This window comes from Chitinophaga sp. 22308, from assembly GCF_052045305.1.
Lineage (GTDB): Bacteria > Bacteroidota > Bacteroidia > Chitinophagales > Chitinophagaceae > Chitinophaga > Chitinophaga varians_A.
The window spans coordinates 536404-651746 of sequence record NZ_JBQEOP010000001.1 but is presented as its reverse complement, the minus strand read 5'-3'; the positions used below and the strand labels follow the sequence as shown (position 1 = coordinate 651746).

Annotated in this window: 75 protein-coding genes and 1 riboswitch (2 of these 76 only partly in view); of the genes, 39 read left to right on the top strand and 36 right to left on the bottom strand. The window is 49.0% G+C overall.

The window, feature by feature from the left end; translation table 11 throughout:
• The 7 genes from ACTJJS_RS02560 to ACTJJS_RS02530 form a co-directional block, all read right to left on the bottom strand.
• Nucleotides 1–1071, bottom strand: the 5' portion of a protein-coding gene (locus ACTJJS_RS02560; RefSeq protein WP_440662283.1) for a redoxin domain-containing protein. Its footprint begins 63 nt before the window's first position; 1071 of the gene's 1134 nt are visible here — the first part of the coding sequence; it begins with the start codon at nucleotides 1069–1071; its stop codon lies off the left edge, out of view.
• A 12-nt stretch (nucleotides 1072–1083) separates the two neighbouring features.
• The gene (locus tag ACTJJS_RS02555; RefSeq protein WP_440662282.1) at nucleotides 1084–2493 is read right to left on the bottom strand and encodes a PKD-like family lipoprotein; all 1410 of its coding nucleotides are present in this window, start codon (nucleotides 2491–2493) and stop codon (nucleotides 1084–1086) included.
• Between the two features lie 10 nt (nucleotides 2494–2503).
• Nucleotides 2504–3340: a DUF4843 domain-containing protein gene (locus tag ACTJJS_RS02550; protein ID WP_440662281.1), complete on the bottom strand. Its 837-nt coding sequence runs from the start codon at nucleotides 3338–3340 to the stop codon at nucleotides 2504–2506.
• Between the two features lie 9 nt (nucleotides 3341–3349).
• Complete coding sequence (locus ACTJJS_RS02545) at nucleotides 3350–4822, bottom strand: RagB/SusD family nutrient uptake outer membrane protein (RefSeq protein WP_440662280.1); 1473 nt, start codon at nucleotides 4820–4822, stop codon at nucleotides 3350–3352.
• Between the two features lie 12 nt (nucleotides 4823–4834).
• The gene (locus ACTJJS_RS02540) at nucleotides 4835–8263 is read right to left on the bottom strand and encodes a SusC/RagA family TonB-linked outer membrane protein (RefSeq protein WP_440662279.1); all 3429 of its coding nucleotides are present in this window, start codon (nucleotides 8261–8263) and stop codon (nucleotides 4835–4837) included.
• A 183-nt stretch (nucleotides 8264–8446) separates the two neighbouring features.
• Nucleotides 8447–9568 carry a FecR family protein gene (locus tag ACTJJS_RS02535; protein WP_440662278.1) on the bottom strand — a complete coding sequence of 374 codons (1122 nt, stop codon included), beginning with the start codon at nucleotides 9566–9568 and terminating at the stop codon, nucleotides 8447–8449.
• A 121-nt stretch (nucleotides 9569–9689) separates the two neighbouring features.
• The gene (locus ACTJJS_RS02530) at nucleotides 9690–10262 is read right to left on the bottom strand and encodes an RNA polymerase sigma factor (RefSeq protein ID WP_211092529.1); all 573 of its coding nucleotides are present in this window, start codon (nucleotides 10260–10262) and stop codon (nucleotides 9690–9692) included.
• 203 nt (nucleotides 10263–10465) lie between these two features.
• Between ACTJJS_RS02530 and ACTJJS_RS02525 the strand changes: the two genes are divergently transcribed.
• From ACTJJS_RS02525 to ACTJJS_RS02515, 3 genes are all read left to right on the top strand, one after another.
• Complete coding sequence (locus tag ACTJJS_RS02525) at nucleotides 10466–12331, top strand: tetratricopeptide repeat-containing sensor histidine kinase (RefSeq protein ID WP_440662277.1); 1866 nt, start codon at nucleotides 10466–10468, stop codon at nucleotides 12329–12331.
• Entirely contained in the window at nucleotides 12321–12962 is a 642-nt protein-coding gene (locus ACTJJS_RS02520) for a response regulator (RefSeq protein WP_168869438.1), read from the top strand. The genes ACTJJS_RS02525 and ACTJJS_RS02520 overlap by 11 nt, the downstream gene beginning before the upstream one ends.
• A 130-nt stretch (nucleotides 12963–13092) precedes the next feature.
• The gene (locus ACTJJS_RS02515; RefSeq protein WP_168869439.1) at nucleotides 13093–13518 is read left to right on the top strand and encodes a hypothetical protein; all 426 of its coding nucleotides are present in this window, start codon (nucleotides 13093–13095) and stop codon (nucleotides 13516–13518) included.
• Between the two features lie 304 nt (nucleotides 13519–13822).
• Here ACTJJS_RS02515 and ACTJJS_RS02510 read toward each other — a convergent pair whose 3' ends face one another.
• Nucleotides 13823–14737 (bottom strand): hypothetical protein, encoded by a 915-nt coding sequence (locus tag ACTJJS_RS02510; RefSeq protein WP_440662276.1) that lies wholly within the window; start codon nucleotides 14735–14737, stop codon nucleotides 13823–13825.
• A gap of 291 nt (nucleotides 14738–15028) precedes the next feature.
• Between ACTJJS_RS02510 and ACTJJS_RS02505 the strand changes: the two genes are divergently transcribed.
• The 3 genes from ACTJJS_RS02505 to ACTJJS_RS02495 are packed head-to-tail and all read left to right on the top strand — an operon-like array spanning nucleotide 15029 to nucleotide 17679.
• Nucleotides 15029–16084: a sensor histidine kinase gene (locus tag ACTJJS_RS02505; RefSeq protein ID WP_440662275.1), complete on the top strand. Its 1056-nt coding sequence runs from the start codon at nucleotides 15029–15031 to the stop codon at nucleotides 16082–16084.
• Between the two features lie 13 nt (nucleotides 16085–16097).
• Nucleotides 16098–16817, top strand: coding sequence for a LytR/AlgR family response regulator transcription factor (locus tag ACTJJS_RS02500; RefSeq protein WP_440662274.1), 720 nt, complete (start codon nucleotides 16098–16100; stop codon nucleotides 16815–16817).
• A gap of 46 nt (nucleotides 16818–16863) precedes the next feature.
• Nucleotides 16864–17679, top strand: a complete 816-nt coding sequence (locus ACTJJS_RS02495) for a hypothetical protein (protein ID WP_440662273.1) — start codon at nucleotides 16864–16866, stop codon at nucleotides 17677–17679.
• Nucleotides 17680–17729: 50 nt separating this feature from the next.
• On the opposite strand, the gene ACTJJS_RS02490 is transcribed toward ACTJJS_RS02495, so the two are convergent.
• From ACTJJS_RS02490 to ACTJJS_RS02460, 7 genes are all read right to left on the bottom strand, one after another.
• Complete coding sequence (locus tag ACTJJS_RS02490) at nucleotides 17730–19844, bottom strand: hypothetical protein (RefSeq protein ID WP_440662272.1); 2115 nt, start codon at nucleotides 19842–19844, stop codon at nucleotides 17730–17732.
• A 38-nt stretch (nucleotides 19845–19882) separates the two neighbouring features.
• Nucleotides 19883–31801 (bottom strand): hypothetical protein, encoded by an 11919-nt coding sequence (locus ACTJJS_RS02485; protein ID WP_440662271.1) that lies wholly within the window; start codon nucleotides 31799–31801, stop codon nucleotides 19883–19885.
• 13 nt (nucleotides 31802–31814) lie between these two features.
• On the bottom strand, nucleotides 31815–33323 hold the full coding sequence (locus ACTJJS_RS02480; protein WP_440662270.1) for a hypothetical protein: 1509 nt from the start codon (nucleotides 33321–33323) through the stop codon (nucleotides 31815–31817).
• Nucleotides 33324–33342: 19 nt separating this feature from the next.
• On the bottom strand, nucleotides 33343–36966 hold the full coding sequence (locus ACTJJS_RS02475) for a hypothetical protein (protein ID WP_440662269.1): 3624 nt from the start codon (nucleotides 36964–36966) through the stop codon (nucleotides 33343–33345).
• On the bottom strand, nucleotides 36963–40538 hold the full coding sequence (locus ACTJJS_RS02470; RefSeq protein ID WP_440662268.1) for a hypothetical protein: 3576 nt from the start codon (nucleotides 40536–40538) through the stop codon (nucleotides 36963–36965). The genes ACTJJS_RS02475 and ACTJJS_RS02470 overlap by 4 nt, the downstream gene beginning before the upstream one ends.
• Before the next feature lie 12 nt (nucleotides 40539–40550).
• Nucleotides 40551–42203: a Hint domain-containing protein gene (locus tag ACTJJS_RS02465; protein ID WP_440662267.1), complete on the bottom strand. Its 1653-nt coding sequence runs from the start codon at nucleotides 42201–42203 to the stop codon at nucleotides 40551–40553.
• A gap of 123 nt (nucleotides 42204–42326) precedes the next feature.
• A complete protein-coding gene (locus tag ACTJJS_RS02460; protein ID WP_440662266.1) occupies nucleotides 42327–43733 on the bottom strand; it encodes a PLP-dependent aminotransferase family protein in 1407 nt (468 codons plus the stop codon).
• 79 nt (nucleotides 43734–43812) lie between these two features.
• Here ACTJJS_RS02460 and dxs point away from each other — a divergent pair, with 79 nt between their 5' ends.
• Nucleotides 43813–45726 carry a 1-deoxy-D-xylulose-5-phosphate synthase gene (gene dxs, locus ACTJJS_RS02455; RefSeq protein ID WP_440662265.1) on the top strand — a complete coding sequence of 638 codons (1914 nt, stop codon included), beginning with the start codon at nucleotides 43813–43815 and terminating at the stop codon, nucleotides 45724–45726.
• Nucleotides 45727–45783: 57 nt separating this feature from the next.
• Here dxs and ACTJJS_RS02450 read toward each other — a convergent pair whose 3' ends face one another.
• A complete protein-coding gene (locus tag ACTJJS_RS02450; protein WP_440662264.1) occupies nucleotides 45784–46359 on the bottom strand; it encodes a hypothetical protein in 576 nt (191 codons plus the stop codon).
• Between the two features lie 111 nt (nucleotides 46360–46470).
• On the opposite strand from ACTJJS_RS02450, the gene ACTJJS_RS02445 reads away from it, so the two are divergent.
• Nucleotides 46471–46917: an SRPBCC family protein gene (locus ACTJJS_RS02445; RefSeq protein WP_168869453.1), complete on the top strand. Its 447-nt coding sequence runs from the start codon at nucleotides 46471–46473 to the stop codon at nucleotides 46915–46917.
• 10 nt (nucleotides 46918–46927) lie between these two features.
• On the opposite strand, the gene ACTJJS_RS02440 is transcribed toward ACTJJS_RS02445, so the two are convergent.
• The gene (locus ACTJJS_RS02440; protein WP_440662263.1) at nucleotides 46928–47944 is read right to left on the bottom strand and encodes a DUF7638 domain-containing protein; all 1017 of its coding nucleotides are present in this window, start codon (nucleotides 47942–47944) and stop codon (nucleotides 46928–46930) included.
• 100 nt (nucleotides 47945–48044) lie between these two features.
• Nucleotides 48045–48251: riboswitch (cobalamin riboswitch) on the top strand.
• 195 nt (nucleotides 48252–48446) lie between these two features.
• Between ACTJJS_RS02440 and ACTJJS_RS02435 the strand changes: the two genes are divergently transcribed.
• Both ACTJJS_RS02435 and ACTJJS_RS02430 read left to right on the top strand, forming a co-directional pair.
• Nucleotides 48447–49721, top strand: a complete 1275-nt coding sequence (locus tag ACTJJS_RS02435; protein WP_211092530.1) for a DUF5074 domain-containing protein — start codon at nucleotides 48447–48449, stop codon at nucleotides 49719–49721.
• 119 nt (nucleotides 49722–49840) lie between these two features.
• Nucleotides 49841–51388 carry a S41 family peptidase gene (locus tag ACTJJS_RS02430; RefSeq protein WP_440662262.1) on the top strand — a complete coding sequence of 516 codons (1548 nt, stop codon included), beginning with the start codon at nucleotides 49841–49843 and terminating at the stop codon, nucleotides 51386–51388.
• Here ACTJJS_RS02430 and ACTJJS_RS02425 read toward each other — a convergent pair.
• Together ACTJJS_RS02425 and ACTJJS_RS02420 are read right to left on the bottom strand one after the other, a co-directional pair.
• Nucleotides 51362–52171: an alpha/beta fold hydrolase gene (locus tag ACTJJS_RS02425; protein ID WP_440662261.1), complete on the bottom strand. Its 810-nt coding sequence runs from the start codon at nucleotides 52169–52171 to the stop codon at nucleotides 51362–51364. The genes ACTJJS_RS02430 and ACTJJS_RS02425 overlap by 27 nt on opposite strands.
• An 89-nt stretch (nucleotides 52172–52260) precedes the next feature.
• The gene (locus tag ACTJJS_RS02420) at nucleotides 52261–52584 is read right to left on the bottom strand and encodes an Imm51 family immunity protein (RefSeq protein WP_168869458.1); all 324 of its coding nucleotides are present in this window, start codon (nucleotides 52582–52584) and stop codon (nucleotides 52261–52263) included.
• A 273-nt stretch (nucleotides 52585–52857) separates the two neighbouring features.
• Here ACTJJS_RS02420 and ACTJJS_RS02415 point away from each other — a divergent pair, with 273 nt between their 5' ends.
• The 5 genes from ACTJJS_RS02415 to ACTJJS_RS02395 all read left to right on the top strand — a co-directional run bounded on the left by ACTJJS_RS02415 (nucleotide 52858) and on the right by ACTJJS_RS02395 (nucleotide 62648).
• Nucleotides 52858–53406, top strand: a complete 549-nt coding sequence (locus ACTJJS_RS02415) for a GNAT family N-acetyltransferase (protein WP_440662260.1) — start codon at nucleotides 52858–52860, stop codon at nucleotides 53404–53406.
• A gap of 149 nt (nucleotides 53407–53555) precedes the next feature.
• Nucleotides 53556–57161 carry a hypothetical protein gene (locus ACTJJS_RS02410; RefSeq protein ID WP_440662259.1) on the top strand — a complete coding sequence of 1202 codons (3606 nt, stop codon included), beginning with the start codon at nucleotides 53556–53558 and terminating at the stop codon, nucleotides 57159–57161.
• Nucleotides 57162–57214: 53 nt separating this feature from the next.
• Entirely contained in the window at nucleotides 57215–61522 is a 4308-nt protein-coding gene (locus tag ACTJJS_RS02405) for a DUF6443 domain-containing protein (RefSeq protein WP_440662258.1), read from the top strand.
• A gap of 12 nt (nucleotides 61523–61534) precedes the next feature.
• Complete coding sequence (locus tag ACTJJS_RS02400) at nucleotides 61535–61972, top strand: hypothetical protein (protein WP_440662257.1); 438 nt, start codon at nucleotides 61535–61537, stop codon at nucleotides 61970–61972.
• 229 nt (nucleotides 61973–62201) lie between these two features.
• Nucleotides 62202–62648, top strand: a complete 447-nt coding sequence (locus ACTJJS_RS02395; RefSeq protein ID WP_440662256.1) for a YybH family protein — start codon at nucleotides 62202–62204, stop codon at nucleotides 62646–62648.
• A 1-nt stretch (nucleotide 62649) separates the two neighbouring features.
• Here ACTJJS_RS02395 and ACTJJS_RS02390 read toward each other — a convergent pair whose 3' ends face one another.
• A complete protein-coding gene (locus tag ACTJJS_RS02390; protein ID WP_440662255.1) occupies nucleotides 62650–63465 on the bottom strand; it encodes a helix-turn-helix domain-containing protein in 816 nt (271 codons plus the stop codon).
• Nucleotides 63466–63647: 182 nt separating this feature from the next.
• On the opposite strand from ACTJJS_RS02390, the gene ACTJJS_RS02385 reads away from it, so the two are divergent.
• Nucleotides 63648–64292, top strand: a complete 645-nt coding sequence (locus tag ACTJJS_RS02385; protein ID WP_440662254.1) for a dihydrofolate reductase family protein — start codon at nucleotides 63648–63650, stop codon at nucleotides 64290–64292.
• Nucleotides 64293–64314: 22 nt separating this feature from the next.
• Here ACTJJS_RS02385 and ACTJJS_RS02380 read toward each other — a convergent pair whose 3' ends face one another.
• Nucleotides 64315–65103, bottom strand: coding sequence for a hypothetical protein (locus tag ACTJJS_RS02380; RefSeq protein ID WP_440662253.1), 789 nt, complete (start codon nucleotides 65101–65103; stop codon nucleotides 64315–64317).
• A 448-nt stretch (nucleotides 65104–65551) separates the two neighbouring features.
• Here ACTJJS_RS02380 and ACTJJS_RS02375 point away from each other — a divergent pair, with 448 nt between their 5' ends.
• Both ACTJJS_RS02375 and ppsA read left to right on the top strand, forming a co-directional pair.
• Complete coding sequence (locus tag ACTJJS_RS02375; RefSeq protein ID WP_440662252.1) at nucleotides 65552–66004, top strand: MarR family winged helix-turn-helix transcriptional regulator; 453 nt, start codon at nucleotides 65552–65554, stop codon at nucleotides 66002–66004.
• 5 nt (nucleotides 66005–66009) lie between these two features.
• Nucleotides 66010–68604 (top strand): phosphoenolpyruvate synthase, encoded by a 2595-nt coding sequence (gene ppsA / locus ACTJJS_RS02370; protein WP_440662251.1) that lies wholly within the window; start codon nucleotides 66010–66012, stop codon nucleotides 68602–68604.
• A 42-nt stretch (nucleotides 68605–68646) separates the two neighbouring features.
• Here ppsA and ACTJJS_RS02365 read toward each other — a convergent pair whose 3' ends face one another.
• A complete protein-coding gene (locus ACTJJS_RS02365) occupies nucleotides 68647–68805 on the bottom strand; it encodes a class I lanthipeptide (protein WP_168869469.1) in 159 nt (52 codons plus the stop codon).
• Nucleotides 68806–69267: 462 nt separating this feature from the next.
• On the opposite strand from ACTJJS_RS02365, the gene ACTJJS_RS02360 reads away from it, so the two are divergent.
• From ACTJJS_RS02360 to ACTJJS_RS02310, 11 genes are all read left to right on the top strand, one after another.
• Entirely contained in the window at nucleotides 69268–69846 is a 579-nt protein-coding gene (locus ACTJJS_RS02360) for an RNA polymerase sigma-70 factor (RefSeq protein WP_440662250.1), read from the top strand.
• Nucleotides 69847–70010: 164 nt separating this feature from the next.
• Entirely contained in the window at nucleotides 70011–70592 is a 582-nt protein-coding gene (locus ACTJJS_RS02355; RefSeq protein ID WP_440662249.1) for an RNA polymerase sigma-70 factor, read from the top strand.
• A 69-nt stretch (nucleotides 70593–70661) separates the two neighbouring features.
• Entirely contained in the window at nucleotides 70662–71825 is a 1164-nt protein-coding gene (locus ACTJJS_RS02350; protein WP_440662248.1) for a FecR family protein, read from the top strand.
• Between the two features lie 206 nt (nucleotides 71826–72031).
• Nucleotides 72032–75394 carry a TonB-dependent receptor gene (locus ACTJJS_RS02345; protein ID WP_440662247.1) on the top strand — a complete coding sequence of 1121 codons (3363 nt, stop codon included), beginning with the start codon at nucleotides 72032–72034 and terminating at the stop codon, nucleotides 75392–75394.
• 12 nt (nucleotides 75395–75406) lie between these two features.
• Entirely contained in the window at nucleotides 75407–76963 is a 1557-nt protein-coding gene (locus tag ACTJJS_RS02340) for a RagB/SusD family nutrient uptake outer membrane protein (protein ID WP_440662246.1), read from the top strand.
• A 15-nt stretch (nucleotides 76964–76978) separates the two neighbouring features.
• Nucleotides 76979–78085 (top strand): hypothetical protein, encoded by a 1107-nt coding sequence (locus ACTJJS_RS02335; RefSeq protein WP_168869475.1) that lies wholly within the window; start codon nucleotides 76979–76981, stop codon nucleotides 78083–78085.
• Nucleotides 78086–78089: 4 nt separating this feature from the next.
• Nucleotides 78090–79121, top strand: coding sequence for a DUF6528 family protein (locus ACTJJS_RS02330; protein ID WP_440662245.1), 1032 nt, complete (start codon nucleotides 78090–78092; stop codon nucleotides 79119–79121).
• Nucleotides 79121–81004, top strand: a complete 1884-nt coding sequence (locus tag ACTJJS_RS02325) for a beta-N-acetylhexosaminidase (protein ID WP_440662244.1) — start codon at nucleotides 79121–79123, stop codon at nucleotides 81002–81004. Before ACTJJS_RS02330 ends, ACTJJS_RS02325 begins: the two co-directional genes overlap by 1 nt.
• 2 nt (nucleotides 81005–81006) lie before the next feature.
• Nucleotides 81007–84138, top strand: coding sequence for a glycosyl hydrolase (locus ACTJJS_RS02320; RefSeq protein WP_440662243.1), 3132 nt, complete (start codon nucleotides 81007–81009; stop codon nucleotides 84136–84138).
• A gap of 232 nt (nucleotides 84139–84370) precedes the next feature.
• Nucleotides 84371–87580 (top strand): hypothetical protein, encoded by a 3210-nt coding sequence (locus ACTJJS_RS02315; RefSeq protein WP_440662242.1) that lies wholly within the window; start codon nucleotides 84371–84373, stop codon nucleotides 87578–87580.
• A gap of 138 nt (nucleotides 87581–87718) precedes the next feature.
• Nucleotides 87719–88498, top strand: coding sequence for a DUF4846 domain-containing protein (locus tag ACTJJS_RS02310; RefSeq protein WP_440662241.1), 780 nt, complete (start codon nucleotides 87719–87721; stop codon nucleotides 88496–88498).
• Between the two features lie 58 nt (nucleotides 88499–88556).
• Here the strand turns inward: ACTJJS_RS02310 and ACTJJS_RS02305 are convergent, their stop codons facing one another.
• Nucleotides 88557–89081: a hypothetical protein gene (locus ACTJJS_RS02305; protein ID WP_440662240.1), complete on the bottom strand. Its 525-nt coding sequence runs from the start codon at nucleotides 89079–89081 to the stop codon at nucleotides 88557–88559.
• A 163-nt stretch (nucleotides 89082–89244) separates the two neighbouring features.
• Between ACTJJS_RS02305 and ACTJJS_RS02300 the strand changes: the two genes are divergently transcribed.
• The 4 genes from ACTJJS_RS02300 to ACTJJS_RS02285 all read left to right on the top strand — a co-directional run bounded on the left by ACTJJS_RS02300 (nucleotide 89245) and on the right by ACTJJS_RS02285 (nucleotide 95553).
• On the top strand, nucleotides 89245–89649 hold the full coding sequence (locus tag ACTJJS_RS02300; protein WP_440662239.1) for a hypothetical protein: 405 nt from the start codon (nucleotides 89245–89247) through the stop codon (nucleotides 89647–89649).
• Nucleotides 89650–89813: 164 nt separating this feature from the next.
• Nucleotides 89814–90899 (top strand): efflux RND transporter periplasmic adaptor subunit, encoded by a 1086-nt coding sequence (locus ACTJJS_RS02295; protein WP_168869485.1) that lies wholly within the window; start codon nucleotides 89814–89816, stop codon nucleotides 90897–90899.
• Nucleotides 90900–90926: 27 nt separating this feature from the next.
• A complete protein-coding gene (locus ACTJJS_RS02290; RefSeq protein ID WP_440662238.1) occupies nucleotides 90927–94118 on the top strand; it encodes an efflux RND transporter permease subunit in 3192 nt (1063 codons plus the stop codon).
• Nucleotides 94119–94122: 4 nt separating this feature from the next.
• Nucleotides 94123–95553, top strand: coding sequence for a TolC family protein (locus tag ACTJJS_RS02285; protein ID WP_440662237.1), 1431 nt, complete (start codon nucleotides 94123–94125; stop codon nucleotides 95551–95553).
• Between the two features lie 88 nt (nucleotides 95554–95641).
• Here ACTJJS_RS02285 and ACTJJS_RS02280 read toward each other — a convergent pair whose 3' ends face one another.
• The 6 genes from ACTJJS_RS02280 to ACTJJS_RS02255 form a co-directional block, all read right to left on the bottom strand.
• Nucleotides 95642–96712: a ferritin-like domain-containing protein gene (locus ACTJJS_RS02280; protein WP_440662236.1), complete on the bottom strand. Its 1071-nt coding sequence runs from the start codon at nucleotides 96710–96712 to the stop codon at nucleotides 95642–95644.
• Nucleotides 96713–96735: 23 nt separating this feature from the next.
• The gene (locus ACTJJS_RS02275; protein WP_440662235.1) at nucleotides 96736–98613 is read right to left on the bottom strand and encodes a GMC family oxidoreductase; all 1878 of its coding nucleotides are present in this window, start codon (nucleotides 98611–98613) and stop codon (nucleotides 96736–96738) included.
• 47 nt (nucleotides 98614–98660) lie between these two features.
• The gene (locus tag ACTJJS_RS02270; protein ID WP_440662234.1) at nucleotides 98661–99134 is read right to left on the bottom strand and encodes a hypothetical protein; all 474 of its coding nucleotides are present in this window, start codon (nucleotides 99132–99134) and stop codon (nucleotides 98661–98663) included.
• Nucleotides 99135–99701: 567 nt separating this feature from the next.
• A complete protein-coding gene (locus ACTJJS_RS02265; protein ID WP_440662233.1) occupies nucleotides 99702–101306 on the bottom strand; it encodes a T9SS type A sorting domain-containing protein in 1605 nt (534 codons plus the stop codon).
• Entirely contained in the window at nucleotides 101306–102583 is a 1278-nt protein-coding gene (locus tag ACTJJS_RS02260) for a hypothetical protein (protein WP_440662232.1), read from the bottom strand. Before ACTJJS_RS02260 ends, ACTJJS_RS02265 begins: the two co-directional genes overlap by 1 nt.
• A gap of 39 nt (nucleotides 102584–102622) precedes the next feature.
• Nucleotides 102623–104173, bottom strand: coding sequence for a hypothetical protein (locus ACTJJS_RS02255; RefSeq protein WP_440662231.1), 1551 nt, complete (start codon nucleotides 104171–104173; stop codon nucleotides 102623–102625).
• Between the two features lie 875 nt (nucleotides 104174–105048).
• Between ACTJJS_RS02255 and ACTJJS_RS02250 the strand changes: the two genes are divergently transcribed.
• Nucleotides 105049–105882: a M57 family metalloprotease gene (locus tag ACTJJS_RS02250; RefSeq protein WP_440662230.1), complete on the top strand. Its 834-nt coding sequence runs from the start codon at nucleotides 105049–105051 to the stop codon at nucleotides 105880–105882.
• A 158-nt stretch (nucleotides 105883–106040) separates the two neighbouring features.
• Here ACTJJS_RS02250 and ACTJJS_RS02245 read toward each other — a convergent pair whose 3' ends face one another.
• Nucleotides 106041–106460, bottom strand: a complete 420-nt coding sequence (locus ACTJJS_RS02245; protein ID WP_440662229.1) for a hypothetical protein — start codon at nucleotides 106458–106460, stop codon at nucleotides 106041–106043.
• A gap of 233 nt (nucleotides 106461–106693) precedes the next feature.
• Here ACTJJS_RS02245 and ACTJJS_RS02240 point away from each other — a divergent pair, with 233 nt between their 5' ends.
• From ACTJJS_RS02240 to ACTJJS_RS02230, 3 genes are read left to right on the top strand one after another with little or no spacing between them, the layout of a single operon-like run.
• On the top strand, nucleotides 106694–108271 hold the full coding sequence (locus ACTJJS_RS02240; protein WP_168869495.1) for a Na+/H+ antiporter: 1578 nt from the start codon (nucleotides 106694–106696) through the stop codon (nucleotides 108269–108271).
• Nucleotides 108271–109314 (top strand): MBL fold metallo-hydrolase, encoded by a 1044-nt coding sequence (locus ACTJJS_RS02235; protein WP_440662228.1) that lies wholly within the window; start codon nucleotides 108271–108273, stop codon nucleotides 109312–109314. Before ACTJJS_RS02240 ends, ACTJJS_RS02235 begins: the two co-directional genes overlap by 1 nt.
• A 12-nt stretch (nucleotides 109315–109326) precedes the next feature.
• Nucleotides 109327–109989 (top strand): epimerase, encoded by a 663-nt coding sequence (locus ACTJJS_RS02230; RefSeq protein WP_440662227.1) that lies wholly within the window; start codon nucleotides 109327–109329, stop codon nucleotides 109987–109989.
• Here the strand turns inward: ACTJJS_RS02230 and ACTJJS_RS02225 are convergent.
• On the bottom strand, nucleotides 109986–110750 hold the full coding sequence (locus ACTJJS_RS02225) for a response regulator transcription factor (protein ID WP_440662226.1): 765 nt from the start codon (nucleotides 110748–110750) through the stop codon (nucleotides 109986–109988). The genes ACTJJS_RS02230 and ACTJJS_RS02225 overlap by 4 nt on opposite strands.
• A gap of 112 nt (nucleotides 110751–110862) precedes the next feature.
• Here ACTJJS_RS02225 and ACTJJS_RS02220 point away from each other — a divergent pair, with 112 nt between their 5' ends.
• A complete protein-coding gene (locus ACTJJS_RS02220; RefSeq protein ID WP_168869499.1) occupies nucleotides 110863–111516 on the top strand; it encodes a DUF1349 domain-containing protein in 654 nt (217 codons plus the stop codon).
• A 178-nt stretch (nucleotides 111517–111694) separates the two neighbouring features.
• Nucleotides 111695–112120 carry a hypothetical protein gene (locus tag ACTJJS_RS02215; RefSeq protein WP_440662225.1) on the top strand — a complete coding sequence of 142 codons (426 nt, stop codon included), beginning with the start codon at nucleotides 111695–111697 and terminating at the stop codon, nucleotides 112118–112120.
• Between the two features lie 71 nt (nucleotides 112121–112191).
• On the opposite strand, the gene ACTJJS_RS02210 is transcribed toward ACTJJS_RS02215, so the two are convergent.
• From ACTJJS_RS02210 to ACTJJS_RS02190, 5 genes are all read right to left on the bottom strand, one after another.
• Nucleotides 112192–112569 (bottom strand): hypothetical protein, encoded by a 378-nt coding sequence (locus ACTJJS_RS02210; RefSeq protein ID WP_440662224.1) that lies wholly within the window; start codon nucleotides 112567–112569, stop codon nucleotides 112192–112194.
• Nucleotides 112570–112814: 245 nt separating this feature from the next.
• Nucleotides 112815–113270, bottom strand: coding sequence for a hypothetical protein (locus tag ACTJJS_RS02205; RefSeq protein ID WP_440662223.1), 456 nt, complete (start codon nucleotides 113268–113270; stop codon nucleotides 112815–112817).
• 712 nt (nucleotides 113271–113982) lie between these two features.
• Nucleotides 113983–114369, bottom strand: a complete 387-nt coding sequence (gene tssD, locus ACTJJS_RS02200) for a type VI secretion system tube protein TssD (RefSeq protein WP_343745161.1) — start codon at nucleotides 114367–114369, stop codon at nucleotides 113983–113985.
• A gap of 159 nt (nucleotides 114370–114528) precedes the next feature.
• Nucleotides 114529–115053: a type VI secretion system TssO gene (gene tssO, locus ACTJJS_RS02195; protein WP_343745162.1), complete on the bottom strand. Its 525-nt coding sequence runs from the start codon at nucleotides 115051–115053 to the stop codon at nucleotides 114529–114531.
• 157 nt (nucleotides 115054–115210) lie between these two features.
• A protein-coding gene (locus tag ACTJJS_RS02190) for a hypothetical protein (protein WP_168869505.1) crosses the window boundary here: on the bottom strand, nucleotides 115211–115343 show its 3' end. It continues 1043 nt past the right edge of the window; the window shows 133 of its 1176 coding nt (coding positions 1044–1176); the start codon falls outside the window, past its right edge; its stop codon occupies nucleotides 115211–115213.

Genomic DNA, 115343 nt, shown 5'->3' with positions numbered 1-115343 from the left:
AATATGCTTATTTTCATCCAACAGGAAGTTTGCCGGTACCGCGCGGATACCATATTGGCGTCCCACCTCATTATTCCATCCTTTCAGATCGGATACATGGAGCCATGGGAGCTGATCTTTAGCGATGGCCTCCAGCCATTTGTCCTTATGATCGTCCAATGAGACTGCAATTACTTCAAATCCCAGGTTTTTATATTTCGCATATTGTTTGGTGAGGTTCGGGTTCTCCGCCCGGCAGGGACTGCACCAACTGGCCCAAAACTCCACCAGTACATATTTGTTTTTCAGATCATCCAGGCGTAACGGTTTACCGTTTATGTCGGTCTGGGTAAACCTGGGAGCTGAAGCGCCTACATAGATAGTTTTGGCCGCAAGGATGCGTTGTTGCAGCTCCCTGCCAGGGTCGCTCATACGCAGCCTTTCACTCATGTTATTAAAGATCGGCTCTATCCTGTTCACATCCACGGGGGTGCCGGTTCCTTCTGATAAGGCCACCATGCCGAAGTAGGAGTCGGGATGTTTTTTTGCGTATTCGATTTGCGCATTCGCCCGGTCAGCCATGCGCTTCCTATAGGTGGCATTGATCCGGCCAAGGAACGCAGTATCCTGCCGCTGTGCAGGAGTTGCCGAACTTACCTGCCCGTTGGCCCACTTGTTCAGGTCCATAATAGTACCCCCAATGGCTGCGTTATACGCCTGGAATTCATCATATACTTTAGAACCGGTGAAGGTGGCATTCGCCAGTGAATCTGCAGCGATGATTTTGATTTTTTCCGCCCCAAAATAGAAGTAAATCACGTCGCCGGTATAAACGGCTTTCTGTTTTCCTCCTCCATCATGACTCAGCGCCATGCGTGCGTAGGAATAACCGGAACTGACACCGCTGAAGGTGAATTTACCATTTGTAACGGCGGCACTGTCTTCCTTTCCTACGCCATCGCTCATATAATCGATATAGGCCACAGCAGGAGTATTCAGTTTGCCGATATTCCCTTCAATACGAAATGTACCTTTCTGCGCCTGGCTGGCTAACGGCAGACTGATAGCTGCCAGTATTAAAATGTTTTTCATCACGCTTTATATTTAATTTTTTGATACAATATCTATCGGAGCGCCGGGGATTCCATCTACGTGACCGGTAATGCTCCCATTCTTACCAACACTTACATCCAGTACCACGACGCTGCCTTCTACTCCAGCAGTGAGCGTATTGCCGTCAGTACTCAGTTTCAGCATGGTTACCTTTTTGCCATTGAAATTGGCATCCAGCGGGCGCAAATCTTCGTTAACAGGATTATAGCGGTAGATTTTATCATTGGAGGTGAAATAAAATATATCCACTGCGGAGCGTTGCCAGCGGCTGTCGGCTGTCAGTAATGCAGCACCCCTAAATACGCGTTTCCGTGTAGGCAGAATTGTCCGCAGATCATAGTTGGCCATCTGCACGGTAAATGTATATTCGTATACGTTTCCGTCGGCCGCCCTGTAATATGCATAGGATACACTGGGGATAGCCTGCATGTAAAGCAGCACGCCGGGGCCCAGATCAGCAGGATTAAATGCGCTTCCTATCACCTGGTAATCACTTCCCATAAAATTGCCGCCACCGTCAAAAGTCACAAAACCATGACGTATGGTGTCGAATGCAAAAAAGAAATTATACCGGCTGTAGAAAGGGGCCAGGTAATAGTTTCCTGTCTGCATGCTGGAAAATTTACCAAAATCCGGCGCGAAAGGCGCCGTAGTAGTGATACTGAGGTACAGTTTACCATTGACAATTCCCGTTGGTATGCCTTGTGCGCCATTAAATACCTGTGTTTCCATAGCCGCAGGGGGGTTAAAGAATTGTTCTCCAAAATAACGTTTACGTAACATGGTACTGCCATCGATTATAACGCTTTGTTTTGAAGGGTCTTTACAGATCACCCAATAGTCCTCTACACTGTTTTCCTGGTATGCGAGTGGTTTTGCAAACAGCTGTACCGGGTTGACCGGGAGATCATCGTTGTGCAATGCATGGTACAAGTCGGGATTCACCGTACTGTCGGGCCGTATAAATGACAGACAGGTAACTCCTTTATCTATACTTAATACCGTTGCTCCTTTGGCAAACCGGGTACCGCCGCTGATCTTAAATTTGTAGAAATATTTAATCCCGTTACGTTTATCCGTTACGGTGATCTTGGCATCGCGGACCATCGGTTTCAGATTATACACTATTCTTAAAGGATAACCTGTATAGTGATCAGATCTGGCTTCCTCTGCAACGAAGATGTCCCAATCGAATGTAAGGTCCCTGGAGGGATTGCCATCTGCAAGCGTCACCAGCGGGCTAATAACCAGTGAATCACCTACGGTTGCATCTACGGTGCTGTCTGCAATACCGTGAAGTACCGGCTCAGAGGGTACGTTATATTTATAGTTCCCCAGGTCTTTTTTACAAGCCATAATGACGCAGGCAGATAAAAAAATAATAATTATTCCTTTACTCATAGTTGTACTTTTAGAAGAGCACCTGCTCTCCATTTTCATCGATAAAAACATACTTATTGGCTGATGCATAATACTTCAGGAGGAAACGCCTGGCAGGAGCATTTTTGTTGAAAAAATCGTAATCTCCCGTGCTATCATTTCTTTTCTCCAGCATATAACCCGACTCAGGGTGTTCACTGACCCACTGAAATGGATATTGCAGGAGATATCTGGTATTGGCGATATAATAGAGCGTTCGCGGGACTTCCATGTACCAGTCAGGATAGGAATTGACAATCACCAGATCGGTAGTGCCGCTGCTAATAAGGAACAGCTGATGTTTCACCCGGGAGTACTTCCCGAGGTTTCCGGCCCATGACGCCCACCATGCCGGCTGTTCCAGCCTGTTGGAATACAGGATGCGCCTGGTGCGTATTTTCACCGGCAGGTCGGTGGCAAAATCCTTACCACCTGAAACCTGAAAAGTAAGGTACACGGATGTTTCAGCCAGTGCGGGATCCGTATTCAGCAGTATAACAGGGACCTTGACCGTACCCGAATCCGCTGGCATTATATATGATGATTTCAACTGCTCATAATGCCGGCCCGATACAGCGGTAGTATTGCTGTCCACGGCTGTCAGTGCGAAATACCGGTCCTGCCGGGCAGTCTTACCAGATACAATAACAGGTACCCAAATCGTATCTTTTTCCAGTTCAGGATGAAATGCAAAAGAATAAACAAGGCTATCTGTATTAGGATAATTCAGGTAGATATTGTCTTTTACCAGATCATACGGTTCAATGCTGTCCCGTTTACAGCTGAATAGCAGGAAGGCAAGCATTATGATGATGGAACATTTTCTCATGGTATACTGTTAATTATTTCTGTAAGCGTTTTCATCGTCCGGCAACGGGAGTACGAAAATGCTGTTTGATGGTTGTTTACTATTGGTGGCATTGATGTACACTGCGTGGTGCAGACGCTTGTACATAAAGAATATCTGGCTTTCACCATAAAACTCCTTGCGGGCTTCCTTTATTAGCAGGTCAATAAATGCTGCTTTATTGGGAACACTGTTAACCTGTTGTCCGATTCCGCGTGCGACCCGTACTTTGTTATAATAGCTGAGCGCCAGTTGCGGGTCCTGGTCGAAGGTAGATTCGGCTGCGATGTAGTACAGCTCAGATAACCGGATAGCCGGAGCTACCAGGGGATGTATGTTGGTGAGAGGAGATGCGTTGCGATAGTATTTCTGTAATACCGAGCGGTCAGGTCCACCGGTAGCAGCAGCGGTATTCAGAAACCATTGCTTCAACCGCCAGTCTTCCGCACCGGAAGTACCAATTTCATAAATATCATTTACCTGGTCAGTGGTAGCACTATAGGCAGGATTTTGTTTGGTAAATCTCCCCTGCAGCGATTCAATAACAGCTGTTGTTTCTGTATACCAGCAGCCAATAATTTCCTTATAGAAAATACGGTCTCTTTTCTGAATGTCTGTCTGGAAAAAATCTTCCTGCCTGGTAAACGGGAATTTCTCTGCCTGTATTACTTCCATTGCATTTGAAAGCGCATTCGTATAGTCGTTGCGATAGAGGTAAACACGTGCCAGTTCCCCGCAGACAGCGTAGTAGTTAAGCCGGTGACGCCTGTTTTGCATGAACAGGTCGGGATTATCCAATTCCGTGTTTGCATTGTCTCCTGGATATCCCACGGTATAGGCAGCGTTTCTTATTGGGTCGTTTTGCAATAATATTTTTGCGGCAGACAGGTCTTTCAATACACTGTCTATTACCGCGTTTACGGTCGAGAAGGCGGTAGAATTGATCCCCACACGGGTAACATAAGGAATGCCTTTTTGTGTTGCCCCGTTGACGTATGACGGCGCAAACATCCGTAGCATATCAAAATGGATATAGGCACGCAATGCGAGCGCCTCACCTTTAATCAGGCGGTAATTACCTTTGCTGAAAATGGTAGTGTCCCTGTCAATGGCCTGCAAAAGGTAATTACAATTGGCAACTGCTTTGTAGGCGTTGCCCCATACATCATTTACCATGCTTTTAATGCTGCCCCCGGTATATATGAAGTTGGCAATTTCCTGGTTGGTAACATCACTGAATGTATAGTTCTGGCCCAGTACATCCAGCATATTATAGGAAAGCTGCCCGCCATAAAGCGACTGGCTGGCGCAGAGTGTGTAAATCCCATTCAGGGCCTCTTTGAATCCCTGTTCCGAGTTAAAAAGTTCGTCCCTGTCTATCTGTGTTTCAGGTTTTATATCAAGAAACTTTTTACAGGAAATCATCGATACACACAGACCCAGTATTATTATTAATTTTTTCATGATGCTTACATTTTAGAAGGTAGCGAGGATAGAACAGGTAAGACTTCTTGCAAAAGGATAATCTATACCACGTTCCTGTTTGATACTGGACATGCGGAGGATGTCGTTCATCGTAACAGCGCCACGCAGGGACTGCAAACCGATACTCTTTGCGAGGTCCTGTGCCAGGTCATAAGAGAGGTACAGCGACTGCAGTTCCAACAGATTTTCTTTCTGTACGAACCTGCTGGAGGCATAAGTCAGGCTCAGGTCCGTAATGTTCTTATACAGCGCCACATCGCCGGGATGCTGCCAACGCATCGCAAGGGCCCTGCTGTCAACATTAAAGCGGGGGTCGGCATTTTCAATCCTGTCTACAAGTGTCTGATTGTACATATCTCCGCCGAATTTGTAATGAAAACTGAAACTCATCATCCAGTGCTTCCAGGTGATATTGCTGCCAAAGAAACCTTCTGCCTTAGGTGTATAATCGCCAATGGGCCGTGTGTACGTCACGTCATAATCGTAGGTGAGACTGCCGTCTGGTTTTTCATAGATCTCCCGTCCGTTCTGAGGGTCGATACCGTGTGATTTCACACCGTATATAGTATTATACGATTGCCCTTCCGCAAAGCGTAACAGCGGCTTTCCCTGCACCCCTTTGGATGGGTCCAGCTGGTAGTTGTTCACACTTTCGTTATAGGCTTTCAGCGCGTTTGAAATTTTGACAATTGAATTGGTGTTATGGGCGAGGTTGCCGGTGATATTGATGTTCAGATTGTTTTTATGCAGTGCGTTGATGGTCAGATAGAGCTCATATCCTTTATTGGCCATATCTCCCAGGTTTTCCTTATAGGTAGAGAAACCCGTAGACGGGGCAATGTTGATATCAGTCAGCAGTCCTTTAGTAAGCTTGTAGTAATAAACAGGTGTAATAATGATCCTGTCCTGCAGGAAACCAATCTCTGCACGTACTTCATAGTTGGTGGTTTTCTGCCATTGGAGGTTATCATTACCATAACCGTTTACTATAGCGCCAATGCCGGTAGAGTACCAGTTGGCAGTCTGATAATTATATGTCGTTTTCGCCAGGAACGGAGGGAAGTCAACTGAACCTGTCACGCCAGTTGTACCGGTAAGTTTTAATCTTGAAAGTATGGCGAGGCTGTTCCTGAACCAATCTTCGTTATGAACATTCCATCCAATACCTCCTGACCAGAATGGCGCCACTCTTTTATTGGCACCAAATGCCGATGAGCCATCCAATCGAACAGCTGCATCGAACAGGTACCTGTTTTTATAAGAGTAGCTGCCACTAAAGAATGAACCAATCAGGCGTCTTTCATCCACATTGCCTTTAGGGGCGTCATTGGGTGTATAGGTACGTGCAAATGCAATGCTGCTGAATTTGTCATTTGAAAATCCACGGGCCTGGAAACCTTTAAAATCCGTAGTGGAAGACGTGATATTGGCACCCAGTACAGCATTCAGCGAATGCTCGCCAATCAACGTATTGTATACCATCCGGATGTTTCCGTCCAGATTCAGGGAGCGCGTGGCGCTGAAATCATAAGACCCTCTATTCATCACTGCGTTGGGAGGGTCCAGGTAGAAAACGTTGCTAAACGGAGAAACAAATTTATCGGCAGTGGATTTAGTGCTGTTCAGGCTTACCAGGCCTATTACACGTAATGCTGGCGTGATGCGCCAATCAGCAGAGAACGCATCTATCAGTTCTGTATATCCGGATTTATCGAAGTTGCCGAGACTGGCTTCATAGAGTGGGTTCAATACCGGTACGTTTTTGTACTGGTCCTGGCCCGGCAGATGTGTATCCACGCGCCAGTTGGCAATTTCACGAATCAGTTTGCCGTCGTCTCCATAAATTGGATAATATGGGTTCATGGCCACATAGGTTGCAAAACTGCCATAATTGGAATTACGCGCATTTACTTGTGTAAAGGTGAGATCATTTTTCAGTATCAGATTACGGTTAGGGTTGTACGTAAAACTCATACCACCACTGTAACGGTCACGGCCCGAATTTTTCATCACGCCCGGGTCAGTTTGATAACGGAGGTCCACGCCGTAACGGAAGCTGGAGTCCCCTCCTTCAACATATACGGTATGCTTCTGTGAATATGCATTTCGCAATGGCTGCGAGAGCCAGTATGTATTGACTCCGCTCACCACATTTTTAAGTTTGGAATAGTATTGCTGGTCGAGTTCGTCCTGTGTGGAGGCGGTGTTATTTTGAGTTGAATAAAGGCCGGCACGTCTTTCATACTCCAGTTTGTCTGTTGCATTGAGCACACTATAGTCGCTGAGGTCCGGTACTGTGGCCTTCATTTCAGCATTGTACGAAAGACGGAGGCGACCCGGCTGCGGGGCCTTGGTAGTGATTACGATCACACCATTGGCTGCCCGGGAGCCATACACCGCGGTGGCGGCGGCATCTTTGAGGATCGTCACACTGGCAATGCGGTTAATATCCATATCTACCACTTTCTGCAGGGGAACTTCAAATCCGTCCATGATAAACACCGGCAAATTGTATGAACTGGAAAGGTTATTCCTGTCCAGTATCTCACCGTTTGGCATGGCGGTAGTGCCTCTGATATTGATTTTGGGCATCGCGTTAGGGTCTGAGCCCAGGAGGTTATTATCGGCTATCCTGAAGGAAGGATCAAAGGAAGCCAGGCCTTTCAGCATATTCTGCGGATTAAGTCTCTTCAGGTCCTCGCCTTTCACCACAACGGCGTTACCGGTATAATTATCTTTCTTAATCACCTGGTAGCCTGTTACCACCACATCATTGAGTGAACTTGACTTTGGAGACATCAGGATGGATTGGTTGCGAACTGCATTTACAGGAATTTCCTTTGTTCGGTAGCCTACACTGGTTAGCTGGAGTATATCCCCGGATGCGGCCTTGACGGTGAACTGGCCCCTGTCGTTTGTCAGCGTTCTTTCACCGGTATTTTTAACGTATACTGACACCGCGATCATGACCTCCCTGGTCAGACTGTCTACAATTTTTCCGGTGAATAAACTGTCCTTTATGCCCGTTACGATAGCTGGGGTACTGTTATTGGGACTGCTGCCGGCGGTGATCACAATTGTTTTGTTAACAATTGTGAAGCTAAGATTAAATTTTTTAAGGCAGGATTTCAGTGCCTCTTCGATGCCTGCATCCTTTAGGTCAATGTCCGTTTTCATGGATGCGGGATTAATATTTTCCTTGTAGAAAAATGTGAAGCCGGTTTGTTTTTTGATGTCATTAAAAATAGTTTCCAGCGAAGCGTTTTGCCGGCTGACAGTTACGTGTTGGCTGGCTGCGCGTACCGGGATAAAAAGCAAAACAATCAGGGGAAGCATGAGCCATTTGCCGGAATGTGAGGACATGCATTTCCCTGCCCCTGTCATGACTGACAAGGGAGGGCAATGAAACTTGAATTTCATGATGGTCGGATTTAGTCGATAAAATGAACAGATATGTGTTGGCCCGCAGCTTGTACTCTAATGGGAACAGACACTATCGTAAGTCCTGGTTAATATAGAAATGTTGGTTTTTTTGATGACACAATTTCATTCATACAATCTTTGATATTTCAGTTGACAAGTGATGGTTACTGATCAATCACCTTAATTCTTATTGATTACGGTAATGACATTTTCTTTTATCTCAAATGTGACGCCGTTGATTTCAAGTATTTTCAGAACATCTTTCAGTTGGCTGTTCCGGGAAATTTCCCCGGAAAATCTCTCATCAGGGATATGGCCGCTATATTTGATCACTACATTGTACCACCGGGCCACGTCGCGCAATACGGACTGCAGGCTGTCGTTTTTAAAAGAAAACATATTATTGATCCAGGCAGTTTCCTTTTCTGTATCGGCGTTGACAGTGTGGAGGTAGTTGTTACTATTAGGATCGCAGATGGCCTGCTGGCCGGGATGGACCACAACTGATCCGCTATTATAGACAACTTTAACAGATCCCTGTATGAGCGTTGTTTTCGACACGCCCTCTTCCGGATATGCGTTGATGTTAAAGATGGTACCGATCACGTGCACAGATCGGGCGCCTGATTTTACGATAAATGGCCGGTCCGGGTCTTGGGCAACGTCAAAGTAAGCCTCCCCCTCCAGCTCCACAACCCTGCCTGCATTACCAAAGGCGGCCGGGTATTTCAGAGTGCTGACGGCGTTAAGCCACACTCTTGAACCATCAGGTAATATAATTTTAAATTTCATGCCCGCAGGGGTAGATAATACGTTTTCCTGGTCAGCATTGTTTTTTTCAGCTGGCGCTGAAGTATAAACTAAAGTCCCGTCTTTTTCCTTCGAGATGATGACACCATTTTGGCTGGCAATCTTGCCGGCGGCAGTACTGTCCAGTGTTATAACCGTACCGTTGGCGAGGCGAAGCGTAGGGACGCGCTTATTGCGGGAGGCGAGGTGCTGTTGCGCCGGTTGATGAAATGATTTCCTGGCGAGGAACAAGGTACCGGCACCAATCAGAACGATAATTGCGGCGGCGACCCAACGGCGTACGGGTATACGACGATACAGCGCCGGCTGTAAGTTATCTGCATTCGCAATTTTCATGTCTATCCCGTCTTTCATGGCAGCCTTCAGACTGTCAAACCCCGCCTCATTTTCTGCCGTGATGAAATCGTCCGCACTATCGGCCAAGTCAAACCAGGCCTCCAGGAAAGAAATTTCCTCCCTGGTCGCAATGCCACTCCTATATCGATTTAGCATTATTTTAAAAAGCCCGGCCTCGTTATTATCCATTGTTACCAGTTTCTATATAGCATGAGTCAAAAAGTTAAATTCCGCCCACGCTGAAATAAATATTTTTTATCACCATGTGTAAATCTGCTTATTTCATTGTCAGTATGCAGACAATGTGGAGTAGGACCAGGGAACTTCTCAGTTTCGAGAGGGCACGTCCCATCTGGTTTCTGACTGTTTTCTCAGAAATTCCAAGTTGCCCGGCAATTTGCTGCGTATTGTATCCATCCTGGAAGCGCAGGCGGAAAATCTGTTGCTGTTGCGGGGGAAGGGAATTAGTCAGTGCTTCAAATGCAGCATGGAACTCCTTGTACAAGACATGATCGTCGGCAAGAGCATAACCCTGAAGCTGGTCTTCACTGTCTGCCGGCAGGAAGTTATAGCGGCTTTCCTTTTCAATTTGCCTGAAAACCCTGTTGCGGGTGGCAATGCGTAAATATCCGGGAAGATTATCAATGAGGGTGGTTTTCTCCCTGGTCCACAACTGCACAAAGACATCCTGGGCTATATCCTGCGCCAGGTCTGTATTCCGTATCCGCTTGTAAGCGATATTGAAAACATCCTTCCAATATCGGTTATAAAGCACATCGAAAGCAAAACCATTCCTTCTGCCAATTTCCGCTAAAAGGTCCTGGTCATTTGCATGAAGCAGTTTATCCATTCCCATAATTGACCATAAAACTAAAAATTGTTTCGGTTTATAAAAGGATTCTTTGTTTAGTGGTAGAAACAGTAAACAACTGCCGTATAATCAAAATGATACATTTAATTATTACCTTGCCGCTCTAAATAAAAGCATTTTCCCTGATTGCTATAGTCAACATATTAATCCGAACCGGGCTAAGCAAAGCATCAGCCTTATTTTTGGCAGGTCTGCTGACAGCTTCCTGTGCCTGTCTGGCCCAAAGTGGCGCCGCTTTCACAGGTTATGGAGATGTACCGGTAAAAACGCCCGACTCTCTCTTGCGGAAGGTGTTCCTTGCCACCGATATCAAAACAAAAATACAAGCCGTACAGCCGTTGCTGGCTTTCCACGCCGCCCATGGCACTACAGACTCCGTGATCTTTTATGCACAACAGCTTATCAGCAGTCTTGACCAAAGCGATCTCCCTGCGGCTGACAAACAGTCCTCCCAGGTTTCCCTTTATCTCACACTGGCTAATGCTTACAGTGAGAACGGCCTGTATGACGAAGCCTTACGTTTCTATCTTCAGGGCGTCAGGATTGCGGAGTCGCTCAATAACAGAGGCGCCATTAATGATAACAAACTGGGCATCGCCAACATATATTCCGCCCGTAATGAATATGACAAAGCCATCACAGCATACAGGGAGCTGCTGAACACGGGCCCGGACGAACAGCTGAAGCATCTGGTCTATGAGCGGCTGGGCATTATTTTTCTCGGGCAGAAAAATTTCCCCGATGCGAAGCTCTATACCGAGAAAGCATTGCACTATTTCCAACAACAGCACCAGGAAAAAAAAGAACTTCAGGCACAACTGACGCTCGGCATTATAGCGGAATTCAACCACCAGGAAGAGGAAGCCTATACGATCTACAACAATGTAAAGAACAATGCGCAGCAGCACCAGTTTTTTGACCTGTACATCAGTGCAGGACAAAGGATGGGAGACCTGCTGATCTCCCGGAAGGAATATGACAACGCAAAAACCTTGCTATCCCTCGTGTACTCCAACGCCCTTCAATGGAACGACCTGAAAGCCCAGCTAAAAGTACTGAACAGCCTGCGTAACCTGTACGCGGTAACAGGCGATTATAAAAACGCCTATGCACTGATGACCCAGTACCTGGGCATTTCCCGGGAGGTATTGGACAAACAGAATAAAAAAGAAATCAACGAACTCGAGATAAAATACCAGACCGCCCGGAAAGAAAAGGAAATATTAAACAAGGAAAACGAATTAAACCACCAGAAAACGATAAAATACAGTTTGCTCATCGGGTTCCTTGTCATCCTCCTGCCTGTCATCGGCCTGCTGTATCTATATTACCAGAAACTACAGACGCAGAGCAAACTAAATTCAACGATGGAGGAAATGAACCGGCAAAAAATCGCGGCATTGCTGAAAGATAAGGAGCTGGAATTACTGAAAGCCTCCGTTATCGGACAGGAAAAAGAGCGGAAACGGATTGCAGGCGAACTGCATGACAGTATCGGCGGCAACCTCGCTGCCATTAAACTTCAGCTCTCCCATCAAACCAGTGTGAATAAACTGGAAACACTCATCCGGCAGGTGGACGACACCTATCGCCAGGTACGTGACCTTTCCCATGATCTTGTTCCTCAGAAATTCGCCAACACCGGTTTTGCCGAACTTATTTCCGGCTATATCACACAATTCAATGTACCCGGCAACGCCACTATCACCTTTCACGCCTTTCCCGGCGATGAAATTGACCGGCTTGGCACCTCTCTGAAGGTGGAGATCTATAAAATCATCCAGGAGCTGATCACCAACGCCCAGAAACACAGTCAGGCTACGAAAGTAGAAGTACAACTGACCCAACTGGACGGTATGCTGAAGTTGCTGTTTGAAGATGATGGCCGGGGATTTTCCCCGGAAACAGTGAAATATGGTATCGGGTTTCAGAATATCCGGGACCGGTTGAAATTATTCGACGGCGTGTTTACCATTGACTCCTTCCCTTCGAAAGGCACCGTAATTGACATTGAAATACCGCTAAATCCAGCATGTTATGAAGCATAATATTATCCTGGCAGACGACCATAAATTGTTCCTGGAAGGCCTTATCAGGCTGATAGCGCAAGAAAAGGACTTCCACGTGCTCTACTATGCCCATAACGGCCAGCTGGTCGTGAACTATCTCGACCAGCACCCCGGTGAGCAGGTCGACCTGGTGATTACCGATATCAGTATGCCTGACATGGACGGTATCACCCTGAATAACCATATCAAGGAAAAAAGGCCGGAGGTCAGCACGCTGGTGGTAAGCATGCATACCGATAGTAATATGATTGATACGCTTATTCAAAATAACGTCGATGGTTTTTTGTCGAAAAATGCCGACTCAGACGAACTGCTGAATGCGATCAAAACGATCCTCAAAGGCGGGAAATACTTCTCGGAAGCCGTGAAACAGGAGTATCTCAAAAGCGTTTTCAACAAAGAAAAAGAAACCCTTGAAATGCTCACTTCCCGCGAAAAGGACGTACTGAAACTGATCGCCGAAGAATATACCACCCAGGAGATCGCGGACAAACTCTTCCTCAGCAAACACACTATTGAAAGCTACCGCAAAACCCTCATCCTGAAACTGAAAGTGCGGAACCTGGCCGGCCTTACAAGGTACGCCGTCAAACTGGGCCTGCTCAGCTAACCCCCTGAAAACAGGGTATTGATTTTCACTGAATACGATGTTGCCGCCCCCATCGTACCTGGCTACCTTTGTTGCATAACAAAACGGAACAATCCGGTCAAACAATCTCCTGAATAAAAAATGCAACATTATGATCTACGGAATAACATTAATCCTGCTGAGCATCATCGCCGTTCCCTCGCTGCTTTTATCTAAAAAACCCAATGCGAAGGAGTTATTGGAAAAAGTGGAACCCTACCAGGGATGGATCGGGATTATTTTCTGTTTCTGGGGTATATGGGGCCTTGTAAGCGCTATCCTGAATATAGGCTGGCTGACCTCCGCCCCCATCTGGTGGCTCACCCTGGCAGCCGGCAGCCTGGTGGAAGCAAGCCTTGGCTTCCTGCTCGGATTCCCGCTTATCAACAAATTTTTCCTGTCCAATAATGAAAAGGCCCGGGAAAAAGCAGCACATATCCGGACCAAGGTAGCACCCAAACAAGGTAAACTGGGCATACTGGGCATCATCGTTGGCGCATGGATGATCATCGCGTCCTTCCTCTTTACGATTGCCTGATAACATTCTCCCGCTACTCAACTTTCAACTGTATGAAAAAAAATAATACTGGCTGCTATCATATTGATGGCGGTATTGGAAAACCACACCCAAACGCAACCAGCCCACACTATACAGGTGGGCGGCGTTGCCAACCCCCGACCGGTTGGTCAGTTTCGCAATTGAATAGCCGGCCTTTATCCATTCTTTGACCCCCTCCCTTCGCCACTGCTGTCATTTACCACATGATAACAGTGGCGTTGCCTGCTAAAACAAGCGCCTCCGGACAGTCTGGAGGCGCTTGTTCACCAGATAACTTACTACCCTATTTGCTGTATTCGTAACCGATGTTACCCTTGCTATTGGTGGGTTGTTGAGTGCCGATACCGTAAATAGTGCTGGTGAAGTCCACCTTTACAGGACGGCTGGCATTGTTATAGGCATAAGTATTCTTCTGCACCGTTACAATGGAATCCTGTTTGCCGTTCAGTGTAACATACTGCACCTTTCTTGTTTCCAGTGGGTTCTGGTCACTGAATGCTTCATGTCCGGCGCCTGCGAGCAAATAACGCAACAGCGGATGGGTAATGTAGGTAGGATGCTGGTCAAAACCGGCCACCAACAAATCAGAAATTACCCTGGCACCGTCGGTTACCGTTTCTTTTTTGATGTTTTTCTGCTCATAGGCGTACGCCGTCACCAACTTCAGATTAGTAACCCCATCTGTTGCCGTAATGATACTTACCAGCCTACCGCCGTCGTCGTAGGTGTATTGCTCGTCTTCTTCCACCTTGCCTGTTTCCTGATCGTAGATTGTTTTCCGGGAGATGTTACCTTTAGCGTCCCATTCAAACTTTGTATTACCGGACAGATTAAATTTTCCGGCTGTCAGGAAGTCGGGAGAATAGTTCAACACCTTTTGCAGTTTGCCGTTGGTATCATATACAATCGAATCTTTTTCTGTCAACAGATTACCGGCATACTGGGTAATCAAAACAGGTTGCAGCCGCTGGTTGTAACTGATCAGCTGAATAACGCCCTGTGTACCGCCGATATTAACGCGGGTCAGCAGGCCTGGCGCCGGAGCGGGGGTGGTAACGGGATTTTTCACACTGGTGCCGCTGCCAGCCTCCGGCAGAGATACCTTATTGCAGGCAGTTCCTGCCAGCAGGGCAGCTCCCAATAAAGCCATTGATAGTTTGGACAGATTGACTCCCCGTTCCATGTTGCGATGTGTCATAAAATTGCAGTTTAGGTTTTTACTTAGATAAATGGTTTGTTAACAGGCAAAGGCGCCAATGCTCAGTACAAAGCAGGAAGTGCTGTGCTTCCTTTTTCTGCTACTGGTTTCCGGTTTACACATACAAAGAAAAAGAGATTACCTGACCGGCTATATGAATTTTGATCACCATACCGGAATTGCTGACTAAAGTGCAGAAATGCTATATGATCTGCTATAAATGGATGTTAAGTATTTCCGGAATCTCGCCTAATTCAATTTTTTTTTACTTTTTTGCAGGAAAATTGACAGATGCCTAAGCCATTCTTCCTGATAAAAACCTGGCCTGTCATCCTCATTATCTGGGCAATGGACATGGGCCTCACCTATCTGCAGGTCCGTATGCAGGGGCTTCCCGACCGGGAAGCGATTCAGTTGGGGCTGATGGAGTCAGTCCCAGGTACGTTCATTACTTTTTTACTCTGTTACTGGCTGCTCCCCTACTTTATCAGGCACCGGAAGATGCTCCTGTTTGCCTTGCTGGCAGTGGTCATCTGCCTTCTTACCAGCCTGATCACCGTGTATCTGAGTTTGCCGATGTTATGCAACAGCGTCAGGAAAGTAATGGCCGAGCCACAGAACTGTGGCCTGCAAACCATGTTTCCCGGTCTCTTTATCGGAATGCTTTTCACCAGCGGGACCATCTGCGGCATTCGCTTTTACCAGGAATACGCCAAAACCCTGATTGACCACGAACAGCTCCGCACCACCCACCTGGAAGCGGAACTGACGCTGCTGCGTGACCAGCTGAACCCACACTTTATGTTCAATATGATGAACAGCATCCATGTATTGATAGAAAGAGATGCCAGGCAGGCAGCAGATATGGTGTTGGAATTCTCCGATATTTTGCGGTACCAGCTCTACGACGCCTCTAAACCCGCCATACCATTGCAACAGGAAATATCCTATCTGCAGAATTATGTAAATGTGGAAAACAAACGGCGTTGCAACGAACTGAAGGTAACCTGCAACTGGGAACCTCAGCTGCCGCTTTGTTTTATTGCTCCGCTGATCCTTACGCCCTTTGTGGAAAATGCCTTTAAACATGTGTCCCTGTTTACGGACCAGCCAAATTTTATCTGTATAGACCTTGCAGTGGAAGAAGGCACGTTGTTTTTTATTGTCAAAAACAGTAAGGAACACAGTGCGGATGATCCCGTGGCAGCTTCTCCCCACAAAGGAATCGGACTGGCCAACGTGCAGAAAAGACTAGCCCTGCTCTACCCGGAGCAGCACTTCCTGAGCATAAAAGAAACCACAGACCAGTTTGTTGTTTACCTGGAAATAAAAATCAATGTTCTCTGATAAAAACTGCCGTATGGAAATCAAATGTATCATCGTTGACGACGAAGCACTCGCCCGGGAAGGACTAAAAAAGTATATCAGGACATTCGACTTCCTCTCACTGGCCGGCACTGCCAATAACGTAGCATCGGCATGCGAAATGCTGGAGACCACGCCGATAGATCTGATGTTCCTTGACATTAACATGCCCAAAGCAAGCGGGTTGCATCTGCTGGAAACGTTATCCAACCCACCGGTGACGGTGCTGGTCACCGCTTATCCGGACTATGCCCTGGATGGTTTCCGTCTTAACGTGCTCGACTATCTGCTAAAACCACTTTCCCTGCAACGCTTTACCCAGTCGGTACAGAAAGCAAAGGACTATTTCCAGCTGCGTCAGCAGCCTTCCTCCGCTCCCCATTCCCCGGTGAAGGATTATATCTTTGTAAAACACAAACAGGTATACGAAAAAGTGATGCTGTCCGACATCCTCTTCGTCGAAAGCATGCAAAACTATGTGCTCATCCAAACCATCCACACTAAAATCATCGCCTACCTGACGTTTAAAAATGTGGAACAACAGTTGCCCGCAGACAGCTTCCTGAGAATACATAAATCCTATATTGTCAATCTCCATCAGATCAGTAAGCTCGACAGCAACATGGTACAAGCCGGCGGACATACGCTTCCCGTTAGTCGCAGCCAGCGCGAACTTCTCATGCAGGTAGTCAGCAAACGGTTATTGAGCAAATAAGTAGGTATATACTTGTTTCTTCTGTATCTTGCAAAAAATGATATCTATGAGAAAAAAACATCCATTTATCCTTTGTAGCCTGCTATTGTCCTATTTCTATGCTGACGCGCAAACATTAGAAGTGAATGGTGACGTAAAATCTTTTACCGGCGTTTTCCGCGCGCTTACGGGTACGCTTCCCAATGACACCCTGATGTCCTACGGATATAATACAACTGTTGGCGACTATACCTCTCTTAAAGTAGCCGGAGCTGCCGCCAACAAAGCGGAACTCCGCCTCCTGCAGAACGGCAATGTTGGCATCGGTACCCAAACCCCTCAGGCCAAATTAGAGGTACTGGGAGATATTAAATCTTCAAACGGCATCTTCCGCGCACTCACAGGCACATTGCCAAACGACATCATGATGTCCTATGGATATAATGCCACAGTAGGCGACTATACTTCTCTTAAGGTAGCAGGAGCAACCGCCAATACCGCAGAACTCCGGCTCGTGCAGAACGGGAATGTTGGTATCGGCACACAAAATCCTCAATCCAAGCTGGCTGTGAACGGGACCATTACGGCAACAAGGGTCAGAGTAACCCAGTCCGGATGGGCCGACTTTGTGTTTCAGGATGGATACCGCCTCCCATCTTTAACCGAAACCGAAGCATTTATTAAGAAAAACAAACGTCTGCCTGATATGCCGTCAGAAGAACAGGTAAAGGCCAATGGCGTTGACATTGCCGATACCCAGGCTAAACTGTTGCAGAAAATAGAAGAACTGACATTACACCTGGTAGAACTCAATAATAAAGTAACCGCCCAGCAACAATTGCTGACGGAACAAAGCAAGGAAATAGAAAGGCTGAAAAAATAACAATGCTGTCCGGAGGCCGTACTATGGTCTCCGGACAACAAATAAAATGATTACTTCGGGAGCAGAAATCCAAATGTAAAACTCGATTCTATGCCGGACAGCAATGACTTCAACAGATAGAAGGAAACAGAACGGGTATGGTCAAACCGGTAATCGATAGTACCTGTACGACGGGCCACCGGCAGTGACTTGTCCTTATTTTTAGGAATGATCACATGTTTCAGCATAAAGGATGGAAACTTTGCTATTTTTTTAGGCTGCCCCTTCAATTTGTCCAAAACCAGATTGTGATACTCCCCCACTACTTTTCCAGTTGCTTTTTCATCATTCAGGCTGAATTGAAACGACAGATTATTAAGTAGCCCGGACTCAACATGGAAATCCCCCAGGTTCTCCGCCGATGAATTTAAGCTGGTAACATCAAGGTTATCAATCGCCCCGGTGATATAATAATCCTTACCTGTATTAAACGGCAAATAAACAGCTGCGCTGATGGTGCCCGATCCCATGATAGACCCTGCTACATGCAGGTCCATATGATCAGGATCTGACGGATTGGGATGGCTGATAAACGGAGACAGGGAAAGTTGGAATTTCTCCACTTTTAACGTCCCTGTCTGTAACCCATTTTTAGGAAACTCTTCATACGTCACGGTCGATTCAGACATCTTAAGGCGATGTACCCTGAAATGGACAGGCATACTTCTCAGAAACGCGACCGGTAAAGGTTTGTATTGTAACACACGAGGCAATCTCCTGTCCCTGAAAACATAAACATTACTTTCTTTTATCCATATCTGCTCCGCTATCACCTTTTGCTGCAGACATTTGCCAACATCCAGTCGGGTGATGGTGATACCTGCGATGGCTGCATCAACAACATCTACCTGGTGCCCCGCTTTTTGCCCCATCACCAGCTTGTCATACTGTGGACTGATCTTCAGGGTGGTAGCCTGCAGCGTACCTTTTCGGTCAATCGCCAGCTTTTTTATTTCAATACGCTGATGCGTGCCGGCGACGGCAGCCTGAATATCCGCCAGGGAACAGGTGAACGTCCTGAAATGAATATCGTTATTACCAAAAAGGCTATCTGTCATCCGGACGTTTAGTTTGTCCGTCTCCATATCTCCCTTTAATTTTAACTGATCGCCGGTTGTTGCCTCGCCGGTAATGGAAGCATGGTCCACCTTCAACAAATCTGTCTGTATTGCTGAAATATTTTTCTTCAGGCTGGTAAAAAGAAGAGAACGGGACAGTACTTGTTTCACGCCGGTCTCTTCACTATAGACATCAACAACAGGATGTTCGACAGTTATTTTTTCAGCCACCAGTTTTTTATTAAACAATTGCCGGATGTCCGGTTTATGAAGGGAAACACCCGACACAGTAGCTGCTACATACAGCGGCTGGTTACCGGACCTCTTAAAAAATTCAGGTTTGTTATATTGTGGTATCAGTTGTATGTCCTTTATCTGCACCGTTTCCCCGGGGCTGTCCATCGTCAGCTGTTTTATCACTACCCTATGACAGGCATTCGGTATAGCATAATGAATATCTGACAGGTTGCCTGTAAGAGTGCCAAATTGAAAATTTTCCGCGGTGAAATTTTTATTTATGTTACTGACACTTGCTTCGTCTACACCGATATCTCCCTTTAACAACAACTGTCTTACATGGCCGGCATGCTCCCATACCCGGATGTTCGTAAGGCCACAATGCCCAACCCGTATACTTTTGAAAGGCACCTTAGCAAACAGCCGCCCGGCGGCCGCATCTTTTCTCTTTAATAAGAATTCATCAAGATCTAATTCTACATTACTGAGTTTTACATTATTGACAGATAACGTCCGGCGAAACAACATCGCCAGAAAATTAACACCACGCAGTTCCATCCTTAAAAAATGAAGGGAATGCTGATGTCCGCTACTATCTGGCATATAGTTTATGGCAACATCATTCAGCACCAATGACGAAGTGAGCAAATTGCTTTTAACGGAAGAAAAACGGATGTTTAATTCAGGCGAAAGATGCCGTAGTTTTTCACTGACATCACGCTGAACAATCAGGTTTAAAACGATGTTCAGGATGGCCAGTACAAAGAGAATTCCGATGCCGCCGTATATGAGCGTCCTCCATTTCCGGGGCATTTTGAATAATCTTAGCATAAGCCAAAATTACGCATTGTTTCTTACCTGACTACGGCTCAATTCGCATCCAGCTTATACACCAAATGTTCAATGTTCATCAGCGAATAGGCGCTGCTGCTAACCTGCGAATACAGTTTCATGGAAAATACCCACTCCCCGCCTCTTTCCACCGGGTTATTAATCCCCTTCCATGTTTGCACCACCTCGTTCAATGCGGCCGCAGTGTTGGCTGACAATGTCTGATTAGGATATAACCCAATCGGGAGGTAAGTCACCAGGCCTTCGTTTGCCTCTCCTGAAGGTGGCACCAGTTCAAAACCATACCGCAGCTCAAAAGTTACTTTCTGGCCGGACATGCCACTTCCAAATAAAGCGCTAAAACATGCGTTCAACGCATCCGTAAGGGTGTTGCCCAGCCCGTTGATATAAACACGCTTGCTGAAGTTGTTTAGTGGTGTAATCACGCTGGGCGCAATGACGGTATCTGTCGTGAAGATAAAAGCGGGATTGGTGGATACATTGTCCAACAGGTTCTGGTTGCGCTGGACATTCATTTGCGCGCGGGCGTTCTGCACCATTGCCAGGTTAAGGTCAGTCCATACCAACTTAAACACCGGCCACGCTACCGGCGGTATCTCTATTTCCGGGGGCACCAGGTACGTGGTGGAGTTTTGCTGCGGCGTTTGCATCTGCAACTGGATAAACAAACCAGTGGTCGGTATTTGCACGTGCACTTCCGGCCAGGTATCATTGGGACCGGGCATTGCATCCAAACCGGTCAGCGTGAGCTCATTCAGGTCCTTATTGGCACGGTATCCCACCCTGGCATTGAAAGAGTAGCTGGACCGGGACACCATCAGGTCCTGCGGATGCGCATAAAAGTCTGATGGTTTCAGCCGCACAGACCAATAGTCCGCCACATTAGCGGCCAGCGTAGCGAAGGTACGTACTGCATTGGCGACGCTGACAGGGTCATATGTACTGCTTTTATCCGTCAGTGCCTGCAACAGGCCCCATAACGGATCGGCCACATTCACATATTGCGCCAGCTCTGTAAACAGGTCTCTTGGCTGTGTAAGCAATGCCTTTGGCGTAGCGCCGGCGCCCAGGTTGAATTCTGTCTTTATCATCACATAATCCTGCTCTGCATGCTGGTGGGTATACACAAATTCATAGTTCCACAAGCCCAGCTTGCTGGTATCCTGCGTTCCATCGGGATAACTTTGTACGACCTGCTGCACTACTATTTTAGGCAGTTCAGGGAAATTCCTCAATGGAATAGGCACATCCACTTTCCCGGGATCGGTGCCCTTCAGGGCCGCCGGTTTGGTAGTACTGGTCAGCAACGGCGTAAAGGTGAGCCAATCTGACGCATTGTAGTTTTGTGGTACGTTATTACTACTGATATTAAATTCAAGATTCGATATGTTGTACGCGAACGAGCCGGAGACATCTTTATGGAATGCCGGATTGTCCAGCAGCAACAGGAAATTGACATAAGATTTGTCTTTGGAGAGATCTGTTTTCGCTGCCATAATGGTAAGACCGGGAACTGGTCCGCCAGCGGCGGTTTTGATATCTGCCTGCCCGTACAGGTTGGCAGGCATAAGGCCCGGCCCCTTCTGCCATGCCGAATTCACCGTGGAGTCGTACTGCACCATTACAGCCGCTTCGTAGGTATTCGCGAGACTGATGCCCAGCATTTGTTTCATCGTATCAACAGCACTGACAAGCGCCGGTTGTTTGCCCGGATCGGTAACGTCCAGCACGGTATTCAGACCTGCTGCTATCTTCGGAATCACAGCAGCCTTGGCGTTCATCACTGTTTTCAGCTGGTCCCGGATGGCAGCATTATTGTACACTGCCATGGCATAAGGGCCTGACAAGAAGCGGTCCATATCTTCCAGGAACCTGCGTGCCCACAATTCTGTATCGATGCTTTGGTATGATATGTCCTGCGGTGTGCCGAGTGTTCCATTAGTATTCAACGGCGCCACCTGTACAGGACGGGTAACGAGGTTGCTGTACAATGGCATCAGCGCAAAGAACCGCGGCTGTTTTTGTCCCTTGACAGTGGTAGCACCTTCGAGCGTAACGCTCTTAATGCCGTTGTCATCAAATTCCACCTGCCATAGGTCCTGCATCACGCCGCTGACCTGGCCGGTGCCCAACCGCAGTTTATCCAGCGCTTTGGTCATATCGTCGATAAACTGATTATACGTAAGACTGCTTTTTGCGTCCTTGCTGTTTACCGGCGCCGGAAAATCTGATTCCGCCATTTCAACGGGACCTGTGCCATCCGGTGTTTCAAAGCCGGGATAGATAAGCGCCGCAGGCCGTAGCAACCGCACAGACACCTGCAACGGTCCAACGGGTACCGCATACGGTCCGCCCTGTCCGATGTTGACCGGGAATGTCACCTGCGCCGGCGGCAACAATGCAATGGCCTGTTGTTCAAACAACATGGCAGTTGGGTTGGCATTCACAATCTCATCAGCGCTCAATAATACTTTCGCTTCTGCAAAGCGGGTGATAAGGCTGTTGAACGTATCATTACCGGCGGTAGTGACAGTAACTATCTTGCCTTCGGGATCTGTGGCTTTCAGTTCCACATTGGAGGCAATAAGGTGCTGTACCGCTGTATTGGCCAGTGCAAATGCGCCTGCGCTCACATTGTATATGCTTTGTATTGACTGCGGAGCGGTTGTCTGCGCCAATAACGCCGGCGGGCATACGAATAATCCACCCGGGGCCAGTTTGTCCGGCGTTCCGCCGATAGCGTTCACCAAATCGGCCAGTGTAGCGGAAGAGGCCTGTTGCTGCAGCGATTTCAGCACAGAAGCGAAGGATGGGTCAGTACCTGTGTTAACGGTGTAGTTAGTCCCTCCCACAGGTATCACCAGGTCGATGTTTGACATCAGCGTTCCCGGCATGTTCTCGTTCAGCGTAGCCAGCTGCTGGCCGGCGGCGCCAGAGGCAGCATTGAAGTTGAAGCGTGCTGCTATGCCATTCAGGGTATCAGCGGATGCAATAGTATAAGGAACACGGAGCGAGATAGTGTCAGCAGGCCAGGACAATGTGCCCGGTACCACAAATTTGCTGGAAGCCGGCAGTGTAAATACGGCATTGGCTTTCAGCAACAACTCCATCGGGCATGCATACCTTTCGGCGAACTGCCTCAGCGTATCGGCAGAATCACCGGCGGTAATACCGGCGAAGTCTCCAAAATAAAGCAATGCGCCCGGATCAAACAGATCTTTGGTCGTCAGGTTCGCTGAAACCAGGTCTGCCAGTTTTACGCCACTATTATTATCACTTAATGTGTTACCTTTTTGTGCCACATAGGTCAGCACAGAAAGCGACTTGTCCGCAGCCAGTACGCCTTCCACATCCTTGTACTGATCGGCCAGCGCCGCTACTGTAATATTGACTCCTGCATTGGCAAACAGGATAATTACCTTATCGAAGCTGTTATTAACCGCGTCCACCGTCACCACTACTTCGGTGTCGTCATCAACCTCAACGGCAAACTCAAACCCTTCCTGCAAAACAGGCAGCGCACTGTTCACAATGGCCAGGTCGATAACCCTGGTGTAGTTGCCATCTGCCAGCACCTGCATGCTGTGCGTGGGAGCAGATGCTCCAGTATTGATCGTTTTGGCGGGGATAGTGAGCACCGCGCCTATTTTCAGCAACAGCGTATCATTGTTCGTCAGCAGCATGTCCGGAGCCGGGGCGGGCCAGCCCTTGGGTGGCAGCGCAGCCATATCAGTGATGGACAAATGCTCTACAAATGGATAATATGCCGGCACTACCGGTAAAGTGCTGCCAAACAGTTCTTCTGTCAATGTATCGGCATTGGCCATGGCCAGCTCTGCGTAACGCACGCCGTATTTGGTGATGATATCGCCCGGTGTGGCGCAGTCTGTTGGCTTCGCAGCTGACAACATGCCCAGGCTGCTGGTGACCGCGTATGCCCCTGCGGCAAACCGCCACAGCGGCCTGACATCTATCTGCGTGCCTTTATTGCCGTAGTGAGGGTCGGAGATAAAATGGAGTGATGATACCAGCCATGCATTTACACCCGGCTGCACCAGCTGATAGTAAGACTGGCTGTATTTCTGTTGCTGTTGCACTATCTGGTCTTTGTTCACGTCCCCGCTCTGCGATGGCGACGGCATCAGCTCTGAAGGCCTGGGGGCCACAACAGCGGTGATCTGTGCATCATTGTTTACCTTCTGCACTGTAAAATACCTTGCCGTTGATGGCCAGTCACCAATGCCTATCATGTTATCAGTATACCCCACGTTTACAGGTGTTGTGCCTTGTCCGGGACCATTGGCACCGGTCCTGTTGCCCAACACATCACCAAAGCCAAACACAAAATTGGCGGTGGGCAGGGATGCCTGTGTGCCAAATCCCTGGTAAGGATCGCCCTTTATCGGCGGCAGGCCGTTCACATCGGGCGCTGCCAGTAGCGTACCAGGCTTTATGAACCTGGACACCGGCATCACCTGTGAATATTGCCAATATGGTTTTTCCGGTTCATCCAGTGCTAACCCCGCGGCCCTTGCCTTACGGAAGGCTCGCGCTTTTTGCCAGGGTTCTGACGGATCTCCATCCGAAGGGTCAGGTACCACAGGCATGCCCGAAGGCGGCGCTTCAAACGGTGAACCGGCCAGCGATGCAACACTGAAGGTCATCAGGCTGTACATCGTCTTCAACAATGTCTCTTTATCATCCGCCGTGAGCGTATCAGGATTTTTTGTAAGAAATTCGAAGCCTACGTTGCCCGGTGGCACCAGTGCCTGTGTAATGGTTTCTGACGGGTTTGTGCTTCCATTGCTTTCTATGTAGATAGATAGTTGTGCGCTGTCCGCACCCGGACCTATCAATGCACAGTTATTGAACGGCAGCAGGCTGCGGCCACCCGGTGCTACGTCCTGTTGTGTGCCTGCAATGACCAGCAACTGCAGCACGATATTTCCCTGCTGGTCGAAAGCGCTGCCAGGCAGCTTGATACCGGGACTGAAATAATAACCTGTTCCGCCTACCACGCTTCCCTCCCACAATAACACCAGGAAATCAGCCAGTAACGACATCGAAGCAAAGTAGCCGGGGTCAGGCACAGCACCCTTCGGCGCGTCCATCAGCAGCGACGGCGGCATGGAGATGGTGGATAAATTTGTTTTTACCAGGAAAGCCCTGGCTGGATCGTTGGCCAGTACTGTCAAACCAGCCGTATTGGTAGCGTCCGGAGCTGGAGACAGTAACAGGTAGGCGGCGGTTTTATCGCCCGGCGCCTGCGAGTGCAGCCAGCTGCTGATCAGCAGCAGTTCGTCTCTCTTATCGGTATCCACACCAATTAAACTGAACTGGGTGGCTTCATCATCCAGCCGCTTTATTTTAAATGGAATGATAGCGCCAAACGTACTGTTGTCCATTTGAACAGCATCGCTCCCCGCGGGAGAACCCTGCCGGGTAGCCAGTATTTCATACGGTGTGGCCACGCGCGCCAGTGCTTTATCGATCAGGTCCGGCGGGAGCATCCACAGGCCAGGATTGCCAGTCACATTTTGTTGGCCCTGCACCTGCGGAATGGGCAACGCCACGGGTGACTGCAACTCAATACGATGTTCAAGCCCGTACGTGCGTGGCACCGTCCCTTTTATCTTCATGACCGATGGCGCAGTAAGCGCAGGCGGCACTGCCACAATGGAAAGTCCCGTTGCCGGCGATGCGTCCAGGATCTGCTGATTGGTATAACTGTAGCTAAGCGTAGTGGTAGTGGCAGTCAGCAATACCATGCCGACTTTGAAGGTATCTTCATTCAGGCCGGGATTGTAGATGAGCAGGTTGGGATAAGTTTGTTCCAGTTGCGCCAGCGTCTGCCCCTGTTGTACTGTGATGGCATTGAACAGTTCAATCCAGGGCTGTTCTGATGAAAGTGCCAGGGAGAGCGCTGTGTCCACAGGTTGGTCCTTGTTGACCGCTACGCTGAACTGCTGACCGGTAAGGTCATACAATGGTAACGACGTTGCCGGGTTGGCCACCACATGGCCGCCGTCTTCTTTGAGGCCCGGCAGCCGCAATCCCGACATGAGCATGCGTGACGACTGGTTAACGATACTGGCAAAGCTGTCACTGTTTAACACTGCCTTGATCAACACATCAATATCCTGCGCAGGCAGGTGTTTTACCAGTAGTATTGTGTCTTTGGCAAACAGTCCGGGCACGCCTTTGAGCCTGGTGGCAGCATCTGTTACCGGCAGACCATAAGTAGTATTCAGCACGTTAAAGTTCAATGCGCCGGCATCAAACACCGCGGTCTTCGCATTGGGCACAGTCACAGCAGCTACCGGCGCCAGTATATTGGCCGGACCGATCCAGGCGGCCACGTTTGTCCAGTCATAGGTCCATACCCCTGTGGTTGGTGACAAGGGATTGGTGTTGGTCCAGCTTGCGTCTATGATCAGTTGCCGGGTAAGTGATTCGATAGTGGAACCCGGCTCTGTGATCAGTCCCTGTTGTGCCGGAATATTCCAGCTTTGCGCGCCGGCGGCTGTTACAGCGTCCCTGAAAGTTGGCCACTGTGGAACACCGGGCGGTGTTGTAGTGCCAAAATCCTGTTGAAATGCCAATGCAAACCCGATGCGTTCCAGCGTATCCCCTGCTATTGTCGTATAGGCGTTAGTGTTACCCGTTTCTTTGTAGGCAATGTGATAGGCGTTGGGCACTGACAGGGAATGGCCGGGCGGCAGTTCTACGGAGGCGGGAACAGGCTGACTGGGGAACAGTGAGTCCAGTAATGTTTTGTTCAGCTCCGCGATGGCCTGCGCGTACCAGTTGGCCATTTCAGGCAGCGGCGTGTTTATCAGTACGGCAAGGTCGGTATAACGTACAAAGAATGCTCCCGCCGTGCGCAGCTGCACGAAATCAGCAGGCGCCCTGGCAAACAGGCGTTGCGGCAGGTCAAAGGTGGCGCCGGCCTTCAGGATATTGTTGCCTGATGACAGGTCGGGGAATGCGGGATTGTGATAACCGAGCATATCGGCTGCTGATGCCAGCTGGAACAACGTCGCGATGCTGTTTAACGTTTCACCTGTAGCCGCCTGGTGTACCAGTGTGCCCAGCATACACTGATTAATGTTGAAGGGTTTGTCTGCATTGTCCAGCCCCAGTATCTCAGGTGCTACGCCCAGTATAACGCTGATGCTTGTTCCCACAGGATTGCTGCTCAGCGTGGCAGGCAGCGCAGGATTGAGGAACAGCAACTCTTCCGGTGTGGCGCCGAGGTGCTCAGCCACATTTTCAACCGTATCCCCTGAGCAGATGATGTATATGACCGTCGCCGTCGGCAATGCCGCCGCCACCTGTTCCAGGTCCTGCACCACGCCTTGTATCTCCTGTACTGTGACGGTGGTATTATCAAGATGCTTCTGCATTTCCTGCACGCCGTTCTGTATCAGCATCAGGCAGAAATCGCGGAACATAAAACTGCTGAATGATTCGTAGGCAGCAGGATCATCATCCGAAGGCTTTCCGCCAGCTTCATCCCCCACCGGGAAGTAGGCGCCCAGTAGTTTTGAGATCTCCCACTCATACCATGGACCGATTTTATTTTTGGTATTAAAATCGATGTTACCACCTTGTGGTGAAGTCCAGCTGAGGAATGGCGGCATCGGTAACACCATCGCCGATTTTTCATCGGGACGGGGATCGGTATCACCACTGATCCACAAATTGATATTGGTGCTGAAGAAGGTGGCCAGGTCGGTGATGGAAAGCCCGCTTGCCATCGTGTCCGGCATGTCCAGCTGTTCCAGTAACAGTTGTATTTGTCCGGCAGTGATGTTATTGCCTTCCCCGGCATCGCGTGGCAATGCGTTGACAGTATATAACAATAAGCCCTGCGTTAAAATATCGGCGGCCAGCAGGCTGGTGTCGTTATCGGTGGCAGTCATGGCGCTGTGTGCAGCGCTACGTATGGCACATGCCGCCGCGTCGGTGGCAGTGGGCGACATCCCGGTATCGGCAAACAATACAAAAGCGCTTCTGTAAACAGGATTGGGATTGTCAGGAATGGTGTCATTCCAGTTCACCGGCACATCGGCCACGGTAAACGCCGGCAGCAGCGTCAGGTGTGCTTTCCGTGGAGAATCCGTAAACACTTTGTTACCAGGTTTCCAGTGCAGCACATAACCACTGCTGACATCACCCATGATAACACCTGCTGCCCGCATACGTCTCAGGGCGGTATCATGCGTATTGCGCAGGGCTTTCAACCGGCGGTACCTGTTGTTGCTGAAACAGAAATTTTGTTTGGAGCGGTATGCCACCTGCGTGTGCCCCTGCGCTGCCAACGTGGATTTTGAGCCGCCGTTGTTATTGCTGAGTATCCAGGGCGTTGGCTGTGCGGAGCCTACCACAAACTGTATCTCCAGTTTTACACTGAAGGAGAAATGAATTCTGATGAATAATATTTTGATGGATGCCTTTGCACTTACCGCGGCTGCCAGTGTAAGCACCATAGGCTGGTAGCTCTCATAGATAATGCTGATTTGCACGTAGGCTTCCAGCGTCACGGAAACCTTTACCACGGCAAAATCCACCGAGCCATATATTTTACCGTAGAGGGCGGCCACGCCCTGGCATTTGAAATACGTCACGGAAGCGGAGCCGTTGCTGCTGGGGTTGAACCAGGCCAGCACGCCCTGGAATATTACCTGCAGCTCTACATAGGCGCCGCCGGAAAGTATGCCTGCACGTATTTCACGGCCTACGCCAGCAGCAATGCCAATACCGAGTTCTATCACCGGTGAAAACGTACCATTGGAAATACGTGGCACCTGCGTAGAGGTGTCACCGTTAAGCAGCCCGAAATAAAAACCGCCCCGCCCGATGAAGATATACGCCTGCAAGCTGAAAGAGCGGGCAAAGTTCCGGTTGTAGGGAAAGCCCAGGTCTATTTTGAAATTGCCGTTGGTATAAATCTCTATGACTACGATTCCCAGTGTGATCGTTACCACTCCCAGTTGAATAGTACGGAACATATCAGGCACCTGGAATTCTATACGGAACATGCCTATTTCGTCCGTAATTTTTTTATAGAGTATTTCGAACTTCAGTCCTGCCAGCGCTCCTGCCCGTTCGCCTCCCAGTGCAATGGAAAGGCCGTACAACCTGGGGTCATTGAAAATAAATCCCAGGTCTATCGTGTTCATGAGCGTCATGTCCAAGCCAATGAGCCACTGGCTTTCTGTTGAATATTGCATGGTGGCGGGCATGGGACTGCCGTCGCTGGGCGGCGGTGTCATGTCTTTCCGCAGTTTGGCAATGCTCTCCGCGACAGTATTGGGCGTATCCCCGATGAAAGTAACACGCTGGCCCAGGCCCAGGTAACGCAGGTCTATCAGGCTCTGGCCTTGTCCGGGAACAGCGGGCGGCGGATCGTTCACCACGTCCCAGCTCAATGGATTATCGTTTGTATAGCGCTGCCCCATGAAGCTGCCAGTCAAAATCATGTCGACTTTCCCTTCACCGCTTTGCCTGCTGTAACGTACGCCGATAGAATCCAGTTGTGCTATGACCAGGTCTACTTTGGCATTAAACACAAACTCTACAATGTTGTCTTTGGGGTCGATGGTCAGCACGAAGCGGGACAGGTCTATTTGTTTCAGCACGTCCCACGGCGAATCCAGTCTGAAGCCGATAGTAGGCGCGGCGAGGTTTACGAGGTATTCCAGGATATCGCCGAGCGTTACACCGCCCAGCTGTAGTGACACTACCTGGTGGCGGTTATTTTGTTCACCGCGCCAGGACGTGGTGGCTTGCAGCCATATAGTATCGAATTCTACTTTAAAGAGATAAGTAGCTTCCGGTACACCGAAGGTGAGGGCCGCAGATAGCCTGATCTTGTTCACGCTGAACATGCCGCTGATTTTGCCCGTGGCTTTGTCGGCGGTGGCAGGTTTCTCCATGTCAATGCTGGCGGAAGCGTTTATTTTTAGCTGCGTATCAAAAATCGTAGGTTCCCAGCGGGCGGAAATAGTGGCGCCGAACGTATAGGAAGGTTTCACTACCTGGACGCCGTCTTTTTTGGAGCCGGTGACAAAAGTGGCATACAACCGGTCGACCAGGATATCCGGTATCCAGTCGGGTTTCGTATGTCCTTCCCCGTAGATGAACCGCTGCACCAGGTCCACGAGATCAATGGAAGTGCCTTCGTATAATTTGCCGCTGAGCGTCCATCCCTGCGGCGTTTCAGGGTCCTGTACGGGATACTCCGCAGAAATCAGGAAACGTGGCAGGTTGTAATTGCCTGGTGATCCCTGCTTCAGATAAAATGTACCGCTGAGGCTACCGGATATTTTCCCGTTATTCAGCGCGATATCAAATTCCATCCCTTCCACCAATATGGTGGCTATATAAAGATTGATCTCCCAACCCTGCACCGCATCAGGATGTGCGGGGTCGCCGAAGAGGATTCCTGCGGTAGCGAAATAGTTTTGACCTATTGGGTCGGCCGAAAATTTCAGTTTGGTCACGTTCATCGTTTGCAGGCCGGTAGAGGGGCCGGAGCTGCCAAAGAAATAGGCAAATGCGCTGCCGATGGGGATGTAACTGTCTTTTGCCAACGTACCGCTAATAATCAAATCAGGCAGCGACACTTTAAGATCGAAGGACACCGTTTGATCGTTCAGCACCAACAGTTCTCTCCGGCTATTGGGATTATCCGGGGAAGGAGGAATGACGACGACGGTGGAGCCTTTTGATCCAAAGTTCATGGTGCCGAATACACTGCCGGTCACCACATGCGTTTTCACATAATCGCCGGTGTCGGTAAGCACTTCAGACCAGGTCCACACCCAATGCGTCCCGACTTTATTGATAGTCACAAATGGCACAGGCGGGTCCCAGGTCTTATCTGACTGTATGGTCATCCCGAACGCATTCAGCGAAAATATGGGGAACTGGTCCGTGCCGCTGTTCAGCAGGTCCATATCTATTTCCGCCACATAGAAATCACTCAGCACCGGAAAGTTCATCGGAAGGGGCAGATCAACACCAAAAACACCAATCAGTTCTGCAAGTCCCTGTACCAGTGAGGCAGTTTCTTTTTTAAACAGCACGACGAAATTCCACAGGTCGTTGGTAGAAAGAATGATTGTCTGAATACGCCCCTGTATTTTACCGATAGCGAAATCACCATACAGATATACTGTAGAAAAGGCGGTGATACCAGGTTGCGGCTGTGAGAGCGGGGCAATGACGAAGTTAAGACCGGGATTTATGAGTGCGATGGGCTGAGGCCCCTGTATGCCCGGTTCACTGCCAGCATCTATTACGGTGGCGCTGCCGGTGGCATTGATGTTCATCAGCGGATAGGTCCGGTCAGCGTCCGGCATGGTAACGGTCCCGGTTATACGGAGTGGCCACGGTCCTATCATGGGCGTTTTGTCTAACAGGTGTTTTTTATCCGGCTGATTCTCATCAGGCAGTAACAGAAAGCCGGTAAGCGACAGGGAAGTGGCTCCGCTGGCGCCTGAAAACTCCGCCGCGCCCACCTTCATGCCTGTCAGAATCGAATCGTACCAGGTAACGCCTTCTGCAATGGCCGGTACCTGCATATAGGTGAGTGGCAGTGGTGTGAAAAAATCTGAAAATACCCAATCTGTTTTCACTGCCAGCATCAGCGAAAAAACGTTGCCTTCCTGCACGTAGCGCATTGTAGCAGTAACAGGGTAGACGGCACTGCCGGTAAAAGAACCGCTACCGCTTAGCAGCACGCTGGTACCGCTGGGCGACATGGTGAGCGCTACATTGGTAAGCATGTAGCTTGACCGGATACCAAACAACTCCATGACGGGCACCAATCCTGTGAGATCGGTAGAACTGTTGGCGGTTGTCCACAGGTCAAGGGAACTATTGTGGATAGCGTCATTAAGGGCGTTATATACACTGGTAGCGCTCATAGTCTATTACTGTTTAATAGAATTGTTGCAGGCGTTGAAATTGTTTTGGGGAGGATGCCGGCTGCCTGACGGGGATGTTTTTTGACCTGACGGTTACCGGTGATGGCCTGCTGTCTTTCCCTGCTATTTCATTTCCATCTTTATCAAATTCCCACACAGCTCTTCTTCCCAGAGGACCGCCGGGTTGAATAGCCAATCCCACGGCGCCGCTTGTAAATATTGTAAGCGGCAGGCTGAGATCAGCATAACCACCTACAAGACATTCGCCGTCCGAAAGCCCGTCCCATTGCCAGCAGGCATGTGGGTTAATAACTTCCGGGGCCTTGGTGGTTTTATTAGTTTTCACGCCATCCGAGGCCTCACATTTATCATTACCCAGGTTATAAGAATAGACCAGCCATGGATTAGTATATCTGGTGGTGAAGGTACAGGTGGTAGAATCAAAAGACCATACCGAATCTCGTGTCACGAAGTCTCCGCTTGTCTTGCCCGTTTTTTTCTTTTTTGTAGGAGGTGGAGTATTGTTCTTTATCTCGATATCTATATCTACATAGGCGTTCAGCCGGTGCGTATTTTGTTGTTTGAGCCTCGCGTCGCGAAGAAATGGCTTTGTCAGCGTAGGCAGAAAGGCGTTCATCAGCATCAAAGACGGATGCCTGTGCTTTTCAAAAGCGCTGGCCGTGAGTATTCTCGAGTTCATGAGCTTGGCAAATGTGTTCACCACCTTCACTGCGGCGTCGCTGGGATCTTTCGTGCGGGGCACCGCATAAGCTGTTGCCCTGCTGCCATGGTGTGGCAACGTGGTCATTTCATTTTTTTTAAAGACCGTTGTCCCTTTAAAAAGCTGATTGGTCACCGACATGGTCACATTGGTGGCATCTCCGCAAATAACGTACGATACGCCGGCATAATATAAGCCGCAGATGATCGACACCCGGTTTTTTTCCTCAGCCTTTGATCCCCATAGATCTTCATCATTTGAATCCCAATCGGGATCATTTGATAGTACATTGGCAACAACGGAATATATCTTAACAGCTTTGTCACTGCTTTCCCATAGCGGCCGACCTGCAAATTTGCCGTTCTTTTTGTCATAATTGGTTTTATAGCTGCCCGGGCTGATAATATCCTTTCTTGTGCAATAACCGTTCGTCTGAAGGTCATCGAGGATATTAACATGGGATTTCTCATATTGATCGTAGTCACCGCCATACACTACTTTTTTCACAACAGGCTTTTTGGTGGCGGGGATCAAATCGAGTACATCCTGGGTCAGGCTGATGTGGTCTTTATCGCTGTGCGAAAAAATAATGCAATCAAACGCAGGCTTGGCCATCGATGCCACCCTGGTGGCAATATATTCCAGGTTAGTAGGCGTGTCATCGCTTTTTTTGTCGCTCCCACAGTCCATCATGACGGTCTGAATCAATTTAGGGGTCTTACTATCGTCATACACTTCCAGGAAAGTGCATTGTCCCTGGCCAACGTCCACTACGGTGAGTACTATAAATCCAGTTGCCATAAATTGTATGGTTTTGAGGTTATGCTACCGGCGGTGTGCGCCTGCCGGTTTCAAGACGGCGCTGCACCGGATCAATCATCGTATTAGGCTTTTTATTGGTGCCGCTGTCATACGCTGCATACCAGCCCAATGATCCTTTGGGATTTCCAGGCTGGCCGAACAGTATGATATTATTGTTTCCTGGCGGAAAACTCCATAACAATACAGACACGGAGAAATTGCGCAGGCGTAATAAGTATCCCAGCTTTTTATCGTTGGTCTGGTACGTTTCAAACTGAAAATTCCTGAAGCCGATTTTCAGCACGCCCTGTATTGGAAAACTACCGGCAATAGCGTTAATCCCCGGAAGCTTCAGTCCCATATAGACTGCGAGTCCGTCTGTACCCCCACCCAACGACCACGCAGCCAGGATGGATATTTTGAAGCTCACACTTCCGGTCAATGCGCCAAACGTCCCCAGGTCCAGCGTAAACACAAGGCCGTACCAGGATGGCTTCATCGGTGTTTGGTCGATAGGGGCCGAAACAGAAGTATAGCCCATGTCTTCCGGCGTTTGCCCGCTGGGTGGCTCCCCTTCTTCAGACAAATCCGGACTGGCTATCAGGGAGGTGACCGTCAACGGAAAATTATTCAACAAAGAAGAAGGCCTGGCCAGGCTGGCCGTCATATCAAAAGCGGTATTAGCCTCACGCACTGTAAATGTCTGGTCTTCGGGCGCTGTCATAAGAAACTGCATGTCTATGCTTAATCCGCTGTAGCGCAAATAATAATCTGCATTGGTATCTTCCCCGGGCCCAAAAGAGAAAAGATCAAACCCTTCTATCAGCACAAACTTCAGGTTACCCGAAAGAATGAATGTTGTCAGCACTTCTGTGAGATTGGCCTTATTGCCGCCATTGACCAGCTGCACAGACAACACTTCAATGGAGGCAAGCGCCGAGCCCCCGCCTGACAGAAAAATATTCTGTCCTATCAGGGCAAATGAATAGCTGGGCGCGCCGCCCACACGCTGGTAGGAACCGTCCATGATGAGGTTATTACCGCGTGCTGCTACTTGTTTGCTGAGCGGTGTTCCCAGCATTTGGTTCAGCATCAGTTCCACCTGTGCGGAGAAATCAGCCAGTGCGGCGTTGGCAAAACGCACCAGCAGTACCATCGTCTTAAAGCCAAACGGAATGCTTTCATCGGCATAGAGATCAAGCGGGTCGTTATAGTTGATCAACCCAAATGCGGCGGTCTGCTCCAGTTTGGGCATGCCATTTTCCACCGTGAAAGGTGTTTGTGAAAAGCCGATGTGATGCGCGTAAAATTGTTTAAGGTCGATGCCCGCAGTAAGAAACTTCAGTTCATCGGGCATTTCAGCGATATCCGCCGGCGCATTCAGGAACAGGAAGCCGTTCCAGTTCGGATCATTCACCACCTTTTTGTAAAATATTTTCAAGGCTTCGGAAGCGCCAGGTTCTGCAGCAGCGTTGAACATGTTCACCAGCACGGTCTGCGTGGCAGCCAGCGAACTGTCTTTACGTACGGCTACTTCCGGCCAGAGCCAGCTGCTGGTGTCATTGGCAAGTTCCAGCAACGTGCGGTTGCAGAACTTACCAATCATGATAGTGGGACTGGCGGCATCCGTACGCCATGACCTGGGCGAGAGCTGGAATACCCATCCGTCCATTTCCACTTTCAGGATGCCCGCTATCTTTAGAAAACTGGGGAGATATTGTACTGTGGCCGCAGTGCCGATGCATGCCACGAAATCTTTTTCTGTTTCAAAGGGCTGCGTTTTACCTGTCAGTGTTTGATATACCGCATCGATGATCGTTTGCGGGACACCCATCGCCAGCAGATAAGGCTTCTCTCCATCTGTTAACATGTAACGTACGGAAGTGCCCATCATCAGTTCATCCACATTTGCCGCTACAAAAAACAGCTGGTTGCTTTGCAGCACCTGCCTGAACTTTCCCTGCACGGCGCTCAGGTCTACCCTTGGATATTCGGTGCCGGGCATGTTGCCCAGTATCAGTCCGTCGTAATCGTTGTAATCCGGTGTCAGCTCAGCCACCATTCCCTGCGGTGTAACGCCCAGCGGGTCACCTGCCGCGCGGACGCGGCGTGAAGGCATCTCATTAATAGGCGTCATGCCATACTCCTTTCCGAGGCAATAGCTTCTGTATGGTGCGATACTGGCATTTTCCATTCCGGACGCAACGGCTACGTCCGTGCCGGTGAGCCCTGCATAAACACCGGAAGGAAATACCGGCGGCCGTTGGGCTTCATTATAATGAAGTGTGTACGCTGGTATGGGATTATAGTCGAGCACATTGTCTTCACGCTGTTGACGGTTGGAGAATACCGGCGCCTGTTGCGGTTGCGCAAAATACACCGGCTGCGCTCCCTGGTTGTTCACCGACAGTACCGTTAAATGTGACGTGGTGGCCGCAGCTGTCAGCGCTTCCGACACATCGGGCGCCACGTTTTTATCTTTTCCCGGTGGCGGAATATAGGCGGGCTTGCCGCCTTCAAATGCTATCATGTAAGTGCTGCTGCCCAGGTTGGCATACTCCAGCCCCGAGAGGCCCAACAGCAGTTGGTCGGTGACAACAGTAGCGGAAGCGGTGGCCGGCGCACTGGCCGGCGGTTTCACCGTAACCTGGAATGCGCCATCAGGACTGAAGTGGTACCGTAATCCAGCATCGGGCGAGCCGGTTTGCACCGGGCATGCGCCGATGACAAACCTGGCGTCCGGAATGGCCCCACTGCCGGTCAATGGTGTCAGCTGTATAGTGTAACCCCTTGTGGTGCGCAGGTAACTGTCCAGTATAAGTGAAGGATTGCCACTTGGCGGAAACAGGCTTAGCGCCGTGCGGGAGGGCTCCTGCAGGTAAAGCGGATCAAATAGCAGTCCCAGGTTCAACGTATCTTTCTGCCTGTCGAATACAGGCATGAACACCATTTGTGTATAGTTATCTTCCGGGAGATCTGTTTCTGCTGCCGGAGCTGCTCCGTACAGCAGCCCGATGTTTAACGCGTTCCATACACCGGCAAAATCAGGATTGGAAGGGCGCGGGATATTCATTTCGCTGTTAAAAGCTCCTAATGCCGGCCCGGTGAAGCTCATGGCCGCCGGCCCGAATGCATAGCCACCTTCCGGCCCGTCCAGGCTGCCACCGGCGGTGAATTGTATGCCCCCGCCATGGGTATCGTCAATATATGTCAACGCGCTCAGTCCTGCAATGGTCAACTGGTACGCGCCAAACAGGAATGACACTGCACGTGTAAGCGTCCACGTTATATCCGTTCCACTGCCTGCATATTCCGCAAGGCCCGAAGTGGTTTGCCATCTCAGAGAAGGCTGGTCAGCATTCATGATCCATACAAAACGTACCACATTGGGCGGCCCCAAGCTGGGACGCAGCGCCTCCAGTTCCTGTACGAACAACGCGAAATCAGCTGGCTTTTTATCAAGGAATAAATAGAAGCCGCCGCTGATGTCCTGCCATACCGCGGTGGTGCCGGCGTTTGCGCCAAGATTGCTGGAGGCCGTCGCGAAATATCCGGCCCAGTAACCGGGTGCATTGCCGACAGGCAACGTAGACAGCTCATATAACAATAACGAGCCTACCTGGTTAAATACGGGAGCGCTCATACACCGGTTTTATCAGTGAATACCTGGTCGCCAGGCAGCAATGGTGCTGACATGGCATTCAGTCCATTGCCCATGGCATACGTAGAAAGCCCGTTCCAGTCTACCCGCAACTCCAGCAGTGGCGTCAGTGAAGCGGAAGCTGTCGGGCCGGTAATGGCCGCTGTAACGGACCTGTATATACGAAGGTTTTTAGACAGTCCGGAAGTAGCTGCCGGCAGCATGTTCAACTGCTCCAGCAGGTTGCCCACTGTGGCGCCCACCGGCACCAGCCTCTCCATCCCGTTCACCATCACTTTTATCATGACCTGCACGATTGTCCTGCCTCGGAAGTAAGCCGTGGGCGTAACGGACGGGTTGACGTTTGTATTCTGCAGGTCAGCATATTTCGCTGCCGCCACCAGTGTAAAATTAGACTGGGTGGAATTGGTCCCCTGTCCCCAGGCGGGGTTGATGGCTGACGGAAAATACAGGCGGTAAAAGGGTTGTATGAATTGTGAATAATAGAGATCAACCGCGCCTGCAAGCCCGGCCTGTGTATAACCGGTGCTCAGGGCCGGAACGCTTACATTCAGCGCGCCTAAAGAAGAGAGCGTGCTCAGGAAAGCGTCAAAGCCGGTACGCCAGTTGCCGCCTGCGTTATAGCTGCCGATCTCAAAATCGAGCGGGGCGCCCGGACCATATCCATTGATCCATGTGGGCACGCTGCCCGGAATGTTGACATAATCACTTGCCGTCACCCGCAGTACCATTCCCGGCCGCAGGTCGATATAACCGGCGCCTGTATTGGTAGTGGTTGAAAATCCGAAGTTGTAATACAGCTGCTCGGCAAATGTCTGCGGCAGGGCGCAGGCGATGGCTGATTGCACCAAAGCAATACCATAGGCCGTGGCGCCGGGCACACCGCCAACAGGCGGTTTCTCAATGTCTTTCAGGAAAGTAACATAAGCCTGTCCCAGCTGCGGTCTTATGGCAATGGTATTGAACGTCCATACGCTGGCGTCTCCGGCTATCGTTAGCTTGTACGGCAGCGCTGCCACTCCTGAAGGCTCAATTTTAAACGGTCCTGATGAGATGGCCGTAGTACCCAGTGCGCCGGCAGTACTGCCCAGTTCAGGCAGGTACAGCGTAATCACCTGCGCCGGCGGATTGGCCGTAGCAGATCCCAACGCATTCATGGCCTGCGCAATGTAAGCATAAGGGTAGGCCGTAGCAGAGGGTTGCTGGCTCACGTATACGCCTGCACTGAATAAGGTACCTCTTGCTCCTCTCAGCGCTGTACCGTCTATTGTTACCGGTTGTACGTAGGCAGTGTACACCCTGCCGGGTTCCGGCGTAATGGTAAAAGATGCCGAAGTCTGACTGACTGCACCGGTATAAGCCTTGCTGTTTAGTTCATCGTACACAAAAACATTATAGCTCAAAGCGTCTGGCACACCGGTCCACTCCAGGCTCACATCACTTCCGTTATACCTCACCCATGATATATCGGCTACGCTGGTGGGTATGTACGTCAACACCGATGGCGGCCCGGTAAGGGCGACGCCGTTTGCCGTACCATTGGCCTGTATTGTATACCCCATCTGTGCGCCGGTGGCAAGTGCCTGTGGCAACGGGTAGGAAGTAGTGCCAATGTCTTTATGCGAGGTGCCGTCTGTGAAAATGATGGTATAGGTACTGGCAGTATCAACGGCCGCCCAGTTGAGGGTGGATATATTGGTAACGGGATCGGCGCTCACCTGTTTGATGGCCGGGGCTTTTAGAATCGGCGTGGCGCTTGTTCCGCCGGCCATGCCCGTATCCGGTTGCAACACTACAGGCCCTAATGCCACACTGACCATGACACTCATGCTTCCGGTGTCAGGAACAGCGATGTCTGCAAGCGCTATCGCCGCGCTGATGGCGGTTGTTTCGCTGCTACGGCCAATAACGGTGCCACCGGCAATAGCGGTCAAACGATATATGACCGGCATTGTATTGCCAGCCGGAATTTGCGGCGCCTTCCAGGTGGCGGCCACCTGGTTTTGCGTGGTGGCAAGCGATGCCAGCACAGGCGCGGCAAACAGCGCGTACAGCGTTTGGGTGGGCGAAGCGCCGCCGGTAGCGCCGGTGGCGGACAATTGAATGGTTTGTGTTTTGCCGGTATCGATAGCTGTCTTGTCCAGAGAAAGGGTGGTGGCTACGGCATTGAGTGTTTGGGTAGCAACCGTTACATTGTCCTGCAAGAGACTGACCGTGTAGGCTGCAACATTTTCTGCCGCATCCGGCAGGCGGTCCCATGTAAGATCGATACGCCACTTTGTTGCGCTGGCGGGATCGGTGCGGATATTTGCGAGTTTCAGCGAAGGCGTTGTTGCCAGCAACACTGCCGGCTTGCTTCGCGGGCCTGTGATGGTACCGTCGGCAGAAGCGATGTTGCCTCTCACACTCAGTCCGACCATGCCCTCCACATTATATTTAGCCGTCGCATAGTCGAAGGTCAGCACATTGCCGTTGGCTGTTACAGGTCCTGCCAGCACATTGTCTCCATCCATTAAATATCCCTGTACTGCCAGTCCTGTCGGAATGGTGACGCTGGCAGTCACCTTGCCGGAAGACTTGTTGGCCACCACGTTCGTGATCTCCGGTGAGGTGGTGATCAGGCTGAACGTTAAAGGTTTGCTGCCGATATTATTTGAAACCGTGCTGACGGCGATGGTGATACCGTTCTGTCCGTAGGCCTCCAATGGAACGATGGCCGACAAGGGGCCGCCGGTATAGTGTGCGATGACTTTTCCGTTGGCCAGCACCTGTATGCGGCTGGAGTCAGGATCAACGCAGCCGGTGACGGTATCGAGCGCCCATGAAAGCGTCAGTGTACTGCCGTTGTAAGCCGCGGCACTGATGGTTTTAGCAGCCTGAGGTATGCCACAGGCCGCAGTAATGGGCGTAGCGGGGCCGAGGCTGAACGGGCCGGAAAAAGACCCGGCGCCGCCGGTATTAGCGGTAGGAATGGCTGCCTGTGCGCTTAAGAAGAATACGGCAGGGAAGCCGGTGCTGTTAACAGGTACCGTTACTGTATTACCCTCCGTTTGCATACTGCCCACGTTGACATATGTACCAAACGAAAGAGAATATACATTCACCTGTGCACCTACGCCCATCCCGCTGGAGCCATATCCCAGCACGGCTGTTACGTTAGATCCGTCGAAACTGGCGCTTAAGATGGATACCTCCGCTGCTGTAATGGGCGCTGAGGTAATGGCCGCGTTCCAGTCGATGCTGGGTTCCGGCGTGCCATTTCTTACCCATATCACGTCCAGCATATACGAATCAGTGGCGGACAGCGGGAACTTAGGCTGAATAAAGGCTGTCTTCACACTGGTGCCGGCACCGGAGGTGGGCGATACAGCGATTACTTCCTGCGGGTTGGCCGCCATGCGTAACCGTATCACCAGTACCGGGTCGCGGACGTTTGCCGGCGTGGGTGATTGACTGGGGTCTGTTTGCAGGGTGATACCTGCCGTGCCAACGCCCGGTGGCAATTGCGAATAGGGGCTGGCATAATAAAGGTTTTGAATAACGCTTGTAGCCATGCGGAATAAATATTAAGAACGCATATCGTTCAATGCAGAAGTGTAATCCTGGTGAAGCTCCTGTTTCATACGGGGCAGCATATAGTCGGGGTCTTTGTACCTGGCAGCTGTTTGAGTACGCATGGCGTTCTGGTCGGCATGCAATACGCCGCCGGCATAATAGCCTGCCATGTTTTTGGGGAAGTCAGGAGCAGCCTGCTCATCGGGATGCCCCAATGCGAGCGCATAGAACGTATCGTCATATGATATGGCATCCTTACTTTTTACTGTTGATGCGCCTTCCTCAGTGAGTATGCCGTCGCCTGCCGCGAGGTCATGCACGCTGCTGCATTTGTTGGCAGCGGTAAACACCATGTGATCGCCTGTGGCCACAAAACTTTTTCCATTGGCTGTTGTCACTTTGTACACGCCATCTTCGCCGGGCGTACCATTGGAGGTATGTGTGCCTTTTACGGTGGCGTATACGCCAAGGCTTTTACCGTCGGCGGTTTTTACCCGGTAGTCCTGTGTTATTTCCTCTATCGGTTTTTGTGAGCCATCTTCCAGTGTCACCAATGTGCCTTTGGCCAGGCAATGCCACCAGTAATAGAGGTTGGGTATCTTGGTACAATTGAGCGAGGGTTCATCGGGGAAATTAATGCTACATACATAAAAAGGCGGTGCGACTGCCCCTCCCTGCAGCGGAATACCGTTAAAGGCAAAGTAAAAATAGCTCACCACTTCACTGCCAAAAGAAGTGGAATCATAGACGATGGACCTTGTATTGGAATGGCTCAAACTATCATATGGAAAATTAAACTGTAAAATATTGGGAGAGATTCCAACAAAGAAAGCGGCTACAAATCTTGAATCTGGCGTGAACTGGGTTGAGCGGTTTAATGTGATGTTAGTGCCGCCGGTTTTTTGAATCACAATATTTGTAGTAAGGTCTGCGACGGTGAGACGCTTTATATCAATGGAGCCACTGAGCGGCACAGTGCCGGTAAACGGCGAAATGACCCAGGGATTGTTAAGGTTCTGCGGTTCGGTATAAATATAATCGCTGGTGGGATATCCTCCTGTCCTGCCTACGCCAAGATGGATAAGGCCGTCTGTCGAATTTTTGATGACAGGATCGGTTACTTTTACGGTGATGCCATTGCCTACGCTAACCGTGTTCGCATAACTAAAGAACCTGGTAGATCCATCATCGCTTATTGTATGGCCGAGGTACAAAACAGAGAGCTTTTTTCCCGCAGGCAATGCCGAAGCAGCACGCGTAGAACATACTACAACACCGCTTCTTACGGAGGTATTCTCTCCCTGTGCCAGTAACTCGCCGCTGTCGGCATCGAATATCACGAGGTGACCGCCGCTTATCATATTGTTGCCGCCGGAGCAAGCCATCACTGACGCTGTTGCTTTTCCTGCTGCCGTTTTTCCGGAATCCACCAGATGAACTGTGTCAATGCCTTCTGGGCTGTGGTTGCTGCCGCCATACAAGGCTTTGTACAGGTGTGGATAAGCATCGCTGAAACGGCCGGCTGCCTGCAGCATCACTTCAGCATGTTTGCGTTGGTCTGCATCGGAAAGATTAAGTGGAGTGGTTTTGCCTGCAGGCAATGACTGGTGGAATGACAGTAGTGCATTGGCACGCTGTACCGCAAGGTCTGGTTGAGGGCTCATATAAAGGGGTTTAATGGTTTCGGGGATACTGAGTAGTTAAGTTAAGACATTCTTTTTGATTCGCAATGCTAATCGTTTTTGATTTTGTACAATCAACATGCAGGAGAGCGGACACCGCAGAGGTCACTGTGCCCGCTGGCCGGCCAGCCGAAGCGCTTCCGTCCTTTTGGAAGAAAACCTGTCCGCAAAAACCAACCTGAAATATTTATCATAAGCGCCGGAAAACGAGAAGGTGTAACCCGGTGTAAACCGCACGCCTATCTTTCCACATTGGTCATAGAAGTAGACCATATCTGTATCATCCGGCATCTTCACCCAGATGTTATATCCACCCGAAGGCGTTAAGATGGAAGTCTTTTCCGGAAAATAAGCGGACAATAAATTGATGGCCTGATGCGCATTCTTCGCCAGCTGCATTCTGAAGGAGCGAACATGCCGGTCGTAACTGTTGCCGGCCAGCAAACGGCTGACCGTCTCCTGGTACAGGGGGGAAACGGTGCTCCCCAATGCAAACCTGATCTGCTCCGCACGTTGCATAAATTTGCCCGCTGACAGCCAACCCACGCGTATTCCCGGCGCCAGTGTTTTCGCATAGGATGCGTAAGACAACACCAGTCCGCTGTCATCAAATCTTTTGATCGCAGAAGGCCGTTGCCCGTGAAAGTTCAGGTCTCCGTACACATCGTTCTCGATCAACGCAACATGGTGCTGATAGGCTACAGACAACAGCGCCAGCTTCTGTTCATCGGTCATTAATATCCCGGTAGGGTTATGAAAATTAGGTGTTACAATAGCAGCTTTAATAGCATTGGTGCGACAGGCTTTCTTCAAAAAATCGATATCAAATCCGGCGTATGGATCAACGGGCACTTCTATCACCCTGAGCTGTAATACCCTGATCACTTCCAGGACAGAAAACACACAAGGACTTTCCACAGCAACCACATCGCCCGGGCTACAGACAGCAGACAAAGCGATGTACAGCGCCTGTAGGGCTCCGTCCGTAATCAACAGTTCATCCGGATTTAAAATGGTTTGATGGACAGCTGCTTTTTTAATGATGTTTTCCTTTAATGCCGGCGATCCGTTTGACGGGTAATAGCGTAACAACGAAGCGCCTTGTTCCCTGATCACCTGCTGCATGGTACGGAGCAATAATTTCTGTGGTATCAACAGATCACCGGGAGCCGCCACATTAAATTCTGATAACTGTCGTCCTTCCTTCAGAGAAGTAGTAAGGCCAAGATGATGCTTAAAGATGGCGTCCCTCACCACTGGCCTGTGTCTGGCCTTCACCTGCTGGTCCGACAAGTTTGCTTTGTTGCTGACATAGTAACCTGATTTAGGCACACTCTCCACCAGTCCACGGGCCACCAGGTATTCATAGCCGTGCTGTATCGTGCTGATACTTGTCTGGTACTGCTCTTTCAGATCGCGGACAGAAGGTAGTTTATGCCCGGGCTTGAAAATGCCTTCGCGTATGTTTTTTTCGATGGCGTTGGTAAAGGCTTCGAATTTATACACCTTCATATCTGTACTGGTAATTTATACATAATCTGTATCTGTACCGTAAAAGTAAGCGATTTAAATTTGGCGGAAAGAACGTTGAATGCCCGAACACTATAATATTGACACCCCTGATGATTTACGGCGCCTGCCCGTTACCTCCCTGCAACACCTTTGTGGGGAGATAAGGTCTTTCCTGATAGATCATGTTGCCTCGAACGGAGGTCATTTCAGTTCCAGTCTCGGTGTAGTGGAGCTGACCGTAGCGCTGCATTATGTATTCAACACTCCGGAAGACAAACTGGTCTGGGATGTTGGTCATCAGGCATATCCTCATAAACTGTTAACCGGAAGGAAAAACCGATTCCATTCCAACAGGCTGCTGGAGGGCATCAGCGGTTTCCCCAGCAGGGACGAGAGCATATACGACGCCTTCGGCACCGGTCATTCTTCCACTTCCATTTCAGCTATACTGGGCATGGCCTGTGCCGCCAAATACCGGGGCGACCATACCCGTCAGCACATCGCCGTGATCGGTGACGGCGCCATGACGGCAGGCATGGCCTTTGAAGCCCTGAACAACGCAGGTTATGAACAGCCTAATATGCTGGTGATACTGAACGATAATAATATGTCGATAGACGCCAATACCGGCGCGCTACAAAACTATCTCACCGAGCTGACCACAGGCAAACATTACAATGCGTTAAAGTCGCACATCAGAAAGTTGTTGACACATCCCGGGCAGCCAGCCAACTGGCCTGTGGAAGTGGCCAGGAAACTTCAGAAAGCCATAAAAGGAGGGCTCCTACGCTACAGTAATCTCTTCGAAGCGCTGAACATCCGGTATTTTGGCCCGGTTGACGGACATGACCTGCCGAAGCTGGTCCATGTACTGGAGAAACTGAAGCATATCCCCGGGCCCAAGTTGCTGCATTGCGTCACCACCAAAGGCCAGGGCTTTGCACCGGCCATGACCGACCATGCCAAATGGCATGCGCCCAAAAAATTCGACAGGGCCACCGGCGCCACATTAGATGCAGACACCACCACCACTTTTCAGCAGGTATTCGGCGATACGTTAATAACACTGGCCAACAGCAACCCGAAAATTATAGCGATAACACCCGCGATGTTATCCGGAAGCGCACTTACCAATATGAAAAAACAAATGCCGGAACGCGTATTTGACGTGGGCATCACCGAACAGCATGCCGTAACTTTTGCTGCCGGTCTGGCAGCCGATGGCTTGCTCCCCTATTGCACCATCTACTCCACTTTCTTACAACGCGCTTATGACCAGCTGATCCACGACGTGGCGCTGCAGAAGCTGAATGTCGTCTTCTGTATTGACCGGGCCGGTGTGACAGGTCAGGATGGGCCAACGCACCACGGCGCATTTGACATCGCTTTTTTAAGATGCGTGCCCGGTATCATCGGTGCCTCCCCGATGGACGCGGAAGACTTCAGGGACCTGCTCTTCACCGCCCAGTCCGGTGAAAGCCACGGGCCGTTTGCGGTCCGTTACCCTAAAGGGACTACGGCGCCATTGCCTCCAACTGCCGGTTTCAGAAAGCTGACCATAGGAAAAGGGCGTAAAATCCGTTCCGGCAGGGATATCGCCATTCTTTCCCTTGGCCCCGTGGGACAATACGTGACAGCAGCCTGCAAGGAACTGGAAGCATATCATTTAGACGTGGCACATTATGACCTTCGCTTCTTTAAGCCACTGGACGAGGCATTACTACATGAAGTGTTCAGCCGGTTTTCAACGGTGATCACCGTAGAAGATGGTTGTATACAGGGAGGTGCAGGAAGTGCAGTGATGGAGTTTATGGTGGAGCAGGGTTATCACGTTACATTAAAGCGATTGGGACTGCCGGACACATTTGCCACACAAGGCACGCAGCAGCAGCTGCATGAATTGTACGGGTATGATAAAAAGGGGATTGTTCAGGCGGTGAGGGAGATGGCGGGAAGCGTAAAGAAGCCGGAAGCTGATTTTCAAATTCATTAAAAAAATCAAAAGCCAGCGTAAACGCTGGCTTTTTGTTATAAGACATACATAATACGTTCAGTTGTTCTCAAAATACTTTCCCCAAATCGGATCATCCCAAAACCGCATATCATCAAGGTTATATTTGTATTTATATTCACCATTTACCTCTTTAAGTGTAGCGAACTCAGTAAAATACGTGTCCTTAATAAGTTCTGAAGCCGCTTCCCCATCATAGAAATTTATTATACTGAACGGGTCCATCCACTTTAATTTGAATCCATCTTCTTGCCGTATCCCCAGATAACAAAAGGCATCATAGTACCAATCATAATTCTTATCAGGCTTAAGCTGTCTGTTGACTGGATTCTTCGTAAGAACAAACAATATCACCTTTTGATAGTCTTTACTATACAGTATAGTATCAATTTGTAGTTCTGTCGAATCATAATATTCGGCACTGTGAAAGGACTGTTCATGTTTGGTTACCAATTCCCTCATCTGATGCGTTAACACGCCTTTATGCTTTGCGTAACCATCTGCGTCGAGCTTTATGGTATTTTGATACGCTTTAGGGGTGCGTAATTTCCTTTCTGTGCAAGAAAGTACTATTAAGCTAAATACAAAAAAGACAATTGCTTTATGTTTCATCATATATTTAATATTTCCCATCTCCTTCCAACGTCCAAATCACCGCTAAAAATTGTCCATATCACCCTCCGCGAAGTTTCACCCAAAAAACTACTTTTGAAAAAAACATTTCCTATGGCGAACATCTTACACCGTGTGGGCGTTAAAACGGCTTCGCCCGATAACGTTTACCGCACCCTTACAACAAGGGACGGCCTTGCCGGCTGGTGGACCACCGACACCAAAGGAGAAGGTGACCAGGTGGGCAATATCATCGAATTCCGGTTTGGTAATGATGGATTCGATATAAAAGTCAAAAAACTACAGGCCCCCACACAAGTGGAATGGGAAGTACTGGATGGCCCTCAGGAATGGATCGGTACCACCATCAGTTTTGAACTGAAACAGGAAGGCGATTATATCATCCTGCTGTTTAAGCATCTGAACTGGAAAGAGCCGGTAGAGTTCATGCACCATTGCAGCACGAAGTGGGCCATATTCCTGATGAGCCTGAAGTCACTGGTAGAAACAGGGAAAGGCGCCCCCTTTCCTGTTGATGTCAAAGTTGACAACTGGAACTAAAAATAAATGTTTATTCTTCGCTTTCATCTTTGGGTGCAGGAAGATTGATAACGGGCAACTTCTCTCCCCTCGCTTTCGCGACCCGGTAATGTGACCAGTTTTCAATTTCCTGCTCACCATAGATGATCATTCTCACAGCGACATCTTTGGTGTCCATATCTCCGACATACATTTTCTGATGATCGGGCACGGCTTCGTAACTGCTTTTCAGCTGCTCCTTATTTTCGAGTGTTGGATTGTCCAGGTATTGCTGGTACGCCGTCCTGCAAACTTCGATGGAAGAAGGCTCGCCCTTTAACTCTCTGATAATGTCCCGGACTTCCAGTAATTTCTCCCGGATATCGGTGGCATACAGCTCCTTTTGGACCGTAAAGCTTCCAAGGCCATGTATGTTGACTTTGGCATGTACCGGAACTTCTGACACAATTATTTCTTTGGCTATTAATTCCTCGAATTCTTCCAGGGTGATGTACACCGCTTTCTCCAGACGGGACAGATGAATGGTAAGGTCGGGGAAAATGATCACTTTAACCAGGTGGTATTCCTCGCTCACTTTATAAAACAGGTGTATGCTTTCTCCGCCTATTTTTTCAGGAAACAAATCATTGGCCGTTCTTTTTTGTTCTTTGTAAACAATTCCGTTTGCGCTCTCTCCTATCTTAATACCGTTAACAACTTTTTGCCTGTATTGGTAGATATTTTCCAGTGTTGGGTTGAGTATCCTGATCAGCTGCAACACATAGTCAATAAAACTTTCCGTATCAAACAACCAGGAACCATTGGTGATGGTCCAGCTGCCCAGTCCATGGATGGAGATAGCTTCATTGTCCGGGATATTCAACACTACCCAACCTCTTCTGACATCTTCCTTAAAATGTGCGAGATCTTCAAAGTTCCAGCAGTCTACTCTTCCATCTGCATAAACATCTATATCAACAAAAAAATAACTGCCATTGCGGATAACCGCGGGAATGGAAAAGCCTTCGATCAGTTGTTTTCTGTATACGTTTGTGGTTGGGTTAATCATCTTTCTTTTCTTTTTGAAGAAACTGATATTCAGCTGGCTAAAGTATTCTTTTTTAGTCGTTCACACAAACGGCTCCTCTTTCTTTTTCAATAATTTATTGTACTTTCGCGCCGCAATTGGTTTTTAACATAGGTTTCACGATGTTAAAATTAATAGGGAATCAGGTGTAAATCCTGAGCAGACCCGCTACTGTAAGTTCTGTAACAACACCCGGACATCTACTCGCCACTGTTTTTAGTGAATAAAAACGGGAAGGCCGTCCGAAGTGAGAACAAGCCAGGAGACCTGCCAATGCAGATAATTTTTAAAGCTTCGAGGATAGGGCTTTGAATGCAACTTGCACTGAAATTATTTCGGCGTCTTATTGTTTTCGCATGTCATCTGATAGGCTATCAAACCAGTCATTTAGTACTAGCATTTTATGAAAAAAAGCGTTTTCGCATTTGGGGCGTTCGTCGCCGTCGCATTGGTATCCTGTTCAAAAAAAGATTCTACTGAGCCTATGCCGGTTGGGACCGGAGAAGTAGCCATCATCAATGTGCTTTCTCAAAACGGTGTAGCACAGGAAGACACCCTGGTGTTTAAAGCAAAGGCGCCACAGGGCAGCACCTTCAACTGGACCGTCAACGGCAAGGGCACCACCGCTACCGACTCCATTTTTAAATTTGTATCAACGGACATGGGTGAACATATTATCGCTGTCACCGCTTCCACCAATAATAAAAAGGTTTCCTCCCAGACAAGTGTTACCGTATATGGAAAATACAAGTACGGCACCTTTATTTTAAATGAGGGCAACATGACCACGGAGAACGGATCTCTGATATTCATCAGTCCCAAAGGCGTAATAACGGACAGTGCTTACTTTAAGGCCAATGGCACCCAACTGGGAAACGTGGCACAAGACCTCTTCATCAGCAACAACAAAATATACATCATTTCCCAAAACGGTAAAAAGAACGCGGTAGGCGACGCTTTTAGCAACGACGGCCTGCTCGTTGTGGCCAATGCGGAAACGCTTAAAAAGGTAGCCGCCTACAACGATGAACTGGCCGCATTAAGCTGGCCTACGCATGTGGCGGTGTTAAACGAGGAAAATGTCATCATCCGTGATAACAATGGCTTATACAGATTTAATCCGATCACCAAAGCCCTCACCTTTATCAAAGGCTCCCGGTCTGCCGCCAAGCTGACCCTGGCCGTTTCCAACAATAAAATATTTGCCGCCGCCGGCTCTAAAGTATATGTTGTGGAACCGAATAAGGACACGCTCACCTATGCTTTGGACATGAAAGGGTCTGTAAGCGGCGTGGTAAGAGCCAGTGACGGTAATATCTGGGTATCCACCACCGGATCACCTGCTAAAATTTCCAAAATCAATTTCAGGGACTACTCCCTGATAAAAGCCAATGATATCATCACAGGCAGCGTGAGTGCCGGTTTTGGGGCTACGCCGGGCATCACGGCCAAGGGTGACACTCTTTATTTCAGCGGCGCCGGCACCAAAATATACCGCCACGTTTTCAGTATGGGCGCAACTGAATTTATGGCAGATGCAAAGACAGTCGTTCAGAATGCCAATATCGTATATAACAATATCGCTGTACATCCGGTCACAGGAGAAGTATACCTGAACACCATGAAGGCTTATGGCAGGGACTACCTGACTAATAACATCAGCGTGTTCAACTTTAACAATAAAGATATTTTAAGCGCTAACTATAAAGACCATACGAAATTTCCCGCTGGTATATTCTTCACCGAATCCTTTAATTAAATACACCGGATACTGAAAGAGGAGGTTGTCTTAATATTAAGACGACCTCTTTTTATTACACAAATACTTGATATCTTTATAGGGTATCTTACCCTCTGAATATAAGATACCCGACAATTATGAAAACAACAACGAAAGTACCGCTACAGGCGATTCTTTGTATCGTCCTGTTTTTTGTTGTATTGACAAGCTGCAACCATCAAAACGGACACGACAAAACTCCCGGCAATGACAGCACCGGGCAGCTGTTGTCCGAAAACGGCATGCAGGCGGACCTGTCGGTCTTATTCACGGCTTTCAAAGATGTCCATCCGGCTTATGCCTTGTACACCCCGGCAGACAGCATGGCCAAACTGTGTCACAGTATTGCCGGCATCCTTCGGCAGCCGGTGTCTGAAGACGAATTTATTACCAGGATCTCCCCTTTGGTCAGTGCTTTAAAATGCGGGCATACCCAGATCAAACATTCCGCTAACTACAAGCCATACGCCGGAGATAAAACATTCCATCTGCCGTTCAAAGTTTTAGTGCAAGACGACAAAGCCTGGGTTACCTATCACCAGGTAAAGGCACTCCATACCGGCGATGAGCTGTTGTCCGTGAACGATGTACCTGTGGCGGACATCATTCGCCACGGCAGTGATTTATATGCTATGGATGGCAACAACCATACTTTTAAGGAATTGTTTTTAAGCGAATACGATGGGTTTGAAGATGCCTGTAATAAATGCTACCGGTGGGCGCCTCCCTACCGTATCCGTATTCGTACAAAAGATGGTAGTGAGAAAGCCGTAACGGTAGATACGGTTTCTTCCAAAATACCACAGGCTGAACCGGTGAAAGAAATGGACAATTATAGTGGATGGACCATTTCCGGGACAACTGAACATCTGCCATTACGTTATTTACCCGGCACTTCTCTTGCCTGTTTTGAAGTCCATACTTATCAATATGAAGACACCACCATCTATCAGAAAGCTTTCCGCGAGATACATGAAAAAGGTATCAACAACCTGATAATTGATCTGAGACACAATACCGGAGGGGATATAAGGGTGGCCGCTAAATTACTGACCTATCTCGCAGATGTCCCTTTCCAAATGGTGGGAGATGTCTGGTCCAGAGTGCCTGACCCAACGAAAACAGCATTCGAACGTTACTTCAACCCTGAAATATCCAATAGTTTCACTCAAAGCTTTAAGCCGCGGGACATAAAAACAGACGGGCATTACCTTGTCGGGTTTCGGCCTGTATTTGGCGACTTGATGGGCAGCACCCGTCTTGCGCCAACTGATCATTATACGGGCAACCTGTTTGTACTGACAGACGGCGCCACGTTTTCATCCGGCGCTCATACAGCGGCGGCGATTAAACAATACTGCCGCAAAGCCGTATTCATTGGCCGCGAGACAGGAGGCGGATCAGAGGGCTGCAGCGGCGGTACCATCCAACACCTGACACTACCGAATACCGGCATACAAGTCGATTTTCCACTACTAAGACTCGTGTCTGTGCTAAAACACCCGGTGAAAGGACAGGGAATATTACCGGACAAGATAATACACCTTACACCGACGGATATTGTCACGCATAATGATCCTGACCTGAAGGCAGCTATTAGCATGATGACCAATATTACCCTACCGGCAGGTAAAAGCTTCCATTGATGCCAGAAATGTTTTGACCGTAGCTGCAAATTGCTCCGGTTGGTCCATATGCAGACTATGACCGGCGTTTTCCAACTGTGCCACCTGTAGCCCGGGGTTAACGCGTTGCAATGCTTCTGCAACAGTAGCAGATACCACTCCTCTGTCACCAAACAAAAGAAGGGCGGGGATATCGATCCTGCTTACCAGCTGCTTGTAATCAGGGTTGGGCGGCGTCAGCACGTCAAATGCCGCCATGCTGGTTTGAAAGCGGGCACGGGCAAACAGTTCCAGCGTTTCCGTTGACCGGTGAGGATGTCTTCTCCGGGCATCCGCAATTAATTCTTCCAGCGACAAGGCAAGTACCTTACGGTGTTGATCGGCCACATCACTGTCGCGCACTTCACGCTGTACCTGCGGGCTTAGAAATGTGGGATCGGCTAAAATTACGCCACGAAGCAGATTGGGTTTACGGCCAGCCACCACAGCTGCCGTCATGCCGCCCATCGAATGCCCAACCAATACAGGAGCAGGCAAGCCTAAAACATCTATCAAACCGGCAACGTCGCTGGCAAGATCATCGTAACGGTAGCCATGGTCAGGAACACCGGAAAGCCCATGCCCGCGGGCATCGGGCATAATCACATCATATTCGTGTTCCAGCGCACGGGCCAGGCCTGTCCAGCATAAGCCATTGGTCATAAGGCCGTGCAGCAGTATCACCGGAGGCTTGTTCCCCCCTGTCCTGGTGTAGTGTATCCGGATATTATTGGCATTACAGGTAGCGGTGCTCCAATTACTCATTGTCTGTTTTTTTCGGTTTCATGGCGATATATCACCTTTCCATTTTTCACCATCTCTGCGGTATCAATTAATACCTCATCGCCACAGTATCACCTCAATTTTATTTCAAAGGCATCTTTAAACCCGAGGATAAATTCCCGTAACGCCGCTTCGTTGGATGAATAAGCACAGAACATACCTGCTTCCGGATCGAAACTAATCTCACCCGCCAGTGCCGGCCGTTCTGCCAAAAAACCTATCGCCAGGGATTCCCAGTCATATCCATTGCCTTCAACGCCTTCGATGCCTTCCTCTTCCCAGGTGTCAAAAATAGCAGCCTTATATTCTCCGGCATCCAGGCACACAGAAAACGTGTCTTCATATTTCACCCAAAAAAATGGTTTGATGGCTGCTTCAAAATCTTTAATGTCCATATTGTTCTAATGCTTTAAAAAGTTCTTCTCCGTTAGCTTTTATACACTCTCTGTATTCCGCCGGCATATTGTTTTGCGCGATGTCATTACCTGCCGGTGCAATGCTAAACATTTTCATTTTTTAAAGGTAAGATATTATAACGGTCATGCCTATAGCAGATTTCCATGTATGGCGAAGGTGACTGCGATAACTCCATCCATAAAGTGATCACAGCTGTGCATCCCGTCCAAAATACCTACATTGCGGGAATAACCGCCTAAAACAATAATTGCATGCCTTCAGCATCAGATGATATTATCACCGAAAGATTAACGCTCCGGTTATTGGGAAATGAAGTCAGGAACGCCTGCCTCGCCGCCGACCTGGCCAAAGCATCCCAACTGCTGGGAGCAGCTGTGCCCGAGGCTTTCCTGGAACACCCCAGCAGTCTGCGGCACGACCAGCAGCAACTGGCAGCGGACGCCCACTACGCTCCCTGGTCTTCCAGAGCTATCATACTCACCGGGGAGATGAAGGCCATCGGCCTTATCCGCTTTCATGCCGCCCCTGACTTCAATGCACCAGAGGATTATATGAAAGGCGCCGTAGAAGTAGGCTACCAGATTTTGGCGCCTTACCGGAGAAAAGGCTACGCCCGCGAAGCCGTGACAGCCGCCTTTAACTGGGCACGCACTTATTTTCATGTTAACCGTTTTATTGCTTCCGTGTCTCCGGATAATCTGCCTTCCATGAACCTCGTGCAGTCCCTTGGTTTCACCAAAGTGGACGAAGTGATGGATGAAATTGACGGTATGGAGTATGTGTATTCCTGTAACTACTAATATCCCTCATTTTTGGCTGGGTGTAAAAAAGAGAGTACTTTACGCCGCCGAAAAAATAGCGTATACTATTTTTTCGTAGAAATATATTTTTGATAACCATGCTATGCGTCCGCTGCAAACCTATGTGCAGCCGGACATATTCTTGTACGATGAAAAAAATACTGAGCATACTGCTATGTGGCAGCACATTGTTTGGAACCTTATCTGTCCGTGCCCAGGGCCAACGACCTCCCCTGAAGGAGCCTGTAAAAGTGATCCCTTCCTCCCCTGAAGCATCAGCGCTGGGACGCTATGGGGAATGGCCTGTTAGCTTGCATACCGGCACGACCAACATCAGCGTTCCGTTTTACACGATTTCACAGCGAGACCTCTCATTGCCGGTACAGTTGTCGTACCATGCTTCCGGTATTAAAGTGGAAGATGTGGCTTCATGGGTAGGCACCGGCTGGGCACTGGAAGCCGGCGGAATGATCACCCGGACCGTACAGGGCATCCCTGACGATGAAATGAACGGTTATATGAGAACGCGTACGGAACTCGACAACTTTCCGAAAGTGTTTGACGCCAGGCAGCCCAGAGACTACAAAATTTTAAGTGAAGCCAGTCAGACCGGCGTCACACCTTATGACACAGAGCCGGACTGGTACTTCTTTAACTTCGCCGGCAAATCCGGAAAGTTCTTTATAGACAAAGACGGCAGCATGAAATCTATGCCTGTCAGCAACCTGAAAGTGGTACACTATCCTGCGTTCATTTCCGGGAATCTCGGTGAGCGTTACTGGGAAATACTGGATGACAATGGTGTTACCTATTTTCTCGGCCAGGACGGGGCACAGGAGACCACTGTTTACCAGGATGATGATAAAATGGTCCGCAGAAGCACCCTGAACGGATGGTACCTGAATAAGATCGTCTCTCCCAATAAGCAGGACAGCATTGTCTTCTCCTATGATGCCAAAAGCGAATATTACTCCGTAAAAGGCTCACAGGCACTGGTATTGCCACAAGTAGTCCCTAATGATTTTCTGACCACGACCATGCTGGAAAACGCCGGCTTCGGATATTATGGCACTAACGGTCCGGGTGCAGCCACCAACGCTGTTAGCGGAAAAACCAGGCTCAGTGCCATCACCTGGAAAGACGGGCGGATCGACTTCTACGCCAATACGAGAAGGGCGGATATTTCGGGCGTGTTACTGGACAGCATTTTGGTCCGCAATAATCAGCAGGATATTATCAACAAATATGAGCTCAGATATGATAATAACGCCTACAGGCCCTATCTGATGAGCATCGTACAACGGCCGGCACCGGAAGTGACGCAGGATTATTACTCCTTCGAATATGATAAAAACGCCATGCCGAACCGCTTTTCCGATGCGCAGGACAGATGGGGATACTATAACGGCGCCAACAGCAATACTAACCTGATCGAAAGTCATCCGGCCATGACCAAATTCCGGAATCCGTTCCCGATAGCGAAGGCTGACAGGATTTCAACCAACCAGGCCGCCATAGGAAGCCTTACCAGGATCAAATATCCAACCGGCGGGACCACCACTTTCACCTATGAGGTAAACCGCTACGACCGTACTGCCGAACCACCGAAGGAAATACCAGGCTATGTAGCACCCGGAGGCTTCTCCAGTAGTGCTACGTTTATAGGCTCCCGGTCCACGGTAAGCACTATTAACTCCAACGAGCGCGTAGCCGGAGCATGCCGGATGTTTATAGACGTACATAATTACATGAGAGGCGTGGAACCGGAAGATGCCTGGCTTCCGCGGTTTACCATCTACTCCATTGATAAAGCAGGAAAAGAAAGCGTATTCTATACATGGAATGCCCATGACAACAAACTGCAGAGTAACCCAACCTATAACAGTGACGGTACAGAAAATCTTCATTATCAGGAAGAAGGATACTTTCCGAGTTTTCCGGAAGGTCAAATGAAATTTGTGTTGGAAATCGTCTGCATCAGAAGATTTGGAGGATGCCCTGTATTTCCCAGAATGCCGGATATTTCTGTTTCCTACGAATACCAGAAGTATTATCCGCCTACCACAGAATCCCAGGCGCAGTATAACACCGCTGGTGGTATCAGGATAAAGGAAATGACCACCTATAATCAAAAAAACGAGATACTCACAAAAAAGCAATACACCTATACGAAAACTGCTATGCTGGATGGTAAGCCACAGGAAATATCCTCTGGTACAATGATCAGCACGCCGGTCAATTACTCCATTGGCAGAAGAGCATTCTCCTGCGGACCAATGTACGATGCCAACGGGCAACAGTCCTGCAGCTTTTCCCAGATCATGGTCGGCACTTTCAGTTCCTCACCGGTAAATGTATTAGGCATGAGCGGTGGCGGATATGTAGGCTACGATAAAGTAACGGAATCTGTAGTTGACGGCAGCGGAAAGACCGGAAGAACAGATTATTATTATAGCACCGCCTCCAACGGCTACAGCAGCGTCAATATGAACGGCATCTACAACGGTTTTGAAGGAGATGGCTGGAGGCTTCAGTTCCCTTTAATTGACCGTAGTTATGCCAGAGGCCTGCTCCTCCAAAAAGATGTCATTGCCATCTCACCAACAGGTACCGAAAAACTGATAGAACAGGAAATCAACAAATACAATCTAAATGACCAACCGAATGATCCAAACCTCGTTACTTCCAGGTACCTGAAAGTAGTGCGCTTGGCCGACTCGCTGAAAACCTGTTGCGCCAGGACCTATACCGATGCAGAAAGAATCGAAAACAGAATCTATGAATTCGGATATAGCTACTACGATGTTAATTCTCCATGGGTCACATTGGCCAGTAAAACACTGATGAAAGACAGTGTGACGACCACCACCAACTACTTCTACAATTCTTCCAATCAGATGATTTCGAGGGAAGAACGGACCAATAGCAGGAACGAGACCGCTGTTACCAGTCTGAAATACCCGTCTGATAAAGTATGGGCAGGACAGGACCCGCAAGGAATTTTCCAGAAGATGATAGACCGGAATATGATCTTACCAGTGGTAGAGGAAGAAAATATAGTCAACGGTGTACAACGGAGCAAAACAACCGTCAGCTTCAAAGACTGGTATAACAATGGCAGGATCATCAGACCTGATACCGTTTTCACCTCCAATCTGGGTAAGGCCATGTATCCCGCTGTTATCTATAAATCCTACGATCTTTTGGGTAATATCAGGTCTATGAGTGCCGGTAGCAACTTCACATCTTCCTTTGTATGGGGCTATAACGATGCCTACCCGGTCATGAAAGCCGATAATGCCGAAGCTGGTGAAATCTACTACGAAGGTTTTGAAAACAGCGCGCTGGCGGGCGTAGCCGCCGATGTGGCACATCAGGGGAACAAATCTTTTAGAGGCACACTGGCTGTCAATTTTGTGAAACCCGACAACAAGGAATACCTCCTCTCCTACTGGAAGTATACCGGTGGCAGCTGGAAAAAAGTGGTCCAGACATTAACCGATAACAATCCGACAATAAGTTCAACAGATCCTGTTGACGATGTTGCCATATATCCTAAAGGAGCGATGGTAAGCACTTTCAGCTACCTTCCGCTGGTAGGGATGACGTCTGAGAATTCTCCGGTCAACATCCTGAGAAAATACTCCTATGACAAACTGGGACGATTACAGATTATACGTGACGCAGATAACAGAATCCTGAAAATGCTCTGTTATAACTATTACGGACAGGCCACTGATTGCCTGCCAAAGTAGTCCGTACGTTCGTAAATCCTTATTCTACTAACATTTGTAGCATACTATACAATATGAAATTCAGCAAATCAGTTAACCTGATCATAAAACTGGTTATCCCTATACTTACCATCTGTGAGATAGCTTCCGCGCAGAACGTACCGGTGGAAACCGCCAAACAACCGGAAGCTGCGCCGCTATGGCCGGCTGCCGGGTATGACAGTATCCTGCGGAATTATATCTGCAGCTGGGAACCCGCTATGCCGTTAACCAATCCGGCAGATGTGACCAACTCCGCACGTCCGGCGTCAGAAGTAAAATTGACCACCCTGTATTTTGACGCCATCGGCAGGCCCCTCCAAACGGTCAACAAACAGATGAGCGGCTCCGGAAAGGACATCGTGTCCATGTTTTTGTACGACATGATGGGGCGGGAAAAACTAAAATACTTGCCTTATGCCGCCCAAACCGGCAATACCAGCGACGGTAAATTCAAGCTGAATCCATTTGCGGACCAGAAGAATTTTTATCTGAACGAGGCATTAAATCCAGGAACAGCTGGTGAAACTGTATACTATAGTGAGATTGAATTTGAAGGCTCTCCACTCAGCCGGGTTTTAAAAACTTATAGTCCCGGTAACAGCTGGGCTAAGACTGGCGGCAGTCACCCCACAGGACAAGACTTTGCTGCCAATACCGCCGAAGATGGTGTGCGCATCTGGACGATAGCAGATGACCAGGCCATACCGGCCAGCCCCGGTACTTATGCAGCCAAACAACTATACAAACATATCGCCTACGATGAACAGGGGCAGACCACCGTCACCTTTACCGATAAAGACGGCCGGCAAATACTGAAGAAGGTACAACTGGACAACGACTGGCTCAGCACCTATTACGTGTATGACAACTCCGGCAACCTGCGGTTTGTCATACCTCCCCGGGCCACGCAGCTTATCAATGGCAGCTGGGACCTCTCGCCTGTAGCCGCCGAGCTTTGTTTCCAGTACCAGTACGACGAACGTAACCGGGTAATTGTAAAGAAAGTCCCGGGCGCCGCCCCCGTGGAAATGGTATATGACATCCGCGACCGGCTGGTGCTGACACGTGACGGCAACCTGAAAAGCAAACAGCAATGGCTGCTCTCTTTTTATGATGGCCTCAATCGTGTTGTGGAAACAGCATTGTATACTGCCGATACCAACACCTATAGCAGGGAGGTAGTGCAACAGAAGCTGAACACCTCCACCGGCGCCGGCAGTGTTCAATATGATTTTCCGGGAATAACCCACCTTGTGGTTAAAACAAACGACCGGCAACGCTATGAAGCGCGGGAAAGCATTACCATAGAGCCCGAATTTGATTCTGGCAATGGGGACAATCTGGATTTTCAGATCAATCCGTCTTTATCAACCGGCACTATCTACCTACCGGTGACCAACCCGCTGCCTGACATATCTCCGGCTGCGTTGACGCCGCTTACCTTCACTTTTTATGACCACTATTCCAATGATGGCCAGAAAGCCGCAGTCACAGAAGACTTCAGCAAGCCACAGGCAGGCAGCAACCTGTATGCACAGCCTATCCGGGTCAACACACTTGCAGAAGGATTGGTAACTGGAACGCGCATACGCGTTTTGGGCACTGATACCTGGCTGACGACTACTAACTACTACGACGATGACAACCGGCTGATACAAACTATCAGCGACAATCTGAGCGGCGGACAGGATGTGAATACCATGATGTATGATTTCAACGGAAAAGTACTGAGCACCTACGTATCCCACCGGAACAAGCAGAGCAGCGCCACTCCTGAAACCAAAGTGCTTACCATGATGCGCTACGACCATGCAGGCCGGGTAGATGAAATCACCAAACAGATTAATGACAACCCGGCTTTGCGGCGGACTATAGCGGCCAACACCTATAATGAGCTGGGGCTGATGAAAACAAAGCGCCTCGGCGTTACCTCCGGCGGGCAGCTGGAAACACTCGAATATGAATACAATATCCGCGGCTGGTTAAAAGGCATCAACAGAAAGTTCGCCACCGGAAAAACCAGTGACAACTGGTTTGGCCAGGAGCTCAGCTATGATTACGGATTTACCGGTAAACAGTTCAACGGCAACATCGCCGGCGCAAAATGGAAAAGCCGCTCAGATGGACTGGCACGGGCGTTTGGTTATCAATATGATCAGGCTAACCGCGTGACCGCAGCCGACTTCAGTCAGCTGGAAGGAACTACCTCCTGGACAAAAACGAAAATGGACTTCTCCGTCAGCAATCTGACCTACGATGCCAATGGAAATATCCTGTCCATGAGCCAGAAAGGTATGGAAGGAGGCGCTGTCAAGATGATTGACAGCCTGAAGTATGGCTACCTTCCCAACAGCAACAAACTATCTTTCGTTACAGATAAACAGAATAATCCCAATACCCTGCTGGGTGATTTCCGGGAGAAACAAAACGATGAATCCCCGGATTACGCCTATGACCGTAATGGCAACCTGGTCCTTGATCAGAACAAACAGCTGGCCATCTACTATAATCATCTCAATCTCCCTGACAGCATCGTTGTTACAGGAAAGGGATACATCACCTACACTTACGATGCCGGCGGAAATAAATTAAGGAAGAAAGTAGTGGACCAATCCGGCCAGGGAAAGACCACTGTTACCGATTATACCGGCGCATTTCAGTATACCAATGATACCTTACGCATCATCAGTCACGAAGAAGGCCGTATCCGCACCATCGCTAAAGCCGGAGCCCCGCTGGACTACAAATATGACTATTTTGTTAAGGACCACCTGAACAATATACGTATGGTGCTGACTGAACAGACAGATTTCACCATGTATGCCGCTACCATGGAAAATGCCCGTGCCGCGGTTGAAACGGCGCTGTTCAGCAATGTGAATGAAACTCGTGTACCCAAGCCAGCAGGCTACCCTAACGATGAGATAAACAGCAAAAACGCCGCCGTGGCCAAATTAAATGCCAACCCCGGCGGGAATAAAATCGGGCCGTCACTGGTGCTCCGTGTAATGGCCGGCGATACCATCCAGGTAAATGCCCGCGCCTTTTATAAATCACAAGGCCCGGTTGCGAAAAACGCACCTCCTCCCGCAGAAGACATGGTAGCAGGCTTGGTGCAGGCTTTCGGCGGACAAGCTGAAGGCGGCAGTCAGCACGGCTTCGCCTCAGGGAACAACGGTACGCCTTTCAACACCAGCTTCTACAACAACAACTACCAGCGGCTCAAAGAGAAGAGCCCGTCTCAGCCGGAAGGTAAACCGAAAGCCTATCTCAATTTTGTATTGTTCGATGATCAGTTTAAATTAGTCGACCAGAACAGCGGTGTTAAACAGGTGAGCGGTGAGGCAGATCAACTGCAAACCCTCGGTACAGACAGAATGTCCATCACGAAAAACGGCTTTCTGTATGTATACACCAGCAACGAGTCACAGCAGGACGTGTTCTTTGATAACTTAGTGGTGACACAGGCTTCTGGACCAGTGCTGGAAGAGACGCATTATTATCCGTTTGGGTTGACGATGGCGGGGATTAGTTCTAATGCGTTGAAGGGGGAGAGCTATTCCAAAAATCACAAGGAATTCAACGGTATTGAGCATACTACAGACTTAGATTTAAATCAATATGATGCATTCTACAGGAATCTTGACCCGCAAATAGGCAGATGGTGGCAAATTGACCCAAAACCAAGTGATGCTATTAGCTTGTATGCTGCAATGGAAAACAATCCGGTTTTAAATGTAGACCCTATGGGTGACACAATTATATTCCACTCATCTACAACCAAAGAGTTTCAACAAGCCTTTGCAGCAGCAGCCTTACAACTTCTCAGCAGGGGGCAGGGAAAAGAATTGGCCCAGTTATTTTTCTCTAAGCAAAAGTACATTGTGAAGGAATTTGAGGGTACAAATTCAGCGTTTAAAGGTAAATTTCTTTATGACAAAAAAGGTAATATCGTTGGAGGCAATGGAGGAGAAATATTGTGGAATCCTACAATTGGAAAGGAAACAGAAACGGGGGTAGCAATTTCTCCAACTGTTGTGTTGAACCACGAATTGGACCATGGCGCAAAATTTGACAGAGATCCAGTAGGCTTTGCCAAAGATGCCATTACTCCAGATGAGCAATATGGGACTAAGGAAGAAAAACGGGTAATTACCGGAAGTGAACAACGGACAGCAAGAGGGCTTAAGGAGATAGGCCCCAATCAGATTACCAGAAGGAGTCATGAATTCAAAAACCAGCTCCTTGTAAATGATCCAAGATCCAATAAGGGATCAATCATCAGTCCATATTATAACTTAGGAACCTTTCAAATTTCAGCGCCAAAAAAGAAAAAATAAATTTCTGATCTTATGTTAAAAGTAGCAACTATTTTTTTCCTGACATTCTTCTCCATCTACTTCATTTTGCCATCATCGGGTTCTGCTCAGGTAAATAAAAATCGTGTCAGAAAAGCAGTAATTGAATTTGAATCATTCACAACAACAACAGCCGAATCTGTCAAATGCGAGGCATTTCGGAAGACATTTAAAGAATCGCTTAAAAAAGTAGAATTCATTAAGTCCGAATTAGATGAATTGTCGAAATATCAAAACAAGTTCCTTTTAGTAAAACCTCGGTCAATTGATGTCAGGGTGTTGCTTAAATTATACTTTGATGATAAGATCGAACAATATTGTATGGATAGATTTGGAATTTTTGTTCATTGCAAATCCGGTAAATATTTTGAGAATAAATCATTATCAGAATTAATAAGACGAAAATGCCTTCCTCCTAATTTGCAAAACTAAAAAACGCTGAACCGTCTATAGTGCTCTCAAAAAGAAATATACTTTTTGAGAGCATTTTTTTACAGTGTTTAAATGATTCCGACCGCTACTGCGTTATCGTCCATAGCTTTGACCAATACCTTCAGAAATTCATGGACCACAACTACACGTTATCTCCCAGGTCCCCCCGTTGTTCGCAATTTTACAATTTCACGCCCTCCAAAACCATTTGTTTTGCAGAAAAAAACAGATGAAACAATTCCTTATGCTCAGCCTGATGGTCCTCGCTTTTTCCGCGGCCAACGGCCAGTCTGAAGATCAACCGCTAAAAGCAGCCAGAAAGGCGATAGAAGCCAGTAATGCCATTTACTCCGATTTAGCCAATAAAAACGATGGCTCCATCCTGACAAGGTATACCGACGATGCGTGTTTGTACCCGCCCAATGCCGCGCCGGTATGCGGGAAAGACAATATTGTGAAGTTCTTTAAAAACGGTCCGAAAGTCAACAGCAAATTCACTATCCTGCACCTGTACGGCGACGGACAAACAACCGTTACGGAAGAAAGCCATTACGAACTGACCGATATGAAAGGCAATAAACTGGACGACGGCAAAGTAATCGTCATCTGGAAAAAAACGGCCAACGGCTGGAAGATGCACCGTGACATGTTCAGCAGCAACCACCCGGCGAAATAAACTAAAAACCGATGTTCACCGCCTGCTGAAAGGCTGCATCGTTTTTGATCAGCCGCTGCCGCGCCTCAGAAGGCGTGATACCGGTAAATTTTCTGAATTCTTTGATAAAATGCGCCTGGTCATAATACCCGGTGTCATAGGCCACTGCGGTCAGTGACGCCGGGGTATCCAACACCAGCCGCAGGCTTCTGTTGAACCGCACCACGGCCACCAGCGCAGCCGGACTGAGACCCACATGCTGCAGGCAGAGTTTCTGGATATATCTCTCTGAAATACCGGATTTACGGGCAACAGCGGGCAAATCCAGTTTATCATCTCCCGATAAAAAAAATTGAGAGAGCTGTTGTACAACAGTCACTTTCTTCAACTGCTTTTCATGCTGTTTTAATTGTTCCAGCAGGAACTGCTCCAACACCCTGATTTTATCATGGATAGTACCGGCTTCCATGATCCGGCTGTATAGTTCCCGGTGCTCCTGTGAACGCACATCGTACAGGTCGGTGGCATAATTGGTGAATTCGGCCAGCGGGTTGGAAAAAAACAGGGCGCCGGCATGTGGATAAATGCGTGCAATCAACACGGTGGTGCCTTTGGTAACCGTCACCCTTGTGGGCAGGGTAAGATGTCCCAGCAGTTCTATGGAAGGCGTGTCTTTTTTTCTGCCATTAATGATCGTGGCAGCGGCCCCGGACAGATTTACAACAAGATCAATATACCCGCTGGGATAGAACACCTCGTTATCGAGATCTACCTCAATCGTCACAACGGTATAATTCTTTATGTAGGGCGCTAAGATGGCCGATGGCAAACATTGCATCAAAGTAGGGCATAAGGCGTTCCCTGTTAAAGTTAATCAAACTAAAGCAGTCGTCAAACCCTTTACAGACAAGTATTGCATCAAACCGGAAAAAAATGTCGTAATCAACCCGGGGATTGTCGTGGCGGCCCCTCTTGTGTTTTAAACGGCCGCCTTACATTTGGTGTATAAATCCTTTGATCATGCGAAAACTAATGATGAAAATGTCAATGTCTGTCGACGGGTTCGTCGCCTCCTCCAATGGCAGGCTCGACTGGCTCTTCAAGTCTGCGGATGAAACATCAACAGCCTGGGTGATCGGGCTTTGCGAATCGGCAGGGCTGCATATTATGGGCAGTAAGAGCTTTCATGATATGGCATCTTACTGGCCCACTTCGCCTCTTCCCATTGCGAGGCCGATGAACGAGATACCCAAAGCCTTCTTTACCCAAAAAGGGGCCGCAGGTTTTGACCCCGCACGTACCACCAACGCTGTGGAAAGCGCCAGGCAATATGATGCAGGCAGTGGAGTGGTGGCCAACGAGGTACAATCACCTGCCGCAATATCCTGGGCCGAAGCCCGGATTTTCAGCGGTGATCTCGCCGAAAACATCAAAGCACTCAAAGCTGAACCGGGAAAACCCATCTTAGCGCACGGAGGCGCAGGATTCATGCGGAGCCTCATAGCAACCGGCCTTATAGACGAATACCATTTAGTGACGCATCCCGTAGCACTGGGCTCAGGACTACCGATATTTAACGGTCTTTCCAAAGAACTTGATCTGAAACTCGCGGATGTCAAGGCGTTCCCCGGAGGAGTCATCGTTCATACCTACCATCCTGCGTAAGGCTTTACAACGGGTAAGATTTTCATTCATCAGCAGTTGCCTTCCTCATGGCCCTGAAACCCTCTTTTACAACGGGTACCAGCGTGGGCGTAAAAAACTGGGGCTTGAACACGATGTCTTTTGTTTCCTTGTTGACAATCCATTGCCAACGCCTGGCTAATATAAAATCCAGCCGTTGTTGGCGAGTAAGGCCGGGTAATGTATAATAATCAGTATGCTCCCCTTCCTTACCGGAATTCTGGCGGTAGGTGCCGGTGATGGCCACTTTATGCTTCCGCTCAAAATTCTTTATCATGGCGGCGTTTTCGGCACCCCGCTTCCATTGCGGATCTTGCGGGCAACAAGCGGACCCTAAACTTTCTGTCCGGTACACCACCAGGGTATCTTCAGGTATGTGGGGCGTAACGAATTCCAGCTTCGGCTGCTCGCCCAATACACGAATGCTATCCACCGTCACGGTCCCCTCGTTTCTGCGGATATGATAATAAATATTGGTGGTGACAGGTTCCGCGCACATGTTATTCCGGGTGGCAGCTTCGGCCACTTTATGATAATACTCCCAGTCCGGCACAATCAGCGTCAATTCTTTAATCGAAGGATAAAAAGTATTGGTCGCTTTAAACATCTCTACCGGGATGTGCGCGTTCACCAAAAACACATAGTTTGAATCAGGGTGTTCTTCCAGTGGTATGTCCACCAGGTAATTGCCTGCGGCTTCCGCTACATGCTTGTCCTCAATCATGATAACGTGATCATAGGATGGACGCAGCCAGCTGGTATCTGCTGACGCCTGTGGTTTCGCTTGTGCCATACAACCTGAACTTAAAAGGATTAAACATATTTGTCTGATCATCATAAAGTAGTTTATACCGTACCATTACCGGCTAATTGATGAAAATCTTGTTTTGCTGTTCGCTTTGGAAGCTTCTTCCAACCATAGGATGCTCCTTTACCCACCATTTCCACAACCCGGACAACATTTTTTTTACGACTGCCATCTTATACCCCCAAAAATGAGGAAAGAAACCGGAAGTTTAAACGGCGATTGACATCCGCGGCATATGGGACATCATTTGCGGACTTACCGCCAACAAGTGCGAATAATTCTTCAGCCAGGCTCATCAACCGGGAGGCAGGAGTAGTATGCCTATACGATTATCGTGCCCGGCCGCAGGCTTTTTTCAGCCGGAATTTATTTGGATACTATCGCCAGACAATTTATCTTAGCAACTAAGATATTTACTCAATAAGATATAAAAATGGAGCAGGACATTATTAAACAGATCAGAAAATTGACCCAGGCATATGCTTACACCGCGCTGCAAATGCATGAAGCCGTGGCCCGCAAAGCCGGGCTTTCCGGCACTGACCATAAATACCTCGGCTTCCTGCTGGAACGGGGCGAAATGACAGCCGGCGACCTGGCAACGCTGACCGGCCTCACTACCGGCGCCATCACCGGTCTGATTGACCGGTTCGAAAAAAAGAACCTGGTAAAGAGAAAATTTGCGGAAGGCGACCGGAGAAAGGTGCTCATTGAGCCTAACACCAGGCTTATCATGGCGCTGTTTGAACCGCTGTACAAGGATTTCCGGAGCAAATCGGAAAAACTGACCGCTTCGTTCTCCGAAAAAGAAGCTAAAGTCATTGAACGCTATTTTTCCCAGGCAATTGAAATCATGCAGGAAACCACTACTAAACTCAACCAATAAATAATATGTGCGCTTACATACTCGACTTTCAGGAAATAGATAAAACGATGGTGGCCCAGGCCGGCGGCAAAGGCGCCAATCTCGGGGAACTATGCCGCATAGAAGGGATACAGGTGCCTCCTGGCTTTTGTGTCACCACAGCCGCCTACCAGGCAGCGATCAGCCACCAGGCGACGTTGCAGGCATTACTAAACCAGCTGGCCCGGCTGCAGGCAGATGACAGGAAGAACATCAGTGACATCTGCGCCCGCGTCCGCGCTACCATCGAAAGCATCGCCATCCCGGAGGACATTGCCGCAGCAGTGGCGGACCATCTTCATTTACTGGGCGAGGACAAAGCCTATGCTGTACGCTCCAGCGCCACCGCGGAAGACCTGCCTACGGCCTCTTTCGCCGGCCAGCAGGACACCTATCTGAACATCACCGGCAAAACCGCCATTCTGCAACATATCAGCCGGTGCTGGGCATCGTTGTACACAGACAGGGCGGTCACCTACCGTTTACTACAGGGAATTGACCAAAGCAAAGTAAGCTTGTCGGTCGTGGTGCAACAAATGATTTTCCCGGAAGTATCGGGCATCCTGTTCACCGCAGACCCGGTAACGTCCAACAGGAAAGTGCTCTCCATCGACGCCAGCTTCGGACTGGGCGAAGCCCCGGTGTCCGGGCTCGTCAATGCAGACAACTACAAAGTCCGCGAAGACCAGATCATCAACCGGAAAATATCGAACAAACAACTGGCTGTCCTTCCCGCTGAAAACGGTGGTACACATACACAGCCACTCACGCCGGAACAGCAGCAGCAGGCATCGCTGACAGACCAGCAAGTGCTGACACTCGGTCGCCTTGGAAGAAAAATTGAAGCGCATTTCGGCAGTCCGCAAGACATCGAATGGTGTTTTGCCAACGACACATGGTATATCGTACAGAGCAGGCCCATCACCACTTTATACCCGGTACCCCAGGCGCAGGATGAAGAAAATCACGTATATGCGTCAGTTGGCCATAACCAGATGATGACCGACGCCATGAAACCACTGGGCTTATCTTTTTTCCTGATGGCCACATCAGGGCGGATGTACCCCGCCGGCGGAAGACTGTTCATCGATATCTCCAACTTCCTGGCAACACCATCGGGAAGGGAAGCCATTATGAACACACTGGGCAAATCCGATCCGCTCACCAGAGACGCCCTCACCATCATCATGGAGCGGGAAGGTTTCATCAAACCATTGCCGGACAATAAAACGGAGCGTCCTCTCCCTACCAGCGAAGGACAGCCGCCACTGGAAAACGACCCGGCCATTACTGCTGAACTCATCGCCAACAGCCAATCTTCGATCGAACTCTTAAAACAAAACATTCAAACCAAATCAGGACTGGAGTTATTTGATTTTATTCCGGAAGATGTACAGCAATCCAGAAAAATCACTTTTGAATCCAAAAGCCTGCGGGTGGTCATGGCCGCCGTAGAAGCCTTATTCTGGATCAATGAACATATAGAAGAATGGCTGGGCGAGAAAGGCGTTGCAGGCACACTCTCCCAATCCGTTCCCAACAACATCACGTCAGAAATGGGACTGGCCCTGCTGGACGTAGCAGACGTGATCCGTCCCTACCCGGAAGTGGTGGCCTATCTGCAACAAACAACCGCCGACAACTTCCTGGACCTGCTACCGCAGCTGAAAGGCGGGCAGGAAGCCCACGACGCTATCACAGCATATCTTCAGAAATATGGCATGCGCTGCGTGGGAGAAATCGACATCACTAAAACCCGCTGGATTGAAAAGCCGCTCAATCTCGTCCCACTTATTCTCAGTAACATCCGCAACTTTGAACCAGGCGCCGGTATCCGGAAGTTCGAACAGGGTAAACAGGAAGCCTTACAAAAAGAACAGGAACTATTGCAACAGTTAAAGTCCCTGCCCGACGGAGAACAAAAAGCCGCTGAAACGCAACAAAAGATCAGCCTGATGCGCAACTTCCTCGGCTACCGCGAGTACCCCAAATACACGCTGGTAAACCGCTACTTTATCTATAAACAGGCTTTGCTGAAAGAAGCGGAACAACTGGTACAGGCCAACGTTATCCGCGAAAAAGAAGATGTCTATTATCTTACTTTCCAGGAATTCCGCGAAGTGGTACGCAGTCAACAGCTGGATGACGAACTTATCCGTCAGCGAAAAGAAGAGTATAAACTATTTGAAAAACTGACACCGCCACGGATGATCACTTCTGACGGTGAAATTATTAACGGCAGTTACAAACGGGAAAACCTGCCGGCAGGCGCCATCGTCGGTACACCGGTTTCCGCCGGTATCATAGAAGGACGCGCCCGCGTTATCCTCAATATGGCCGATGCCAACCTGGAAGAAGGCGATATCCTCGTCACCGCCTACACCGATCCCAGCTGGACACCACTGTTCGTGTCCATCAAAGGGCTGGTCACGGAAGTCGGCGGGGTGATGACCCATGGCGCAGTGATCGCCCGGGAATATGGCCTCCCGGCCGTAGTGGCCGTGGAAAACGCCACGCGGCTGATCAAAGACGGCCAACGGATACGCGTAAACGGAACGGATGGATATGTGGAGATATTATAAATGCATTCCCAGGGCTGAAGCCCTGGGAATAAAAAATCGTTCTTAACAGAACTGGCCATTCCTGCGGGCTTCATCATCGCAATTGATGAAGGTATGGTAGGAAATGCGTCCCTTTAACTGGTCTTTCTGGTCTGTCAGCGCAACAATAGTGGATTTGTTGATCATCAGTTTTTTGGTCAATGAGGGTTTTTTCGTTTTCATTTTCATAACATTTAATAGTAAATCCTCCCTGTCTTTAGTCAAAGGACATGGCCATGGGCGGGTTGTTCAGCACCATAAACTTTCGGAATAGTATCATAACAGGCTCCTTGTATTCAGCACGTTTTAATGTATTTAAACCCCAAAAATACCCTGGCCAGGCATTTTGAATTCAAATCACTAAACAGCCTGAATCAAACTGTAGCCCGGGGTTTCAACCCTGGAAAAAAGGAGAAAATAGCGTTAGCAAAGTCACGTTCGGGTTTGGATACAACTTGGAAAAACAAACATAAAGACATGGGTTAATCTGATCAATATTCTGTTTATCTAAAATACAAAAAATTATTAAACAAATCAATTTATCATATTTGATTTCCGGTATGTTGTTTCCTTATTATTATCTTTTCATGTCCTGATATAAAATCTGAATTTATTTTTATAACGTTGCGTACCACATCAATCATAATGACCCGGTACGAGCCACCATCTGACGCTGACCTGATAATGTCCCTGCGAGAGGGCGATAGTGGCGCGTTCACTGAAATCTACAACCGTTACTGGAAACAACTGCTGGCCATCGCTTATCTCCATAGCAGGGATAAAACCATAGCAGAGGAAATTGTACAGGAAGTGTTTATCAGCCTGTGGAACAGACGTAACGAGCTGTACATCGACAACGTAAATGCCTACCTGGCCACAGCCGTGAAATTATCCGTTTTCAAACAACTGGTACGGCAAAAACGCAGAGACGAGATCAAAGAACAGGTAGCCGTTACAGATACTTCGTCCTTCGATGAAGAACAGATCTACACCCGTTTCCTGCAACAACAGATCAATGGCGTAGTGGAAGTTTTACCGGAAAAATGCCGCCTCGTATTTAAACTCAGCAGAGAAGAAGGGCTTACTATCCCCGAAGTGGCCCTCCGGATGGGCATTGCAGAGAAAACAGCGGAAGCGCATCTCACCAAAGCCCTGAAAGTGCTAAAACTCAGGCTGAACCGCCCCTATATCTGGGCACTCCTTCTTATCAAAGCCCTGATGTAAAAGGCCCCAAAAAATTTCTACCGGCACTAAGGGTAAAGGCCACCCTTATGGTACATACTCTTGTAACCATCCATCCATGTTATGAACAACAGCGTATCTACCCGCCGCGGGAAAGATGTACACAGCTATGCCAACAAGCCAGGTGAGGGAGACCGGTCTGTCACATGAAAGAACGCCGGCCACCATCAGACGCCGATATCATGATGTCCCTGCGCAGGGACAACGGGCACGCTTTTGCCGAAATTTATAACCGTTATTGGAAAACATTGCTGGCCATCGCCTATCATCATTGCAGGGACAAAACACTTGCGGAAGAAATTGTACAGGAAGTCTTCATCGGCCTCTGGAACAGGCGCCATAAAAAAGATATTGACAATATTGAAGCTTACCTGGCCACTGCCGTAAGGTTATCTGTCTTTAAACACTACCTGCGGCAGAAACGAAGAACAGCCATCATAGAACAGACCGCCGCCACGATAGTGTCCACACAGGAAGAAGAAAAAATCTATACCAGGCTGTTACAGCAACAAATTAACAACATCGTGGAAACATTGCCTTCGCAATGCCGGCTGGTATTCCGCCTGAGCAGAACGGAAGGACTGACGATACCGGAGATAGCGAAGCAGCTGGGCATCGCGGGAAAAACCGCGGAAGCCCATCTCACCAAGGCTTTAAAGGTACTAAAGCTGAAACTGAACCGTCCCTGTCTGTGGTTGCTCCTGCTGGCGCAATTCTTTATACAATAAAAATTATATCCCCACTAAGGGTAAAACAATACTTGTGGTACATCTCTGTATAACGATAAACCTTACACGTTGAAGGACAACATACATCAACTCATTGAAAAATACCTCGATGGCAGTATTACGCCGACAGAAGAGGCTGCGCTCATGGCCTGGTACCAGGAACATAATCAGACGGATATCGAATGGGTGTCGGACAATGCAGATGAGGAAGAACAGGTGCGCCTGCGTATGCTAACGCGCCTGGGCCGGCAAATCAATATACCGGCAGCGCCGCCGGTCCGCCGTAAGCGAGTGGCATACTACCTTTCGGCCGCTGCAGCAGTGCTGCTGTTACTAGGTTTCGCCGGATATTATTACTTCACACAGATACATGCCCCTGCACATCCGGCCAATACAACACTGGCCTTAAAAGATATCGGTCCCGGTGGCAACAAGGCCGTGCTCACACTTGCCAACGGCGACAAGGTGGTACTGGAGGATGTACAGAATGGCGTCATATCACGGCAGGGCAATGCCTCCGTCAATAAAACCGATAGTGGCCGGCTCTCCTACCAGGTAACAGACAACGGCGCCTCCGCTGTGGTTTACAATACCCTTACCACACCCTATGGCGGCCAGTACCAGATCACCCTGCAGGATGGCACCAAAGTATGGCTCAATGCCGGTTCCTCGCTGCGTTTCCCGGCTTCTTTCGCCGGCAACGAAAGGAACGTTACGCTCACCGGTGAAGCTTATTTTGAAGTGGCCAAAGATAAAGCCAGGCCCTTCCTGGTGACAACCACCACCGGCTCTGAAATGCCTATGACGGTGAAAGTACTGGGCACACACTTCAACATCAACGCTTATCCCGATGAACAACAAAATACCGTCACCCTGCTGGAAGGCGCCGTAAAAGTGGACTATGGCCCGTCCAACGCGCTGCTGGCGCCTGGCAAAGAAGCCATCTTAAACAAAACCACCGGCAGGCTGCATACCGCCGATGGCGACACAGAATCAGCCATAGCCTGGAAAAACGGCTACTTCATATTTGACAACGAAAAAGTAGAAAGCATCATGCGACAGATCAGTCGCTGGTACGACGTGGAAATCACCTACCAGGGCGATGTTTCCCGCAAAGCTATCGGTGGTAGCCTGTCCCGTTCAAAAAATGTGTCCGAAGTATTAAATATGCTGGAATTAACCGGTACTGTTCACTTTAAAACCAATGGAAGGAGGATCATCGTTATGCCATAAAACACCTGCACACACAGGCAGCTATAAAAAACCGGGAGTGTTCCCGCACCCCCGGCCGGTTTGAGCTTACCTGTGAAAAACAAGTTTCAATCGCTACTGTCATCACAGTTTTTACTAAACACAAACATCCAAATGTAATGAAATTTTACATACCTGTCGTGCGCCCTGACAGAGCCGGCGTCACGTGCAAAAAAATTCTGTTGATAATGAAACTGACCGTCGTTTTAATGATCGCAGCGTTATTGGAAGTCAGTGCCACCAGCTATGCACAAAAGGTGACATTATCTGCCAAACAAATCACTCTTCGCGATGTATTCCGTCAGATTCGCAAACAAACTGCCTACAACGTACTATGGAACGTTGACATTCTGCAAGACGCCAAACCGGTGGAAATTCAGGCCACCAATGCCAGCGTGGAAGATGTGCTGAAACAATGTTTCGCCCATCAGCCCTATACCTATGCTATTCATCAGAATACGATCGTCATCACCCGAAAAACAACAACAACGGTTATCTCCATTACCATCAAAGGCCGCGTAACGGACGTGAACAACCACCCTTTGCCCGGGGTGGCCGTCAGGCTTAAAGGCTCACAAACCGGCACCACCACCCTGGCTGATGGCACTTATACACTCACTGTGCCTGATGCAGGCGGGATATTGTTATTCAACTACATGGGCTATACACCCAAGGAAGTGGCTGTCAATGGGCAGACTGTCATCAATGTGCAGCTGGAACAAACCTCGTCGCAGCTGAATGAAGTAGTGGTGGCCTATGGTAAACAAAGCACCCGCGAAATAGTAGGCTCCGTGGCCAAACTGTCGGCCGTTGACATCAAAGACCAGCCCACCGGCACTTTCGCGGAAAGATTACAGGGCAAACTGCCTGGCGTACAGGTAGCGCAAACCACCGGCAGGCCGGGACAGGGAATGGACCTCCGCATCCGCGGCGCCGCCTCCCTCACGTCCAGCGTGCGGCCACTGATAGTAGTGGACGGGCAGCCTATGACGGGCAATCCCGACGCTATCAATAACATCAACCCGGATGAGATAGAATCTTTCACCGTACTGAAAGATGCCTCCTCTACAGCGTTGTACGGCTCCCGCGCGGCCAACGGCGTAGTGATGATCACCACCAAAAGAGGCAAAGCCGGCGCTACACAAATCAATTTCAACTCCTATTACGGCACCGCCTCGCTGATGCGGGAACTGATACCACCTGTCATGAACGCCACTCAGCTGGCCACCTACATGAAAGGTTTTTATGAAGACAAAATCAAGTACGAAGGTTATACCGGCGGCATCCCCGCAGTATATCAAAACCCGGAACAATATGGCAAAGGCACCGACTGGTTCAGCGTGCTCACCAGAAACGCGCCGGTGCAAAACTACAGCCTGTCCGTCAGCGCCGGCAATGAGAAAGCCGCTGTCAGCGTGGTGGGTGGCTATTTTGATCAACAGGGCATTTTGCTCAACACCGGCTACAAACGTTTCTCCCTGCGCGTAAACGGTGATTTCAACCCGTCCAAAAGAATAAAAATCGGCGTGGGAGTAGCACCGTCCCTGCAGTTGGAACACAACAACCGCCAGGGCGTTGGCTTTAACGTGGACGGACAACGGGCCATTTTTGCGTCCGCCTCTATGATGCCCACCATGGGATCTCCCTACAATCCTGACGGCTCACTGGCACTGGGCATCTCAGGCTTCACCAATCAATTTGTATGGGCCAACCCGCTGCGTCAGCTGCTCGAAATAAAAGACGATGCCAACCGCCTGCGTTTACTCGCCAACGTATTCACCGAAGTAAAACTGACAGACCACCTCACCTTCCGCACATCCGGCAGCACTGATATCTCCAGCATGACCCGCAACAGGTTCATCCCTTCTACTTCTATGGGCGGCTTCAACGCCCTCCCTATTGAGAACGCGCCGCCGGGCAATAACTCCGCCCTGGGTGAAACCAGTGTTAACAACGATTACTCCTGGCTCAACGAAAATACACTGAACTACCGGCAACAGTTTGGTAAAGACCATTCACTGGACTTATTGGGCGGTTTTACCATACAGCGGTCCACAGGGTTTGCCAGTGATGTGGTAGGCCGCGACTACCCGGATAACAGCATTCCCTACCTCAGCGCCGCTACCCGCTTCACTACCAACACCTCCAGCGCCGGCGCCTGGACGATGGCATCCCTCCTTGGCCGTTTGAACTATAGCTATAAAGACCGCTACATGTTACAGGCCACCATCAGAAGAGATGGCTCCTCCCGTTTTGGTGACCAGAACAAATGGGGCACCTTCCCGTCTGTAGGTGCAACCTGGATCGTTAGCGATGAGTCTTTCCTTAAAAACATGCCTGTGCTGAGCTTCCTGAAAGTAAGGGCCTCCTTCGGTATGACAGGCATGAACGAAATCGGTAACTATACTACAGTGGCCGGCATAGGAAACGCCAACTATGTTTTTCCTGGTGGCCTCGCTCCGGGCAAAGTGCAAAACAGCCTGGGCAACCAAAGCCTTTCCTGGGAACGTAACCGGCAGTTTGATGCCGGCATTGACATCGGGTTGTTTGACGGAAGGGTTAATCTGACTTATGACTACTACAATAAACTGACGGCAGGGCTGTTGTTCACCTTGCCGGTTCCGCAGTCATCCGGGTTTTCCACAGTACAGGACAATCTGGGCGATATCAGTCAATGGGGACATGAGATCATCGTCAGCACCAAAAACATGGTGGGCAAATTTAAATGGAACACCGACTTTAACATCTCTTTCAACAGAAATATGGTTAAACGGATCGGTCTCAACAACATTTCTTTCGCGGACAATCCCACTACCACCTTATCAGAGTTCACCGACTACCGCACACTGGTAGGCAAACCTGTAGGACAGTTCTACGGTTACATCTTTGACGGCATCTTCAAAAACCAGGCAGAAGCCGATGCCGGGCCTAAATACTACGGAACTGGCACCACTACCCTCTCCCAGGCCGGCACCGTACGGTTCAAAGACCTGAACGGCGATGGTAAAATCACTTTCCCTGAAGACCAGACCGTCATTGGTGATCCTAATCCGAAGTTCATTTTTGGTTTAACAAACACCTTCCAGTACCAACATTTCGATATGAGCATTGCCATCTCAGGCACTTATGGCAACAAGCTGAAAAACGGTATGCAGGAAAGCACCTACAACCTGGACGGTGTGTTCAATGGCCCGCCTGAACTGCTCGATCGCTGGCGCTCGGAAGACAATCCCGGAAATGGCCGCGTGGCAAGGACCTTAGCCAACACCACCGCCGCCTACAGAACAGACAATACATTGTTTATTCACGATGCTTCACACCTCACCATCAATAATATCGCGCTGGGATATACGCTGACGAAATTCAGAACACCTGCTATCAAAAGTTTAAGGGTATACGCTTCCGCTCAAAACGTGTACATCTTCACCAGCTATCCCGGCAACCCGGAAGTAAGCGCCGGCGGACTGGCATATGTAACACAGCAGGGGCAAGACCTTGGGGCTTATCCACTGCAACGGACCTTCACGTTTGGTTTGAACCTTGGCCTTTAAAAATCAGCAAAAATGAAAAAGATTTCCTGTTATATATTAGTCACACTGAGTCTGGCAGCAACGTCCTGTAAAAAGTTCCTTAGCGAAAACGATCCCAACAGGACCACACTGGGGAGTTATTTCAAAAACCAGAACGATTTTGATCTCGCTGTCAACGGCGCCTATAACCAGCTGCGTGGTCTTTATAACAACAAAAGCGCGTGGGTGATGGGAGAAATGCGGTCCGATAACACTCATTACGATTACAAATCTTCCGATCAGGCAGTAGCTACCGTGAACCGCTATAATGTGGCGGATTTCCTGGATGATAAATACAACAACCAGACACCCGGGAAATGGAATGCCGGTTTCAACGCCATATCTGCTGTCAACGTGATCATGGACCATATTGATGATATCCAGCTGTCCGAATCAGCACGCAATTCCATTGTGGGACAGGTAAAATTTATCCGCGCCCTCGCTTATTTCGACCTGGTGCGTTTCTACGGCGGACTGCCCATTTACAAACGGGCGCCGCTTACCCGTGAGGAGACTTATATTCCGCGTGCCTCCGTGCAGGAAGTATATGACCTGATCGTTGCCGATGCCACCGATGCCGCCGCCAAGCTGTCTGCCACAACGTTTCCGCAGACCGGCCGCGCTACCAAAGGCGCCGCACTGACGCTGCTCGGGGACGTATACCTTAGCCTGAAAAAATACGACCAGGCAGAAGCCGCGTTGAAACAAGTGACCGCTATGGGGTACTCCTTGTTTCAAAACTACGGAGATGCGTTCCAGTTAAACAACAAAAACGGCAAGGAGTCTATCTTTGAAATACAGTTCAACACGGGTCTGGCCGTACCGCAGGCTAATGTCGACGCCTCTGTTTACAACTTCCTGCCGCGCATGGCCAACACTACCGTGGTGACCGGCGTTAATTACAACAGCATCACCAATACCGGCGGTTTTAATACGCCCACGCAAGACCTGATCAGCGCTTTTGAAGCAGGCGACCAACGCCTCGATGCCTCCATCGCTATGGCAGAAGGCACTTTCAACGCCACAGATGACTTTACTGCCACCGCCGTGAAGTCCGCTGTCAACTACACACCGCCCGCCGGCAAAGTAGGACGGCCGTTCCCGAGGAAATTCCTGCATGCGCATACCATCGGCAATCAAACCAACGACAACTGGCCGGTTTACCGTTATTCGGAAGTACTGCTCCTGCTGGCGGAAAGCCTCAACCAGCAAGGTAAATCAGGCGAAGCGCTGACATACCTGAACATGATCAGGCAACGCGCCTTCGGCGATGCCCTGCACAATATCACCACCACAGACCAGACCGCATTACAGGCGGTGCTGCTGAAAGAAAGACGTGTAGAGCTGGCCTTCGAAAATAAACGCTGGCTCGATCTGGTACGCACAGGCAACGCAATAACTGTGATGAACGACTTCGGCGTGAAACAAAAAGCACAGTACAGCTACCTTCAATCGGGAAGTTACAACGTCACGCAAAACAGGCTGTTGTTCCCCATCCCGAACGCAGAGATGCTGCTGAATGATAAACTCACACAAAACCCTGGTTACTAACTAAAACTCACCCACATGAAAAAGATCATGATGAAGGCAGGAAACCCCTGCCTTAAGTCTTCCTGTGTTCATTGGACAGTGTCAGTATTGGTTTTATTCACCCTCTCCTGCTCACGGCAGCAGGAACAGCTACAACCCGAAAACAAAACAACCACAGCGGAAGATGGCCGGCAGGCACAGACCGAAGCCACCTGCTGCTGGGTAGCCATCACCAATCAGGCTACCAAAAAAATTGAAGTGTACGATCCCGCGGATGCTTCCTGGACTACCGCCAAATGGTCGTGGATGCCCACCACCGCGCTTTCGTATAATGCTACCAGTGAGATACCCCTCTGGGAAGCGCCTACCGATATCAAAGTGCGGAACAACGCTATTTTCGACAATACCGCACAGGTGATCACCGCCACCTCCTACCGGCTGGCCACTATTGCCCGATACACGGGCACGGGCACACGCGGACAGAAACTGTGGGTGATGGGATTTAATGACACCACCAGTCTGCATGCGATGGAGATACTGCCTGACGGCAACTGCGTTGTGGCCAGCGCCGGCAAAGAATGGCCACAGGGCTGGATACGCATCTACTCTTCCTCACAGCCGGTGCCCAACCACGGCGTTAATACACAATACTATTTCCCTGCGGCACACGCAGTGCTGTGGGACAATACCCATCAGGTGCTCTGGGCGCTGGGCAATCAGCTGAGAAAATACGGTTATAACACGCCCAACTCCGGTGGCAGTACCACCAATCCTAAGCTGGAGCTGCTGGTCACCTACAACGTGTTACCCTCTGCATGGGGCCACGATCTCTCCGCCGATGTGAACAATCCCGACCAGCTGCTGCTGTCCACTAACGGTGGCGTATATATCTTCCATGTGTCCAATGGTACTTTCAGCAGTATGCCGGGAGCGGCCCAACAAACTTTTGTGAAAGCCATCAGCAGTCAGCCAGGACAGAACACCCTGGTGGAAACACGGCCCAGCAGCGGTTGCACTATCAACTCCTGGTGCACTTCCGTGGTCAATTTCTACAATGCTTCCAATGGAAACGCTACCGGTTCGCGTACGGTAAGCGGTTCCGCTATCTACAAAGCAAAAACTTTCGACCCAAATTACTATTGATATCATGAAGAGAATCATATTGATCACCACTGCAGCCGCACTGATTATTTTTCAGTTCGCCTGCAGTAAAAAACAGGGGGGCACAGCGCCCCCTGTTGACCCACCAGCCGTACAAAAGCCGGAACCTTATCCGGGACTGCCACTGGCGCTTACCAATGGTTCCAATAAGAAACTGGAAATCTATGATCCCACTGTCACCGACTGGAATACCGCGGACGCAAAAAAATGGAGCTGGTCACCCACCACCACATTGGGTTTCAACGTTGATGAGATCAACCGCTTTAGCGGTGGCACGGACTTTAAACTTCGCAAGGGCATTGCTGTTATCAGCGACAATAACATGGCGGCCATCATCACTTATCCTGCCGGGCAGCGCGTTTGGTCGAAAGTGATCAGCGGCAACCTCCACTCCGCGGAACTGCTGCCCAATGGCAATATTGCACTGGCGGCATCCGATGGCAACTGGGTCAGGGTGTATGCGGCTTCACAGGGCGCTGACAACGCCACTTATGCAGAGTTCCCCCTGGGCGCCGCACATGCCGTACTATGGGACCCGGAAACCAACGTACTGTGGGTGACCGGCCAGGACCAGTCCAACAACGCCCATATCCTCACTGCACTGGCTGTAGGAGGCACCAATGCCCAGCCAGAACTAACCGAATTAAAACAATACCGTGTCACCCTGCCGACCGCCTGGGGCCACGAAATAAGCGCTTACTACGGTAATAAAAATCTGCTGTGGGTGACTACCAACGGTGGCGAATATGTGTTTAACAAAAGTACCAAAGCTCTGACCATGGCACCGACCAACAATCTCACTTTTGTAAAAGGCATGGGGAATCAACCCAGTGGACAAATTGTGCTGGTACGCCCTGATGCCAACAGAAACCCACGGCCACAGGTCAGTTGTTCGCTCAACAACTGGTCTACCAGCACCATTGATTTTTACACCGCCGGCGGCCAATGGCAAGGCTCCAGGACCGTTAACGGCGCGTGTTTCTATAAAATAAAAATCGTTTACGACAATTATCAATAATGTACCTGAAGATATATGCATGTTGTGTGACCTTTCTCTGTAGCAGTATAGCTGGCAGCTTCGCCCAGTCGCTGATACCCATGCCGCAATCCGTAAAAAAGGGTAGCGGCAGTTTTACTTTTAGCGCTAATACGCCTATCCGCACGGATGTGCAGGATAAACGCACCATAGCGTTGCTTGCCGGCCAGTTACCGTTCCACCATAAAATCACCACCGGCAAAACGAATACACCAGCACTGATCATCACAGAACGCAACGCTGCTACGTTGCCCAAAGAAGGCTACCGCCTGGACGTAACGCCCGACAGCATCGTGCTCACCGGTCGCGAAGCCGGCCTGTTCTACGGCATGCAAACCTTATTGCAACTGCTGCCGGCGCCCACAGCCGGCACCGCCAACATACCCTGCATCAGCATAGAAGACGCTCCCCGCTTCGGCTACCGCGGCCTTATGCTGGACGTGTCCCGGCACTTTTTTACCGTCAGCCAGATCAAAGCGTTGCTGGATTTGATGGCCCGTTATAAACTGAACCGTTTTCACTGGCACCTGACAGATGACCAGGGCTGGCGACTGGAAATAAAAAGTCTGCCTGAACTGACAAGCGTAGGCGCCTGGCGTGTGCCACGGATAGACTTCAGCGGCAACACCCTGCCGCCACAACCCGGCGAAAAAGCCACCGATGGCGGATTTTACACGCAGGAAGAGGTGAAAGAAGTGATCCGTTATGCAGCGGAAAGACACATTGACATACTGCCGGAGATAGACGTGCCAGGACATTCCATGGCCGCCATTGCATCGTACCCATGGCTGTGCGTAACACGCGACACGGCCATCAAAGTCAACCCCGGCAGCAGTTTCGCCAAATGGTTCCCCAACGGTGGTTTTGAAATGTATGTAGATAATTCCCTGAACCCCATCGATGAAAGGGTATACCAGTTTCTGGACAAAGTATTCGGTGAGGTGGCGGCATTGTTTCCCTATCCGTACATCCATATCGGTGGTGATGAATGTTATAAAGCCTTCTGGGAAAAGGACAGCAGCGTACAGCAGTTCATGCGGCAACACCATATCCGCGATAGTCATGCCCTACAAGGTTATTTTATCTCCCGGCTGAATAAAATCATTCAATCAAAAAACAAAAAAATGATCGCATGGGATGAAATCGCGGAAGGAGATCTCAAAGAAGATATTGCAGTGATGAACCGGTTTGGAGAAAAAGGCGCTGTGGAACAGATCAGGAAAGGACTGGACATCATACTGGCACCGGGCGGCAACGGCCTCTACTTTGACTATGCACAGAGTACGTCCGAACAGGAACCTTCCAGTCATGGCGGTGATGCGCCTGCATGGAAAGCATACCAGTACAACCCTGCCTATCCGGCACTCTCTGCGCAAGAGCTGCAACACATCATGGGCGTTGAAGCCTGTATCTGGACAGAACATATTCCTGATATATCCAAACTGCAATACATGCTGCTGCCACGAATGCTGGCACTGGCAGAGACAGGATGGACCACCGCTGAGAACAAAGACATTCAGCGATTCGCCAATACCGCACTACCGGCGCATCTGGGGCGTTTCGACAAAACAGGAATGAACTACCGCGTGCCCGCAGTTTTTAACTATGTGGACACTACTATTAATACCGGCTCTTACCTGTTTGAAGTAACACAGCCACCGGTACCGGACGCCCGCATATACTACACGCTGAACAACCGCCCGCCCGGAGATTACGACCATCTGTACACCGGACCAGTCACCATCACCATTCCCAAAGGGAAAACGATCACACTCAAAACCATGGTGATCACACCTGCAGGCCGCCGAAGCATTATCACCCGCACGGTACTGGACAATAGTGACAAACCTAAAAACGAACATTAGCCATGCAAAAGCATATCTGCCATTTCTTATGCTGTACATTGATCATTGCCGCTTTATTCACCTATTCGCATACTCAGGCGCAGCAAAGGTTACAACGGTTTGAAACAGTGGCCGCAGGATTCAAAAATCCCGGCCGCGATTACGGAACAGTGCCTTTCTGGGTATGGAACACTAAAATCACCAAACGCAATATCGATTCCATGTTGCACGACTACCGGAAAAATGATTTCGGTGGCGTGATCATCCACGCCCGCCCGGGATTAATTACCGAATACCTGTCGGAAGACTGGTTCGATTTATTTGCCTATTCCGTGCAGCTGGGGAAAAAACTGGGACTGAACATCTGGATATACGACGAAAACTCCTATCCTACCGGTTTTGCCGGCGGACTGGTGGGTGAACAAATGCCCGAGGCCTACAACCAGGGACAGATGTTGTATATGGAGGAAGCAGATCGTTTACCCGTTGACGTATCTCCTTACTTTTTATGCCTTAAGGAAGAAAACGGCGCATACAAGAATATTACGGACCATCTACAGGAAGAGTCCGGAAAGACCGGCCATTACCGGTTATTCAAAAAAGTAAACTATCAGCGGTCCAACCGCGGATCAGTGGCCGGCCCTATCGGTGTGTCCTACGTAGACCTCATGGCCAAAGGGGTTACAGACAAGTTCATCGATGTGACCTACAAAAGTTATGAGAAAGTGGTAGGAAAAGAATTCGGTAAAACCATCAAAGGCGTGTTTTCCGATGAACCTACTATTATCAACGAAGGACGCAACTGCGTACGCTGGACACCTGACCTGTTCGACCGGTTTTATAACAACTGGGGATATGATCTCCGGCTTCACCTGCCTTCCCTGTTTAAAGAAACCGGCGACTGGAAACGGGTACGTCATAACTACTATGAGATGCTGTTGCAACTGTTTGTTGACCGTTGGTCTAAACCAGTGGCCAGTTACATGCAGCAACATCAGCTCGTGTGGACGGGCCATTACTGGGAACACGGCTGGCCCAGTCCCTACCACGGTCCGGACAACATGGCCATGTATGCCTGGCACCAGATGCCGGGCATAGATATGCTGTTCAATCAATTCAACGAAGACAAGCCCGTGCAGTTCGGCAATATCCGCGCGGTGCGGGAACTGGGCAGTGTAGCCAATCAGCTCGGGAAAACGCGTACCTTGTCTGAGACCTACGGCGGTGGCGGCTGGGAGCTCACCTTCAAGGACATGAAACGGCTGGCCGACTGGCAGTTTGTACTGGGCGTTAACTTCATGAACCAGCATTTGTCTTTTATGACGCTGACGGGCGCACGTAAATACGACTATCCGCCTAGCTTTTCCTACCATGAGCCATGGTGGCCGTACTACCGCTTCATGAACCATTACTTCACGCGGTTGTCCTATCTGTTGTCCCAGGGACAGCAGTACAATGACATCCTCATCATAGAGCCTACCACCTCCGCCTGGATGTACTATGCCAGAGACGGTGAAAACAAACGTTTCTTCGATATCACCAAAAGCTTTAATGATTTTGTGACCATGATGCAGCGGGCGCACCTGGAATATGATCTCGGCTCAGAAAACATCATCAAAGACAATGGCCAGGTGAAAGGCGACCGTTTTATCATCGGAGAAAGGGCTTATAAAATGGTGGTGATACCGCCCGGCATGGAAAACATCAACGGCGCCACTTTCCGGTTGTTGAAAGCCTATATGGCAGCAGGTGGGAAAGTAGTGTGCTTTGGACCATTGCGGTTGGTAGACGGCGCCGCAAACCAGGAATTAGCAACGCTCTTCCCGTCGGATAAAATAATCGCCGTGAACACAGCGCCCTTTCAAACCGAACATTTTCGTATAACCGCCATCCGCGGAGACAGCATTGGCGGCAATCTTTATCACCAACGCCGCCGGCTGGCCGACGGTGAGCTACTGTTGCTGACCAATGCCAGCATGACCAGCGCTTCTTCCGGCACCATCAGCACGCAGGGCAATGACGTACTGGAGATGAACATGCATTCCGGGAATATCTCCCGTTACCCTTATGCCCATAACAACAAGGCTGTACAGTTCGATGTTACCGTACCTCCCGCCGGCAGCCTGATGTTGTTTATCGCAGATAAAAAACTACCGGGATACCAGCCGGCACCACGAGCCAGCGAATGGACGACTGTCAATGCCTCCGCTACCAGCGTGTCCAGGCCGGCAGACAACACGCTGACCATTGATTTCTGCGATCTTTATTTGCACCGGCCGGATACCAGCTACAAACACCTGCATGTTGGGCAGGCTTCCAATACCGCATTCAAACACCATGGATTTACAGACGGCGTAGGTAACCCATGGAACAACCGCACGCAGTTCAAAGACGCCATCGTAAAACGGGACACTTTCTCTACCGGCACCGGCTATACGGCAGTATATCATTTCCAGCTGAAAGACGACGTGGATTTCCGGAATTTCAAAGCAGTCGTTGAACAACCGGGCCTATGGCATGAAGTAAAAATTAACGGCAACGCCATCAAAAACGATCCCGGCAAATGGTGGCTCGACCGATCTTTTGGCGTATACCGGATTGGCAGTTACCTCAAAGCCGGGGATAATGAGCTGGCCGTGACCGTTGCCCCTATGAGCGTTTATGCGGAGATTGAGCCAGTGTATATCCTGGGTGATTTCCACCTGGAAGCCGCAGCGCAGGGATGGCGCATCGTTCCGCCACAACCCTTACAGACCGGCTACTGGACCAAACAGGGATTGCCATTATACAGTCAAGGTATCGCCTATACGAAAACTTTCGATGTTACAGACCCCGGCCGCACATACGCCGTTGTACTGGGCAAATGGCAGGGCACTGTGGCCACAGTAAAAGTCAATGATGCATTTGCCGGTATCATCACCGCCGAGCCTAACAGGCTGGACATCGGAAAACTGATCAGAAAAGGAAACAACAAAGTAGAGGTGACCGTGATCGGCAGCCTGAAAAACCTGCTTGGGCCGTTTTACAACAAACCTGTTCCCGGACTGGTAGACCCGGGCAAATGGTACAATATCAAAACACAGCCGTCAGGAAATGAATATGACCTGTATGATTACGGGCTGGCTGAAGATTATGAGATACAGGTTGTCCGCTAAGAGCGGATGACCTGTGCGTTTGTTAACCCCACCCCAATCACTCTCTCTTTATTATAAAATAAAGTATATTGCATTTATCAAAATGAGTACCTGTGAAAATGTTAACCAATTTAAATGCCTTTGGAGTGCCATTACCAGTTTGATGTCTGGAAACCAATAATGTGACCTGTTTCTCTGCTGGATAATACCCACCCTTATAAATCCTTATGTTCTGACAGAAATTTTTTGATCGATGAAAGTATTAAGATGCACCCTATTTCTGCTGGTAGCGTTCTGTAACAGCCTGTGGGCTCAGGAAGAGCCGCTGAATCCAACAAAGTTCAATGTGATTCCACCTTCGCCCAATGCCGCGGCCCTGGGTAAATACGGAGAAATCCCGGTAAACCTCTTTAACGGTTTGCCTAATATTGAAATCCCGCTTTCCCAGGTGGTAGTTGGCAACGAATTTAATATGCCGGTGAACTTATCTTATCATGCAGCCGGAAACCGGGTGGACGAAGTAGCCTCCTTCGTAGGGCTGGGATGGGCGTTAAACGCCGGCGGGGCCATCACCAGAACTGTGCATGGCTCACCCGATGAATATGGCTATGTTGGACAGGGACATGGAAAGTTGATACCACAGCGTCCCTGGCAGATGGATTCCAGCAATTTTCAAACATTCAGGTCCAGTGCCCTGGGTATCATAGACACCCAACCGGATGAATTTTCCTATAACTTTGGCAACTACAGCGGGAAGTTCGTAGTGGACACCAACGGGATGGTACAACTGATGCCTTACAAAAATATCCGGGTAAAATGGGACTGGGCAACCGGTAACTCCTTTACCATCACAACAGAAAACGGGACTAAGTACATCTTTAAAACTACCGATGTCACCTGGACGATCAGCAATTGTGGCGATTCATATGATTCCTATACATCTGCATGGTACCTTACCACAATTGTATTACCTGTTAGTAAACGTACGATCAACTTTGAATATATTTCAGGTAGTGTTTCTATCAACTCCACATCACAAACAGAATCGCGGAACGCGTGTTATGGTGGGGCATGCGGTGGTGTACTGGGATGCCCCGGAAGCGTACCTGTATTTTCCACCTGTATTACCACCCGGTCATACAGTCAACAACAAATAAAGAAAATTGAGTACCCTGGTGGTAGAATTAGCTTTAATTATGCTTTTCCAAGAACAGATGTGGGAACAGGGCAATATGCACTAAGCGACATCACGATATCGTCCAATGTAGGCGGCGTCTATACAGATGTGAATAAGTATAAATTAAACTACGTCACTCCTGACCGCCTGAAGCTACAGTCCGTCAGCACGGTGGATATGAGTGGCCAGGTGATTTCCGCCTATAAACTGTATTATGAGCAAACGGGGCTCCCCGCCATCGATGCAAAATCAAAAGACCATTGGGGATATTATAACAACGCGAACAATAGCACATTGATTCCAGCTGACAGAAATCAAGGGCTGCCGGGTGGAAACAGAGAACCCAATAGCCAGTATACCAAAGCCGGGATTCTTGAAAAAATAGAATATCCAACGGGTGGATATACAACTTTCGAATTTGAAAACCATACTTATAGTTATTTTGCTGGTGCCGGCGTTGTAGAGGACCCCGTCTATCAAACAATTAATGTTGGTAAGAGTATATTTACAAACTCAACTCCACAGCATCGGGGGCCCAAATATGATACTATTAGATTAAACTTCTCCCGTGGCCTCTATGCCAATATCAACGCAATAGTAAGATCATGTTGTGGTAATATCGCTACAGCAGACGCAGTTGAAATAGCAACAGGAGAACGGCGAGCTATTTCCAGTACTACTCCAAACCTTTATTTTAGTGCCGGTCAACATATGATTGTCCTTCAAGCAGAGCATGCTGAGCCAACCGCTTCCGATGAGTTGGTATCCGTTTCTCTTACCTATGATGACGTTATTGGCTATACGAAAATAGCAACCGCCAGCGGCCTCCGGATAAGAAAAATCACGTCCTACGATGGCATCAACCACAGCAATGACATCATCAAAACATATACGTATAACTTCGGTAGTGATACACTGTCCAGTGGCTATCTCTGCAACAGACCAAGATACGACTATCACTACGTCGCCATGAAACCAGTCAGAAACAGCAATACCGGATATGAAATTCCCAGTTATCCCTGCCCGTTGACCATACGGACTTCTGCTCCTAACAACGAAATAGAATCAGGACAAGGGTCGGTGGTGTACCGGGAAGTGTTGGAAAGCGTCGGCAGTAATAAGCAGAACGGCAGCATACGGTATATCTACAAGCTGAATAACAATGCCAGCGGCCTCAACTCATATCCATTTGGCCCGGCACCCAATGTAAATATCACCAATGGTATGCTGGAGCAACAACTGACGTTTGACAATACCGGCAAACGGGTGGCGGAGACCATCAATGAATACGACACTTATGAAAAAGCCAGCGTCCGGGGATGGAAAACTGGCTATAGTGAGAAAGGATACAACTTTACCGGACCATCATTCGAAAAATTCGCCACCAATACCTACGACTATAAAAGCGCCGGCGTATTATTGAAAAAAACCACGCAAAAACAATATCTGGGCACCGGTGAACTGAGCAATGTTACGGAATACGCATATGACAATCTGCAACATATACAGCCCACCCGCATCCACAAGACAACGTCCAAAATGGATGATCTGTGGATATACAACAAATACCCAACAGACTATACCATCCCGGCGGGAACCCTGTCAGCAGGCTTACAGGCCCTGAAGTTTATGCAGGACAGCAATATGCACAACGCTATGATTGAACAGTACACCCAGCAGGTTGCAGGGGGAACCGCCACCACTCTGTCTGCTGCGCAGGTACAGTACAAAATACTGCCTGTAACCAATAACCAGAGCGCAGTAATGGCCACCGCCTATAAACTCAATACATCTGGTCCACTGTCAGGTTTTGTACCCACGTATATTCTCAACAACGATCTGAAACGTGATAATAACTACGAAGAGGCACTTCAGTTCAATTTGTATGACAACACCGGCAACATACAGGAGCAACGCAAAACCAATGATGTCAACGAAGTTTATATCTGGGGATACAATGACTTATATCCGGTCGCTAAAATTATCGGATCGACCTATCAGATAGCGATGAGTTATATTGATCCGGCCATAATCCGGAATCCGCAAAATGATGCGCAGCTTAGAGCAGAACTGGAAAAAATACGTACAGGCCTGAAAGGGACCAATGCATTGGTAAGCACCTATACCTACAAACCACAGGTAGGTGTCACCAGCGAAACAGATCCCAGCGGTAAAGTCGTGTACTATGAATATGATAGTGTGGGACGGTTGTTGCTGGTCAAAGACCAGAACGGAAAGATACTGAAGCAATACAGCTACCAGTACCAGCAACCAGTTAACCAATAAATACTGTCCGGACCAACAGGCTGTCAAAAGCCGGTTATCTGCCCTGGGGGCGAATAACCGGCTTTTTTATTTTTGTATGCAAAGCTGCCATAGCTTATGGAATTTTACGAAACCCGCATCTTCCCCAAAACCACTCACATGAAATCTTTTCTTTTCATGCTGCCGGCCGTCGGACTGGCGATTACAACTTACGCGCAGCAAAAAGTTTCAGATATACCATTGCCCGCTGGCTACACTAGAATCGCGGTGGAAAAGAATGCTTTTGGAGAGTGGCTGCGAAACTGTACCCTAAAACCTGACAAAACAGTATACCTGTATACCGGCGCTCCCAAAAGAAATCAACAGGCACAATATGCTGTACTCGATGTGCCTGTAGGAAAAAGGGACCTACAACAATGCGCCGATGCTGTGATCCGCCTACGTGCGGAATACCTGTATAAGAGCAATCGTACCGAAACAATTGTTTTCAAAGCAACAGATGGCACCAAAATGGATTTCAGTGGCTGGCTGAAGGGAGACCGCTTTGTGTTACAGCAGGGAAAACTGTTACGAAAGCGTATGGCCGCACCCGGACAAGGAAGAGCATTATTTGAAAAATATCTCGAAACCGTATTCACTTATGCCGGCACCATTTCGCTTAGCCGTGAACTGAAACAGGGCCGGAACCCACAAAACATACAACCAGGAGACGTCTTTATCCAGGGAGGCTCCCCCGGCCATGCTGTTATAGTGATCGACGTAGCACAGCATCGGTCCGGCAAAAAAATGTTTCTGCTCGCCCAAAGTTATATGCCGGCGCAGGATATCCATATCCTGAAAAATCCGGCGTCCCATAGTCCCTGGTATGATGCAGCGTTTGGCGGCAAATTAATTACTCCGGAATGGATATTCAATGCTGGTTCTTTAATGCAATGGTGAGGCTGTTAGGTATCAAGCTGGCAATAAAAATATTTTTCGCATCCATACGCTAAATCAATTATATCCCATGCGCCGCATTAAACTGCTCCTTCGTCCGCTCAAACACTGAATCCTTTACATACACCTTTTTATACAGTTCCTGCTTCTGTAAACTCAGCTCATGGATTTTTTCATGCGCTGCCATGGCCTCGTCTCCTTTCAGGCGATGGGCAATTTCCTGTTGAGACACTTCCTGGCGGTCGAAAAGCTGCAATGTTTTCAGTGCGGTATAATAATCTATAGCGGCGGCTTTCAACGGTTCAACCTGCTTAATATCGGCTGCCGGTAATAATTTAATGCTGTCAATAAGGCGGTCGAAATCTTTCTCTTCTCTGTCCAGCGCCGCCAGCGCGCCCTGGTAGTCGCTCTTTATGAGGCATTGTAGTTTCTGTTCTTCCGCACCTCCTTTACCAATGAGAATATTGAGCGCTGTCCGTTCTTTCTGAATGATGGCCTCTCTCAGCCGGATGGCCTTTTTGGGTTGGCAGGCAGCCAGACCTGTTAACAGCAGGGCAATGACCCAGAAATGAATTGGTCTTTTCATATGGTCGTTAACTTTAATGGGGAAGTTCGATACAGTTCTAAATTATATATTTTCCCACAATTCCCGACTAATAGCCATTCATCCCGCTTCCATCGATTTTAAACGAAATTTAATTTTTAACTATACCTACTTAATTGTTTTGATACTATTTTTGAGTTCTGATATGAGACTATTAATAGGATATTTCCTGTCAATATGTTTTCTTTTATTGGGAAGCTATGCACATGCGGACGAAATCAGTTTGGACCAACCTTGTCAACAGACCACCGAAAACCCGGTACTGACAACGTTGTCATCCCTTCAACACTACGATATCCTTGTATGTTCCATGCCTTCTGGTAAAGAGAGTATAACCGACAGGTCAAAAGCAACGGAAATCGAAGAGGACAGCGACTCGGAATCCTTCAGGAAACTGCTGGAGACCGGCATATGCCGTATTACCTCTTTTTATGCCCTTCAGCCCGGATGTATTTTTCCCATCCTCTTCAGCAGCCACCGGCCCAATTTCTCTCACTTTTCTGCTACGGCTGCTGACAAGTTCATCGTAAACTGCGTCATCAGGATTTGATTCCTGCACCATAACAGGCGAATACCATCGCCTCATTCCTCTTTACATACTGACAAAAAACAGCTGACCAGGTTGTCTGCATAGCACATCCGCCATGCGACCGGGATTGTCATGTCCCTGCGTTACGCCTGTTCAAACCGACCTGAATCCAAGCATCATTTTATATGAAAAGAATCGTCATGCTCATGGGCCTGTATGCCTTATTGTGCCATACAAGCTGCAAATCGTCCAAAGGAGAAGAAAAAGAAGAAGCTACCAAATTCCTGGTGACCAGTCCGATGAAAATGGACACCACCATTACCCGGGAATATGTCTGCCAGATACGCTCCATACGCAACATCGAACTAAGGGCCCAGGAAAAAGGCTACCTGCAGGGCATCAACGTTGATGAAGGCCAGGCGGTAAAGTCCGGCCAGCTGCTGTTTAAGATCATGCCCAAGCTCTACGAAGCGGAACTGGCAAAATCCGAAGCGGAAGCCCAGGCGGCAGAAATCGAAGTGCAAAACACCAAAAGCCTCGCCGATAAAAATGTAGTGTCCAAAAATGAACTGGCGCTGGCCAATGCTAAACTGCAAAAAGCAAAAGCTGAACTGGCACTGGCGAAAGTACACCTCGGCTTCACCGAGATCAGAGCACCGTTCGACGGTATCGTTGACCGCCTCCACCTGAAGCTCGGCAGCCTCGTGGGCGACGGCGACCTGCTCACCACCCTGTCAGACAACAGCCACATGTGGGTGTATTTTAACGTGTCCGAACCGGAATACCTCGACTATCAGGCCAGCCTGAAATCAAAAGGAGAGATGAAAGTGAACCTGCTCATGGCCAATAAACAGGTGTTCAAATATCCCGGCGTAGTGGAGACCATCGAAGGAGAATTCAACAACGAAACCGGTAACATCGCGTTCAGGGCCAATTTCCCTAACCCGGACAAACTGCTCAGGCACGGGGAAACCGGCAGCATCCTGATGGACATGCCCCTGAAAAACGCCCTCATCATCCCCCAGAAAGCAACCATGGAAATCATGGACAAAAAATATGTTTTCGTAGTAGGCAAAGACAATGTGGTGGCCTTAAAAGCCATTACCATCGGCGCCGAAATGCCCGATCTGTATGTGGTAAAGGAAGGCCTGGCCGAAAATGATAAAATACTGCTGGAAGGTTTACGGAAAGTGAAAGACAAAGACAAAATCACTTTCGACTATGAAGAACCGGCAAAGGTGATGTCCCACCTGAAGTTACCAACGGAATAACGTAAACCTTCACCAAAAGAAAAAGCGATGTTTAATATATTCATGAAACGGCCGGTCTTTGCGATAGTGATATCCCTTGTCATTATCTTCATGGGCGTCCTGGCCATCAATACCCTGCCTACCTCACAGTTCCCCTCCATCGCACCGCCGAGGGTGATCGTGAGCGTAGCCTATCCGGGGGCCAGTGCAGACGTACTGGTAAAATCGGTGCTCATCCCGCTGGAAAAGTCTGTCAACGGCGTTCCCGGCATGAAGTACATGACCTCCGACGCCACCAGCGCCGGTGAAGCCAATATACAAGTGGTCTTCGACCTGGGTACTGATCCCAATCAGGCCGTGGTAAACGTAAAAAACCGTATCGAACAGGTGACCAACCGTCTGCCTGAACTGGTACAACGCGAAGGTATCGTGGTAAACATCCTTCAGCCCAACATGCTGATGTATGTAAACGTATACAGTAAAGATCCCAAAGCGGACGAAAACTTTCTGTACAACTACTCCAACGTAAACATCCTCCGCGAACTGAGCAGGGTAAAAGGTATCGGTAACGCACAAATCCTTGGCAGCCGCCAGTATGCTATGCGTATCTGGCTGAAGCCCGACAGGATGCGGGCCTACAACGTATCCACCGACGAGGTGATGGAAGCACTGGGCAGCCAGAGCGTGATCGGCTCTCCCGGCCGTCTCGGCCGCAGCGACGGCAAACGCTCCGAAGCCCTCGAATACGTGCTCACTTACCAGGGTAGATATAATCAGCCCGAACAATACAAGGACGTGATCATCCGCGCCAACGCGAACGGTGAGCTCCTTCACCTGAAAGACATTGCAGACGTGGAACTGGGCAGCGAATTTTATGATATCTATTCCAACCTGAACAATCATCCCTCCGCGGCCATTGTACTGAAACAAACCTACGGCAGTAACGCCAGCGACGTAATCAAGGAAGTGAAAGCCAAACTGGAAGAGATGAAAGCCGATTTCCCTCCGGGCATGGACTACCAGATCAGCTATGATGTGTCCACGTTCCTGGACGCTTCCATCGAAAAGGTAGTGCACACGCTCGGTGAAGCCTTCGTGCTGGTGGCCATCGTGGTGTTCCTGTTCCTGGGCGACTGGCGCTCTACGCTCATTCCCACCCTGGCGGTGCCCGTATCACTGGTGGGCGCCTTCTTCTTTATGCAGGTCTTCGGTCTCACGATCAACCTCATCACGCTGTTCGCCCTCGTACTGGCCATCGGTATCGTGGTGGACAACGCCATCGTGGTGATTGAAGCGGTACACGCAAAAATGGAAGAAGAACACCTCTCTCCTTATGCAGCCACTAAAAAAGTACTGCATGAGATCAGCGGCGCTATCGTGGCCATCACCTTTGTAATGGCAGCGGTGTTTATCCCGGTATCGTTCATGCCCGGACCCGTGGGCATCTTCTACCGGCAGTTCGCTATCACCATGGCCACGTCCATCGTGCTTTCCGGCGTGGTGGCACTCACGCTCACGCCTGTACTCTGCGCCATCCTGCTGAAAAACACGCACGGCCAGCCTAAGAAGAAAACACCCATCCAGTACGGCCTGGACGCCTTCAACAGAGGGTTTGAGAAACTCACCGGCCGCTACACCCGGCTGATGGAGAAAATCGTCAGCCGCAGGGTAGTCACCTTCGGCCTGCTGATCGCTTTCGGCGTGGGTATCTTCGGTGTCAGCGCCGTATTGCCTTCCGGCTTTATTCCCAGTGAAGACCAGGGCATGATCTATGCGATCATCCAGACGCCTCCCGGTTCCACACTGGAACGCACCAACGATCTCGCCAGAAAAGTACAGGAAATCGCCGAACATGTGGACGGCATTGAGTCCGTATCCGCGCTGGCAGGTTACGAAGTGCTCACGGAAGGCCGCGGCTCCAATGCCGGTACCTGTCTGATCAACCTCAAAGGCTGGTCAGAACGCAAACACTCCGTGAACCAGATCATCGCCGAACTGGAAGAGAAATGTAAGGAAATACCCGGCGCCACCATCGAGTTCTTCGGCCCTCCCGCCGTACCGGGTTATGGCGCTGCCGGCGGTTTCTCCCTCCGTCTGCTCGATAAAACCAACAGCGATGATTATAAAGAGATGGAGAAAGTGAACGATGAATTTATGGCCGCGCTGAGAAAACGCAAGGAACTGACCGGCCTGTTCACCTTCTACAGCGCCAACTATCCGCAATATGAACTGCAGATAGACAATCAGGCCGCCATGCAGAAAGGCGTCTCCATCGGTAAAGCCATGGACAACCTCTCCATCCTCATCGGTAGTACCTATGAACTGGGTTTCATACGTTTCGGCAACTTCCTCAAAGTTTACGTACAGGCGGCACCGGAGTACCGCCGGCTGCCAGACGACCTGATGAACCTCTACGTAAAAAACAACCGTGACGAAATGGTGCCCTACTCCGCTTTCATGAGCATCAAAAAATCACACGGCCTCAATGAGATCACCCGGTACAATATGTACAATTCCTCCGCCATCCGCGGTGAGCCCGCAGCAGGCTACAGCAGTGGCGAGGCTATTAAAGTCATCCAGGAAGTGGCCGCCAAAACCCTGCCACATGGCTATGGCATTGACTGGGAAGGTCTTTCCAAAGATGAAGCCGGCCGTGGCAACGAAGCGCTGTACATCTTCCTGATCGTATTGTTCTTTGTATACCTGATCCTGGCCGCACAATATGAAAGCTTCGTACTGCCGCTGGCGGTAGTGCTCTCCCTGCCGGCCGGTGTGTTTGGTTCCTTCCTGCTGATCAAAGTAATGGGACTTTCCAACGATATCTACGCACAGGTAGGGCTGATCATGTTGGTGGGCCTGCTAGGCAAAAACGCGGTACTGATCGTGGAATTTGCCGCACAGAAACACCGTGCAGGCGTGCCCGTATTTGATGCCGCCATCGAAGGCGCCAAAACCCGTTTCCGTCCCATTTTAATGACCTCCCTGGCATTTATCGCCGGTCTGATCCCGCTGATATTCGCCACCGGTCCGGGCGCCATCGGTAACCGCACCATTGGCGCGTCCTCCCTGGGAGGCATGCTGATAGGCACCATCTTCGGGGTCATCCTCATTCCGGGACTGTATTACATATTCGGCAGCATCGCCGCCAAACGCAAGCTGATCAAAGATGAAGATGAGAAACCGCTGACAGAACGCAAGATCCTCATCATGGAAGAAGACAGCTATCACTCAAGAAACTGATCATATGCCAGGAAAAAAATATCAATATATAGGACTCATCTGTCTTTCCCTCACCTATGCGGCCTGTAAGGTGCCGGAGCTGACGGGAAAGACAGCCAACAAACAGGTCCCTGACAGTTATAACAACTCGCAGGACAGCACCAACACCGCGCAGGTGAAATGGAAGGAGTATTTTACCGATCCTCACCTGGTGGCCCTGATTGACACAGCGCTGAAGAACAACCAGGAACTGAATATCACCTTACAGGAGATAGAAATCTCCCGCAATGAAGTAAGGGCCAGAAAAGGGGAATACCTGCCCTCTGTAGGCCTCAGGGCCGGTGCGGGCCTGGACAAGGTAGGCCGCTACACCAACATCGGCGCATCGGAAGAAAACACGGAAATCAAGCCTGGAAAGGAAATGCCCGACCCGCTGCCCGACTACCTGTTAGGGGTATACGCCAACTGGGAAGTAGACATCTGGCATAAACTGCATAACGCTAAAAAAGCAGCCGTTGCCCGCTACCTCTCCACCGTGGAAGGCCGCAACTTCGTCATCACCAACCTGGTGGCCGAAGTGGCCAACTCCTACTACGAACTGCTGGCGCTGGACAACCAGCTGGAAATCGTGAAAAAGAATATGGCCATCCAGCAGAACGCGCTCGATATCGTGAAACTGGAAAAAGAAGCTACCCGTGTAACGGAGCTGGCTGTACGTAAATTTGAGGCCGAAGTGCTGAAAACACAAAGCCTGCAATACGATATCCAACAGCAGATCACTGAAACAGAGAACAGGATCAACTTCCTGCTGGCACGGTATCCACAGCCGGTGCCAAGAGATGGACAACATTTCGAGGAACTGGTGCCGGCTTCTATCCATGCCGGTCTGCCTTCGCAGCTGCTGGCCAACCGGCCCGACATCAAACAGGCGGAACTGGGACTGGCGGCAGCACAGCTGGACATCAAGGTGGCCAAAGCGCAGTTCTACCCGTCACTGGGCATCACCGCCTCTTTCGGTTATAATGCCTTTAATCCGGGCTACCTGCTGAGAACACCGGAATCCATGCTGTATTCCGTAGCCGGGGAACTGGTGGCCCCGCTGGTCAACCGGAACGCGATAAAAGCCACTTACTACAGCGCCAATGCCAAACAACTGCAGGCGGTCTATAATTACGAACGCACGATCTTAAACGCTTATGTGGAAGTAGCCAACCAGCTGGCGAAGATCAACAACCTGGAAAAAAGCTACGACCTGAAGTCGAAGCAGGTGGCCGCACTTACGCAGTCCATCACCATTTCCACCGACCTGTTCAAGTTCGCCCGCGCAGATTACATGGAAGTGCTGCTGACACAGCGCGACGCACTGGAGTCAAAATTTGAACTGATCGAAACCAAAAAACAACAGCTGAACGCCATGGTGAATATTTACCGCGCGCTCGGCGGTGGCTGGAACTAGTCAACCCACACCTGAAACACAAAAAGGCCCCGGAGAGCAGAATGCTTTCCGGGGCACTTTATTTACTGACGTTTGAGCAAACAAACTGTTATTCTACATACTCAAAACTGGGCGCCGCATACAGGCCATTGCCCATCGGCACGTTCATCAGTCCCTGTGCCAGGTATTTCAGCTGGTACATGATCATGACCGCCTCCTCCAGTTTTTCCCGCTTGCCATTTACCGTTTTATGTATCAGCCGCAACATGTCGCAATAACGTTTATTGAACTGATGCATCATCGCCCTCTCCTCTGTTCCTTCTTTGAAGTCATTCATTTTGATGTTCTCTTTGAGATTATGCACCTGGTTCCAGTCCACAGGGAACTTACCGCCCGTAGGGCCGCTTTTGGGTGTATCTGTAGGTTTGTAATATTGTTCCTTATAGATTTCATTAAAACGGAAATAGTGTGCATATTCCACCTCTTCGCCAAAAAGTTTGTGGTTGTTATCTTCAATGGTGTCGTCTATTCCCTCTCCCTGTCCTACTATCTCTGAGATCGCTTCCTCCGCCGTTTCCAGATCGTATATTTCTATCAGGCCGCCGCCACCGCCATAAAACTGCTCCGGCCTGATCTGCCGGGAACGGTCGCCGGTAAAGATGTTTCCCTTGGCCGCCAGCCTTTTAAGTCCATCGACAATCGCTTCATAAAACTGCCCGATGGACGCATAGCGGTCGGCCTGTGGCGGGGCGCCCTTCCCGCCGGGCTTTTCTATTTTCAGGAATGTGTCAATCGCCGGGCGGGAGAATTTCTGCAGGCTCACCTTAAAAGCCTCATTACTGTGCGGCAGGTAAGTAGGATACACCGGAACAAAATCCCGATGCGAGATAGCTGGCTCTCCCCCAACGGCGTTCAGGAGATTACAGGCCAGTATCATGTGCAGCATCTCTTCCATTACCACGCCTTTGATGGCCCTGGCGGAGGCGTCGTTGGTGTTCTCCCGGATAGAGTACAAAGCAAACAGGTAAGGTGGAATAGTAGAATGCTCCAGCTCAATGGCCACTTGCAGATGTTTGCGTAAACTTTCTATGGTAGTGATTTGGTTAAACTCGGTGAGGGTAGGCTCTCCGCTTCGTATCAACCGGTGACGGATGCCTGAAATGAGTTGATTGGTCTCCATATCAATGGTATTTAGATAAACAATTATTTGATTGCCTTCAAAATGTTTTCTGCCGCTGCAAATGATAATGCCGCCAGCGTAAGCGTCGGGTTGGACGTCCCCAGCGTGGCCATATTGCCCGCTCCCACCAGATAAAGGTTTGGATGGTCCCATGCCTGTTGTTTATCGTTTACTACGGAATCTTTCTTGTTGGTGCCCATGCAATGCGTACCCACCACATGTCCCGCGCCCCGGAAAACATATCCCTGTTTATCAAAGGTCGTGTAGTCAGGTTCGTTAGACGGGTAGTTGGTATAGTCCTGCACGCCCATGCCGGCAAAAATCTGGTCAGACACCGACTTGGAGGCTTTGAACGCCTTCAGCGTATAGTCATTCACATTGTAAGTGATGACCGGTCTGTAGTTGCCGATATTGTCCAGGTAATTCTCATCAATGGAGACACGGTTGGTTTTTTCCGGTAACTGCTCACATTCAAAATGCAACAGTAACTGCCTGGACAACTGGTCGCCGATGTGCGTCCGCAGGTCTTTACCATACAAATTGAGCGTGGACACGGCATGGTCAAGGTCCGTGTCCGGAGAACCGGTAGGCCATCCCCAGCCCCAGTTGTCAATAGGTGATATCCAGGCGGCATGATCTTTTCTGAAGTTACCGTCCCGGAAAGTTGGGATGTTGGTAGTGGAGCCAGGGCCTCTGAAAGGATATACTTTGTCTTTCATCAGTCCCCAGGTAAGCAACACGGCATGGTCCATTAGATTACATCCCACCACTTCGCTGTTTTTGCAAGCTTTTGACGCCAGCAGTATTTTGGCGTTTTCGATGGCATTGGCCGCCAGCACATAGATCTTCCCTTTGGCCACGCTCTCCGTATAGTTCTTACTGTCAGGATGCTCATATTTTTTATACGCTACGCCCGTGATATTACCAGTGCTGGTATCGATATTAATTTTTGTGGCCACTGCCTGACTAATGAGCGTCAGATGTTCTTTTTTAGCGCTCTTCAATGTTTTTAGTGCATTGTATTTCGCCTGGACAGGGCAGATAGGCACACAGCTGGCATTGCCTTCACAGCGCTGCCCTGAGTAAGGGTCCCATATGGCGCCCACGGGAACGTACACATCGCTTTCTTTGGGGAAAGGCTTCAGCTCCAGCTTCCCATTCGTCTTATTCCATACCGTGGCAGCATGACGGTACTTTTCGTTTGGCGTGGAATTTCTGCCTTGTGGCGTGCTGGTACACCATGGCGAGTAGGTATCGCCGTTGAGGGAAACTTCCAGGCCTTTCAGCCCTTGTTTAAAGGATTCATCGATATAGCTCTGGGGAATTTTATACATGGGAAATACATAGTCTTTACCAAAGAAATCATTACCCATATTAGGATAATGTTGATCAGTCACATCGCTGGCGACACCGATTTCCCGTTCAGCCATTTCGTAATAACGTTTCAGATAGGCGTAATCGATAGGCCAGTCCACCGCCTGGCCATATACGCTGCGCATTTTAAAATCATTGGGCAGCATACGCAGGCAGGTGCCCAGCCAGTGCAGGGTGGTGCCGCCGGCCGCACGGGCGTAATCGCTGGCAAAAGGCAGCTTGCCTTTCTGCACAAAATATCCTTTGTCCAGCGTACCGTTGATCTGCGCCATGTCCAGCACGTTGGGCGACTGCGCGTCTTTTACATCAGGATAGGGCGCATTGGGCACTTTGGCCAGTGCCGTATAATACGACCGCATATAATCCTGGTAATTTTTATACGCGCCTTCAGTATCAAAGGCCATTCCGGCTTCCAAACCGGCTTCCAGCAGCAATACCTGCTTACCGGCCTGTGTAAGGGTTTTGGCGACGATAGACCCGGCAATGCCAGAGCCTACGATGACTACATCATATTCTTTGTTTTCCATTGTTGTGGTGATTTTAGTAAGATGTATCCGTTTGTACCTGATCGTTATTATGACAGCGGCGCTACGGCCCATGAAGCGAAGCCCGGCTGTTTGGAGCCTTCAGGATGGCTGCCCATGGCGTTCCATATCAGTCCCTGTTGATAAGCTTCCGGGGATACAAAGTGGTTTTCATTTCCTTTGAGGTCCTTGCCATACTTCGCCATCCATTCAGACGGTAAGGGCAGCCACGCGCCCCAGTACCACATCTGGATGATATTACGGGTGAGAGGCCCGTATTTCAGGCTGGCGAGCAACCGCTGTCGGATTGCCCGGTCAAGCGCCGGTTCGTCGCCGCCCGCCTCCTTTAAAATACGGGCTGTCAGGTTCAGATACTCATCGGTCGTCTCCGGACCGATTATACGGCGAACGTCGGCCAGATACACATCCGCCATTCCGGTGGCTATCAGGGATATCCGCGGGTAGCCTGTGAGCGGTACTGAAATAGCGAGGAATTCATTCAGTCCTGCTGTTGTTTTGTCCATAAGCGATATTTATATAGGTGAGATATTCAGGCGGGAGCCAATAGTGCCACCTTCCGGGCATGAGTTGCCCTGCGGTTGCACGTCAACAGCACATGACATTAAAAGCAATAAAAAGGCATTGTTATGCGTCCGTCCATGCGTACAGAACAATCAACCGGAAAGATGCAGAAACAATGGGGCTGCATGTATGTTTATTATGCATGGAAAGATGACTTCTTTTCTTCTCGAGTTTGACAGACATTTGAGGGTTGTGCATTTGAGGGATTCACCAGGAAATTTTAAAAGGGCTTCGTCAATGATCGGGCTGTTGAGTCTTGATTAATGGCTATTATCCGGAATAGTAGTTCATTCTAAATATAGAATAAATTTTAAAAACAAAAAATTGATTTTAAAATAAATGTTGACAATCCTAACCAGTTATCAAAAGAGCAAAGCCTGTGATGGTGCACAGGCTTTTTTTGGGCTTACTGCTGGTTTTACTAGGAGTGGTTTTTATTTTTAATTTAATTTTTTGAAAATACAGATCAGACGATGGCTCCGCGCTACGCTGACCGCACCTTCATTTGATTAATGAACAATCTCCACTTTGCTGGTCACTACCTCACGATTCGCGTCTTCTATGTCATAAAATGTCAGGATATATAATCCGGCAGGCAAATCTGCCTTTGATATCATGGTAACGTTGCTGCTAATAATACGGCTGTCCCTTTCGCGGCCGGCCACATCATGCATCACCATACGCAGCTGATGATGTATGCCCACCAGTTCTATCCGGAAATTACCATCATTGGGATTGGGCGATATATTGATCTGGATCAGCCATGGTACCGGTTTAATAGCGCTGTAAGATATTTTGCCGTCGCGGCCGAATATTTTAAGCCGGTAGTAGGTCCAGTTGTCATACATATCGTCGTCCCGGTAATGGTAGTCCAGCGGACCGTTACTAGTACCGTTCAGGCTATGTGGCGCAACGCTGGCCACGGTATAAAAACTATCTTCGTTCTCCCGTCGCCGTTGCACTTCATAATGGTCCAGGTTCAGTTCTTTCGTCGAGCGCCAATGGGTGCCTACCCATTGAACGGTTTCCCGGTAAGCTTCAAAAAAGAGCGCCACGTCAGAAGTGAAATTCTTAAATGCCGCTACCGACAGGTACGTGTTGATTTCTCTACCATCACGGAAAGTACGGCCATTCAGGTAGGTATTCCGTTGCAGCGTGCCACTGGTCAATGTTCCGGGAGTCCTTACACCGGAAGGCGCCACGGTGTCCCATCCGGTCCCGCTGCCGTAGCGGGTGATATAACTGCTGTCGCGATTAAGCGAAAAATTACTGCCTTCATCTGCTTCCTGGTGTTGCAACACTACGGTTACATTATTCAGCGCGCCGGAGTCCTGTTTGATATGCCACGTTTTTAACACAAACCCGGATGCGTCCATATTCCCGGAAAGCGCGTAACGGTAAACGCTGTCAAATACCCTGGCCTGTATGGTTTTCGGCGCACTGCCATTGTTCCTCAATGCCATGGGCGAATAACTGCCAGTCGTGGTGCCAACAGGAAATACCACCATGCTGTCCGCAGCACTGATCTGTTCCCGGAACAGAAAACCGCCGCCCGGCTGGGAACCTGTTACGACAAAGGATTTGTCAGAATAGCCGGTAATATCACCGGGATGACCATCCCCGACCACCAGGTTCCAACCGTTCAGCAGCAGGTGTCCCGTCTCAAAGTTGAGATGATAGCGCACTTTCAGGTCGCTTAAATCATCCAGGTAAACATCATTCACATTACCAATACTTAGGTTGGGAAAGCTCGCACCGGCGTTGGCGCTGGCGCTGTAGCCCCCATAGATATGCTGTGCTCCGTTATTAATACCTTTTACATGCAGGAAGCGGAAGATACCGCCCATATGTTGCTGGTGAGTGTTGTTATATTCATTTTCGTCCGGTAAAACCGCCCCGTTGGCGTTTTCCCATTTATTCCCGTAGAAATTCACCACACTTCCTTTCAAAGAACCAAAACGGCCATCATTTTTCACATCACTGAAGATGGCCACCGTATCCTGTGCATGCACGCTGATATCGCCTCCCTGCGGCACATATACGCCTGTCTGCGCAACGCATACGTTCGCTCCTGTTAAGAGCCAGACTACCATATGAATGATACCGTTACGCATCAGGGATTGATAATGGTTACATCGAAGGTGACGCTGCCCAGCTTCTGGTTACCACTGGTACCGGCACCGCTGTTGATGATATTGATGGTAACGGTGTTCACGGCGCTCACAAAAGCATAGGCAATGGCCAGCCCTTGTGGCAGCGCGCTCCGTGGATTCACGATCACCGAGGCATTGAGATTGGCTCCGGTGACCGTCGCCGTTTTTGTCAGGCTGACCGTGTTAGTGATATTAGTGACGTTGTCTGACAAAGAAAAATTAGATTTGATCATACTGCTCATCACCGTACCGCTGGCGCCCAGCTTGAAATTACCGCCAACATCCAGTTTTGCTGCCGGGGTGGTATTGGCAATACCTACATCCCCGCTGCCGTCTATCCGCATTGCCTCATTGGCAGCGGCGATACCACCGGTAATAAATATCAGGTTCTTATTATTGCTGGCGTTACCGATCACAAAATTATTCCCGGTGGCATATAGGTAAGCAGTATTGGTACTGCCGATGATCGTAGCGTTGCTGTATCCTCCGGAGTTAATGCCCATGTCAATGAAATTATTGGAAGTATTACCATTGTTGGCATAAGCCACAACATCCGTCCGGGCACTCTGGCCGCCGTGGAGGTTTTGTATGCTAAGCTGCAAATTGTTGTTTACGTTGCCCTGCCCGCGTATGAGGTTATTAGAAGTAGATGTTCCACCGTCCACCAGCAAACGTTCCGGGTTGGTAGCATTGAAGGCGCTGGAACCAACGCCTACACTGCCTGTGGCGCTGATGCGCATTTTCTCGGTATTGTTGGTGATAATTGGCAGGTCAAAATTGGTAGTGGTGCCGAGGTTCTGCAAAGCTGCTACTCCGTTGCCGCCCAGCAGCCACGCTCCTCCCGCAGAACCTGACACCGAAATAGCCCCGGTAACATTGTTGTAAACTATCCCGCTACCGGCGCTAAAAAGGGAGCGTACTTTAAGAAAAAAATTTGCTATATCAGTAGTGTCCACCGCAAAAAGCGCTTTTCTCCAGGCGCCGCTGCTACGTACACGCAGACTATTATCACCCTGATAAAAGAGGATGGAACCATCCGGTGCTGTGGTCAACGGAGCTACTGTCGTATCTGGTATCCGGGTCAGCAACAATCCCTGTGACTGGCTTTCCAGCTCAAGCACAGATGATTTATTGATGACGGCGGGGTTCCTGCCCAGCTTTAACTGTTGCGCAACAACAAACAGCGGCAGCAGCAGCAGTAAAACCACCAGACGGCACACATGAAATGTACTTCCCATAACAGCTAGTTGAATGATGAAAGCAGTAGCAATACATCACTACTTCTTAATCACGTACCAGTCTGTGCCATCTGTCTGCAGCGTCACAAACGTCCAGTCGTTGTAAATAATATAGTTACTGGAACCGTCTATAGTGCCCCCGCTGGTGGCGATGGTCACTTCCTTATCGATACCGCCGCTGCCGATTTTCTTGATGGTATAAATGCGGCCGGCTATAGTGCCAGGGCTGGGCAGCGTGATAGTCAGTGCGCCGCCGGTGGCATCAGCGAGGATGGTATTGTCGCCCGCAGTGACGGCATAGCTGCTCGTTACCTTCGTCAGGTTGGTAGACATAGAGCCGTTGACCTGGAAACTGGAGTTGGCTTTGGTGCCTTCCGCCACGCCGACTGCCAGCGAATCCCGGAAGCTCTTATAACCGGCGAAGGTTTGTCCGCTGAGGAGGTTCACCACGCCTCTTACCGTGGTGGAGGCGTCAGGAATATTGATCACCATCTGCGTGGCGGAGCTGCTGTCGATGTTAATATCATTCACCGACCCGGGGCTTTTACCGGTGACCAGTGTTTTGAAAGCACTATTGTTCAGAAACCTTTGCACCACTGTGCCATCCGACCGCCGGATCAGCACATTGTTGCTGTCTGTTGGCGCCGCCGCACCGATGGTGGTCAACAGCAGATTACCGTCAACAGTAGTATTTTGTATGATATGCAGATTGTTTTGGAAAGTTTTATTACCGCCGAAAGTCTGGTCTGCGATAGAAACACCACCAGGATTAGTGGCGTCTGCTGCATGCAGCGTTAATGTTCCATTACTGACACTGATTCCGTTAGCATCGGGTGTAACAGCAAATAAGGTGTGTAATATCTGGAATCGGGCAGAGGAATCAAACCGCAGCCAGTCTCCATAAGATAATAACCCGCGTGAGGTGGCACCGGTGCCTGTCTGTGTTGGTATGTTAAATGTGTGCACACCATTCGCGGAACTAATGGTAAAATCTTTACTTACAGCACTGTCTACGGCAAATGTCTGGGCGGTGTCTCTTAACCCGTTCAGCGAGGCAATCGCATTACTGAAGGCAGCTGCTGATATGGTACGTTGTAATACCTGCCCTGTAGTGGGTTCTATCACCAGTACCTGCAGCTGGTTGGTACCCGCTGGTATAGTACCGGCGCTCATGGTAAAACTTCCACCTGCCGTAAGGCGCATTCTCTCTGTATTACCGGTTTTAAAGATCACCGGTTGCTGATCGGTGGTACCCAGAAAATTTTTAGTGGAATCTGTTCCGGCATTGCCGGTAATGTTCCAGGTGCTGATGCTGTCTGCAGACATACGCTGCCATTGCCCGTATTTCCTGATAAAAAGACTGGCAGAATCAGTCACATAAATGATCATACCATCAGGCGCAGTGTTCAATGGCGCCGCGGTAAGATTGGCGCCCGGTATCCTTGGCAGCAAAAGACCCTGCCGGGTACTTTCCAGTTCAAGGATGGAAGACTTATTGATCTGACTGGGGTTAGACCCAACTTTGAGTTGAGCAAATGCAGCAGAGAGGCCTGTAAAAAACACCAACAAAGTAAAACTCCAACGCTTCATAAACACACATTTTAGAAATAAACGGTATAAGGATAAAAGGGCGTGACCCTTTAGCTGTAAGCAATCATGAAGAGTGTATACCATGACGGTAGGAGGGCAATACACTGCCTGATGGCAATGCTGTCATTATGCGATCATGGTGAAAAGAAAATAAGCCAGGTTGGCATTGGTTAGAACGAGGGGCGTGCATATTTCCCGGTGCACATGAGGGATGTTAGCGTCGCCGACACATGACTATAATACCATTGTTATGATTGATTTTAGTACTACCTGTTTTAACCTCCGGAGGTAGTTAAGAAATTCGATGAATTGGCGAATGTTGCCCAACTATCGATCTGCATACAAGAAGTCAAAGTATTCGGTTTGGTCATTAACGTTGCCAGCATTTACAACATGGAAATGTTCTTGGTAGCGTATCTGAATCTTGAATAAAGTTAACACTGTTTTCCACCCGATGCGAAAACTTTTTGTCAATTATAAAAAGTAGATAGGGAAAGTGGAATTTTACCGATTTAACGTATAACGATCGCCGTCAGTGATCAAAAAAAGGGTACTTTTTACATCATTTAAAGACCCACAAAACCGCCACCACGGCCAATATACAAACAACCACCCGTTAACAATTGAATAACTAAACGAATTGTTAACGAACATTCGCACTCCTTCCAACAATGACATTGCTCCTTTACAGGAAAACAAAAAAACAGTTGCCTTGCAAACACAATGCAGTGACACTGTCTATCTTCATTTCAACGAGAGCCCTTATACATATATCTGTAGCGAACCAAAATCAATAGCCCAATTCAATGATAGCAACCAAAATCTGTCAACCTGCTTCAGAATTGATGTAAACCCAAACCCTCAAAACCTGACAAATGAAAATCACTATTAAACAGGCCGCCGGCCTTTCATTGATGGTTGCCATTCTCTGTGGAGTGGTGTATTCCTGTAAAAGAGATAACAACCAGGATCTTGTTCAGCAAGAACAATCAAAAGTCTCCGACGCCGTAAAAAATCAGATTGCCAGCCTCGGATACAACACCGATAATGTTCGCACTGTAGAAGGTGGTTACGTAGTAGAAGGTGATATCTACCTGACACACGAATCACTGAATTACAAACCCAATTCTCCTGTATTACGTATTGCCAATGACGAGCAATATCGCACCAGCTGCCTGATCACCGGCCTGCCAAGGACCATCACCGTTTCAGTGAGTGGCCTGCCCTCCGGCTATACCAGCGCAACAGATATTGCGATCGCCCGTTACAACGCACTGAACCTGCGGCTGAAGTTTTCCCGCGTAGCCAGCGGTGGTCAGGTCCAGATCCGGTATGCCAGCCTGGGCGCCGGTATCCTGGGACAATCTGCCGGCTTTCCCAACTGCTCTACCGGCAACCCTCCCAGCCCAATCCTGCTGAACTCTGACGCCAACGCCCTGGGCAGCAATCCAAACCAGAACTACCTGGCTACCGTTATTGCCCATGAAATCGGCCACACTATCGGCTTCAGACATACTGACTACTTCAACCGTGCCTATAGCTGCGGTTCCGGCGGTAACGAAGGTTCTGCCGGCGTAGGCGCTATCAACATCCCGGGCACTCCCACCGGCGGAGATCCCAACAGCTGGATGCTGGCCTGTATTCCTAACGGCGTAAACCGTCCTTTCAATGCTAACGACATCATTGCATTGAGATACCTGTATCAATAACCCACCATGCAGCAGGCATGATAGGGTAACTGTCATGTATACACGGCATTTTCATCAGTTACAATATATACATTAAGGTTTCTCCGGAAATCTAAGGGCCGGCTTATGCCGGCCCTTAGTGATAAAGATGAGAATTATTTATTATTGGCTTTTCAAACTTAATATTTGGAGTAAGCCCTCACCCATTCAAGGCTATCAGGAAATGGAATATTAAATGACTCAAAGCGCTCAGGAAGAATCAATATCATACTATTAGCGGTCTTGCCCTTTTCGTACGCTACAGGGAATGTCCTTCCAACAAGCGAATACCCTTTCTGAATAATCAGGTCGGGATAACCACTGGTGCCTTTATATTTCCTCCCTTCAACCACGAATTCATAATCAATACTACCGCCACTACCTTTATAATCAGCAGCAAAAGATAATACTATTGCGGTTGTAACTGTGTAATTACGCTTTAATCTGTTGAGATTGGTGACATAGATAGTGCCGAGAACACCTAACGCTAAAAATGCCGCATACGGAGCTATTTTAATGATTTTTCTTAGTATTCTGTTTCTTCTGGCTCTTTTATTCATCTCACTCCCTTTATTTTAATCCTTCTAAAATACTGGTTATTCTATCTAAAATAAAAACCATATAAAACTTCATCGCACCCTTAAAATATTTCTTTCCCCTATTCGTCCTCACTCTGACACTTCTTTTGTTAAACTTAAATAATCACTATTAGAAACGATTTAAAGCACTAAATTTAATATATGTAATCCTAATCCGGAGAGTGCTTTAATCAACCTTTAACTATAAACGCTGCATGCTCGATCATTTTCCTTTTTATTTGGCCATTATCGTTCTGATAGTATTATTAATCATGCTGGGCAACCGCATCAAAGTGGCCTACCCGGTACTGCTGGTACTGGCCGGCCTTGCGATCAGTTTCATCCCTGGCATCCCAGTCCTTAAAATTGATCCTGAACTGATTTTCATTATTTTCCTGCCACCGCTCCTGTATGAAGCTGCCTGGGCCAACTCCTGGAAAGAGTTGTGGCACTGGCGGAGGATCATCGGCAGTTTTGCTTTTGTGGTCGTTTTCCTCACGGCCATTTCGGTAGCGCTGGTCTCCAATGCGTTCATCCCCGGGTTCTCGCTGGCACTGGGCTTCCTGCTGGGAGGCATCGTTTCTCCGCCCGATGCGGTGAGCGCCGCCGCCATCCTGAAATTCGTCAAAGTACCGAAAAGAATGGCCTCTATACTGGAAGGTGAGAGCCTGCTCAATGACGCCTCTTCCCTGATCATTATGCGTTTTGCCATGGTGGCGGTGGCCACCGGCCAGTTTGTGCTGCACGAGGCAGCCCTCAGCTTTGTATGGATGATAGCCGGCGGCGTTGCCATCGGCCTGCTGATAGGACTGGTCTTCATCAAATTCCATAAATGGCTGCCTACGGACGTGAACATGGACATCATCCTTACCTTCGTCACGCCTTATGCTATGTACATCGGCGCGGAGGCGGCCCATGCCTCCGGCGTACTGGCGGTTGTCAGCGGCGGCCTTTTCCTTTCCTATCACCGGCACCGCTTCCTGAGCGGCGCTTCCCGCCTAAGAGGCGAAAGCGTTTGGCAAAGCCTGGTATTCCTGTTGAACGGACTGGTGTTTATCCTCATCGGCCTCGATCTGCCCGAAATAACGGCAGGCCTCAAAGCGGAAGGCATCAGCTTTTACCAGGCCACGGGCTACGGACTGCTGATCACCGCAACCTTAATCATAGGCAGGATGCTGGCAGGTTACGGCGCAGCCGTCACCTCTGTGGTAGCTGGCCGCTTTATTACGGTGGCCGACAGGAACCCCGGCTTTAAAGCACCGCTCCTCCTGGGATGGACCGGCATGCGGGGCGTGGTGTCGCTGGCTGCGGCGCTGTCTATTCCGGTAACATTCGACAACGGCGTCCTCTTCCCGCAACGCAACCTGATACTGTATATCACCTTCATCGTGATCCTGGTGACACTGGTGCTGCAAGGCCTCACACTCCCCATACTGATCAGGAAAGTAAAGCTCCCGGATTTTAACGACCACCTGCCGGAAGAGGAAACGGAAATCATGATCCGCGAAGAGCTGGCCCGTGCCTCACTGGCCTATTTACAGGAACATCACCCGGCAGACATGGAACAAAACCTCCATCTGCAACAACAGGCACTCCAATGGCAAAACCAGTTACAGTTCAATAAAACGGTGGTGGTGCCGGAAAACGTTAAATCGATCTATAAAAATATACTGGAACAACAACGCACGTTCCTGTTAAACAAAAACAAAACAGAAGCACGGATAGATGAAGAGATCATCCGGAAATTCCTGCATCACATCGATCTGGAAGAAGAAAAACTAAAACTGGATTAATGAAGAAAAAATATGGCCAGGCGCCAGACAACAACAGGAAAGCATATTTCGGCACACTTTCCAATTACAAAAACGGACAGTTCCTCAACCAGCTGCTCACACCGGCGCTGGTAGAAGGACAAAACATGCTGAAAGTGCTCTGGCATTTCTTTGGCAAACATACCGACACAGAGCCAACATCACCCATCCCGTTTATTCAAACAGATCTCAAACGCCTTCGGCCGGAGGAAAATGTACTGGTCTGGTTTGGGCATAGCTCATATTTTATTCAGGTAGATGGAAAGAAATTACTGGTAGACCCTGTGTTCAGCGGCAACGCGTCGCCGGTAAGAGGATCGGTAAAAGCCTTTCCCGGCTCTAATCATTATCAGGTCGATGACTTGCCGGACATAGACCTGCTGCTGATTTCCCATGATCACTGGGACCATCTGGATTATCAAACCATCCAACAACTACAACCCAAAACAGGAAAAGTAATCTGCGGACTGGGCGTTGCACAACATTTTGAATACTGGGGCTGGGATAAAAATAAACTGACAGAAAAGAACTGGTATGAAAGCATCAGCCCCTTTGAGGGCTTCCAGGTTACCCTGACACCGGCCAGGCATTTCTCGGGCAGGCTGTTCAATCGCAACATCTCCCTGTGGACATCCTACGTGCTGCAAACACCTTCCAAAAAGCTTTTCCTGGGCGGCGACAGTGGCTACGGTCCCCAGTTCAAAGAAATCGGGGAACGCTTCGGCCCTTTCGATCTGGCCATACTGGAATGCGGACAGTACAATGAAAGATGGCCTTACATCCACTCCCTTCCCGAAGAAGTGGTCAAAGAGGCCCGGGAACTCAACGCCGCGGCCTTCATGCCGGTACATCATTCCAAATTCAAACTGGCGCAGCATCCGTGGTACGAGCCTCTTCATCAGGTAACACTGCTGGCGGAAGCGGCGCATATACCTGTCGTTACGCCGCAAATCGGTGAAATAGCAGATCTCGATCATCCCGTCAAAGCCTGGGAAAAATGGTGGGAGAAATTATTACAACACTAACAACTGTCATCCATGAAACTAAAAGTAATCATCACCGGGGCTACCGGTATGGTGGGAGAAGGAGTAATGCAGGAATGCATCGCCAATCCTGCGGTAGCGCAAATCCTGCTGATCAATCGAAAGCCTTCCGGGGTTGTTCACCCAAAGGTGACCGAAATCCTTCACAACAATTTCAGCGATATATCTCCCATTATGGACCAGCTGCAAGGATACGACGCCTGTTACTTCTGCCTGGGTGTTTCGTCTGTGGGCATGAAGGAAGAGGCTTACTACGCTGTCACCTATACGCTTACCTTGAATTTCGCCGGCAGCCTGGCAGCCGTTAATCCCGGCATAACCTTCTGTTATGTGTCCGGCGCCGGCACAGACAGCACCGAAAAAGGAAAACTAATGTGGGCACGCGTGAAAGGGAAAACAGAAAACGATCTGACAAAACTTCCGTTCAAAGCAGTCTATAATTTCCGCCCGGCATTTATGAAAGCCACCAAAGGCGCCAAGAACCTCAAACCTATTTACAGGGCATTCAGTTTTCTGTATGTTTTCAGGGCTATCTTTCCCTACTATTTCATTACACTGGAAGAAGTGGGAAAAGCCATGATCAACGTTACGCTCAACGGATACACCACGCCTACCATTGAAGCCAAAGACATCATCATACTGGCTAAAGAAGGTTAACTGATTAACTTTAGCGACTCCGCCACCCTGCAGGCTTCCATGGAATTAGTCACATGCAGCTTCTCCAGGATGTTCTGCCGGTGGCGGTGTACCGTATTCACGCTGATAGAAAACAGCTCCGCAATTTCTTTGCTTTTCTTTCCCTTTTTGATCATCATCAATATATCTTTCTCCCGGCTGGTCAGGATATCGTTCACCGCATACATGCCATCTCCCGCCGTTTCCCCTGTTCTGGTATTGACAATTGATCCGTGGTAAGCCGCAGCCCCATTGGGTTCAAACGAAAGGTTATACAGGCACAAAGCCAGCCAGATGCTGCCGTCTTCCATGCTCTGGATATAAAACATGCGATGCTTCACCGCCACGTAAACATTGTCCTTGTCCAGCATACGGAGATTACTTACCAGTTGATAATCGGACCTCTCCGCTACAGGCAGGCTTTTCAGCAGGTGGAAAAAACGCAGCTCCAGCGCATATTTTTCTATCAGGTCTTCTTCTTTTATTCTCCGGAGGATCTCTTCCTCCCAGATGGACCCGATTTCCCTCATGCCTGTTGCACTTTCGATGCCCAGTGTTACAGCCGCTCCACCGGTATAGATATAGCTTTTATTGCGCTTCAGGTCACTTAAAACACTGATGGAATTCTCCATCTGTGCATACACCTGCGCAATCATATGCGAGCGGGAGAGTTTCACAGACGCATCGCTGTCATCAAAATTTTGCAGCAGTAAATAGTCGTTGAGCGTGTCCAGGATGTTCATGATAAGCAAAGATGGTTATTTTTAACCATTGTCTGTTCCTTTACAGGAATTTACCTTTGCGAAACCAGCAATAACCGATACCAGCGGAAACCGGTCCAAATTGTAATAAAGTATGAAGAAACTAATTCTGAGTGTGTGGATGATGACGGCGCTGCACACGCTTTCAGCGCAAACCCTGGAGAAAATGCAGTGGTTTAACGAGCCGGCCAAATGGGAAATAAAACAAAATTCCCTTTCCATGTTTGTTACTGCCCAGACGGATTACTGGCGTATTTCACACTATGGTTTTACGGTAGATGATGCCCCTTTTTATTATGCTACCTACGGGGGCGAGTTTGAAGCGAAGGTAAAACTGACCGGCGACTACAAGGCAAGATTCGATCAGATGGGCATGATGATCAGGATTGACCAGGAACACTATATCAAAACAGGCATAGAGTTTTATGACGGCAAGTTTAATGTGAGCACGGTGGTCACCAACCAAACCAGCGACTGGAGCGTGCTGCCACTGGATAAAACGCCGCCCTTCATTTGGATAAAAGCCGTCAGAAAACTGGACGCGGTGGAGATCTATTACTCTTATGATGACAAAAACTATGTCATGACCCGTAATGCACCATTAAAAGACAATCATCCCGTGATGATCGGCTTAATGGCCGCATCACCTGATGGCAAAGGGTTCCAGGCGAAGTTTGAGAACTTTACGGTCACTCATCTCCCCGATCAGCGACGATTAAACTGGTTACAGAAAAACGCAGAAAAATAAAGCGATAAAGAAAGGTTTCAGTCAATATTACGGAAAGCCTTTCTTTTTGTCATACCATTCGATAGCATCTTATCCTGTCTCAGATTTAACAGCCCTACATGAAAAGCCGGTGTTGTTCTGGCATAATTTCGGTGAGACAACCAGTCTCAACCAATTAACATCACAACACAAGGAAACCATGAAAAAGTATTTATTGCTGTCAGCCATGGCACTGACAATAGCATGCAAAAAAAATGACAAGATAGCGCCTGTAGAACAACCCACCAAACCTGAAATGGTAGCTGTCACCTACGAGGTCCAATCATTTACTGATGTACCATTTGCCACCGTTCGGTACAACGAGATGCATGAAGACCGACCGGGAAATCATGGTACGGAATTCAAAGATTGGGCAATCAGTGGTAAAGGCACATTTACCAAAACAGTGTATATTGAACGGGGCTTCGGGGCCTTGCTCAGTGCCAGAAACCCCGCTTCAGGCGATTTTATCCTGCGTATTAAAACCAAATACGAAGAAACGTCTGCCACAGGAAAAGATGTCTATCCGATTCCAGGCGTCGACGGCTACCTCGCACATACGCAACTTCTTAACAGAGCTGACTAATGATGTCAATTAAAATGAAGCAGCCGGATATTGACTATCCGGCTGCTTTTTGTTGACTATTATGCGGAAAACTATCTCGTACAATCTGCTCCCCATACCTGGTTATTTCTGGTAAATCCGATCACCAGTTTGTCTTTGTTAATGGTAATAACGCCTGTCCCAGAAGATCCAATATTCACCATGGTATTATCATCTTTTTTCTCAAATTCAACGCCGGTAAGATCGGGGATGCCGTCAGAAAACCGGAAATCATAACGCGTACCCACTTTTGTCACAAAAACACTTCCATCCGATTTAGTGACATTTGTTGTCCCATCGCTGTAACTGATCTTTCCTTTAAAAGTCCCCGCAAAAATATCTACATCAGCAGGGTCGGTACTTTTGCTACAGGAGGCAAACAAAAAAACAGATAACAGCAGTAGGCTAACAACTTTAAGCATTGACTTCATAACATCAGTTTTGGTTAACCAACATTTTGCAATTGGCATACCAAAGTACCTGACACAACGCCTAAACGGTTGTTTTTCAGCACACTTACGCACCCCCGTAAAACATCCGCGCATGTGTAACGACGGGTTAACACATACACAGATTGGGGTATCCACCCTCCACACCCATCCCCGCAAACAGGCTTCAGCAGCCAATTACAGACAACACAGCTTTTTAAATATTATAACGTCGATCTATACATGATTTATTTTTCTGTGGTTACGTCCGTTATATAAAGGGGAGATATATCAGGTTCCACCAGGGCCATCCTTGCGGCTGTGGAGAAAAGCAGTGCTGCGCTATAGTACTGTAGTGGCAGCTGTTTGTCTGTATAACGTGAACGCATAAACGCATTACAAACCGTTTCTATTGATTGATCTTCCTGCGCCTGCAAAAAGCAGTCTGCCAGCCAGATCCAGAAACAGGTAATCGTTTCATGATAACCGCCATGTTCTGTATTAGGTGTACCTACCGCCTCGTTATAACGACGGATATTTGTCCTTGCTCTGTCCAGTGCCGTTGTTCTTCCATAAAGCACGTTGTATGCAATAGCCACAATAAGGTGCGCTTCATGCGTCCATGCTGACTTAGGCAGCGTACGCGTTTCAAATTGGTATAATAAATCCAGGATATCCTTTTCTGTTAGTGATGTATAAATCATGCAGAAATATACACAATTATCCCACTTTTGTAATGATTTATTCTACCTCATGTCGCTGGCAAACAAATGGAAGGCAATCATACCACACGTTTGTGATAACTCCACCGGCTATACGAAAATAGTTGAAATACCGGCAGTATAATAAACTCTCGTACCTGTATGGGGCAATTGATGACTATTACCAACAGGCACATTAATGCCAGAGAAGACACTCCTATCACCGTCCGCTTTCAGCAACGTCATATAGGACTGACAGATGGTTTCCTGTCTACTATTGTCGTAAGGCAGTCAATGATCACCTTCTCTAGCTTACTACTCCCTTATAGCAGTAAATGCTTATCAATAAATGAAGAGCCTTGATGACTGTTGCCTTATAGCAGTCAATGCTTATCATTAAACGAAAAGCGCATGCCCCGCAGACATCCTATCTTGTTCACTATTGCCTTATGGCAGTTAATGCTTATCAACAATCAAAGAGGGCACGCCGCAGACATCTTATCTTGTTCACTGTTACCTTATGGCAGTAGGTAGTTTTCAATAATCAGGGAGGACATGATGCAGACAGCTTATCCTGCTCACTGTCAGGGCCAATAAAGGGAGCAAGTAACATAGGTAATACAGGCATCAAAAGCCGGCAAAGAAACTCTCCTAAAATATAAAGGGGCTTTCCAAAGAAAGCCCCTCCTGCTAATTCAATAATGTCTGGAGTTTATCACACCCATTCATTAACATGTTTTGCATTACCCATGCTAATTTCACGGGCGGAAATGGTGAAGGTGATAACCATCGGGTTTTTGTTTTCGTAGTCAAAAGACTCTTCAAACTTAACCAGGTAACCTTCTTTGAATTCCAACGTTTTCAGTTTGGAATCAGTGTCTCTTTTGTAGAAAGTGATGGTACCGTCTTTTCTTTCGAAATTGTTTACCATCCATTCAAAGAGCTCTGTTTTACCAGTAGACTCTACGGTCATTCTGATGCGTCCGCCGCGAGTGATCGCTGAAGGGCGGCCTGTTGCATCTGTTTCCTGGCTGAGGTCGTAGGAGACGTGTTGAACATTGTAGTTCTCTCCGTTGACAGTAAAGATTGACTTGAAGGACATGTCGGGTTAATTTTTAAGGTTACAATAAAGAAAAATACCTATTAAAAAGGAAAAAGTATGAGCCTCAAATATACGGTTATTTTTTCTTTATGTCAACTGTCCTAACCATTTTTTTTCAGTGTTAACAATAATTTTTTTCAAGAGAACAATCGCCTGTAACTAGTGCGCACGGCTATTGAGCAACATCATCTGGCGGCAGTTATCAAGATCCCTGCTTTTGCTTTCCAGCTTACTGGTGAGGTCCAGCACCTGTTCTTTCAGTCCTGCTATATTCTGTTGTGCATTCTGCAGCTCACGCAGCTGTTGTTTGGTTTGCTGCAATGACAGGCATGCCTGCACGATGTTGTCATATAATGCATAATGTGTTACCACATCTTTTGGAATGGAATTACGCATTTCTGCGAGTGAACCAGCTATCACCTGGTCCATATAATTAGCGTTCTGGTTAGGAAGATTGATGGAGTCCAGGTTGTGTTTTACCTTATCCAGCTTTTGCAGGAACTCTGCCTGAAACGCCTGCTCCTGGCGGAAAGCGGTCAATTCCTTTCGAAGGGAGGCGTTCTCCCTGGATGGCACCTGGTAATTAAAAAAGATGGCCAGCACAAACAGTGCTACCGTGACCACAAAAAATAACAGGAACCATAGGAAGGACGTTGTTCTCTCCTGCTTGTTTAATACTTGCATACGAATCTGAGCTTTTAGGCTGTTATTGGTTTAGATAAGTTTAATATCATGGAAGTTGCCGGCCCTGGCTCTGGACGCAGCTTCCGGCGAAACCCATTCACTACCCGGTAAATGAAAACACCAAAAGCTGTCTGCCAAAAGCCTGCAACTACTATTATCAGTCAGTAAAGAACCAGCGTTTGGTTTTGTGTTTACGCAGGTATTCGGAATCTTCCGCAGACTCTTCTTTCACGAAGATATTGCTGTCTTGTTTGCGGCCGATATAATCCAGCCTGCTGAGGCTTTCAAAG

What these genes read in the sequence shown, in the direction of transcription:
- ACTJJS_RS02320 (WP_440662243.1), top strand. Translation starts at nt 81,007, where the DNA reads ATGCAAAAGCATATCTGCCATTTCTTATGCTGTACATTGATCATTGCC.
- ACTJJS_RS02335 (WP_168869475.1), top strand. Translation starts at nt 76,979, where the DNA reads ATGAAAAAGATCATGATGAAGGCAGGAAACCCCTGCCTTAAGTCTTCC.
- ACTJJS_RS02435 (WP_211092530.1), top strand. Translation starts at nt 48,447, where the DNA reads ATGCCGGTTGGGACCGGAGAAGTAGCCATCATCAATGTGCTTTCTCAA.
- ACTJJS_RS02450 (WP_440662264.1), bottom strand. Translation starts at nt 46,359, where the DNA reads ATGATGAAACATAAAGCAATTGTCTTTTTTGTATTTAGCTTAATAGTA.
- ACTJJS_RS02240 (WP_168869495.1), top strand. Translation starts at nt 106,694, where the DNA reads ATGCTCGATCATTTTCCTTTTTATTTGGCCATTATCGTTCTGATAGTA.
- ACTJJS_RS02220 (WP_168869499.1), top strand. Translation starts at nt 110,863, where the DNA reads ATGAAGAAACTAATTCTGAGTGTGTGGATGATGACGGCGCTGCACACG.
- ACTJJS_RS02275 (WP_440662235.1), bottom strand. Translation starts at nt 98,613, where the DNA reads ATGGAAAACAAAGAATATGATGTAGTCATCGTAGGCTCTGGCATTGCC.
- ACTJJS_RS02290 (WP_440662238.1), top strand. Translation starts at nt 90,927, where the DNA reads ATGTTTAATATATTCATGAAACGGCCGGTCTTTGCGATAGTGATATCC.
- ACTJJS_RS02550 (WP_440662281.1), bottom strand. Translation starts at nt 3,340, where the DNA reads ATGAGAAAATGTTCCATCATCATAATGCTTGCCTTCCTGCTATTCAGC.
- ACTJJS_RS02345 (WP_440662247.1), top strand. Translation starts at nt 72,032, where the DNA reads ATGAAACTGACCGTCGTTTTAATGATCGCAGCGTTATTGGAAGTCAGT.
- ACTJJS_RS02535 (WP_440662278.1), bottom strand. Translation starts at nt 9,568, where the DNA reads ATGCTAAATCGATATAGGAGTGGCATTGCGACCAGGGAGGAAATTTCT.
- ACTJJS_RS02235 (WP_440662228.1), top strand. Translation starts at nt 108,271, where the DNA reads ATGAAGAAAAAATATGGCCAGGCGCCAGACAACAACAGGAAAGCATAT.
- ACTJJS_RS02310 (WP_440662241.1), top strand. Translation starts at nt 87,719, where the DNA reads ATGAAATCTTTTCTTTTCATGCTGCCGGCCGTCGGACTGGCGATTACA.
- ACTJJS_RS02405 (WP_440662258.1), top strand. Translation starts at nt 57,215, where the DNA reads ATGAAATTCAGCAAATCAGTTAACCTGATCATAAAACTGGTTATCCCT.
- ACTJJS_RS02325 (WP_440662244.1), top strand. Translation starts at nt 79,121, where the DNA reads ATGTACCTGAAGATATATGCATGTTGTGTGACCTTTCTCTGTAGCAGT.
- ACTJJS_RS02295 (WP_168869485.1), top strand. Translation starts at nt 89,814, where the DNA reads ATGAAAAGAATCGTCATGCTCATGGGCCTGTATGCCTTATTGTGCCAT.
- ACTJJS_RS02515 (WP_168869439.1), top strand. Translation starts at nt 13,093, where the DNA reads ATGATCTACGGAATAACATTAATCCTGCTGAGCATCATCGCCGTTCCC.
- ACTJJS_RS02330 (WP_440662245.1), top strand. Translation starts at nt 78,090, where the DNA reads ATGAAGAGAATCATATTGATCACCACTGCAGCCGCACTGATTATTTTT.
- ACTJJS_RS02410 (WP_440662259.1), top strand. Translation starts at nt 53,556, where the DNA reads ATGAAAAAAATACTGAGCATACTGCTATGTGGCAGCACATTGTTTGGA.
- ACTJJS_RS02385 (WP_440662254.1), top strand. Translation starts at nt 63,648, where the DNA reads ATGCGAAAACTAATGATGAAAATGTCAATGTCTGTCGACGGGTTCGTC.
- ACTJJS_RS02465 (WP_440662267.1), bottom strand. Translation starts at nt 42,203, where the DNA reads ATGAGCCCTCAACCAGACCTTGCGGTACAGCGTGCCAATGCACTACTG.
- ACTJJS_RS02270 (WP_440662234.1), bottom strand. Translation starts at nt 99,134, where the DNA reads ATGGACAAAACAACAGCAGGACTGAATGAATTCCTCGCTATTTCAGTA.
- ACTJJS_RS02250 (WP_440662230.1), top strand. Translation starts at nt 105,049, where the DNA reads ATGAAAATCACTATTAAACAGGCCGCCGGCCTTTCATTGATGGTTGCC.
- ACTJJS_RS02425 (WP_440662261.1), bottom strand. Translation starts at nt 52,171, where the DNA reads ATGAGTAATTGGAGCACCGCTACCTGTAATGCCAATAATATCCGGATA.
- ACTJJS_RS02530 (WP_211092529.1), bottom strand. Translation starts at nt 10,262, where the DNA reads ATGGATAAACTGCTTCATGCAAATGACCAGGACCTTTTAGCGGAAATT.
- ACTJJS_RS02445 (WP_168869453.1), top strand. Translation starts at nt 46,471, where the DNA reads ATGGCGAACATCTTACACCGTGTGGGCGTTAAAACGGCTTCGCCCGAT.
- ACTJJS_RS02390 (WP_440662255.1), bottom strand. Translation starts at nt 63,465, where the DNA reads ATGCAATGTTTGCCATCGGCCATCTTAGCGCCCTACATAAAGAATTAT.
- ACTJJS_RS02375 (WP_440662252.1), top strand. Translation starts at nt 65,552, where the DNA reads ATGGAGCAGGACATTATTAAACAGATCAGAAAATTGACCCAGGCATAT.
- ACTJJS_RS02430 (WP_440662262.1), top strand. Translation starts at nt 49,841, where the DNA reads ATGAAAACAACAACGAAAGTACCGCTACAGGCGATTCTTTGTATCGTC.
- ACTJJS_RS02440 (WP_440662263.1), bottom strand. Translation starts at nt 47,944, where the DNA reads ATGATTAACCCAACCACAAACGTATACAGAAAACAACTGATCGAAGGC.
- ACTJJS_RS02205 (WP_440662223.1), bottom strand. Translation starts at nt 113,270, where the DNA reads ATGATTTATACATCACTAACAGAAAAGGATATCCTGGATTTATTATAC.
- ACTJJS_RS02475 (WP_440662269.1), bottom strand. Translation starts at nt 36,966, where the DNA reads ATGAGCGCTCCCGTATTTAACCAGGTAGGCTCGTTATTGTTATATGAG.
- tssO (WP_343745162.1), bottom strand. Translation starts at nt 115,053, where the DNA reads ATGCAAGTATTAAACAAGCAGGAGAGAACAACGTCCTTCCTATGGTTC.
- ACTJJS_RS02495 (WP_440662273.1), top strand. Translation starts at nt 16,864, where the DNA reads ATGAGAAAAAAACATCCATTTATCCTTTGTAGCCTGCTATTGTCCTAT.
- ACTJJS_RS02490 (WP_440662272.1), bottom strand. Translation starts at nt 19,844, where the DNA reads ATGCTAAGATTATTCAAAATGCCCCGGAAATGGAGGACGCTCATATAC.
- ACTJJS_RS02555 (WP_440662282.1), bottom strand. Translation starts at nt 2,493, where the DNA reads ATGAGTAAAGGAATAATTATTATTTTTTTATCTGCCTGCGTCATTATG.
- ACTJJS_RS02480 (WP_440662270.1), bottom strand. Translation starts at nt 33,323, where the DNA reads ATGGCAACTGGATTTATAGTACTCACCGTAGTGGACGTTGGCCAGGGA.
- ACTJJS_RS02210 (WP_440662224.1), bottom strand. Translation starts at nt 112,569, where the DNA reads ATGAAGTCAATGCTTAAAGTTGTTAGCCTACTGCTGTTATCTGTTTTT.
- ACTJJS_RS02485 (WP_440662271.1), bottom strand. Translation starts at nt 31,801, where the DNA reads ATGAGCGCTACCAGTGTATATAACGCCCTTAATGACGCTATCCACAAT.
- ACTJJS_RS02305 (WP_440662240.1), bottom strand. Translation starts at nt 89,081, where the DNA reads ATGAAAAGACCAATTCATTTCTGGGTCATTGCCCTGCTGTTAACAGGT.
- ACTJJS_RS02260 (WP_440662232.1), bottom strand. Translation starts at nt 102,583, where the DNA reads ATGGGAAGTACATTTCATGTGTGCCGTCTGGTGGTTTTACTGCTGCTG.
- ACTJJS_RS02225 (WP_440662226.1), bottom strand. Translation starts at nt 110,750, where the DNA reads ATGAACATCCTGGACACGCTCAACGACTATTTACTGCTGCAAAATTTT.
- ACTJJS_RS02265 (WP_440662233.1), bottom strand. Translation starts at nt 101,306, where the DNA reads ATGCGTAACGGTATCATTCATATGGTAGTCTGGCTCTTAACAGGAGCG.
- ACTJJS_RS02400 (WP_440662257.1), top strand. Translation starts at nt 61,535, where the DNA reads ATGTTAAAAGTAGCAACTATTTTTTTCCTGACATTCTTCTCCATCTAC.
- ACTJJS_RS02420 (WP_168869458.1), bottom strand. Translation starts at nt 52,584, where the DNA reads ATGGACATTAAAGATTTTGAAGCAGCCATCAAACCATTTTTTTGGGTG.
- ACTJJS_RS02545 (WP_440662280.1), bottom strand. Translation starts at nt 4,822, where the DNA reads ATGAAAAAATTAATAATAATACTGGGTCTGTGTGTATCGATGATTTCC.
- ACTJJS_RS02245 (WP_440662229.1), bottom strand. Translation starts at nt 106,460, where the DNA reads ATGAATAAAAGAGCCAGAAGAAACAGAATACTAAGAAAAATCATTAAA.
- ACTJJS_RS02355 (WP_440662249.1), top strand. Translation starts at nt 70,011, where the DNA reads ATGAAAGAACGCCGGCCACCATCAGACGCCGATATCATGATGTCCCTG.
- ACTJJS_RS02505 (WP_440662275.1), top strand. Translation starts at nt 15,029, where the DNA reads ATGCCTAAGCCATTCTTCCTGATAAAAACCTGGCCTGTCATCCTCATT.
- ACTJJS_RS02340 (WP_440662246.1), top strand. Translation starts at nt 75,407, where the DNA reads ATGAAAAAGATTTCCTGTTATATATTAGTCACACTGAGTCTGGCAGCA.
- ACTJJS_RS02540 (WP_440662279.1), bottom strand. Translation starts at nt 8,263, where the DNA reads ATGAAATTCAAGTTTCATTGCCCTCCCTTGTCAGTCATGACAGGGGCA.
- ACTJJS_RS02315 (WP_440662242.1), top strand. Translation starts at nt 84,371, where the DNA reads ATGAAAGTATTAAGATGCACCCTATTTCTGCTGGTAGCGTTCTGTAAC.
- ACTJJS_RS02510 (WP_440662276.1), bottom strand. Translation starts at nt 14,737, where the DNA reads ATGACACATCGCAACATGGAACGGGGAGTCAATCTGTCCAAACTATCA.
- ACTJJS_RS02520 (WP_168869438.1), top strand. Translation starts at nt 12,321, where the DNA reads ATGAAGCATAATATTATCCTGGCAGACGACCATAAATTGTTCCTGGAA.
- ACTJJS_RS02460 (WP_440662266.1), bottom strand. Translation starts at nt 43,733, where the DNA reads ATGAAGGTGTATAAATTCGAAGCCTTTACCAACGCCATCGAAAAAAAC.
- ACTJJS_RS02395 (WP_440662256.1), top strand. Translation starts at nt 62,202, where the DNA reads ATGAAACAATTCCTTATGCTCAGCCTGATGGTCCTCGCTTTTTCCGCG.
- ACTJJS_RS02470 (WP_440662268.1), bottom strand. Translation starts at nt 40,538, where the DNA reads ATGGCTACAAGCGTTATTCAAAACCTTTATTATGCCAGCCCCTATTCG.
- ACTJJS_RS02230 (WP_440662227.1), top strand. Translation starts at nt 109,327, where the DNA reads ATGAAACTAAAAGTAATCATCACCGGGGCTACCGGTATGGTGGGAGAA.
- dxs (WP_440662265.1), top strand. Translation starts at nt 43,813, where the DNA reads ATGCCCGAACACTATAATATTGACACCCCTGATGATTTACGGCGCCTG.
- ACTJJS_RS02380 (WP_440662253.1), bottom strand. Translation starts at nt 65,103, where the DNA reads ATGGCACAAGCGAAACCACAGGCGTCAGCAGATACCAGCTGGCTGCGT.
- ACTJJS_RS02285 (WP_440662237.1), top strand. Translation starts at nt 94,123, where the DNA reads ATGCCAGGAAAAAAATATCAATATATAGGACTCATCTGTCTTTCCCTC.
- ACTJJS_RS02415 (WP_440662260.1), top strand. Translation starts at nt 52,858, where the DNA reads ATGCCTTCAGCATCAGATGATATTATCACCGAAAGATTAACGCTCCGG.
- ACTJJS_RS02365 (WP_168869469.1), bottom strand. Translation starts at nt 68,805, where the DNA reads ATGAAAACGAAAAAACCCTCATTGACCAAAAAACTGATGATCAACAAA.
- ACTJJS_RS02215 (WP_440662225.1), top strand. Translation starts at nt 111,695, where the DNA reads ATGAAAAAGTATTTATTGCTGTCAGCCATGGCACTGACAATAGCATGC.
- tssD (WP_343745161.1), bottom strand. Translation starts at nt 114,369, where the DNA reads ATGTCCTTCAAGTCAATCTTTACTGTCAACGGAGAGAACTACAATGTT.
- ACTJJS_RS02255 (WP_440662231.1), bottom strand. Translation starts at nt 104,173, where the DNA reads ATGAAGCGTTGGAGTTTTACTTTGTTGGTGTTTTTTACAGGCCTCTCT.
- ACTJJS_RS02500 (WP_440662274.1), top strand. Translation starts at nt 16,098, where the DNA reads ATGGAAATCAAATGTATCATCGTTGACGACGAAGCACTCGCCCGGGAA.
- ACTJJS_RS02280 (WP_440662236.1), bottom strand. Translation starts at nt 96,712, where the DNA reads ATGGAGACCAATCAACTCATTTCAGGCATCCGTCACCGGTTGATACGA.
- ACTJJS_RS02300 (WP_440662239.1), top strand. Translation starts at nt 89,245, where the DNA reads ATGAGACTATTAATAGGATATTTCCTGTCAATATGTTTTCTTTTATTG.
- ACTJJS_RS02360 (WP_440662250.1), top strand. Translation starts at nt 69,268, where the DNA reads ATGACCCGGTACGAGCCACCATCTGACGCTGACCTGATAATGTCCCTG.
- ppsA (WP_440662251.1), top strand. Translation starts at nt 66,010, where the DNA reads ATGTGCGCTTACATACTCGACTTTCAGGAAATAGATAAAACGATGGTG.